The organism is Enterobacter sp. Li2LvB3 (assembly GCF_056156645.1).
Map to the genome: position 1 here is coordinate 1 of NZ_JBSICG010000015.1, position 114,809 is coordinate 114,809.

The window sequence follows — 114,809 nt, forward strand, 5'->3', positions numbered from 1 at the left end:
CTCCCCACAGGGGAGAGGGGGAAGGAATTACTCGTCTTCCAGGTAAGTGTACCCGTACAGACCCGCTTCAAACTCTTCCAGGAACTGCTGCTGCAAGGCATCGTCCAGACCGGTGTTTTTCACCTGATCGCGGAACTGGATAAGCAGTTTTTTCGGATCCAACTGAACGTATTCCAGCATGTCCGCCACGGTGTCACCCTCATCGGACAGCTCAACTTCCACGCTGCCGTCAGGGAAGACAAACACGTCCACCGCTTCGGTATCGCCGAACAGGTTGTGCATGTTACCGAGGATCTCCTGGTACGCCCCGACCATAAAGAAGCCCAGCATTGGTGGGTTCTCCGGGTCGTATTCCGGCATTGGCATCGTGGTCGCGATACCGTCACCATCCACATAGTGATCGATGGCACCGTCTGAGTCACAGGTGATATCCAGCAGCACCGCACGGCGTTCCGGGGCGTGGTTCAGCCCTTCCAGCGGCAGTACCGGGAACAGCTGATCAATACCCCATGCATCCGGCATCGACTGGAACAGCGAGAAGTTGACGTAAATCTTATCCGCCATACGTTCCTGCAACTCATCGATAATCGGACGGTGCGCGCGGTTGCTCGGGTCGAGCTGTTTCTGCACTTCATGGCACATGTTCAGATAGAGCTGCTCTGCCCACGCGCGCTCCTGCAAGCTAAAGGTGCCTGAAGAATAGCCGACGTGAATGTCGTGCAGATCCATCTGGCTGTCATGCAGCCATTCGCGCAGTGAACGGCGCGTGCCCGGCTCGTGCATCTCCTGCCAGGTTTCCCACATGCTTTGCAGGGAACGTGGGGCATCGTCTGCCGGAGGCGTCGCTTCGGTGATTTCGCTGCGTTCAACACCGATAATGTTGGACACCAGCACCGTATGGTGCGCGGTGACTGCACGGCCAGACTCGGTGATCACCGTTGGGTGCGGCAGGCCGTTCTCTTCACAGGCATCGCCAATCGCCCAGATGATGTTGTTAGCGTATTCGTTCAGACCGTAGTTTACGGAACAGTCAGACTGCGAACGCGTACCTTCATAGTCCACACCCAGGCCGCCGCCCACGTCGAAGCACTGAATATTCACGCCAAGCTTATGCAGCTCAACGTAAAAACGCGCCGACTCACGTACACCTGTTGCGATATCGCGAATGTTGGCCATCTGCGAACCGAGGTGGAAGTGCAGCAACTGAATGCTGTCCAGACGACCGCGCTCACGCAGGATCTCCACCAGTTGCAGCACCTGGTTTGCCGCCAGGCCGAATTTGGATTTTTCGCCACCGGAAGACTGCCATTTACCGGACCCCTGGGAGGCCAGACGTGCACGCACGCCAAGGCGTGGGATCACGTTCAGACGCTCGGCTTCTTCCAGCACGATAGCGATTTCGGACATCTTTTCGATAACCAGATAGACCTTGTGGCCCATCTTCTCGCCAATCAGCGCCAGACGAATGTATTCACGGTCTTTATAGCCATTACAGACGATCACTGAGCGGGTCATCCCCGCGTGCGCCAGTACAGCCATCAGCTCCGCTTTTGAACCGGCTTCCAGCCCCAGCGGTTCGCCAGAGTGGATCAAGGATTCAATGACGCGGCGATGCTGGTTCACCTTGATCGGGTAAACCAGGAAATAGTCGCCTTTGTAGCCGTAGGATTCACGCGCGCGCTTGAACGCGGCGTTAATAGAACGCAGACGATGTTGCAGGATCTGCGGGAAGCAGAACAGTGCAGGCAAACGCTGGCCCTGTGCTTCGCGGGCTTTGACCAGCTTGGCGAGATCCACGCGCGCTTCAGGGACGTCGGGATCCGGGCAAACGCTGATGTGGCCCAGTTCGTTGACATCGTAGTAGTTATTGCCCCACCAGGCAATATTGTAAGTGCGCAGCATCTTGCTGGCTTCCTCGGAGCTCATCGCAACCTCCTGCATAGAACGTAGTACACCCTGTTCGCCCGCTGACGAAGGCGAAAAAGAAGACATGTCGTCAGACATAGCGAACCTCAACTCTTTGTAATAAGTGTAAAACAGTTGACTACTATCGCAGCGTTATACGGCGATAACAACCCATAAACGGCTCCGTTTTCCAGCATAGTATGCTGAAATCCTGACCGTGCGACCGGTTTCTTATTCATATCATTGTAAAACACGTATCCGAACTCTGTATGACAAGGTTCGGCGAAACCACGAGAAAACTCTTGTATTAACAAGAGCGCCCTTGTTCAGTTTTCACAAAGCGTGACCGGCCCTGGAATCCTGAGAAGCGCCGAGATGGGTATAACATCGGCAGGTTTGCAGACTAGAAATGCGGGTTGCGGGAATCAAATGCGCGCCAGAACGGCTGCGCTGAATTAGCGGAAAACGATGGTTCATTATCTCGTATCACCTCCACGGCCGCTCCTGTTGAAACGGACCACAAGCCAAAGCTAAAAGTTCACTGCTTAACCCGGCTGGAAGTGGCGACACGATGAGTTCATCGAGCGCTTTTTTTGCATGAGCCGCGCGCCGCGTTTTATACCGAGAAGGTGGCTAAAAAGCAAAACAAAAATATGCGTGTTGCCATCGCCGTCAGGAAATATTTCCAGCTTCGATTTCAACGCAGTGAGAGCTTAGTCAAAAAAAACTGGAAATCGGGTGAAGAAGTGACCTAAAATAGACGTCCAGATGTTAATCCATCCATACTGATTAACACTCAGACTGCCAGTGTCAAAATCCTGCAGGCCTTGGTAGAATTATCTCCTTTGGCTATTCCACACAGCAGCTTGAGCTAACCAAATTCCTCTTAGGTGAAATAAAACATGGCAAAACACCTGTTTACGTCCGAGTCCGTATCAGAAGGACATCCTGATAAAATTGCTGACCAAATCTCCGATGCGGTGCTGGATGCGATCCTGGAGCAGGATCCTAAAGCGCGCGTAGCGTGTGAAACCTATGTCAAAACCGGCATGGTTCTGGTTGGCGGTGAGATCACCACCAGCGCATGGGTTGATATCGAAGAGATCACCCGTAACACGGTGCGTGAAATCGGTTATGTACATTCTGATATGGGCTTTGATGCCAATTCTTGTGCAGTACTGAGCGCAATCGGCAAACAGTCTCCGGACATCAACCAGGGTGTTGACCGTGCCGATCCGCTGGAACAGGGCGCGGGCGACCAGGGTCTGATGTTCGGTTATGCAACCAACGAAACTGACGTGCTGATGCCAGCACCTGTGACCTACGCACACCGTCTGGTGCAGCGTCAGGCTGAAGTGCGTAAAAACGGTACCCTGCCGTGGCTGCGCCCGGATGCGAAAAGCCAGGTAACCTTCCAGTATGACGACGGCAAAATCGTCGGTATCGATGCCGTAGTTCTGTCCACTCAGCACGCCGAAGATATTGATCAGAAATCTCTGCAAGAAGCAGTGATGGAAGAGATCATCAAGCCGGTACTGCCTTCCGAGTGGCTGAGCGCGTCGACCAAATTCTTCATCAACCCAACCGGACGATTTGTTATCGGTGGCCCAATGGGTGACTGCGGTCTGACCGGTCGTAAAATCATCGTTGATACCTACGGCGGCATGGCGCGTCACGGCGGCGGTGCATTCTCTGGTAAAGATCCGTCTAAAGTTGACCGTTCTGCTGCGTACGCTGCACGTTATGTTGCGAAAAACATCGTTGCTGCGGGCCTGGCTGACCGTTGTGAGATTCAGGTTTCCTACGCTATCGGCGTGGCTGAACCAACCTCCATCATGGTTGAAACCTTCGGTACTGAGAAAGTGCCTTCTGAACAGCTAACCCTGCTGGTGCGCGAGTTCTTCGACCTGCGTCCATACGGCCTGATTCAGATGCTGGATCTGCTGCACCCAATCTACAAAGAAACCGCTGCGTACGGTCACTTTGGTCGTGAACATTTCCCATGGGAAAAAACCGACAAAGCCGCTCAGCTGCGTGAAGCTGCCGGCCTGAAATAACCGACTGACCGTTGCTTTGAAAGGCCAGCCTCCGGGCTGGCCTTTTTACATTTTAAAGTCGGGTGGCTGCAGCAAAGCACATCATATGAAACCGCTTACACAACCCACGTATTGCTTTTCTTTCAGAATAATCTCTTTGCATGATCGCCTTTCTTCTGGCGTTACATTTCATTTCAGTTAAGTCTGAAATTCAAACAAACCCGATGCGTATCACTTAATTTATATCTCTATTTTCAATAAGTTAATGGAATTTACGATCACACATCAGTGTAACCGATTACACCAATGTGATTTGCATCACATATTTTTACCCCTTACTAACCTACCCTTTACATCGATAAAACTGATAACCCAACTGGAGGGCATAATGCCTGACAATAAAAAACAGGGGCGTACGTCCAACAAGGCGATGACTTTCTTCGTCTGCTTCCTCGCCGCCCTGGCAGGATTACTCTTTGGCCTGGATATCGGCGTGATTGCCGGTGCGCTACCCTTCATCACCGATGAGTTCCAGATAACCGCCCACACTCAGGAATGGGTAGTGAGCTCCATGATGTTCGGTGCAGCGGTGGGTGCAGTCGGCAGCGGCTGGCTCTCCTTCAAACTGGGCCGTAAAAAAAGCCTGATGATCGGCGCTATTCTGTTCGTAGCCGGTTCACTGTTCTCTGCGGCGGCACCAAACGTAGAAGTGCTGCTACTATCCCGTGTACTGCTCGGTCTGGCGGTTGGTGTGGCCTCTTATACCGCCCCGCTTTACCTGTCAGAAATCGCACCAGAGAAAATCCGTGGCAGCATGATTTCGATGTATCAGCTGATGATCACCATCGGTATTCTGGGAGCCTATCTTTCCGATACCGCGTTCAGCTACAGCGGCGCCTGGCGCTGGATGCTCGGCGTCATTATTATCCCTGCGATCCTGCTGCTGATTGGTGTGTTCTTCCTGCCGGACAGCCCGCGCTGGTTTGCCGCAAAACGCCGCTTCGTGGATGCTGAGCGCGTGTTATTGCGCCTGCGCGATACCAGCGCAGAAGCGAAAAAAGAGCTGGAAGAGATCCGCGAAAGCCTGAAGGTGAAACAGTCCGGCTGGGCACTGTTCAAAGAAAACAGCAACTTCCGCCGCGCCGTATTCCTGGGCGTACTCCTCCAGGTGATGCAGCAGTTCACCGGGATGAACGTCATCATGTACTACGCGCCAAAAATTTTTGAGCTGGCGGGTTACACCAATACCACCGAACAGATGTGGGGCACCGTGATCGTGGGCCTGACCAACGTGCTGGCCACCTTTATCGCCATTGGTCTGGTTGACCGTTGGGGACGCAAACCAACGTTGACGCTGGGCTTCCTGGTGATGGCGGTGGGGATGGGCGTCCTCGGTACCATGATGCATGTGGGCATTCACTCACCTTCTGCACAGTACTTTGCCGTGGCCATGCTGCTGATGTTCATTGTAGGTTTTGCGATGAGCGCCGGCCCGCTGATTTGGGTCCTGTGCTCTGAGATCCAGCCGCTGAAAGGGCGTGATTTTGGTATCACCTGCTCTACCGCAACCAACTGGATCGCCAACATGATTGTCGGCGCAACCTTCCTGACCATGCTTAATAGCCTGGGTAATGCCAACACCTTCTGGGTTTACTCTGCTCTGAACCTGTTCTTTATTGTGCTGACCGTGTGGCTGGTTCCAGAAACCAAACACGTGTCGCTGGAACATATTGAACGTAATCTGATGAAAGGCCGTCCTCTGCGCGAGATTGGCGCGCACGACTAACCTGCCTGCGGGAGGTGCCTCTTGCACCTCCCTTTCGCAAGCTCTATGCTCTGCCCCTATGAAAACGCCCCGTCTTCCCATCGCTATTCAGCAGGCCGTAATGCGCAGCCTGCGGGAAAAACTCGCCCAGGCAAACCAGAAGCTCGATCGCAATTACCCAGAACCTAAACTCGTCTATCAGCAGCGTGGAACCTCTGCCGGCACGGCCTGGCTGGAGTCGTACGAAATCCGTCTTAACCCGGTGCTGATGATGGAAAACCAGCAGGCGTTTATCGATGAAGTGGTTCCGCACGAGCTGGCCCATCTGCTGGTATGGAAACACTTTGGGCGCGTTGCGCCGCACGGTAAAGAGTGGAAATGGATGATGGAAGCGGTGCTTGGCATTCCGGCACGCAGAACTCATCAGTTCGAGCTGGAGTCGGTTCGCCGCAATACCTTCCCCTACCGCTGCCAGTGCCAGCAGCATCAACTGACCGTGCGCCGTCATAATCGTGTGGTACGCGGTGAAGCCACCTATCGCTGCGTCAAATGCGGCGAGCCGCTGGTTGCAGAATAATCAATTGAACAATCAGGAACTTTCCTGATCTGACTGATTGCATACAGGAACAACATTCGTTACGTTGCGGGCTCGTTTTGACACGGAGTTAACGATGTCCCGTAATATTTCTCTCGCGGTCGCTTTTCTGGCGACGGCATTCTCAGGCTATACGCTGGCCGACGGTATTAACAGTTTCTCTCAGGCTAAAAACGCAGGTGTAAAAGTTAACGCCGACGTTCCAGGTGATTTCTACTGTGGCTGTAAGATTAACTGGCAGGGCAAAAAAGGGATCGTTGATCTCGAATCCTGCGGCTATAAAGTGCGTAAAAATGAAAACCGCGCCAACCGAATCGAATGGGAACACGTTGTTCCGGCATGGCAGTTTGGCCACCAGCGCCAGTGCTGGCAGGACGGCGGGCGAAAAAACTGCGCCAAAGACCCGGTCTACCGCCAGATGGAAAGCGATATGCATAACCTGCAACCGGCGGTGGGCGAAGTGAACGGCGATCGCGGCAACTTTATGTACGGCCAGTGGAATGGCGGCGAAGGTCAGTACGGGCAGTGCGCCATGAAGGTAGATTTTAAAGAGAAAGTGGCTGAGCCGCCGGCTCGAGCGCGCGGCAGTATCGCCCGCACCTACTTCTATATGCGTGACCGTTACGACCTCACCCTCTCCCGCCAGCAGACACAGCTGTTTAATGCCTGGGATAAGCAATATCCGGTCACCGACTGGGAGTGCCAGCGCGACGAACGCATCGCCAAAGCGCAGGGGAATCATAACCCTTATGTCCAGCGAGCTTGCCAGGCGCAAAAGAGCTAACCTACACTAGCGGCAATTCGCTTACATTGCATGACACACGGAATTTCTGACTATGCGCATCCCTCGCATTTACCACCCTGAACTGATTACCGCAGGCCGCGAAATCGCCCTGTCCGACGAAGCCGCCAACCATGTTGGCCGCGTGCTGCGCATGGGCGCAGGCCAGGCTGTCCAGCTTTTCGACGGCTCAAATCAGGTTTTCGACGCTGAAATCACCCGTGCTGATAAGAAAAGCGTGTATGTAAATGTGCTGCGTGGCGAAGTGGATGACCGTGAATCGCCGCTGCATATTCATTTAGGCCAGGTGATGTCGCGCGGCGAAAAGATGGAATTCACCATCCAGAAATCGATCGAACTGGGTGTAAGCCTCATTACGCCACTTTTTTCTGAGCGCTGTGGCGTTAAACTGGATGCGGAACGTCTGAACAAAAAGATCCAGCAGTGGCAGAAAATCGCCATTGCTGCCTGTGAACAGAGTGGCCGCAACCGCATCCCGGAGATCCGCCCGGCGATGGATCTGGAAAACTGGTGTGCCGAACAGGACAGCGGGCTTAAGCTCAACCTCCACCCGCGCGCCAGCGCCAGTATTAATACGTTGCCGCTGCCCGTTGAACGTGTTCGCCTGTTGATTGGCCCGGAAGGCGGCCTGTCTGCTGACGAAATTGCTATGACGGCGCGTTACGAGTTTACTGATATTCTGTTGGGACCTCGCGTTCTGCGCACTGAGACAACGGCACTCACTGCCATTACCGCGCTGCAAGTGCGGTTTGGCGATCTGGGTTGAAGCATTATTGGAGAGGAACATGATCAAGCTCGGCATCGTGATGGATCCCATCGCAAACATTAACATCAAGAAAGATTCCAGCTTCGCTATGCTGCTGGAAGCGCAGCGTCGCGGCTATGAACTCCACTACATGGAGATGAACGATCTCTACCTGATCAACGGTGAAGCCCGCGCACGCACCCGTATTGTTAACGTCGAGCAGAACTACGATAAATGGTACGAATTCGGCACCGAGCAGGATATCCAGCTTGCCGATCTCGATGTGATCCTGATGCGTAAAGATCCGCCGTTCGACACCGAATTTATCTACTGCACCTATATCCTTGAGCGCGCAGAAGAAAAAGGCACGCTGATCGTGAATAAACCGCAGAGCCTGCGCGACTGTAACGAGAAGCTCTACACCGCCTGGTTCTCAGATCTGACGCCGGAAACGCTGGTAACCCGCAATAAAGCACAGCTGAAAGCCTTCTGGCAGAAGCACGGCGATATCATCATGAAACCGCTGGACGGTATGGGCGGCGCATCGATTTTCCGCGTGAAAGAGAGCGACCCGAACATTGGCGTGATTGCCGAAACGCTGACCGAACTGGGTACCCGTTACTGCATGGCGCAAAACTATCTGCCTGCCATCGTCGATGGCGACAAGCGCGTTCTGGTGGTGGATGGCGAACCGGTTCCTTACTGCCTGGCGCGTATCCCGCAGGGCGGCGAAACCCGTGGTAACCTGGCGGCAGGTGGCCGTGGCGAACCGCGTCCGTTGACCGAAAGCGACTGGGAAATTGCCCGCCGCGTTGGCCCAACGCTTAAAGCCAAAGGCCTGATCTTCGTTGGCCTGGATATCATCGGCGACCGCCTGACCGAAGTGAACGTCACCAGCCCAACCTGCATTCGTGAAATCGAGGCCGAATTCCCAATCTCGATCACCGGAATGCTGATGGACGCTATTGAAAAACGTTTACAGAAATAACCTGTGACAGCGCCTGAGTTTGTCCCCATACTGGGCGCTGTCGCTTTTTAAACCAGGAAACAGAACCTCTGACAATGAATTTACAGCATCACTTTCTTATTGCCATGCCTGCTCTCCAGGATCCCATTTTCCGCCGTTCCGTCGTTTATATCTGTGAATACAATGAAGACGGTGCGATGGGTATCATCATTAATAAGCCTCTGGAAAACCTGCAAATTGAAGGCATTCTGGAAAAGCTAAAAATCACCACTGAAGAACGTCTGCCTGAAATTCGTCTTGATAAACCGGTGATGTTAGGTGGGCCGCTTGCTGAAGATCGCGGTTTTATCCTGCATACGCCGCCGGGTTTCTCTTCCAGCATTCGTATCTCGGATAACACCGTGATCACGACTTCGCGCGACGTGCTTGAAACGCTGGGCACCGCCGAACAGCCTTCAGAAGTGCTGGTTGCGCTGGGCTATGCGTCCTGGGAAAAAGGCCAGCTTGAGCAGGAGATCCTGGATAACGCATGGCTGACTGCGCCTGCGGATCTGAACATCCTGTTTAAGACCCCTATTGCCGATCGCTGGCGCGATGCAGCTAAACTCATTGGCATTGATATTCTGACCATGCCGGGCGTAGCGGGGCACGCATAATGAGCGGGACGCTTTTAGCTTTTGATTTTGGCACCCGAAGTATTGGCGTTGCCGTCGGCCAGCGTATTACCGGCACGGCGCGCCCACTGACGGCGTTAAAAGCGAACGATGGCACGCCAGACTGGACGCTTATCGAACGCCTGCTAAAAGAGTGGCAACCGGATGACGTTATCGTTGGGCTACCGCTGAATATGGATGGCACCGAACAACCGCTCACCGCGCGTGCGCGTAAGTTCGCCAACAAAATCCATGGCCGCTTTGGTGTCTCAGTGAAGCTGCACGACGAGCGCCTTAGCACTGTCGAAGCCCGTGCTGGCCTGTTCGAGCATGGCGGTTTCAGGGCGCTCAACAAGGGTAGCGTGGACTCTGCTTCTGCTGTGGTGATCCTCGAAAGCTATTTCGAGCAGGGTTACTGAGCCTCTTCTGAATTGCCCGTAAAATCGGGCATTTCCAGCAGTTTAGCGTTGAGTTCCTGTAGCGCCTGAAGGCGCGCTTCCACCACATCATTCCCGACATTCCACATTCCGGCAAATGCCAGCGCAGCATGATGAACACCAACCGGAATAGCCATCGATACTTCCCCATCATCGTGATGCCAGATAACGTGTCCGGTTTTACGCTGCAGCTCAACGTGGGGCGCCAGGTTGCGCCACTGCTCGTCGGTGAAGCGTAATTTCAGCTGTTCGTCGCTCTCTTCTGCCAGTAATGCCATGCCAATGACGGACTGCCAGGCCGGGAGCATCCGATAACCGGCCAGCGCCTGTGTCGTTTGGCTGCCTGGCACCGAGTGCCAGATGTAGATAATCTGATCCTCCCACAGCACCCCGAGCGCGACGACAATATCGCGCGGAGCGTAACGCTCCAGTATTGGCAACGCGCGGGAAAAAAGCGCTGAACCACGAATGGACTGCGCCGCAAGGGCATGGATACCTGGCCCCGGCAGATAGCGGCGGTGTTCGTCCTGCATCGTCAGGCCAATCGAGGCCATTGTCATCAGCAGGCGGTTAGCGCGAGTGGTGTTAATTCCCATCAGACGCGCCAGCTCGCGACACCCAATCGCACGATCGCTGGACACCAGGTATTGCAGACAGCGTATACCGTCAATCAGGCTTTGATTTGGTTGTGATGACATGGTTTCGTTTGCTCAAAAGATAGAGACTCGATTCTACCGCTCGCACGCAAGGATACAAGGTCAACCCGGCGCAACCGCCGACCTTTCGTGAAGCCGCCCTTGCGCTCTGCGTTCGGCAAAGCTTTGGTCAAAATTCTGCATCCCCGCCTGTTGCCCGGTCTGGATAATACCAGGCAATTGCCAGGTTTTGCCCTCACGGATAAGGTTTGCCGACGCTGAAGTATTCACCAGCAGTTCGTACAGTGCCACGCGCCCTCCCTGAACATCCCGAAAGAGCTTTTGCGCCAGTACCGCGCGAAGACTACCCGCCAGTTGATTGCGCACCGGATCTTTTTCCTGTGCCGGAAAGGTATCGACCAGGCGCTCTATTGCCTGCGCAGCACCACGCGTATGCAGTGTTGCCAGCACCAGATGGCCGGTTTCCGCTGCCGTAAGGGCCAGCCTGATCGTTTCGCTGTCGCGAAGCTCCCCCAACAAAATCACATCAGGATCTTCACGTAATGCGGCGCGAAGCGCCTCTGCAAATGAAGGACAGTGTTGGCCTATTTCCCGTTGATGGATAAGACAGCGATCGCTTTGATAAATAAACTCAACCGGGTCTTCCAGCGTCAGAATGTGTTTATCGCAGTGGCGATTAAGATGATCCACCATTGCCGCAAGCGTGGTGGATTTGCCACTTCCGGTTGCCCCTGTCACCAGAATCAAACCACTGTCGTTGTCCAGCAGTACCGGGAGCACACGCGGCGCACCCAGCGCCGAAAGCTGTGGGCAGCTCGCCGGCAAGAGTCTGAGCGTGAGTGAGGCCCCGTTAATGTGGCGGAATGCACTGCCGCGTAAACGCTGCTGGCTGGTGAGCGTCACCGCAAAATCCACCTGCCCATTTGCCCACCAGGTTCCCTGCTGTTCGTCGTTAAGCCACGTTTTTAATAGCTGCGTAATATCGGGCGGCGGGAATGGCGCAGGTTCAAGCGTACCTGCCCTGCGCCAGCGTGGCGGTGAATCACTACACAGGTGTAGATCCGACACATTATGCTTTACACTAAGGGCCACAATTTCTTCCATTACCACACGACTCTCCTCGGAAAATGAACGACATTGCGCATAACCTGGCACAGGTCCGGGACAAAATCTCAGCCGCAGCAACGCGTTGCGGCCGTGCTCCAGAAGAAGTTACGTTACTTGCAGTGAGCAAAACTAAGCCTGCGAGCGCCATCGCAGAAGCGATTGCCGCTGGCCATCGTGCGTTTGGTGAAAACTACGTGCAGGAGGGCGTGGACAAAATTCGTTATTTCCAGGAACGGGGAAATAGCGACCTGCAATGGCACTTTATTGGCCCGTTGCAGTCGAACAAAAGCCGTCTGGTCGCAGAGCACTTTGACTGGTGTCATACCCTTGACCGTCTGCGTATTGCGACCCGTCTCAGCGAGCAACGTCCGGCCGGACTCGCACCACTTAACGTGCTGATTCAAATCAATATCAGTGACGAAAACAGCAAATCGGGCATCGCGCTAAACGAGCTGGATACGCTGGCGGCAGAGGTGGCCGCGCTTCCGGGGTTAACCCTGCGCGGATTGATGGCCATCCCGGCGCCTGAGTCAAGTTACGAAAGGCAGTTTGCCGTGGCACAGCAAATGGCTGTAGCATTTGAGGCGCTTAAAGCGCGCTACTCTACGGTCGACACGCTTTCTCTGGGCATGTCGGACGATATGGAAGCCGCAATTGCGGCAGGCAGCACTATGGTGCGCATTGGCACAGCTATTTTCGGTGCGCGCGATTACCCCCAAAAATAAGGAAACCTGAGGAACGCCATGAAGACGTTGACTTTCCTGCTCTCAACGGTGATTGAACTGTATACGATGGCGCTATTACTGCGCGTCTGGATGCAGTGGGCGCGTTGTGATTTTTACAATCCCTTCTCGCAGTTTGTTGTGAAAATCACGCAACCTGTGGTGGGGCCACTGCGCCGTGTGATCCCGGCCATGGGGCCAATTGACAGCGCCTCTTTACTGGTCGCTTTTGTACTCAGCGTCATTAAGGCCATCGTGCTGTTTATGGTGGTGACGTTCCAGCCAATTATCTGGATCGCCGCCGTTCTGATTCTGGTCAAAACCATCGGGTTGTTGATTTTCTGGGTGCTCTTGGTGATGGCAATCATGAGCTGGGTAAGCCAGGGCCGTAGTCCGGTGGAATATGCCCTGATTCAGCTTGCCGAGCCGCTGCTGCGCCCAATCCGCAGTCTGTTGCCTTCGATGGGCGGCATCGACTTTTCACCGATGATTCTGGTGTTGTTGTTGTACGTCATCAACATGGGCATCACCGAGCTGCTACAGGCTACGGGCAACATGCTGCTGCCGGGGCTGTGGATGGCGTTATGAGTGCAGTAAGCACCTGCGCCGATGGGCTGGTTTTACGGTTGTATATTCAACCTAAAGCCAGCCGCGATAGTATTGTTGGACTGCATGGCGACGAATTAAAAGTCGCCATCACCGCCCCACCCGTTGATGGCCAGGCGAATGCGCATCTGACCAAATATCTGGCTAAACAGTTTCGCGTCGCCAAAAGTCAGGTCATCATTGAAAAGGGTGAACTTGGGCGTCATAAACAGGTAAAAATCCTCGACCCGAAATCCATCCCGACGGAAGTCGCGGCTCTGAAAGAACAGGAATAAACGATGCAGAAAGTTGTTCTCGCTACCGGTAACGCCGGTAAGGTGCGCGAGCTGGCCTCGCTGTTGAATGATTTTGGTCTGGATGTCGTCGCACAGACTGAACTGGGCGTAGAGTCCGCCGAAGAGACGGGCCTGACGTTTATTGAAAACGCGATCCTGAAGGCGCGCCACGCGGCACAGGTTACTGGCCTGCCCGCGATTGCCGATGACTCTGGTCTGGCTGTTGATTATCTGGGTGGTGCGCCAGGCATCTATTCCGCGCGTTATTCAGGCGTTGATGCTACTGACCAGCAGAATCTGGAAAAACTGCTTGTTGCGCTGCAAGATGTTCCTGACGAAAAGCGTCAGGCGCAGTTCCACTGCGTGCTGGTCTATCTGCGTCATGCAGAAGACCCAACACCCGTTGTCTGCCACGGCAGTTGGCCGGGCGTGATTACCCGTGAAGCGGCAGGCAACGGCGGTTTTGGCTATGATCCGATTTTCTTTGTCCCGACTGAGGGCAAAACCGCTGCGGAACTGACCCGCGAAGAGAAAAGCGCGATTTCCCACCGTGGACGCGCACTGAAACTGTTACTGGAAGCATTACGTAATGGCTAATTTGCCACCTCTGAGTCTTTATATTCATATCCCGTGGTGCGTACAGAAATGCCCGTACTGCGATTTCAACTCGCACGCGCTGAAAGGCGAAGTGCCGCACGATGACTACGTTGCGCATCTGCTGGCTGACCTGGATGCCGATGTACCTTACGCACAGGGACGTGAAGTTAAGACCATTTTTATTGGTGGCGGTACGCCGAGCCTGCTGTCAGGCCCGGCAATGCAAACGCTGCTGGATGGCGTGAGAGCGCGCCTCAATCTGGCGGCGGATGCTGAAATTACGATGGAAGCCAACCCCGGAACCGTTGAAGCTGACCGTTTTATCGAGTATCAGCGCGCGGGGGTGAACCGTATTTCCATCGGCGTGCAGAGTTTTAGCGAGCCAAAATTAAAACGTCTGGGACGTATTCACGGCCCGGAAGAGGCAAAACGTGCGGCAAACCTGGCGACGGGTCTTGGCCTGCGCAGTTTTAACCTCGATTTGATGCACGGCCTGCCGGATCAGTCCCTGGAAGAGGCGCTGGACGACTTGCGCCAGGCAATTGCGCTGAACCCTCCGCATCTCTCCTGGTATCAGTTGACCATTGAACCGAACACGCTGTTTGGCTCCCGCCCACCGGTACTGCCGGATGATGACGCGCTGTGGGACATCTTTGAGCAGGGGCATCAGTTGCTGACCGCCGCAGGCTATCAGCAGTACGAAACCTCCGCGTATGCGAAGCCAGGCTACCAGTGTCAGCACAACCTGAACTACTGGCGCTTTGGTGATTATCTGGGTATTGGCTGCGGCGCACACGGTAAAGTGACCTTCCCGGACGGACGCATTCTGCGTACCGCCAAGACGCGTCATCCGCGCGGGTTTATGGAAGGGCGTTACCTGGAGCGCAGTCATGATGTTGAGGTTGCTGATAAACCGTTCGAGTTCTTTATGAACCGCTTCCGCCTGCTGGAAGCCGCCCCACGTGCGGAGTTTACGCTGTACACCGGCTTGCCGGAGTCGGTGATACGCCCACAGATTGACGAAGCGCTGGCGCAGAAGTATCTCACCGAGTGCGATGATTTCTGGCAGATTACCGAACACGGAAAACTGTTCTTAAATTCCCTTCTGGAGCTGTTCCTCGCCGAAGAATCTGAAAGCTGATTCAGGATTTTGCATCCCGTTCTGCCAGCTAAGAGAAAGGCTGGCAGAGTGTGGGGATGGACAAATCAAAACAACTCCGCAAACAAATGACGCCCGAAGAATTACGCCTCTGGTATTTGCTCAGAGGACGGCGATTCTTTGGGTATAAGTTTCGCCGCCAGATGCCGGTTGGTACGTATATCGTCGATTTTGCTTGTTTTAAGGCGAAACTGATCGTTGAGCTGGATGGAGGGCAACATCAGGATGAAGCGGCGTATGACTTACGAAGAACTGCGTTCTTAAACGCAAACGGCTGGGAAGTTTTGCGGTTCTGGAATAATGAATTTATGGTGAACGAAGAAGAAGTCTTGATGGTTATTTTGCAAAAATTGCAGAGCCTGATGCCCTCACCCTAACCCTCTCCCACAGGGAGAGGGAACGCTTACCCCCTCTCCCTGTGGGAGAGGGCCGGGGTGAGGGGCACAGCGCGCAGAAATCTTACTTCAGCGTCCCCACCAGCGCCTTACGGCTGTCTTCCAGCGATACCACGCGCTTACACACGTCTTTACCGAACTGCTGGAAATCATCTTCCTGATTCTTCCATTCGTTCTGAATCGAGGTCTGTAGGCCGCCCAGACTACCTAAAACGCCCTGCAATGGGTTTCCGCCGCCTTTTAGCACAGCTTTGGCACCCATTTCGTTGATGCTGTCCTGCAAGATACCGCCCATCGCCTGATTCACCAGTTGCTGCCCATCGGCACGGACCTGGTCAATCGCTTTATAGTGGAACGTCAGGCCATCGGTACGATGCTCAATAATGCGGTTCATCTGCTCTTTTAGCTGTTTGTCCAGCTTGGTCAGGCGAGTACGCATATTGCTGCTCTCACCCACCTCTTTGGTGATGATTTTATCCAGTGCGACACGGCTCTTTTCAACGCGTGTCAGCGCACCTTCATCAATCCACGGCAGTGCGGTACGCAATTCTGCCTGATAATCTTTTGCCTGCTCGCGCTGCGCGGCGCTCAGATTGTACTGTTTGCCGTTAAACGTTACGTTGCCATCCGGCGTAATCACCAGATTGCCGTTTTCGCCTTTAACCTGCACGGTTTGCGGGCTTAATACCACATCGTCGCGCGGCGTCACGCCACATTTATACTCCGCATGGGCGGTGAATCCGGTTGCCATTAATGCAACAGCCAGCAACGTTTTGCGCATCATAAAAACTCCCTCAGACAAAATGGGCCAGCTAATGCTGGCCCCTTGATGCTTACTTAGTCCCACCAAATATCGAAAAGTTCGCTGATACGCACGTCTTCAAATTTGCGGTCTTCAAGCCATTTACGTACTGCTGCCTGATGTTCTTCAGTGCATTTACCCACTTCTTGCAGGCAAATCAGGCCTTCCCATGACAGGTAACCACTGCCGTCAAACGCCAGCTTGTTGGGTTCAATCACGTCGCTAATGAAGGCATCAACGTCCTGATCAATTTGCTCTACGCTTGTACCTTCCGGGAAACGCCATGCGATAGAGAAACCCACTTCCTGGAATTCCTCGATGTGCATTTTTTTACGCAGACGACGGCTACGGTTCTTTGCCATTATTTTACCCTCTCGAACATTAAGTCCCATACACCGTGACCAAGACGATGGCCACGCTGTTCAAATTTCGTCACCGGACGTGAATCCGGGCGCGGTACATAGTCGTTGCTCTCAGACTGGTTTTTATACCCGTCCAGAGACGACATCACTTCCAGCATATGTTCCGCATAAGGTTCCCAGTCGGTCGCCATGTGGAAGACGCCGCCCAGTTTAAGTTTGCTTTTTACAAGCTCAGCAAACTGCGCCTGAACGATACGGCGTTTATTATGACGTGCTTTGTGCCACGGGTCAGGGAAAAAGAGCTGAACCATGTTCAAAGAATTGTCAGGAATCATTTTGTGCAGCACTTCTACCGCGTCGTGACACATCACGCGCAGGTTTTCTACGCCCTCTTCATGGGCGGTGGCCAGACATGCACCCACACCCGGCGAGTGAACTTCAATACCGAGGAAATTCTGCTCCGGGCGCGCTTTGGCCATGGTCACAAGCGACGTACCCATGCCAAAACCAATCTCAAGCGTAACCGGTGTTTCACGGCCAAACAGTTCGGCGAAATCAACAGGCTGTTCACTGAACTCAACGCCCATCACCGGCCAGTAGTTATCCAGCGCATGTTGCTGCCCTTTGGTCAGGCGGCCCTGACGGCGGACAAAGCTGCGAATACGGCGCAGTGGGCGGCCGTTTTCATCAAATTCCGGTGAAATGACGTCGTTTTTCATAAAAGAGTTGTCTGCTTGTGAGAATGTTCGTGAAACGGGCATTATCCAAAGTTAAGGCTTCTATGCAAGCATGGGAAAGATCCGGTTTACAGCAGATTGACGCTGTGCTGCAATCTGCGTCCCTGATTATGTGAATCGATAACCATGCAAGCCTCTCAATTTTCAGCCCAGGTGCTGGACTGGTACGACAAATACGGGCGTAAAACCCTGCCCTGGCAAATTGAAAAAACGCCTTACAAAGTATGGCTCTCCGAAGTGATGTTGCAACAAACGCAGGTCGCCACGGTTATTCCTTATTTTGAGCGTTTTATGGCACGCTTCCCTACGGTGACCGACCTGGCGAATGCCCCGCTGGACGAGGTACTGCACCTGTGGACGGGGCTTGGCTATTACGCCCGTGCGCGTAATCTGCACAAAGCAGCACAGCAGGTTGCCACTCGCCATCATGGCAAATTCCCTGAAACCTTTGAAGAGGTTGCTGATTTACCTGGCGTTGGGCGCTCAACCGCAGGCGCGATCCTCTCTTTGTCATTAGGTAAACATTTCCCAATCCTCGACGGCAACGTCAAACGCGTGCTCGCACGTTCTTACGCGGTGGGCGGCTGGCCTGGCAAGAAAGACGTTGAGAAACGTCTGTGGGAAATCAGTGAAGTGGTCACGCCCGCTAAAGGTGTGGAACGTTTTAATCAGGCGATGATGGATCTGGGTGCGATGGTATGTACCCGTTCCCGACCTAAGTGCGAACTCTGTCCGGTGAATAATATTTGCGTGGCCTATGCCAACAAAAGCTGGGCGCAGTACCCGGGCAAAAAACCGAAACAGACGCTTCCAGAGCGCACTGGCTACATGTTGCTGATGCAGCAGGGCGATGATGTATTTCTCGCCCAGCGCCCGCCAAGCGGCCTGTGGGGTGGTCTATACTGCTTCCCACAATTTGAAGATGAAGCATCGCTGCGGGAATGGCTTAAGCAGCGCGGGATTGCTGCCGATAACCTCATGCAACAGACCGCGTTTCGCCACACCTTCAGCCATTTCCATCTGGATATTGTGCCAATGTGGCTTCCCGTGTCCTCATTTGCCTCGTGCATGGATGAAGGTCCGGCTCTCTGGTATAACTTAGCGCAACCGCCATCAGTCGGGCTCGCGGCTCCCGTAGAGCGTCTGTTACAGCAATTACGTGCCGGTGCAATGGTTTAGCATCGGCTAGATAAAGAGGAATGAGTATGGCCAGAACCATTTTTTGCACTTTTTTACAGCGCGACGCTGAAGGACAAGACTTTCAGCTCTATCCAGGTGAATTAGGAAAGCGCATCTATAACGAAATCTCCAAAGAAGCCTGGGGACAGTGGCAGAAAAAGCAAACCATGCTGATTAACGAGAAAAAACTCAGCATGATGAACCCGGAACACCGCAAGCTGCTGGAACAAGAAATGGTGAACTTCCTGTTCGAAGGTAAAGACGTGCACATCGAAGGCTATACGCCACCGGAAAAATAATATTCTGCGGGCTGGTACCCGGCGGCGCTTCGCTTACCCGGGCCTACGGTTTCGTAGGCCGGGTAAGCGCAGCGCCAACCGGCGAAAGCAACGACTAAGCAAACACAACACGCACTCCCGGAATGATGAAAAAAATTTTAGCGCTAGCTCTTATTGCGCCGTTGCTTGTGTCTTGTTCGTCTAAAAAAGGCGATGATTACAACGAAGCCTGGGTAAAGGACACCAACGGTTTTGACATTTTGATGGGGCAATTTGCCCATAACATCGAAAACATTTGGGGATTTAACGAAGTTCTTATCGCTGGCCCTAAGGACTACGTTAAGTACACCGACGCTTATCAGACCCGTAGCCACATCAATTTTGATGACGGTACGATCACGGTCGAGACTATCGCAGGCACCGAACCTGCCGCGCACCTGCGCCAGGCCATCATCAAAACTCTGCTGATGGGCGACGATCCGGGCTCTATTGACCTCTACTCCGATGCTGACGACATTACTATCTCCAAAGAACCGTTCCTGTACGGTCAGGTTGTCGATCAGACCGGTCAGGCGATTCGCTGGGAAGGCCGCGCCACGAAATTCGCCGACTACCTGTTGCAAACGCGTCTGAAGAGCCGGACTAACGGGCTGCGTATTATTTACAGCGTGACCATCAATCTGGTGCCAAACCACCTTGATAAACGTGCACATAAATACGTGGGCATGGTGCGTCAGGCGTCGCGGAAATACGGTGTGGATGAGTCATTGATTCTCGCGATTATGCAGACCGAGTCTTCCTTTAACCCTTACGCCGTAAGCCGTTCTGATGCGTTGGGCCTGATGCAGGTTGTCCAGCACAGCGCCGGGAAAGACGTTTTCCGCTCGCAGGGGAAATCGGGGACGCCAAGTCGTAACTACCTGTTCGATCCGCAAAGCAACATTGATACCGGCACGGCTTATCTGGCGATGCTGAGCAATGTCTATCTTGGCGGAATTGATAACCCAACCTCACGTCGCTATGCGGTCATCACCGCGTATAACGGAGGTGCAGGCAGCGTACTGCGGGTCTTCTCAAATGACAAAGTGCAGGCCGCGAACATCATCAACAGCATGGCGCCGGGAGATGTCTATTCGACGCTGACCTCCCGCCACCCGTCTGCGGAATCCCGTCGTTATCTGTATAAGGTCAATACGGCGCAGAAGAACTACCGTCGCCGTTAGTCCCCTCACCCTGCCCTCTCCCCAAAGGGGAGAGGGTAAAAAGATCCAACCCATACGAAAATGTTATTTGCATCACAATCCAAACTGCAAATTAATGTGGATTGCATTTTTTTGCGGGAGGTAACAAAACAAATTGTTGCCTGCTGATAGAATTGCATCAAATACCAACCCTGAATGTTTCTATAACAACATATCTCCCGCTCACTTGTGAGGAAAGTAACATGAACCTTAAGCTGCAGCTTAAAATCTTGTCGTTTCTGCAGTTCTGCCTGTGGGGTAGCTGGCTGACTACACTCGGCTCCTATATGTTTGTGACGCTCAAGTTCGATGGTGCGTCTATCGGTGCCGTATACAGCTCGCTCGGTATTGCGGCTGTCTTCATGCCAACGCTGCTGGGTATCGTGGCGGATAAATGGTTAAGCGCAAAATGGTTATACATGCTGTGTCATCTGGTGGGTGCGGGGACGCTGTTTATGGCAGCCGAAGTCACCACGCCTGGCGCGATGTTCATGATTATCCTGCTTAACTCGCTGGCCTATATGCCAACGCTTGGCCTTATCAACACCATCTCCTACTACCGCCTGAAATCAAACGGTATGGATATTGTGACTGACTTCCCGCCAATCCGTATCTGGGGCACTATCGGCTTTATCATGGCGATGTGGGGCGTGAGCTTCGCGGGCTTCGAACTGAGCCATATGCAGCTCTATATCGGTGCTGCGCTGTCTGTTGTGCTGGCGATCTTCACCCTGACGCTGCCGCACATTCCGGTATCTAACCAGCAGAAAAACCAGAGCTGGAGCACCATGCTGGGCCTGGATGCATTTGCGCTGTTCAAAAACAAACGCATGGCGATTTTCTTTATCTTCTCCATGCTGCTGGGTGCGGAACTGCAAATCACCAACATGTTCGGCAACACCTTCCTGCACAGCTTCGATAACAACCCGCTGTTCTCCGGTAGCTTTATCGTTGAACACGCGTCCGTCATGATGTCTATCTCTCAGATCTCTGAGACGCTGTTCATCCTGACCATCCCGTTCTTCCTGAGCCGCTACGGCATCAAGAACGTGATGCTTATCAGTATCGCTGCCTGGATGTTGCGCTTCGGCCTGTTCGCTTACGGCGACCCAAGCCCGTTCGGCACCGTGCTGCTGGTTCTGTCGATGATTGTTTACGGCTGCGCCTTCGACTTCTTCAACATTTCGGGTTCCGTATTTGTGGAAAAAGAAGTGAAGCCTGAAATCCGCGCCAGTGCTCAGGGTATGTTCCTGATGATGACCAACGGCTTCGGCTGTATTCTGGGCGGTGTGGTGAGCGGTAAAGTGGTTGAGATGTACACCACCAACGGCATCACTAACTGGCAGCCAGTGTGGCTCATCTTCGCCGCGTACTCGCTGGTACTGTTCTTCGCGTTTATCGCGCTGTTCAAGTACAAACACGTTCGCGTTCCGAACGGTGCGCAGCCAATCGCGCATTGATCTTTGGTGTGTTGTGCCCGGTGGCGGCTACGCCTTACCGGGCCTACAAAAGCACAGAAAGATGGCCGGGTAAGCGTTAGCGCCACCCGGCTATTTTATTTCAGAAAGCACCCATCCCACCGACAGCAAATCCGCACTGCCTCCCGGGCTCAGGTTCCGTTCAATCAATGCGTTATCCATCTTAAGCAGCGCATCATGATCCCAGCCATTCGCCAGCAGTTCACGCGCATAGCCCTGCACGTAGCGCAGCCCATCGATACCGCCGCGCGACACCAGGTTACTGTCCTGATTAACCGCCATCAGGCATAACAGTAATTCATGAAGCGAACGCCCGCTCCACTTCGCCAGCGCGTTGCGTACCGTCGAAAAACCGCTTTCCGCCTCACCGCGTGCGCCGGTTAGACCATACTGCTGAAACTGCCGCTCGCCCGCCGTTGCCTGCCCGCTGCGCCCTGCCAGCTCACGCGTCACCAGCCCACGGCAGATGTTACTCACCTCACAGCACAGGCTCTCTGCGCTCACTTTTTGCACCCTCCCGGAGGCAAAACAGAGCAAGCCGAGGGCAAAAATCCCACCTTTGTGAGTGTTCACTCCGTCCGTTGCCATATACATAGCCTGTTCACAGGCTATGCCCATCGGGCGGATAAGGCGCAACTGTTCTGTCACAGGCTTATCTGCATGGGCATCGCCCAGCGCGGCAAAGCGCGTAAACCACGGCGAAATTGCCGCAATGCTGCGGGCAAACAGGGCATGGTCCATATCGCGGTGGGAACCATTATTAAGCTTATCCACTAGACCCGGTTTTGGCGTCAGCTCCAGCTCCTGCCAGAGCGCCTCTTCCGCAAGCCCGGGCACATCCCACTGGCGCGGTTTAGTCGCGAGCAAACCAGTCATCAATCATCTTCTCCACGCGAGCCGTCACCTGTTCAACAGGATGATTTCGCGAACGGGAACAGGCGTGGGCGGGTTCGTCACAAATCAGGCAACGACGCAGATTCGCGCCTAATGATACCCGGCCAACATGGCCGTTATGGGGGCAAATCACATCCAGATCCCAGAGCCTGCCGAGTGGATGCGTCTGTTCCAGCTCTGCGCAGTGGGCTTTCATTTCCGCCGCCTGATGGGCCACGCACCATAGCGCCTCTGGCCCTGTCGGCAGCCATAAAACCTGGCGGTCAAGCACCTGCCAACGGTTCTCCCACAGCAGCTGATCGCACATCTGTAGTGCCACACCCATCGTATTGCGATAACGCAGGCTGTCTTTGATTTCACCCGGCGTGACCAGGGTGAGAGAAATCACCGGTTGTTGATAGTGCGCAAGCCAGTCAGCCTGGCGTGCTGCGCGGCGCTCTTTCGCCGCCAGCAACGCTTCCAGGCTGACACCCGCCTGCACGGGTGTCGCTGTCGTCATGATTACTCCTTCACCTGTCTTACGGTGTCGATCACACTGCCGTCGCGGTAGCGGATCACGCCCACAATTTTATCGGTAAATTCAATCGCTTTTGGCACGCCCGTTAGCGAGATAGCCCGCTCGTATAACGTATCGATATCGACGATTTTCAGCCCGGCCTCAAGCAGACGATCGCGGATCTCCGGGCGCGCCGGGTTGACCGCAATGCCGTGGTCAGTGACTAACACATCGATGCTCTCTCCCGGCGTCAGACGAGTGGTAACACGCTTCACCACCGTCGGAATACGGCTACGCAACAGCGGCGCTACCACAATCGTCAGGTTCGCTGCCGCGGCAACATCGCAGTGCCCGCCAGATGCCCCGCGCATTACCCCGTCGGAGCCGGTGATCACGTTAACGTTAAAATCGACGTCAATTTCCAGGGCGCTAAGGATAACGACGTCGAGCTGGTCGCAACATGCGGCTTTGCTGCCCGGGTTGGCGTAGACGTTGGTGGAGATCTCCACGTGATTCGGGTTGCGCGCCAGCGATGCCGCCGCCTGCCCGTCAAAGCACTGGGTATCAAGCAGCTTTTCAATCAGCCCTTTTTCGTGCAGATCAACCAGGCTGCCGGTTATGCCGCCGAGCGCAAAGCGTGCTTTCACCCCGCTGCGCTCCATCTTTTCTTCCATAAAGCGCGTGCACGCGGTGGCTGCCGCGCCAGAGCCGGTCTGCATGGAGAAGCCCGGTTTGAAATAGCCGGAGTGTTCAATCACATCTGCCGCGTAGCGGGCAATCATCAACTCGCGCGGGTTGCTGGTTACACGCGCGGCACCAACGCTGATTTTGGCCGGATCACCCACACTCTCGACCTGCACGATGTAGTCCACCTGATCCTGCACCAGGCTGGCGGGCATATTAGGGAATGGCACCAGCTCTTCGGTCAGCAGCACCACCTTGCGGGCAAAGTGGGCGTCTACCATGGCATATCCCAGCGAGCCGCAGCTCGATTTCCCGTGCGTGCCGTTGGCGTTACCAAATTCATCGCTGCACGGCGCGCCGAGGAACGCAACGTCGATATTCAGCTCCCCGTCCTGCAATAATTTGACGCGCCCGCCGTGGGAGTGGATCTGCACCGGCTCATCCATCAGCCCGTGAGAGATGGCATCTGCCAGCTTGCCGCGCATCCCGGAGGTGTAAATACGGCTGATCACGCCGCTTTGGATATGTTCAATCAGCGCATCGTTGCAGGTCATCAGCGAGCTGGAGGCCAGGGTCAGGTTTTTGAAGCCCATCTTCGCCAGCAGCGCCACCACGGAGTTGATTACCCGGTCGCCTTCACGAAACGCATGGTGAAACGAAATGGTCATGCCGTCCTGCAGGCCGCTGCGTAACACCGCCTCTTCAACAGATGCGCACAGCTTACGATTATGCTTCTCTTCCGGGCTGTTCAGCCACGGCGTCGCGCTGTGGGCCGTATCGAAAGGTGTTAACGCCCGCAGATGGGGAAAATTCACATGGAGAAGTTCTGTCTGATTCATTTTGAAATCCTTAACGACGCACGCCGGAGGCCGCCGCGCGTTCCAGCACCATCTGCGCGTGGTTGATAATCGGGGCATCGACCATTTTGCCGTTGAGCGATACCACGCCCAGGCCGTTACGCTCGCCCTCTTCTGCTGCTTCAATCACCCGTCTGGCGTGATCCACTTCCTGCTGAGTTGGCGCATAGGCGTTGTGTAGCAGGTCGATCTGGCGCGGGTTAATCAGCGATTTGCCGTTGAAGCCCATCTTGCGGATCAGTTCCACTTCACGCAGGAACCCGGCTTCGTCGTTTACGTCTGACCACACCACATCAAAGGCGTCGATGCCTGCGGCGCGCGCCGCGTGCAGCACGGCACAACGGGCGTAGAACAGCTCGGTGCCGTCACCGCGCTCGGTTTGCATGTCCATCACGTAGTCAAAGGCCGCCAGCGCGATACCGATTAAACGCGGGGAGCTGCGGGCAATCGCCACGGCATTAATGACGCCAATAGCCGATTCAATGGCCGCCATCACACGGGTAGAACCCACTTCACGCCCGCATTCGCGCTCGATGCGCTCCAGGTGGCCTTCCAGTTCAGCAATATCGTCAGGCGTATCGGTTTTCGGCAGACGGATCACGTCCACACCGGCACGCACGGCGGCTTCCAGATCCAGCAAGCCAAACGGCGTGCTCAGTGGGTTAATACGCACCACGGTTTCGATATCCTGATACATCGGGTGCTGTAACGCGTGGAAGACCAGCAGGCGCGCGGTGTCTTTCTCGCGCAGCGCCACCGCGTCTTCAAGGTCGAACATGATGGAGTCGGGACGGTAGATAAACGCCGTTGAGAGCATGGCGGCGTTCGCCCCCGGCAGGAACAGCATACTGCGGCGGAGTTTGCTCATTTCAGCGCCCCCCAGTTGATGGTCTGTTCTTCTGCGGCGCGCAGAATCGCGCTTTGCAGACGGGCGCGGATCACACAGTCCAGCGCCCCTTTATCTTCAACGATGATCAATCCCTGCTGCACGTTCATCGCGCGTAATGTCTCATCGACGACCTGGCGGATCTGCTCGCCAAACTGCTTGATCACTTCACTGTGGATGACAATCTCCAGCTCACCGTGAGCGGGAGCGATTTTCACCATCAGGTCGCTGGACTCCTGCGTTCCGGCCAGCGCCTCCCTTACAATTTTCATGATAAATTCCTGATAGTTATGCGACTTCCGCGCGCGCACTGTAGTGCGCTTCGAGATGCGCGAAAGTGGATTCCGGGACAATCTCCCGGATCCGGGTAAACTGCTGTGTCTTGAGTAAACGGCGAACTTCCGAGGCTGAAATGGCGTTGCCGGTGGCCTTTATGCGCGGCATTTCCACTACGTCGATGCGGGAGGAAAGCAGCGCGTGCAGCGTCTGGTTGTACTGACGGGTGATATCGCAAAATGGCTCTGAGCCGATAAAACGGTGGGTGATCCCCAGGACCGGCGCAATGTGATCCCGGAAGATCAACACATCGATTTCACTCCATGCCTGCTGCACTTTGCCGGTATCTTTCAGGAAATAGGCCGGGAAGGTCGCGCGGGAAATGATGTACTGCGAGCCTTCATGCACAACCACGTTTGGCAGATGTGCCACACCTGCGCTCACCATCTCCAGGCGTGCGCTGAACGGGAAGAACGATGCGTCTTCACGCACAACAAACAGATGCAGCACATCGCACTGCTGCGCGGCCTGCTCCACCAGATGACGGTGCCCAAGGGTGAACGGATTGGCGTTCATCACAATCGCCCCCACTTTCTCGCCACACTTGCGCTTAGCGCTAAGCGTACGGCAGTAACGCTCAATGCCCTGCGGCGTGTTCTCCATCAACACGGCGTTGTTACCGCTCTGGGCAATGGGCCAGAAGCCGCTGCGGGAAAAGCGCTCTTTATTGCACGGACGCGTGCACAGAAAGAGATGAAAGTGCCCACGCGCCAGCGCAGCGTTCTCCACTTCTGCCAGTAACCGCGCGCTCAAGTTCTCGCCACGAAGCTGCTCGTTTACCGCCACGCATTTGATGACGTTACCGGCAAGGCCTGCGCAACCCACCAGCTGCATTCCGACCCAGGCCTCAACGAACAGCGTAATGTCGTTGTCCAGGCCAAGACCGCTGTCTGCCAGTAAATAACGGATCTGGCTTAAGCGTTCCGGGTGTTTCGCCACGTCTGTCAGACGAAAATCGATAGTGGGTTGCGATTGCATACTGCCGCCTTACTTAATGTGCTGCCGCAAGCGTGGTTGCCGGCGCTTCCATGATCACGTTACTCAGATGGCCGATATGTTCGATCTCCACCTCAATGCGATCCCCCTCTTTCATAAACAGCGGTGGGTTACGCTTTTTACCTACGCCACCCGGGGAGCCGGTGATGATCACATCGCCAGGGCTTAAGCGGGTGAAGGTGGTGATGTACTCGATCAGTTCCGCCACCTTGTGGATCATGCTGCTGGTGTTGTCTTCCTGCACCATGCGGCCATTCAGCCAGGTGCGGATCGCTAACTGGTGCGGGTCCGGGATTTCATCTGCGGTAGCCATCCACGGACCGAACGCCCCGGTCTGACGCCAGTTCTTCCCGGCGGTAAACCAGGTGTGCTGCCAGTCGCGGGCTGAACCGTCCATGTAGCAGCTGTAACCGGCCACGTGGCGCAGAGCGTCGTCGCGGCTGATGTTCTCCCCGCCTTTACCGATAATCACCGCCAGCTCGCCTTCATAATCGAACTCGCTGGAGTGGCGCGGTTTCAGCACCGGCTCGTTGTGGCCAGTCTGGGAATCCGGGAAGCGGACAAACAGCGTGGGTGCCGGGTTGTGCTGGTCAAACTCCTTGCGCTTGTCGGCATAGTTCATGCCCACGCAGAGGATTTTTTCCGGCTGCTCAATCACCGGTAAAAAGGTGATGGCGCTCATCGGCACATCCACGGCATCGTTGAGATAACGGGTGGCCTGTGCCAGCCCGTTCCCTTGCAACAGCGCTTTAAGGTCGCTGTAGCGGTCGCCCAGACGGCGACCTAAATCAATCACACCTTCGGCCTGCACGATGCCGTAGCTGCGTTTACCCTGGTATAAAAAGCTTGCGAGTTTCATTGTTCTTTCCTGAAAACTTAAACGAGGAAGTTGCCCAGAATCAGCAGTGAGACGGAGACGTTAATCGCGCCGCCAATACGGGTGGCAATCTGGGCGAATGGCATCAGGCTCATGCGGTTGCCTGCGGTCAGGATCGCCACGTCACCGGTACCGCCCTGGCCGCTCTGGCAGCAGGAGACGATGGCGACATCAATTGGGTGCATCCCAATCTTTTTACCGACGAAGAACCCGGTCGCGACCAGCGCAGAGACGGTGCTCACAATCACCAGCAGGTTGCTGATGGTGAACGCAGCCACCAGTTCGTGCCACGGGGTGATAGCCACACCGACGGCGAAGAGGATTGGATAGGTCACAGAGGTCTGGAAGAATTTGTACACCACCTGCGAGCCCTCAAGCAGACGCGGGGATGCGCCGTTGCAGAGCTTCACCAGCACCGCCATAAACAACATGCCAACCGGTGCAGGCAGGCCAATCAGCTTGTGGCCAAGCATCCCGAGCATATAGAGCAGTACCGCCAGCAGTGCGCCAGAGGCAATCGTGGTGACATCGGCTTTGCCAGAGAACGCAGGCTGAGTGGCAGTTGCATCGGCATTGGCGCGGTTTGGCATCAGCTGGCCTTCACCGGTCAGATGCGGGTAGCGTTTACCGAGCTGGTTCAGGCAGCCAGAAATAATGATTGCCGTCAGACCGCCAAGCATCACCATCGGCAGCACGCGGCCGAGCGCAACGCCCTGGTCCATATGCAGCAAGGTGGCATAACCAATTGAGAGTGGAATGGCCCCTTCGCCTACACCGCCCGCCATGATCGGCAGAATAATGAAGAAGAAGATCTGGAAGGGCTCAAGACCCAGCGCCAGGCCAACGCCCATCCCGACAATCATGCCGACGATTTCACCGCACAGCATCGGGAAGAAGATGCGCAGGAAGCCCTGAATCAGCACCGTACGGTTCATGCTCATGATGCTGCCGACGATAATGCAGCAGATGTAGAGATAGAGAATATTGGTGGATTTGTAGAACTTGGTTGTGGATTCGACCACCACGTCCGGCAGCAGACCATAATAGACCAGCGCAGACGGGATAAAGGTGGCGCAAATCGCCGCCGCGCCCAGCTTGCCGATAATCGGCAGGCGTTTGCCAAACTCACCGCAGGCAAAGCCGAAGAACGCCAGCGTCGCCACCATCACCACGATGTCGCTTGGCAGTTTGCCGCCCAGACAGTCAATGGCAATCAGCGCGCCCGCCAGGATAAACAGTGGCAGAGGAATAATCCCGACTTTCCAGGTATCCATAATATGCCACCAGCGCTCCTTGAGCGATGGCCGCTGAATATCAATCGGGTCGTGGGTAACAGAGAAAGAGTCGTCAGTTGTGCTCATAATAAGCCCCTTGGTTATTTTGTGCGTTCAGCTTAAAGTCACAAAGGCTTACTTTATGTGAGGAATGGCATATTAAAACCGAAGTTTTAATGGCAGCTATGGTTTTAATGGTTTCTTTTATTTAGTGTGATTTATGCCTTATTAATGGCCGTGGTTTTTATGGTTTCTTTTCTAAATTGAACAAACAAATAACATTTCTGAATTTCGTTTCAGGGCGATAAACCTTTCAGATAAATCTTTTACAGGCCGTGCTGTGCAAGGGATCACAAGTTTTCGGCAAACCGGGGGCTGGCGCGAGAAAAGATGATATATTGGCGCCTCTCATTGATACCCTGCGTGATAGTTATGAAAGTATCGTTTCAGATCAAGCTGTTTATTTCGCTGGTAGCCTTTTTCTCAGTGCTGTTTACGTTACTGGGTGGATATTATTATGTCGATGTTGGCAGGCAGCTTTATCAGGAAATGAGTGCACGCGCTAAAATACAAGCTGAAGAAATTGCGCTTATTCCCACTTTACGTAATGAAGTCGAACAAAAAGATATCAAGTCAATCCATGACTTTATGCAAAAAATAGCCACCCACAGTGATGCCAGTTTTATTGTGATTGGCGATAACAAAGGGCAGCATCTGTTCCATTCCGTGTTTGCTGACCGGGTCGGTACAACGCTTGTCGGCGGCGATAACGAAGAAGTGCTGCTGGGGAAAAGCACCACTACCATTCGCAAGGGTGGGCTGGGCATTTCTCTGCGCAGCAAAGCGCCCATTTTTAACGATGCCGGGCAGGTGGTGGGGATTGTTTCGGTGGGGTATCTCACCAGCTATCTCGACACCATTACCGTGAATAAGGTCGTCAATATTTTAATTGCAGCGGTGCTGCTGCTCATCGCCCTGTTTATCTTCTCGTGGTTTTTCACCCGCAGTATAAAGAAGCAGATCTTCTCCCTGGAGCCACGTGAAATCGGTCTGCTGGTGCGCCAGCAAAAAGCGATGATGGAGTCCATTTATGAAGGGGTGATCGCCATCGATGATGACCTGCGCATTGAAGTGATCAACCAGGCGGCCAGAAAGCTGCTGGGGTTAAGCCAGCCCGCCCGGGAGTTGCGCGGCCAGCTGATTAGCCAGGTTATCGAACCTGTCCCTTTCTTTGCCCCACAAACCATGCTGGCGAAAGACACCCACGATGAGATCTGCCGCTTTAACGATCTCACGGTGATCGCCAGCCGGGTCCGCATCATGCTGGAAAATTCGCTTCAGGGATGGGTTATCACCTTCCGCGATCGCAATGAGATAGATACCCTGAGCGCCCAGCTCAGCCAGGTAAAACGCTATGTCGATAACCTGCGCATTATGCGCCATGAGCAACTTAACCGCATGACCACGCTCTCTGGCCTGCTGCATATGGGCCGTTATGAAGAAGCCATTGGCTATATTCAGGCACAATCGGAGCACGCTCAGGAGCTACTGGACTTTATTTCGTCCCGCTTTAGCTCGCCCACGCTGTGCGGCCTGCTGCTGGGTAAAACAGCCCGCGCACGTGAAAAAGGGGTCGAGCTGAATTTCGACCCGGCCTGTCGGATGGACACCGTGTTCCAGCCCCTGCACGAAGCCGAGCTGATCTCAATCATTGGTAATTTGCTGGATAACGCCATCGAAGCGACGCAACGCTCTGAACTGCCGCACGCACCGGTGGAGGTGTTGATCAAACTGAACGAACAGGAACTGATCGTTGAAGTTGCCGATCAGGGCGTGGGCATCAAACCGGAGATCCGCGACAGGATTTTTGAGCGCGGCATCACCACCAAAACACGCGGCGATCATGGTATTGGCCTGTACCTGATTGAAAGCTATGTCACGCAGGCTGGCGGCTCGATAGAAGTTGCCGATAACATGCCGCGTGGCGCAATTTTCTCACTGTTTATTCCCGCCACGGGAGCCGCCCGGCGTTCCGTTCAGGAACTGGAAGATACCGATTATGCAACATGAACTTATCGACGTACTGATTGTTGAAGACGAGCGCGCGCTGGCACAGCTCCACGCCGAGCTTATCAGCAAACACCCGCGACTGCGCCTGGTGGGTATTGCATCGTCCCTGGCTGACGCGCAGGTGCAGCTCGAAAGCAAACAGCCGCAACTGATGCTGCTGGACAACTACCTTCCCGATGGCAAAGGGATCACGCTTATCAGCAACCCGATGCTGACCCGCGCTAACTGCTCGGTGATTTTCATCACGGCCGCAAGCGACATGGACACGTGCAGCCAGGCCATTCGCAACGGCGCGTTTGATTACATTCTGAAACCCGTGTCCTGGAAAAGGCTCAGCCAGTCGCTTGAACGCTTTGTGCAGTTCGCCGAACAACAGCGGGTCTGGAAGATTGTCGATCAGCAGAACGTTGATTCGCTGTACCAGCTCCAGGCCAAAAACTATCGCCAGGATAATGGCAGTAAAGGCATTGAAGAGAATACGCTGGCGCTGGTGCAAACCCTGTTTAACCAGAAATCAGCCCACTATTTTTCCGTTGACGAGGTAGTGACCGAAACGGGGTTGAGTAAAACGACAACCCGGCGCTATCTGGAGCACTGCGTGGAGGCAGGTTTTTTGAGTGTGGAAATGCTGTACGGGAAGATTGGGCATCCGCGCAGAATGTACAGGCGGGCAGAGGTCTGAATGTTTTTGTTGGCCGGGTAAGCGTTAGCGCCACCCGGCGTTCGTTCGGGCAGGGGTTTACTTCAATACATACCCATAAAGCCGCTGGATCCCGTCGGCGTCTTTTTCGCTGTAAACGCCCTGCAACTCCGGCGAGAAGCCCGGTAACAGGTTAACGCCCTCTTCCAGCGCCAGGAAGTAACGCTGCACCGCCCCACCCCAGATTTCGCCAGGCACCACGCACAGCACACCCGGCGGGTACGGCAGCGCCCCTTCAGCAGCAATGCGCCCTTCGGCATCACGAATACGCACCAGTTCGACGTTACCGCGAATGTACTCCTGGTTAGCATCCTGTGGGTTCATCACCACCGCAGGCAGGCTCTCTTTGCGGAACATCGCCTTTTGCAGATCTTTCACGTTAAAACTGACGTACAGATCGTGCATCTCCTGGCACAACTGACGCAGGGTGTAGTCCCGATAGCGCACCGGGTATTTCTGATAAATGGTCGGCAGCACGTCGGCAAGCGGGGTGTCATCTTCAATATGCTGCTCAAACTGCCCCAGCATCGCCACCAGCTGCGCCATCTTCTCGCTGCTTTCAGCAGGGGTTAGCAGGAACAGGATCGAGTTCAGATCGCATTTCTCCGGTACGATGCCATTTTCACGCAGGTAGTGCGCGAGGATGGTCGCCGGGATGCCAAACTCAGTGTAGTGACCGGTTTCCGCATCAATACCTGGGGTGGTCAGCAGCAGCTTGCAGGGATCGACAAAATATTGCTCGCGGGCATAGCCTTCAAACCCATGCCATTTCGCGCCTGGCTCAAAGCTGAAGAAACGACGCTCGCTGGCGATGGTCGATGTCGGGTGATCCTGCCACGGACGCCCTGCCACCACGGGTGGAATAAAGGGTTTGATCATATGGCAGTTCGCAATGATCGCCTTACGCGCCTCAATGCCCAGCTCCACGCACTCCGCCCAGAGCCTGCGGCCACTTTCGCCTTCATGAATTTTTGCATTCACATCAAGCGCCGCGAACAGCGGATAAAACGGGCTGGTCGAGGCGTGCAGCATAAACGCGTTGTTAAGCCGCTTGTGCGGGCAGAAACGCGCCTGGCCACGAATATGGTTGTCTTTTTTATGGATCTGCGAGGTTTGCGAGAACCCGGCCTGCTGCTTGTGCACAGACTGGGTCACGAAAATACCCGGATCGTTCTCGTTGAGTTCCAGCAACAGCGGAGATGTTTCCGCCATCATCGGGATAAATTGCTCATAACCTACCCAGGCGGAATCAAACAGGATGTAGTCGCACAGATGTCCTATCTTGTCGATTACCTGACGGGCGTTATAGATAGTGCCGTCGTAGGTGCCAAGCTGAATGATTGCCAGGCGGAACGGCCGTGCCTCGTCGGCCTTTTCCGGCGCCGCCTCACGGATTAGCTCCCGCAGATATCCATCATCAAAGCAGTGCTCATCAATACCGCCAATAAAGCCGAACGGGTTACGCGCTGCTTCGAGATACACCGGCGTAGCGCCGGCCTGGATCAGCGCACCGTGGTGGTTGGACTTATGGTTATTGCGATCGAACAGCACCAGGTCGCCACGGGTCAGCAGCGCGTTGGTGACCACCTTGTTGGCGGCAGATGTTCCGTTGAGCACGAAGTAGGTTTTATCCGCATTAAAGACTTTTGCCGCGAACTTTTGCGCGTGCTTGGCAGAACCTTCGTGAATTAACAGATCGCCGAGTTTCACATCGGCATTGCACATATCGGCGCGAAACACATTCTCACCGAAGAAATCATAGAACTGCCGTCCCGCAGGGTGTTTTTTGAAAAACGCACCATGCTGATGCCCAGGGCAGGCAAACGTGCTGTTCCCCATCGCCACATACTGACTCAGGGTGTCAAAAAACGGCGGCAGCAGATCCTCTTCATAACGGCAGGAAGCCGTTTCCAGTTCCAGAAACTCCTGCGCTTTACCGGCGATAACTGCCGTCACGCCCTCAGGAACATCCGTTGGCTCTTGTGAGAACATAAACACCGGTAAGTGGAAGCCGGTACGCTTCAGTAACGCAAGGATGCCGCTGCAACTCTCAGCGACCGTAATGACGACTGCCGCCACGTCGGTAAAATCGGTATTGTCCAGCGTCACCTTTTCGCGGTGAGTAGACACGGTGGACACCAGCTCGCGGCTGACGGCAATTTTCATTGATTTCATAAGCACAAATACCCGTTTCAGGGGAGAAAAGGCCCCGGACAGGGTAAATACCCTGCCCAACGAATGTGTCTGATCGGAATCAGCTCCGACCGCCAGACATCAGTAAAATCAGAACGCGTCTGGTTTTACTGTTGTCCTGCAGTGAGCCAGCGTTACCCTCACCGCACGGTGAGACAAGAGTAGAATAGCGTGATACGGACAGGCATTCGCGCAGCGGTAAGCAGTGTCAACATTGGCGGCTCCGTATCAGAAGAGGAGAAAATTCGCGCAATCATGTCACCTTTTATTTTAGGGTGCAAGAAGGAATCATTATGCACTTAATCATCCAAAGCTAAGCCTTTAACACCGAGTCCGTGCAATAATAATGCAATATCAATGATTAAATAACAGGAGCTTACTGTGGTTATCGGTCCTTTTATTAATGCAGGTGCCGTCTTACTGGGCGGTGTACTTGGCGCCGTATTAAGCCAGCGGTTACCGGAGCGTATTCGCTCCTCCATGCCTTCTATTTTCGGCCTTGCATCGTTAGGTATCGGTATCCTGCTGGTCATTAAATGTGCCAACCTGCCGGTGATGGTGCTCGCGACCCTGCTCGGCGCGCTAATAGGCGAGTTTTGCTATCTGGAAAAAGGGATCAACAACGCGGTAAGTAAAGCGAAGAACCTGATTACGCGCCCGGGCAAAGCGAAGCACGGCAATCACGAGTCGTTTATTCAAAACTATGTCGCCATCATTATTCTGTTTTGCGCCAGCGGCACGGGGATATTCGGCTCGATGCAGGAAGGGATGACAGGTGACCCCAGTATATTGATTGCTAAAGCCTTTCTGGATTTCTTTACCGCCACTATTTTTGCCACCACGCTTGGCATAGCGGTAGCCGCGATTTGCGTGCCGATGCTGCTTATCCAGCTGGCGCTGGCAACCTGCGCGACGCTTATTCTGCCGCTGACCACTCCGGCAATGATGGCAGATTTTACCGCCGTGGGCGGTTTGCTGCTGCTGGCAACCGGGTTGCGCATCTGCGGGATTAAGATGTTCGCAGTAGTAAATATGCTGCCTGCCCTGCTGATAGCAATGCCGCTTTCTGCGCTCTGGACACACTTTTTCGCCTGAGATGGCCACAAACTGGCGAGAGAGTGTGCAGTCTGTAACGAAAACAACAAATTTCGTTGACGCCAGAATGTGGATCGGGTTTAATGCGCCCCGTTGCCCGGATAGCTCAGTCGGTAGAGCAGGGGATTGAAAATCCCCGTGTCCTTGGTTCGATTCCGAGTCCGGGCACCACTATTCAGAAAAACCAGCCTTAGGGCTGGTTTTTTGCTTTCTGGGAAAATGGCCCATCCAGCAAAGGGACTCTCCCTTCAAACAATCTCCTGCGCTTATACTTTTACTTCAGCCCAATTTCACTCAGGAAAATTTTGGCTAGTTATTTACTACCCGCCCCCTGAAGAAATACCGTTATTACATCTGTTCAACGCACTACCCCAAGTGAATATTCCACATTAATAACACAATCAGATAATTGTATTTTTCGTCTTTTCAATTAGCACCCAGGCAATGGATTCTTCAGTAATTGCGGCCAAATTGCCGCCCAGTCGGCACTGTGTGTCATTCCACTGACAACCTCCACACGAATGCAATTTCCCCCGACTACCTGCTGGAAACGCCTTGCAACATCAACAGGAACCGTTTTATCCGCATCCCCGCTGTAATGGATTTGCGGCAATGTACGCAGTTCGGCAGCACGATCAATTGCACTGATGGCATTCGGCATTGGGGTAACATTATGCAAGGTATTCACCCATGCAACGTCGAGGTTCCCTGCAACAGTACGTAATGACCGAACATCTTTACGACGAGCAGCGAGTAGCGCCGCGATGTTCCCGCCACCGGAATACCCCACCATATCGAGTTTCACCCCAGGATAGCGGCTGGCAAATACTTCCAGCGCCTCATTCATGGTATCAATCACAACCGCCGAAAAACGATCGTTGGTCCACCAGTTCACCTGACAAGTTGCTGGCAACGGGGGCCCGATAAACTGGCAAGGTCTGGCGAGATACAGCACATTCTGCCCCGGATCGGCGGCAGCCAGCTTCAGCCCTGTTGGCTGATGAGGTGTAGGATCATCAGAGGGTTGAGTACGGCTTTTCCAGGCAAATCCATCACCTTCGATGTAAACACGTATTGAGTTCACAGGCGGAGTGAATCGGCCCCATGTCGCTATCACGAAAGAACGTGTCGGTATGTTTTCACTGTTCAGACCAGCGGTACTGGCGATCCGGGTTGCTTCGGTTCGGGAATCTACCGAAACACAGCCTGCAATTAAAAAAGATAAGCTAATCAGTATGCCAGCTAATAATGCCTTGCTTTTTATTTGCATACCACTCCGTCACCTTAAGTTAAATTAATATCAACACTAAAAATATGGTCTTATTTCAATATGAAATAATTAAACAAACCTTATTGTTTTCTGCAACAAATTGTATATTCTTCGCCGCAACAATATCGGATTAATCCGAATAACATTGCACCTGCAACTACACATATCGCAACTTTGTGGCGGCTCATCATGGAAAAAAAACAACTCAGCCAGCTGATTTCTCTGCTGGTTGCCTCTACGGCAGCACAAGGGTTATTAGTTAATCCTGTTTTTGCGCTTCCAGGTATTATTACTATCGACTCAGCACAAAGTAGCTTGCAGGTTGCAGGCACTATTCCTGAGGTACATATCACCAACACCGGTTCGCTGACAGGTAGCCCTACAACAGCATTTACCTTAAGTCAGGGTGGGACACTCACCTCACTGACCAATGACGGCACCATTAGTGATTTTAACGATAATATCCCGGATTCCGTCTACAGTAGCATCGTTCAGATTGATGGTACAATTGACACATTAACCAATAACGGTTTTATTACCAGTACCGATCCCTTTAATTATGGCGATATCGTTACAATCGGTACTTCGGGTTCAGTTGATACTTTTATCAACAATGGAACCATCCAGAACAATCCAAATAGTTATAATTTCGGCATGATGAATGCTGGCACTATCGACAACATGGGTTATGTTCATCAACTGACTAATACCACTAATGCCGTCATTAGTGGTTATATTGGCATTTATAACCAGGGCACTATCGATAATATCACCAACAACGGTCTTATTATCTCAAACAACTCCAGCTTTATGCCTATGCCCGGCCAGAATGGCGCAATTAATAATTATGGCACCATCGGTACACTGTATAATTCCGGGACCCTCAGCAATGGTAACCTGGGTTTCTTAGATTCTGGTGCCGTCATTAACTGGGGTACCATCCATAATATCATTAACGACAATGTCATTAGTGGTAATACTTTTGGTATTTCCAACTATGGTTCTATTGACACCATTGAAAACAATGGACAGATCAGTTCCAGCAGTTCCGGGATTTATGCCAACACGTCCAGCACCGAAGTCGTCAGTAGCATTATTAACAATGGTACTATCTCCGGGAGTTACTCAGGTATTTACCTCTCAAGCTACAGTAGCCTGAACCCTGAAACGAGCATTGTTAACAACGGTACGTTAACCGGCTCGGGTTATGCGCTTAATATCTATAACGATACTAACGCGAGCTCCAGCGTCACCCTGACCAACAGCGGGTTAGTTTCCGGTGACATTTACTCCAACGGCTCGATGCCATTAGTCATCAATGGCGGGACGGGAACAACAGGCACATTAACCGGGCTGACGGGCATCGGTAATATCAGTGCTACCCGTTCCGACGTAGTCTTTGGCACAGGTTCACTGCTGCTGAATGATAATGTTAACGTTTCAACCAGCAGAGTGCTCAACGATGCAGCCTCGTTGCAGGTTAACAATAACATCAGCATTACAGGCGACTATCACCAGAATGCAGCTGCAACGCTGATCTCCGGGATTTCCGACCTGGTCGCCGCAGATGGCAATAGCCAGAGCGATTTCGGCTATGGACGTTTGAACGTGAGCGGGAACGCCACGATCGATGCGGGCTCCAGCGTGAACCTGCTGCGCACCGGCAACACATACAACTTCGCCGAAGGGCAACGCTACGTGGTGGTTTCTGCTGCCGGTGCAAGCACTAATTTCAACGCAGATCAGCTGAACTACAAAGCTGTAGGTTACGCCGGGGCAGTGACAGGAACAGTGGTTGATGACGGTTCAAATAAAGCACTGGTCTTAACCGTAGGTGCTGAACCAGTGGTTACGCCTCCGCCGGTGATTACACCTCCGGTTGTGACACCACCTGTTATCACGCCTCCACCTGTAGTGACACCTCCGGTTGTGACCCCGCCAGTGGTCACCCCGCCAGTGGTGACACCTCCGGTTGTGACCCCGCCTGTGGTCACCCCGCCAGTGGTCACGCCGCCGGTTGTGACGCCACCTGTGGTCACCCCGCCAGTGGTCACGCCTCCGGTTATCACGCCTCCAGTGGTCACGCCTCCGGTCGTTACCCCGGAACCAACCCGACCTGGACTTGCGACCATGCCTGGCGCGAAAGCCGCACTGGGTGGCCTGGCGAATTACACCGGTATTGCCTCCCCGCAGCTACTTGACCTCTACAACGCTTCACTGGCGATCGAAGGCAAGCGGGAAGCTAACCGTGTTGGTGAGAGCCTGTCATCTGCACAAAACCTCAACACCAGCTCCGCGGCAACGGTTGCTACGTCAACGGCGCAGGCTGTGGTCGGGGCGCATATTGATGCTGTGCGTAACCCGAGCAGCGCCGGAACCAGCGGTGTTGCAACCGGTGACGACTACGAAAGTAACTGGATTGTCTGGGGGCAGCCGTTTGGTGGGTACGCTCGCCAGGACAGCACCGCAGATGTGAGTGGCTACACGGCGAAATTTGGCGGCTTGATCCTCGGTGCGGATCGTTCGCTGGGTGACGACTGGCGTCTGGGCGCAGCACTGAACTACAGCAACACCTCTGTTCGCGGTAAAGATAACCTGAGCGGCAACACCTCTACCGCCGACAACTACGGGATCATTGGCTATGCAGGATATACGGGTCAGCCGTGGTATCTGAACCTGTCTGCGGGTCTGAACCGTCAGAATTACAGTTCCGTTCGTCGTGCTGAATTTACCGGCTTCTCCGGCTCTGCCGACGGTAAATTTAACGGTCAGTCCATTACCCTACAGACCGAGTTAGGCTATCCGTTCACGCTACCAACAAATGTGGTACTGACACCACTTGCCAGCCTGACTTACGGCTACCAGCACGTTGATGGCTACAAAGAAACGGGCGGCAATGGTATGGCGCTGGACGTAAGCAGCAGCCACACGCAGTCTGTCGTCAGCGAAATCGGCACTCGTGTTGAGAAAACCTTCGCCACCAGCGTGGGTAACCTCACACCGTTCGCTCAGGTTACCTGGCTGCACCAGTACGATACAAGTCAGGCCAGCAGTCATGCATCGTATGCCGCAGATACCGTGGGTGAAACGGGCTTTATGTCTAAAGGTACTGCCCCGGTGGAAGATATGGCTGGCGTGGCCATCGGCAGCACGCTGTATAGCGAAGATAACCTGAACCTGGATGCTCGCTACGATCTGCAAGCGGGTGACCGTTACCAGGCGCACACCTTCAGCCTGCGTGTACGCAAGATGTTCTAATCGTGACTGTAAAACGGGGCCACTAATGGCCCCGTTTTTTTATCCTCAACGTAGCACAACCCACTTCCACCCCACGCCCATCGTCACCAGTACAATCGTCACCACCGCCGCCACATGCAGCAAAAAATCCACCGGATGCACCTCTACGGGATGACAAAACGAAAGCAACGTTAACGCCATACAGGCAACGCCCGCTCCCGCCACTGCAAGCGTTCGCAGCGGATACAGCGCCCGGGTTCGGCGCAAATAACCGATTACCAGCACCATCATCGGCGCGCTCACCGCCATCATAAAGACATAACAGTTCACCTCATCAGGATGATGGGCCTGCGTATTCGTCTGGCCGAGACTTAACCCCACGCTGCCCAGCCAGAGCACCCCCAGCGGCACAAACCATCGCCAGCTCAAGGGTTTTCGCCCGGCGATGCTGAGCAAAAACGCGTTACGAATAGCCAGCGTGCCGGTAATAAACACCAGGATTAACTGAAGCACAGCTAACGCCGCGCCGGGCTGTGTCCAGTCGGTGGCGATACGCTGAAACATCAGGCTACTCAAGGCACCGCAGGGCAGCGCCATCATCAGCCAGGCAATGACTCTCCTGCTGTTTGTCCAGGGACGATAGACAGGCTTCGCGTCCCGGCTCAACTGTTCAATTAACACCTCATGACTGCCCATGATTCGCTCCCATACGGCGAAGATTGGTTAATGCCCTGTGAAGTAATGATTTCACGGCTGCAATGCTCAGATTATGGCGCGCAGCGGCCTCCGCAAGGCTCATCTCCTGCAAATGGATATGTTCAACAATTTGCCGCTGTCGCGACGGAAGCTGGTCTAATATCCGCGCCAGCTGTTCTTCATTTTCCCGATGTTCCGGATTTTCTACCGTGGCACCGTCATACGCCCTTTCGTCATCCGTTTCTCGTTGCTGATAACGCCCACGGCGGCGCAACGCGTCAACAGCACGCGCCTGCACGATGGCCATCAGCCAGGGTAGAAACGCAAACGCCGGGTCGTAGGTGTGGCGAACCCGATGCACCGTCAGCAGGACATCCTGGATGACATCGTCAACCAGTGCGCTATCGGCAACCTGCTTACGAACCAGCACCCGGATGGCCGGGACGATGGCCCGCAGCAGTTGCGTATAGGCTTCGCGATCCCCCGCCTGGGCGGAGGCCATTAGCGCGGGCCAGCGCTCACGCGGGGCGAGATCGTTATCCATAGTCCGCCACGATATTGTTACCTCATGCTTTTTTACCGGATGCCTGATTCAGGGCATTCACCACAATCGACGGCGTAAGCACCTGCGGCAGCACTTTCGGTGCGCTGCCATCCGCCGGGTAGACCACATACAACGGCAGCCCGCCCTGCCCAAACGCATTCATAGCATCGTCGATATCAGCATTAAATTTAGTTGAATCGGCGACCATATAGACAGTTCCGGTGCGGGAAATCGCCTGTTTCACCGCCTGGGTGGATAACGATGTGCGATCGTTTACCTGGCAGGTAATACACCAGGATGCGGTGAAGTTGACGAAAATGGCTTTGCCGTGACCGCGCATTTCCGCCACAGTATGTGGCGACCATTTCACCTCGGTAATGTTATCCGCAAGCGGGCTTTCCGGCTGGGCAGTTTGCGTGTGCATAACGCCCGGCAACGGCGTTATCGCCGCCAGAAACAACACCACCGTCACCGCCAGTAGCACTTTATAGCTGTGTCCGGTAAAGCGCCTGCGCTGGGCAATACCGTACAGCCACGCGGTAAAACTCACCACCACGGCACAGGCCAGCATCGCCGCCAGCGCGGTGGTTCCCGCCTGCTGCGCCAGCACCCAGACGAGCCAGGCAAAAGCGCCAAACATGGGAAAAGCGAGGCCGCGCTTGAGGATATCCATCCAGGCTCCCGGGCGCGGTAAGCGTTTTGCCATCCCCGGAAAGAGCGAAATCGCGGTAAATGGCGCAGCAAACCCAAGCGCCAGCGCCAGAAAAATGGCCAGCGCCACGACAGGCGGCTGAACCAGCGCGTAACCCACGGCCCCCGCCATAAACGGTGCCGAGCAGGGGGTAGCCACCACAATACCCAGTGCGCCAGTTAAGGCTGAACGCACAAACGCACCGCGCCCTTCGGCGTTGATTTCCCCTGCCCGCTGAAGCGACAACCCGACTTCAAACACCCCCAGCAGGTTCAGCGCCGCCCCCAGAATGATCAACGCCAGCGCAGCAATCACCAGCGGTGACTGGAGCTGGAATCCCCAGCCCACCGCCGTTCCTCCGGCGCGCAGTGCCAGCAGCACGGCCGCCAGCGCCATCATGGTAAATATAACGCCAAGCAAAAAGCCCAGTCCTTCCGTACGGGCGCTCGCGCTGTTGCCCTGATGACGTAAAAGCCCCAGCGCCTTCAGCGAAATCACCGGAAAGACGCACGGCATAAAGTTGAGAATAATGCCGCCCGCGAAGGCGGCCAGAATAGCCGTTAGCATAGAAAACCCCGGAGGCTAAGTTACGAGTGCGATTGCGCGTATTTTTTCACGGCATCCATCGTTTTCTGGATATGTTCATCAGGGTTACGGTCGGTGTAACTCAGCAGGATCTTGCCGTCCGGGGCGATAACGTACGAGGTACGGTCAGACAGAGTTTTGCCATTCATCTGCATCAGCGTTTTATACTCTGCCGCCACTTTTGCCCCTGGGTCGGCCGCCACCGCAAATTTGTCGCGACACTCCAGTTTCGAGAACTCATCCACCTGGTCGACATTTCCGGCGGTCACTCCCACCACGGTTGCCCCGAGTTTTTTAAAGTCATCCGTTGCTTCGGCAAAGGCGTGGGCTTCCAGCGTACAGCCCTTTGTAAATGCCGCCGGGAAGAAATAGAGCACCACCGGCCCTTTCTGTAGCGCCTGCTGCAACGAGAAGGTCAGCGGTTTACCGCCCAGCGCCCCTTGCAGGCTAAAGTCCGGGGCTTTATCCCCCACTTCCAGCGCAGCATGTGCGCTCATGGCAAAAAGAGAAAAGCTCAGTACAGCGGCGGCAGACAACGTTTTCAACGGTTTCATGGTCAGCTCCATCAGGAAAAATGTATTACCTGAAGAGTAGTTCGCTAATGATGTCGAAAAGGTTTCGCTGGCCACGAAAATTTATTCATTTAGTGGGGATGGCGCGCAAGAAGGGAGACATACCGCTCCGGGGAAACAATCCCGCGGAGCGGTTAGCATTACTTATTCTTCTCGACAATTAACGGCTCAATGTCGCTCTCTTTTTTCACCACCAGCGTATCGTCCCCGCGCAAACAGGTGCCGCCATAGTTCCCGCCCACGGTAAAGGTACACACCTGAATATACTTGCCATCGACTTTTGGCAGGCACCACAGCTGCTGGTAGATATTTTTACGGTCAGCAAACTTGCCGCTGGATTTGTCCAGCAGTTCATCCTGCGGGCTTATCAGGTCGATGTTGCTGCCGCAGCGCCCGGCAATCGGTTTAGCGGCATAGCCAGTCTGTTTCAGCAGGGCGTTCACCTCAAAATCGGTATCCAGCAGGTAACGGTGGTTCGGGAAGAGCTGCCACAGCACCGGCAGGATCGCCTTGTTGCCAGGAATAACCGTCCACAGCGGTTCAAACACCAGCACTTCCGGGCGCAGCAGCACATCGATCAGGCGCACTTCACCTTCAGGATGCCCGGTGCGGATCGGCACCGCAGCGTATTCAGTTTCGCTCACTTCACGGATTTGCTCAATCGCCGTTTCCCAGGCCCAGGTTTTCCACACGCAGTTCACGTGGCGACCTTCATTGTCGACCAGTTGCCCGGCGCTGTCCCAGCTTAGCGCACCAAGTCCGTGCAGGATCCGGGTTTCAAACCCGGCCTGAATGAGCGAGCGCTGGATAAACAGGGCGTGATAATCCTCTTCGATATCGTTGTCCTGCATGATGTGAACAAACGGTCGGGCGTGGCTGTGTTTCCACGCGCCAGTAAGTTCTTCCAGTAGCCCTTCAGCCGGGTTGTGGCCATTCCCGCGATAGCCATTTTTCACCCACTCTTCAAGGATCAACCCGCCCTCGGTGTGGCAGGAAGCGGAATCGGCGTTGTACTCGTACACCTTCAGCCCACGCTCATCCATACAGAAATCCATACGACCGGTGATCATATGGTGACGACGCCATTGCCAGGAAAGACGCAGACGCGGCCAGAGGATTTTCGGGATGTCGAAAAGCGCCAGTAAGTTATCGTCTTTCAGCACCTTGTCGGTGGCGTGCAGGTACATCAGATGCAGTTCGTTGGTGGCTTTGATAAGTTCCTGCTCGGCGCTTTCAGTAATGGTGAAATACTGGCAGGGATCTTTATTGATAAAGTGACCGTTCGCCTGCACGTAGGCCTTCTGAAGGGCATCGTCTTCGTTGAGCCATTTCCCGTCGAACTGACGTTTGTTTTTCAGCCGCGCACCGCTGATTTTAAGCAACTCGCCGTCGATTTCCGGCTGCGGCAGGCTGTGTTCGGTGTCATCGGTCTGGATCATCCAGCCGAGGATCTCGGTGTCGTTGAAGGTGTCATGAAGGGTGTAACACCCGTTCTCAACGCTCAGACGCAGTTCACGCGTCCACTGCTGCCCTAACGGGAGCGGGGAGTGAATAACGTTCTGCTCCGCAATGCGGATCTTATCATCCAGCAGCTGGGTAATAACGGCAACGTGCCCGGTTTCATGGAACTCGCCGCCCTTTTGCCAGATAAGCAACGCCCCGGCCTGCGGCGCGCGTTTTGAGCCATTGGCAAAAGCCTGCAAGGGCAAGATGTTATCGTTCACCACTTCGCGCAAAAAGCGCAGAGAGAAAATCTCCCACGCCATGCCGACATCGGTAAAAATCACACCGTAGTTGAGGAACAGGAAACGGCGGGCGAACTCAACACACTGCCACTTGTGGCCCATGTATTCGTTGCTGATATAGCTTCTGAAATCCGCGTCTTCAGGGTAGTTACGTGGATCGAGGCTGCCGTAATTTGAAGAGTAAATCGCCACGCCACCCGGCGCATAACCTAACAACGTCCCGAACGGAGCGTCACTGCTTAACTTTCCTTTACGCATGTATCCAACCTAAAACAGGCAGGCGGCAATTTTTTGAAGGGTTGTCGTCGTCTGCACGTTGTAATTAACCTGACAGAGGTGGATTTATCATACACCTGCGTGGCAAATTATTCGTCGCGACAATAACTAAAAAATTCACAACATCAGGAGTCAACATGAGCTTACAAGCGCAACCGCTTGAATGGGGTCACGGCCCACACACTTTCGAAGTGTTCCTGGAACCAACCTGCCCTTTCTCGGTTAAAACATTCAACAAGTTAAACGCGTTCCTGGAACAGGCGGGTGCAGATAAGGTGACGGTCAAAATCCGTTTACAGTCTCAGCCGTGGCATCTGTTTTCCGGCGTGATTGTGCGCTGCATTCTGGCGGCGTCCACATTGCCGGATGGCAAAGCCGCAGCGCACAAGGTGATGCAGGCCGTGGCCGATCATCGCGAAGAGTTTGAGTTTACCGACCACTGTAGCGGCCCGAATATGCAGGCGACGCCAGAAGAGATCGTCGCGCGCATTGAACGTTACAGCGGGGTACAGGTTGCAGAGGCGTTTGCCCGCCCGGAATTGCAAACCGAGATTAAGTGGCACTGTAAATATGCGCGCCAGAACGGTATTCACGTCTCCCCGACGTTTATGGTCAATGGCCTGGTGCAGGCGGATTTGGGCAGTGGCGATGACGTAGAAGTGTGGGCGAAACGGGTTCTGGGATAGCGTTGTGCAGCCTGTCATGTCGGGTGGCGGCTGCGCCTTACCCGACCTACAAAACACGAAACCCTTTAGGTCGGGTAAGCGAAGCGCCACCCGACACGTTTAAGGCTCAAATCTTAAACAACCAGCACGCCGTAAAATGCCCTGGCGCTATCTCCTGCATCGCGGGCTCCTGCGCCTGACAAACCGGCATGGCATGTGGGCAACGGCTGCAAAACTTACAGCCCGGCAGCGTTGAGGTTGGCCCGGGAATTTCACCGCGCAAAGTCGCTTCTTCGAGGTTACGAATACGCGGGTCCGGCTGCGGCACCGCCGCCAGCAGTGCACGCGTGTAAGGATGCGCCGGATGCTGATACAGCTCGTTTGCGGGCGCAACCTCCACTAGCTTACCGAGATACATCACCCCGATACGGCTGGAAATATGGCGCACCATCGACAGGTCATGAGCGATAAACAGATAGGTCAGATCCAGCTCCTGCTGGAGATCCTGCAATATATTTACCACCTGCGCCTGCACTGATACATCCAGCGCCGACAGCGGCTCATCACACAGCACGAATTCCGGGCGCACGGACAACGCCCGTGCGATGCTGATACGCTGACGCTGCCCGCCACTGAACTCATGCGGGAACCGCTCAAGATGTTCCTTTTTAAGCCCGACCTTATACAGTAGTGTTTCAGTCCGCTCCCGCTGCTCTTCCCGGCTGTAGCCGTGGATCTGCATTGGCTCAGCCACCAGATGTTGCACCGTCATACCGGGGTTAAGCGACGAATACGGGTCCTGAAAAATCGCCTGCATTCTTTTACGCAGCGGCTTCAGCTCTTTTTCGCGGGCGTGGGCGATCTCTTGCCCGGCAAAATGGATCTCGCCCGATGTGATATCGAACAGGCGCAGGATGGCACGCCCGAGGGTCGATTTCCCGCAACCGGATTCCCCGACCAGGCCAAAGGTTTCACCACGCTGAATATCAAAGCTCACCCCGTCAACCGCTTTCACCGCCACGCCTTTGCGCAGCAGGCCGCCGTTAAGCTGATAATGTTTGCGCAGTTCCCGTACGCTCACTAAAGGCGAATGTTGCTCGCTCATGCCTGAACCTCCTTATTTGCCCATAACCAGCACGCGGCGCGATGGCCTTCTCCTGTGGTGTAAAACGCTGGCTGCCTTTCGCACTGGGGCATCCGTTTCGGACAACGTTCGGCAAACGGGCAGCCCGGGGGTGGGTTGAGCAAGCCTGGCGGCGAGCCTTCGATAGGCGAAAGGCGATGATTCACCTCGTCTGGGCGCGGCAGCGAGGCCAACAGCCCCTGGGTGTAAGGGTGCGCCGGACGATAGAAAATGTCCTCCACGCTCCCTTCTTCCATCACCAGCCCGCCGTACATCACCACCACGCGGCTACACACCTGCGCCACCACGCCGAGATCGTGAGTGACCAACAAAATGGCGGTCTGCGTTTTCTGTTGCAGGCTTTTCAGCAGACGCAGGATCTGCGCCTGAATGGTCACGTCCAGCGCGGTGGTGGGCTCGTCGGCAATCAGCAGTTTTGGGTTACAGGAGAGCGCTATCGCTATCATCACGCGCTGGCGCATCCCGCCGCTGAACTCGTGCGGATACTGGCTATAGCGGCGTTCAGCCTCGGCAATGCCGACCTGCTCCAGCATGTCAATCGCCGCAGCTTTTGCCGCTTTTTTTGACAAACCTTTGTTACGCACCAGGATCTCTGACATCTGTTTGCCGATGGTCAGCACCGGGTTCAGGGCCGTCATCGGATCCTGGAAAATCATCGCAATGTCGTTGCCACGAATGGCGCGCAGCTGCTCGGGGGTTTTCTGTGCCAGATCGTCGTTCTGAAAACGGATACTGCCACCGGTTATCCGCCCGTTGCTACCCAGAAGCTGAATGATCGACTTACAGGTGACGCTTTTGCCGCAGCCGGATTCACCGACGATGCCGACAAGTTCTCCAGGCTGAACCTGAAAGCTCACGCCGCGCACGGCATGAACATCGCCATCGCGCGTGTGAAAGGTGGTTTGCAGGTTATCGAGTTCTAATAAGTTACTCATCGCGGTTCGCTCCCGGCTCGAAGGCGGTACGGAACACATCGCCCAGCACGTTAAAACTGAACACCGTCAGCAGGATCAAAATGCCGGGGAACATCGCAAGCCATGAGGCTTCACCAATGTACGACTGCGCATTGTTAAGCATACTGCCCCAGGACGCTGCAGGTGCCTGGACGCCAAGCCCAAGGAAGCTGAGCGTCGATTCCATCAAAATGGCCGACGCGATGTTGAGCGTAGCCGCCACAATAATGGTCGGCAGTACGCCAGGAATAATATGGCGCACAATAATACGCAGCGGGTGTTCCCCGGATGCGCGAGCATAGAGCACATACTCGCGCTCTTTCACCGACAGGGTTTCCGCACGCACCAGCCGCGACATGCTCATCCACGTCAGCAGGCTGATGATAAGGATAATGTTATCCACTCCGGGCTTGAGGTAGGCGTTCACCACCAGCAGCAGGAAGAAGGCCGGAATAGCCATCAGGATATCGACGGCGCGCATCATCAGGTTATCGAGCCAGCCGCCAAAATAACCACTTACCGTGCCGACGACCGTGCCAATCAGCGTGGAAAAAACCATCGCCAGAAAACCGACCATCAGTGATATCTGCCCGCCATACAGCGCGCGGGTGAAGTAGTCACGCCCGTATTCGTCGGTGCCAAACCAGTGCGAGGCATCCGGGGGTAAGGTGCGGGCACCCAGCGCCATCTGGTCGGGATCGTAAGGACTCAGCCCTGCGCACAGGGCCGCGATGACGAAAATAAACAGAACAAATAATGAAAACTGCGCCGGACGATTGCGGCGCAACTGGTGACGAACCTGTTGCCAGCGTCTGCTCATCCGGGTTACCTCAGTGTACGAATGCGGGGATCGGCGAAGCGATAAAGCAGATCCGCTACCAGGTTGCCGAGGATCAGCATCATCGAAGAGAGCATGATGATTGCCATGATCAGCGGGTAATCCAGCGAGGTGATCGACTGGATCCCAAGCAGGCCCATTCCCGGCCAGGAGAAGACACTTTCTGTCACATACGCGCCTACCACCAGTTCACCAAACGACAGGCCAAACAGGGTTATCACCGGCAGCAGCACGTTTTTCAGCACATGGTGGAACAGAATACCGGAACGTGTCGCGCCGTAGGCGAGCTGGGTTTGCACGTAGTCGGCAGAAAGCTGTGAAATGGTATTCGAACGGATGTAACGCACGTAGCTGGAGAGGTTATAAAAGGTGAGCGCGATACACGGCAGCACGCCGTGGCGCAGGACATCCAGCCAGTTGTCGTCCATGCCGATGGTGCGCATTCCCATGCTGGGGAACCAGTTCAGCTGCACGGCAAAAACGGTAATGAGAAGAATACCAAACCAGAAAATCGGCACCGAAATACCGATATAGGCGAATAAGTTCAGCACGTGATCCAGCCAACGGTGCTTAAATGCCCCAGCCAGCAGTCCCAGCGGGATGGCCAGCACAATCGCCATCAGCAGCGAGGCGCCCATCAGCCCTAACGTTGCCGGAATGCGCTCGCCGATCATCTCCAGCACCGGGCGGTGGTAAATCAGCGAATAGCCCAGATCGCCCTGTAAAACGTTCTTCAGCCACAGCACATACTGCGTCACCAGAGGTTTATCCAGCCCCATACTCTGGCGAATACGCTCAATATCTTCCGGGGCCATACGTGGCGTAATGTACGCAGCAACCGGATCGCCGGGCGCGAGTTTGACCAGCAAAAAAGCCACCAGCGAAATAAAGAAAAGCATCGGCAGCAGTTGCAGCAGCCGACGCGTGAGTAATGTGTTCACGACATGCCCTTACACGACTTACCATACGAAAAACCCCGGCCAGGTGACCGGGGTAACTGCTTATTTTTGGTAGATTTTTGACAGATCCTGGAACAGATAAACCGGCTTCGGTTCCGCTTCCTGCGTGCCGCCAAAGCGTTTATCCACGGCAACGGTCGCGTTGGTGTAGGCAATCGGGTAGTAGGTCATGTCGTTTGCCACGGTCTGCTGAATTTGCTTGTAGATATCAGCACGTTTCGCGGCGTCGGTTTCCACTGCGCCTTTGTCCCACAGGGCATCAAACTGCGGATTTTTATAGTGGGCATAGTTGTAGGCTTCGTTGCTCATAAACAGCGATTTGTAGCCGTCCGGCTCTGAACCCATGATGTAACCACCCAGGTTCAGCTCCCACGCGGTGTTGTTCATATCCAGGCTGCGCTGGGACATGGCGTTGGAGTCCAGCGGCATCAGTTCGACGTTCACCCCAATGCCCTTCAGCGCCTGCTGAATGTACAGCGCCATGCTCTCCTGGGTTTTATTGGTGTTCACATACGCCAGATGCAGCTTCAGGTTTTCCGGCGCACCGGAGGCTTTCAGCAGATCTTTGGCTTTTTGCTGATCGAACTTGTACTGCTCTACGTCGTCAGTCTGATACAGCGTATCCGGCGTCAGGAACGAAGTTGCCGGTTTGGCGTAGTCCAGCGAGGTAAACGCGGTCTGGGTCAGCTCGTCTTTGTTGATGGCATAGGCAATGGCCTGACGCAGCTCTTTGCTTTTCATGACCGGCACGTTCTGGTTAAAGGTCATGTAAGCCAGACGCCCTTCCGGGTACACCACAAAATCAAATTTACCGGTGTTTTTCAGGCGGTTCACGTCCTGCGGGTCAACCATCTTGAGGTTGATTTCGCCGTTTTGCAGCGCCAGGTTGGCGGAGTTGCTGTCTTTGGCAAAACGGTAGGTCACGGAATCGAGCTTCGCTTTACCGTTCCAGTAATCGTCAAAACGGGTCAGGGCGAAATACTGCCCGGCGCGGTACTCTTTAAACTTGAACGGCCCGGAACCCACCGGCGCATCGTTTTTGGTGCTTTTTTCCAGATCGCCTTCATTCGCGAACACGTGCTGTGGGATTGGGTAGATCTGCACCAGGGTTCCGGTAAAGGCTGCGCTCACCTGCGGTAAGGTGAACTTCACGGTGCGATCGTCAACCTTGCTCACTTCTACGGGTTTGTCGCCGTAAGTGAACATGCTGCGGAAGAAGCTGTGCTGTTTGGCATCCAGCAGTTTATTGAAGGTGAATACCACGTCGTCCGCCGTCAGCGGCTGGCCGTCCTGCCATTTCAGATTGGGTTTTAAGGTCAGGGTGTAGCTCAGGTTATCGGCGGATGGCGTCAGGCTTTCTGCCAGTCCCCATTCAATTTTGCCGTTGTTGAAGCTATACAGCGGGGCATAAAGCGCCTGCATGATGGTTAAGGTGGTACGGTCGCTGGCATAGAGTGGGTTAACGGCTAACGGGTCACCGGAGGTAATACCGATAATCAGCGAGCCCCCCTCTTTTGGTGCGTCGCTTTTCGCTGCTGGCGCATTACTCGTCTCTTTATTTTTCGCATCATCACAGCCTGCCAGACCTAACGCGAGCGATACTACAACTGCGGATAACAGAAGCTTACGCATCTCACTAACTCCTTGCCTGATAAAGTATTTACTACTGATAATTTTCTTTATATGACAGCATCATATTCAGCTTTGCGGTAATACGCATTAACAATGAAAATGCGATTTTCGATTAAGCTTATAACGGTTTTGATATATATAAGCGCCAGAAGGAATAGCCGCGACTCTAATGCGCTCAGTTCGTTAAACCATTCACAAATCTCCTGCTACACTGCCTCAACACATCACTCAAAAGGCAGGCCAACATGTCAGACAACACTTATCAGCCACCGAAAGTGTGGGAATGGAAACAGAACAACGGCGGTGCGTTCGCCAACATCAACCGTCCGGTATCCGGTGCAACCCATGAAAAAACGCTGCCGGTAGGATCGCACCCGCTGCAGCTCTATTCCCTGGGGACACCGAACGGCCAGAAAGTCACTATCATGCTCGAAGAGCTGCTGGCGCTGGGCGTGACGGGTGCAGAGTATGATGCGTGGCTTATCCGCATCGGTGAGGGCGATCAGTTCTCCAGCGGCTTTGTGGACGTGAACCCGAACTCGAAAATACCGGCACTGCGTGACCACTCAACCACCCCGCCAACGCGCGTATTTGAATCCGGTAATATCTTGCTGTATCTCGCAGAGAAATTTGGTCACTTCCTGCCAAAAGATCCGGCGGGCCGGGTAGAAACCCTGAACTGGCTGTTCTGGTTACAAGGCTCTGCGCCGTTCCTCGGCGGTGGTTTTGGCCACTTCTACAACTATGCGCCTGTAAAGATTGAGTACGCGATTGACCGCTTCACCATGGAGTCAAAACGTCTGCTCGACGTGCTGGACAAACAGCTGGCGCGTAGCCGCTATGTGGCGGGAGAAGAGTACACCATTGCCGATATGGCTATCTGGCCGTGGTTCGGCAACGTGGTGCTCGGGAACGTGTATAACGCCGCAGAGTTCCTGGATGCGCAGCAGTACACCAACGTGCAACGTTGGGCAAAAGATGTGGCACACCGTCCGGCAGTGAAGCGCGGCCGCATGGTTAACCGCACCTTTGGCGAGCCGAGCGAACAGCTGCATGAACGCCATGCGGCAAGCGATTTTGATACGAATACCGAGGATAAGCGTCAGGGCTGATGCCCTCACCCTAACCCTCTCCCACGGGGAGAGGGAATAAAAAAGTAGGCCGGGTAAGCGCAGCGCCACCCGGCTGAATTACGCGCCGAACCCTGCCTGTTGCAGGATCATCTTCGCCTCTGCTGACACCAGATATTCCGCGAGCGCTCTGCCCTTCGGCGTCACCACCGCACACGCATACTCCGCGCGCGGGTTATACGCTGCGGGGATGTCGATAACCGTCAGCCCGTCGACTTCCCGCAATGTTGCGGCATAGCTGGCATAACCGATAAACACCTCCGCCTGGCCGCCATGAATAATCCACTCAGCCGCCAGTTTGCCCGTCGGAATCGGCGCGGAATTTCGCCCGCCCACCAGCGCTTTCGCCCGCATTCTTACCCCCTCACCTGCTTCGCCCATGCGGGTAAACAGCGCCTGGGTGTAATCCCCGGACGGATCGGTTCCCGCCGTAGAGGTCGCGATACGCACATCATCACGGGTAAGCAAAGTGAACCAGTCATCCCCCGCGCGCAGCACATCGCTGCGCACCGTCAGGCAAAGTTGATTGCTGGCAAAAGGCACCACCGATAACGCCTGCCCGGACGCGAATAACGCCTGCGGATGGGCAAGATTTGCCGAAGCAAACAGGTCGCACGACTCACCGGTTTCAATACGTTCCCGTAACAGCCCGGCCGGGCCGAACTGGGTTTCGACCGGTTCAGGAAAGTGCGCCATTAAATTCTGCCACACCACCCGCAGGCTGCCCGCTGCCAGCACGCGCATCAATCAATGCCCTGATACGTGGTGCGATAAAAACGCTGATACCAGTCGTTCGCGACCTTGCGCATATCCACGTCTTTAAACTTCTCCGGGTAGAGCTTTTTCGCCATCCACAGCTCGCCAATGCCCATTGCTTCCGGCATTGGGTAGCCCCAGGCTTTGGCGTAATCCGGCATCAGGTAAACGCGCTGATTTTTCACCGCGTCGATGGTCTGCCACTGCGCACCGGTTTTGATCTCGTTAACCACAGACGGGTAACGGTCCTGCACGAAGATCACCTGCGGGTTCCAGGCAATCACCTGCTCCATCGCCACGGTTTTAAAACCCTGAATGGTGGCCGCTGCCACGTTAACCGTGCCCGCGTGCGCCATCATCAGGCCGGTGTATTTCCCGGAGCCGTAGGTGGTGAGTTCCGGGTTAGCCATGTAAGCGCGAACACGTTTTTCCGCCGGGATATCTTTCAGGTGGTCGCTGACCATTTTGCGGCCATTGTCGGTCGCTGCAATCAGGGCTTTCGCTTCTGGCTGTTTATTAACTATTTCGCCAATCAGGGTGATCCCTTCTCGCAAACCCAGATCGTAAGCCTGTTCTTCATCTGCCATCGTTGGGTTCAGTTTGGCTTTTTCACCGGCAGCATCGTGGCGCAGGGAAATGGCGACCACCGGAATACCCAGGCTGCTGATCTTGTCGATCATCTCCTGCGGCGCGTAGTTAGTGACGAACACCACCTGCGGCTTCAGCGCCACCAGTTTTTCCGGGTCGACGTGGGTGAGGTCGCCAAGCGCGGCTTTCTGGTTCAGTTCTGGTGCCAGGCGCGCGTAGCCGTCGCCCAGTTGCTGTTTCCAGTTCGCCATCACACCGACGATTTTGTCCGTGGCGTTCATCTGCACCAGCAGGTTCAGGGTCTGGTGCTGGAGCACAACCACACGGTCAACTTCATCAGGAAGAGTGACGGTACGACCAATCTGGTCAGTTATCTGGCGGGATGCCTGGGATGATAACGGGAGTAAAATCAGTACGCTAAACGCGACTGCCTGCCAAAAGCGTTGTTTCATATAATCCTCACATTTTCGTTATGCAAAAGATTATACAGCGATAGTACATCAGAGTCGTGGTGTGCTTTGGGGGTAAGTAAACAAGCATTATTGGCCTACCAGGTATTCGGGCCGACTGACAGACTTCACGCCGATGTTTGATTTACGACTACAAGGAACCGTCATGAAATACCTGAAAACCACGCTTCTTCTCAGCACCCTTATCGTTTCTGCATCCACCATGGCGATGGATAAAACCGCCGCTGGTGCGGTAGCAGGCGCTGCTATTGGCGCCGTTGCAGGCAAAGATGTGAAGTCTACTGTGGGTGGCGCAGTCGTCGGTGCGGGTACAGGGGCGATGTTCAAAAACGGAGACAAAGGTAAAGCCGCGCGCAAGGGTGGTGCGGTAGGAGCTGCCGTGGGCGCGGGCGCTGCGGCCGTAACCGGTAAGAGTGTACTGAAAGGGGCAGCCGTGGGTGCTGGCTCTGGCGCGCTGATTGGTGAAGCCACGCACTAAAAACCTCGCCGGGCGGCACTACGTTTGCCCGGCCTACGAAGACATTCCCTTCAAATAAGATTAATGGTGATCATCATACTGATGTTCAATCACCATCCCTTCCGCCACGCTCGCCACATGGCGTGCACGCGGGTGATAAACCGGCGCAGGTGCGGCATAGGTGGTAGGTGCGGGCGCTGGCGCAACGACCACTGCCTGGGGGACCGTGGTCGATGACGGGACAATCACCACTTTATAGCCGCTCGGCACATCCACGGTGACGCTTTGCGCCATTGCCGAATTGGCCATGGCTAACCCGGCCAGGGCGGCCAGTAAAATAAAGAGATTTTTCATAGTAAATTATATTCCAGGTACAATTCAGAAATATAATTATGGCGAACCTTTCTTAAGACAATATTAATTTTCGTTCTTTGCAATGTGCAGAAAATGCCAAATTTATTGTTACATTAATAAATAGAAAAAATAGCACAGGCCGGGTAAGGCGCAGCCGCCACCCGGCAACTTACGGCGTTTTAATTAATCGCGATATTCCCTTCCAGCGTATTTATCCAGCGTGGTGCTTTCAGCGTATCGGCGAAATAACCCACCAGCTCGCAGAGCAAACTTTCCATAACCGCTGCCATCTCTGGTGGCAATGCCCGGCTTATCAACAACTGCGTTAATACCTGGCAATACTGCGCCAGCTGGTCACTTTCAGGCTCAAAAGCAGGCAGGCGCGACGGCAAATCGTCCACGATGAAATGCGGGATTAAGTGCGCCGGAACAGGCTCGTGCAGCGTGGGTTGCAACAGTGCGAGGCAGGCGGAGAGACGCCCGCAAAGCGCCAGTTTTTCGGTGATGTCGTCGCATTCCACCAGAGAATAAGCGTACTGCTCGCAGTTGTCCGCCAGCTCGGTGAAATCGGTGGTGTTGGCAAAGGGCGTGGTAAATAACGTGTGTGTCTGGGTTGGGATCGTAGCCATGATGGCAGCCTCCTGTAACGGTGTAAACATCTGCCATCGGAGAGGTCAATCTCACGGGTGGCAGAACCAGACGAGGTTGACCTTACCGGCGTTACAGGAAACCGGCGCGTCTTGCGACGCCCCCGCCCGGCCCGCCATTGAGGTGAAACCGTGCGCGCGACATAGTAATCCATGTCGCCTGTAACTTGTACCAGGAGGTCAATCCCGACGCCTGATTTTGCAGGCGCGGCAAAAAGATACTGCGATTAACACGAGGCGACAAGGGGCATTCCCGGAAGCCGCCTCGCAAAACAGATCAATACTTTATGTCCCGTGCTTTTTGTCGTCCGGCCTGTTTCATTTGCCGCTTGTCCTGACGGCAGTCGTGATTACTTTGGTTGTTGTTAACCACGCAGGTTTGCTTCATATGACGTGAGGCTTCGCGGGTATCCTGTCGGGTATCGCGCGCTTCACGTCGTTGTTGTCCCTGCTCGGTTGCGTTAACGGTAAAAGAGCACAGCATAATTAAGAGGAATGTAATGGCAGACACGGATCTGTTCATAGCAACACCTTTTAAAAGATGGGCAGAAAAAACATCGGAGATTGCCCAAGAATAGCACCTGCGGAGATAGCAAAAGGGCGAGTGAATCACCTTGCGCACCCTTAACGCAAATCAGCCTCTTTTTTCAACATCATATTTACAAGCACGTCTAAACTGGCAAAAATCATTCTTATTTCCCTAAGAATCGTCGCATGTCAGAACAGGCGCTAAAACAGCAGATCCAGAATCTGAAAAAGCATAACGCCAGGCTTGCAAGGCTGGCGCGTGACGCCCGCAGCAAACTCAGCGCCGCTCTCGACGGCACGGGTCTGTGTCTGTGGCAGCTCGACGTGCCTACGGGAAAACTGATTATTTATAATCGCCGCTGGGGTTCTATGCTCGGCTACCAGCCAAAAGAGCTGAGCGCACAGTTTGATGTCTGGCGCGAACATCTTCACCCTGAAGATAAACAGCAGGTACTGGACGCATTCTACGACCACCTGAACGGCAAAACGCCCTTCTACGAAGCGCTACACCGGATGCAACATAAAAACGGCACCATTACCTGGGTGCTGGACCGGGGTCGCGTCAGCGAATGGGACGACGAGGGTAATCCCATCAAGGTTACCGGCACCCACATCGACATGACCAAAGAAAAGCAGTACGAAGAACAGCTCGCACTACTTGCCAACCACGACCCGCTCACCGGGCTTGCCAACCGCCATGCGTTGATTCAGCATTTTGCCGAGCTAAAAGCCGCCGGTCCGCTGTGCGTGGCGTTTATCGATCTTGATGACTTTAAGACCGTGAACGACACCTTCGGCCACCGCAGCGGCGATGAACTCTTAATTCAACTCAGCCAGCGCCTGCGCGGAAGCTGCCCGGAAGGCACGATCGTCGGCCGACTGGGTGGGGATGAATTTGTGTTGCTGCTGCCCTTCCCGCTCTCCAGCTTGCTGGTCAACAGTGCGGCGCACACTTGCCTGCGGGCGGCGCTGATGCCGTTTGAACTCGATAACGGCGAAGCGCGGGTCGGCGCATCAATCGGGATTGATGAAGTACACGCGCAGGATGATTTTGTGAATGCGCTCAGACGCGCGGATCAGTCGATGTACCAGATTAAACACACCGGGAAAAATGGCGTGGCGATTGGCACAACGCTTATCTCTATCTCACGCACCGGAACCGACGCATGAAGGAAAGCAGACAGCAGAGCATCGTTAAGTTGCTGAGCAACAGCGACTGGCTCACCACTGACGCGCTTGCCGGTTATCTCGGCGTCAGTAAAGAGACGATCCGCCGCGATCTGAGTGGCCTGCAACAGCAGGGTAAGATCCTGCGCCACCACGGACGGGCGCGGCTGATCCACCCCGACAGTCGTGATAGCGGCGAGCCTTTTGGTGCGCGGCTCAAAAGCCATTACGCCGATAAAGCCGATATTGCCCGGCACGCGCTGGAATACATCAGTGAAGGAATGACGATTGCGCTGGATGCCAGCTCAACCTGTTTTCATCTGGCACGACAGCTGCCAGACCTGGAGCTGACTGTTTTTACCAACAGCCTGCCCATCTGCCATGAAATGGCCAGGCGCGAGAAAATCACGCTGGTCTGTTCGGGCGGAACACTGGAGCGCAAGTACCGTTGTTATGTCAACCCGGCGCTGGTTACCCAGCTCAAAGCGCTGGAGATAGACCTGTTTATCTTTTCCTGCGAAGGTGTGGATGAGCAGGGCATCATGTGGGACCCGGTTGCACACAACGCCGCGTTTAAAGCACAACTGTTAAGCCGCGCCAGCCAGTCTTTGCTACTGATAGACAAAAGTAAATTTCAGCGTTCGAGCGAAGTGAAAATCGGCCAGCTTTCACAGGTGACGCATGTCATCCAGGGCTGTCAGCCTACCAGACGATAGTCAGAGATAATTAAAGCCGCACAAGGCGGCCTTCGTGATGGGAATTTAGAACGAAACCCAGTCGTCCGGCGTCGCCGCAGGTTTAGCTCGTGCGGGAGTTTTGAGCGGGGCGGCAGCAGTCTGAGCTTGTGGCTCCTGGGCTGATAAGCGGAATTTCTGCACCGAACGTTGTAGATCTTCAGTCTGGCGCTCCAGCGCGGATGCCGCAGCGGAAACTTGTTCCACCAGCGAGGCGTTCTGCTGCGTCACGCCATCCATCTGGCTGATGGCCACGCCGACCTGCGAAATGCCTTTGCTCTGCTCTTCCGATGCAGACGCAATCTGCTTCATGATGGTGGTCACTTCGGTCACCGCACGCAGAATGGCTTCCATGGTTGTGCCGGTGTCATTAACCAGCTGCGCGCCCTGCTCCACGCGGTTGACGGAATCAGCGATCAGCCCTTCGATCTCTTTTGCTGCATTGGCACTGCGGCTTGCGAGGTTACGGACTTCTCCGGCAACAACTGCAAAACCACGCCCTTGCTCACCCGCACGCGCGGCTTCTACCGCGGCATTAAGCGCCAGGATGTTAGTCTGGAAAGCAATGCTGTTGATCACGTTGGTGATTTCCGCGATTTTCTTCGAGCTGTCAGAAATACCGCTCATGGTGGTGACAACATCGTCCACCAGCGAGCCACCACGGCTGGCCGTGGTTGAAGCCACATCCGCCAGCTGGCTGGCCTGACGTGCGCTTTCGGCATTCAGCTTCACCGTTGCGGTCAGCTGTTCCATGCTGGCTGCCGTCTCTTCCAGCGCGGCGGCCTGCTCTTCAGTACGTGACGAGAGATCGTTGTTCCCGCTGGAGATTTCCGTCGCGCCGCGCCAGATATTTTCACTGCCCGAGCGGATAGTGCTGACCGCTTCACGCAGGCTGTCCTGCATGGCGCTCAGCAGCGGAACCAGTTGCCCCACGCAGTTGCGGCCAAAAGGTTCAATCGGTTGGCTGAGGTCACCCTGCGCAATCTGGCGGAACTGCTGACGGATACGATCCAGCGGTTTGACCAGCATCGCCACCAGGTAGCGGTCGGTGAAGAGCAGGATCAGCAGGCCAATAATGGTAGCAGCGATAATCACGGTGCGGGTCATGGCTGTCAGGCCGTCGACCACCACACGGGTGGAGTCCAGACGGTCGCCCGCAGCTTTGTTAAAGCTCTCTGCGGCAGCACCAAACGCGCGGCTCAGCGGCGGAGTGATGTTGTTCGCCTGCTGGCGATAGCCGTCCAGTTGCCCCTGCTGCGCCTGCTGCATCTGCGGTGCAACACCCTGGTCGAGCAGCGCCTGCCAGGTGCTGATCACCTGAGAGGAAACCTGCTCATCCATTGGGCCTGGAGAGATAGCCTTCATCTGCTCCAGCTTTTTGCCCATGTTGTCCAGCGCCTGCTGTGCAGAGGCCAGGTCAGGGTTACCCCCGCTGGCTTTGACTTCCATCGCGCGGCTCAGGCGCGTAACAAAGCGGAAATACTGATCGTTGCCCTGGCTGAGCACCGTCATCTGTTGTACCAGCTGTCTGTCGACCTCGTTGCCATCCGACACCCGGGAGAGCGACCAGGTGCTGTAGAGGCCAACACCCGCCCACATTAAACAAAAGATCCCAAGTATCGTCAGCATGACGAAGCGGATCGTGAAATTACGAAGCATCTGCATAGAGTGTTCCTTGCCGTGAGGGTGAATTCGCCCAGAGGCGAGACTTACCCTCGTTATCGGCAGATGCTGCGGAAAATCTAACCTTTTATGATGATTTTGGGTGACGTTTTATTAATCAATTCAGGTACTTTTCAAACCAGCTTAACGTTCGCTTCCAGGCAAGCTCTGCTGCGGGTTCATCGTATCTTGGGGTGGAATCGTTGTGAAATCCGTGGTTTACGCCCGGATAGATGTACGCCTCGTAAACCTTATTATTCAATTTAAGCGCTGCTTCATAGGTAGGCCAGCCCTCATTAATATTTTTATCCAGCCCGGCATAATGCAGCAGCAGTGGCGCTTTTATTTTCGGAACATCTGCCGCTGCGGGCTGGCGTCCGTAAAACGGCACGGCGCAATCCAGCTCCGGGTAAGCCACCGCGGCGGCATTCGCCACACCTCCACCGTAGCAAAATCCGGTGATCCCCACTTTGCCGCTGGCATCCGGGTGCTTTCTCATAAATTCAACGGCGGCAAAGAAGTCGTTCATCAGCTTTGTCGGGTCAACCTTCTGCTGTAAAACCTTCCCTTCTTCGTCATTGCCCGGATAACCGCCCACCGAGCTTAAACCGTCTGGCGCAAGCGCAATGTACCCGGCTTTTGCAACCCGTCTTGCCACATCTTCGATATACGGATTAAGACCCCGGTTTTCGTGGACCACTACTACGGCAGGCACTTTTCCGTGGGCTTTAGCAGGCTTTACCAGATAGCCGCGCACTTCGCCGTGGCCGTTTGGCGAGGGGTAATGAATATATTCAGGCAGGATATCGGGATCGGTGAATTTGACCTGCTCTGCCAGCGCATAGTTGGGCTTGAGCATATTGAACAGGGCCAGCGCCGTCACGCCCCCCACGGCGTAGCGTGCCGCGAGATTCAGGAACTCGCGCTTGTTGATTTTACCGTGGGCGTAGTAGTCGTAATAGTCGAGCAATTCTTGTGGAAAATCTTTGGCGGTCAGGCGCGTCATCGCTTATCTCCATGAATTGTGATTTGATAAGCATAGAATGAAAACGTTGTTTCGAAAATTCATCGACAAGAAAGGAGACATCATGTCCTGGCACCCTTACTCCGGCCGCTATGAAAATATGCAGTACCGCTACTGCGGAAAAAGTGGCCTGCGCCTGCCTGCGCTGTCACTTGGTCTGTGGCACAGCTTTGGCCACGTTCAGGCACTCGATTCCCAGCGCGCGCTGTTGCGTAAAGCCTTCGACCTTGGCATTACCCATTTCGACCTTGCCAATAACTACGGCCCGCCTGCGGGCAGCGCCGAAGAGAATTTTGGTCGCCTGCTGCGCGACGATTTTGCCGCGTACCGCGACGAGCTGATTATCTCGACCAAAGCGGGCTACGACATGTGGCCCGGGCCATACGGTTCGGGTGGGTCGCGTAAGTATCTGCTGGCCAGCCTCGACCAGAGCCTGAAACGCATGGGCGTGGAGTATGTTGATATTTTCTATTCCCACCGCGTAGACGAAAACACGCCGATGGAAGAGACCGCCTCCGCGCTGGCGCAGGCGGTTCAGAGCGGTAAGGCGCTGTATGTGGGGATTTCGTCCTACTCAACAGAGCGCACGCAGAAAATGGCTGCGCTACTGCGCGAGTGGAAAATCCCGTTGCTTATCCACCAGCCGTCCTACAACCTGCTCAACCGTTGGGTGGATAAAACCGGGCTGCTGGATACCCTTGCGGAAAACGGCACCGGTTGTATCGCCTTTACGCCGCTGGCGCAGGGGTTGCTGACAGGGAAATACCTGAATGGCATTCCTGATGGCTCGCGGATGCAGCGTGAAGGTAAGAAAGTACGCGGCCTGACGGAGAAAATGCTGACGGAAGCCAACCTGAACAGCCTGCGTTTGCTGAACGAAATGGCCCATGCTCGCGGGCAATCAATGGCGCAAATGGCCCTGAGCTGGCTGCTGAAAGATGAGCGCGTAACGTCGGTGCTGATTGGCGCAAGCCGCCCGGAGCAGCTGGAAGAGAACGTCCAGGCGCTGAATAACCTGCACTTTACGGACGATGAGCTGAAGCGGATTGACCAGCATGTTGCGGATGGAGAGCTGAATCTGTGGCAGGCGTCGTCGGATAAGTAGAGTGGTCTGTTGCCCTCACCCTAACCCTCTCCCGGTGGGCTGAGGGTTCCCCAGTAATTTTTGTCTTTAATTCAGCGATGATATTACGCCATTGAATTAAGGGACTTACAGCGGTGTCATGGTCCGGCTGAAAATCGCCGAAGCGTTTACGGAAGGCCGGGGCGACGCGCATGGATGCGCGGCGAGGGCGGCTTTACAGGGACGTTTCATCCGCCCGTCCCCGATTAGCCTGGAGCAAACGCTGAGGACAAAATTGCCGGGAGCAATTTTGGACAGCGCTCGCGCTGGCCCCGAAGGGGTGAGCCCCATGGATGGGGCGAACAATTCGCGAAGCGACGATTTTCTTGCCGGGAGCCCGGGTCGCCAGGGTAGCGGCGGTGAGCTACCCTGGCACGTTCACCGGTATTGTCGTGACAGAGTAGCAAGGAACGTAAAGTGAACGGAATGACCACCTGAGCCGTATGTTCCCCCTCACCCCAGCCCTCTCCCCAAAAAGGAGAGGGAGCCGAACGTGCCCGGTTTTTTGTGGGGCTCCCTATTCTGATTTACTTCTTACTCAACTTATCCAGATACCCCATCACAAACGCTGACAGCACAAATGTCAGGTGGATAATCACATACCACATCAGCTTGTTATCCGGGATATTCTTCGCGTCCATAAACACGCGCAGCAGATGGATGGAAGAGATAGCCACAATCGAGGCGGCGACTTTGTTCTTCAGCGACGAGGCATCCATTTTGCCAAGCCAGCTCAGTTTTTCTTTATGCTCATCGATATCCAGCTGAGACACAAAGTTCTCATAGCCAGAGAACATCACCATTACCAGCAAGCCACCCACCAGCGTCATATCCACCAGTGACAGCAGCACCAGAATCAGATCGGACTCAGCAACGGAAAAAATGTTGGGTAAGACGTGAAAAATTTCCTGAAAAAACTTAATGCTCAGTGCGACCAGTGCCAGAGAAAGGCCGAAATAGACCGGTGCCAGTAACCAACGGGAGGCATACATTGCATTTTCAAAAAAGCGTTCCATAGAGTCCTTTGTGCAAAAAAATAAGCGCAGTATATCTTAACGGCGCTTACTCTTTGCAACAACTAACCAACAAAACACCTACACTTCATCCGGGTTTACTTCAGGGCGTGCATACTCAGGCCATACCAAAACAACCAGTTCCGGGTAGGCTTCCAGGCTGAACTCGCGAAAGCACTGCCGCAAATTTAAAACATCCAGATCGGAATACGACACCTTCTCGCCATTAAGACAACGCTTCTTGATATTGTCGTAATATTTATACACAGCGGAATTCAGGTCGCTGCAACGGCGCTGGGCTTCAAACAGCCCTGGCGTGTCATTAATTTGCGACATCTTCATGCGCTTTATTGTGGCATGAAGAAAATCGATATATTCGTGGTTAACTCGCCAGTACCAAACCGGAGTCACAGAGTTCATCAAAACGGAAAAATGATCCTCTCCTTCCTCTTTAGTCATCAGTTCAGGTTCAGGCGGTTCACTGGCGTCTTTCGACACTTTCGTTTTATTGAACTCTTGCATCAATAAAAGAACGCCAGCGGTCAGTAATAGTAATGTTATGACCGTAAAGAAAATACTGTTCATGGGTAGGCTCCATTTTTTTTGATTTTAAAATTGCCTCATGTTATTGTCAACGAATCTCACGCCTTTACCAACCCCACCCTGTTGAAATTAAAGGAAATTAAAAATGCTGCCCGACAATCTCGTCCCGGCTAAGTACCACATTGCGCCTGTGGAACAGCAACCGGTGGAAGCAGAAAAAGAGGCTAATTTCACTCAGGGAAAAAGAAAGCTCTCCGATTTTGAAGCAGACGTATTAATTGGTGTTTCCCGAACCGGGAAGTCTCGTAATATGTTGCTGGAAGAGCACGATCGTCATATAAAAGACCGGCTATTTCGCGTTGTTAAAATCGAAGCCTTTGTTCACCTTCTGGATGACTTGCAGGCCGAAGGTGAAATAGATGCCCAGACACTAAGTCAAATAATGGTCGAAAAAACAAAAGAAATAAATGAAGCCGGTAATAAAATTTGGCTTAATTTAATTACCCGCGAAAAAAACAACCCTATTTTTTATAACCTCGGGGATGATTAACGTGAAAGGTATTGAAGATAATAATGTTTATTTGACTTTAGATGACAAAAAAAGTGATGAGTTTATCTTAGAGCAAAATCTCGAGGCGTTGAGAAACACAAAAAATGTGGAAATGACGCGTATTACGCAAGATCTGGTTTCAATACCCGCCACGCTGGTGCGCCTGAAATGGCAAAACCGCCGCGAGATTTATGCGCTCCAGGTTAAAGAAGAAATTTACGGCGCAGTGATGAATGCGCTGATTGAGCAACGACCAGAGCTTAAAGAGAAGATCCTCGGGCGTCTGGAAGCCAACTACCAGTACCTGCTGGCCAGAGAAACGGCCACCCTACGTTTGACCCGCAAGCTCTCCGACGGCGAATACCGCACGTCGAATGTCACTTATGTCGCGCTGAATGAAGACGCGCTGGCATCCAAAACCAACGCGCCCGCTGACCCGCAAAGCTAATCAAATCTAAATACCGCTATCGCCTCTTTTAGCTGTCCGGTCTGCTGCTGCTGTTGCTCGGCAACCTGTATCGTCTGCGCGACATGCCGTACATTCTCCTGCACGCTGGCATCAATACTGGCAATACTGCCGTTCATCTGCGCGATGCTGGACCGTTGATCCTCACTCATCTGCGAAAGCTCCTCCAGCAGCGAGCGCAATCCGTCGATACTCTCGATAATCGATTTCATCGTCTGTCCGGCGTGCTCTACGTGCTCGACACCCTGCTGCGTGGTCGTCTGAGAGGTGGTCAGCAGCTGACGGATCTCTTTTGCCGCCCCTTCACTGCGCTGGGCTAACATACGAACCTCGGAGGCTACCACGGCGAACCCTTTCCCGTGTTCCCCTGCTCTTGCCGCCTCGACAGAAGCATTCAGCGACAGAATATTCGTCTGGAATGCGATTCCGTCAATCAGCTCAAGAATGGTGTAAATACGTTGGGACTCTTCGCGGATCTGATCCATGGCCGCGATGGCCCGGCGAACGTTCTCGCCACCCTGTTCTGCCACCTCACTGGCGCTAAGCGCCATCTCCCGCACCTGAATGGCCTTGTGGCTGGTCTGGGTCGCCACGTTACTGAGATGCTCCATTGCGCTGGCTGCCGTCGCAAGCGATGACGCCTGATGATCGGTTCGCTCTGAGAGCGCGCTGTTACGTTGTCGCAGCGCCCGGGAGGCCTCCAGCAGTTGCCCGATATTGGCGCTCACCTGCTCAAGCGTGGAACGCATTGTGCCGAGCGTCAGGCTAAAGGTGCGGGCGAAAGAGGAGTCAGCAGGTTCGCTATCAACGGCCAGCGTCAGATAGCCTGGCTCGCGGTTAATCACCCCCGCGAGCCTCGCTACCTCGCTGGCCGAGCGGGCATCCTGCTCCATACGTACCGCCAGCAGGAGAAGAATGGCCGTCTGTACCACTACAAACAGGCCGTGGAAGACCACCATATGAAAACCGGTGTGCATAAAGACCACCACGCCGTACAACCCATTTTCCTGGAGATAATTAAACACCAGATGGTGCAGCGCGATGACCGTAGCGCCCATCACCAGCGGACGCCAGTCACGCCAGGCCAGCAGTGCCGAAAGCAGGACAAAAACAGAGAAGTGGTACTCCGTCTCCCCTTCGCCAAGATGGATAAGCAGCGCGGAAAACGCCATCAGTACGAAAGCAAAGCTCAGGCGCAACAGCAGCGAGCCGGGGCAAAGCATCGCCAGCAGAGTTGAGAAACAGCTCAGCAGGGTACTGATAATCGCCCCCTGCGCCATATTGTCGTTCATATATCCCACGCACAGCGAAACGCCCCACATGGCCCAGATAAGCACCAGCATTAAGCGGTCAGCACGTTGTCGTATTGCAGATAAAGAGATGAGGTCGCGTTGAGGTGCGTGCGGGTGCAGCCATGTCGTCATCGCCATAGGGAGTCTCTTGCTGTGCAGGTGAAATAAGCCCTTCAAAAGAAGGTATTTTTTATTATCTGTTTTAAGCGTAGTGGGTATATCCCACGCTGCCATTTCAGCAAAAAGATATATTTTAATAACGCAGCCGAATACTGATATTTTCTTAACTATCAACAGATTATTAACTATGGCTTTATTGATAAATAAATGTGAAGAGTGGGGATATACAGCAGAAAAAAAGCTGGCTTTCGCCAGCTCTCTTTTATTTAACGGCGGCTTTTTCTTCGCCAACCAGGCCAATCTTCAGGTAACCCGCCTGATGCAGCGCGTCCATTACCTTCATCATGGTTTCGTAATCAACCGTTTTATCCGCACGGAAGAAGACGGTAGTGTCCTTCTTCCCGCCTGTAAGCTGCTCCAGTGCCGGGATAACTGATTCATCCGTCACCGGATCATTGCCCAGGAACATGGATTTATCGGCCTTCACCGACAGATAGATAGGCTTTTCCGGGCGCGGCTGCGGCTGGCTGGAAGAGGCCGGCAGATTCACCTTCACGTCAACCGTCGCCAGAGGCGCCGCCACCATGAAGATAATCAACAGAACCAGCATGACGTCGATAAACGGCGTCACGTTGATTTCGTGCATTTCGCCGTTATCGTCCAGATTTTCATTAAGACGCATTGCCATAGCTAATCAACCTGCACGCAGTTTCGACGCCGCGTGTACCGGTTTAACGGAGCTGGCGTTAAGGTCAAGGTCACGGCTTTGCAGCAGCAGAACCTGCGCTGCCACGTCGCCCAGAGTGGCTTTGTAGCTGCCAATCATACGCGCGAAGACGTTATAGATAACCACCGCAGGAATTGCCGCAACCAGACCGATTGCCGTTGCCAGCAGGGCTTCTGCGATACCAGGCGCCACAACCGCCAGGTTAGTGGTTTGCGTCTGGGCAATACCAATGAAGCTGTTCATGATGCCCCACACCGTACCGAACAGACCCACGAACGGGGAAATCGCACCGATAGTCGCCAGATAACCATTACCGCGGCCCATATGACGGCCAACAGCGGCAACACGACGCTCCAGGCGGAAGCCGGTACGTTCTTTAATGCCTTCGTTATCTTCACTGCCTGCGGAGAGTTCCAGCTCGTTCTGAGCTTCGTTCACTAACAGAGTGCTCAGGCTTTTGGCGTGGAAGGAAGAGGTCATATCAGAAGCCTGATCCAGAGAGCGGGCCTCTGCCAGCTGCTGCTGTTCGCGCTTGAGGCGACGCTTCTGCGAAATGAGCTCAACGCTCTTACTGAAGAAAATAGCCCAGGTGACAACGGACGCCAGAATCAGGCCGATCATCACAATCTTAACCACGATGTCAGCATGATGATACATGCCCCAGACGGAAAGATCCGTCTGCATCAAATTATTACCCACTCTGTATCTCCAGGACGCAAATCACAAAATCTGAGCGTAATAATATCAAAACGTCGTCGAATTGATAGTAGTTCTCATTACTATTTACATATTGCCGTAATTTTCGCTCACTTTCCTTGCGCTTACGCAGTAAAAATTTCTTATGCGTATTTTTCATAAAATTTTCTGCTTATTCGATAAGCATCCGGGTGCACATTTTTTCAATCGTGGTAGTCTGGACGTCCAGACGTATAAAAACAGGGTTGGCGAACATGACTAAGAAGCAGCTTGATACCACGCTTGTGCAGGCAGGACGCAGCAAGAAATACACACTGGGATCGGTGAACAGCGTGATTCAGCGGGCCTCCTCACTGGTATTTGATACCGTTGAGGACAAAAAAATCGCAACGCGTAACCGTGCCAAAGGCGGGCTGTTTTACGGTCGTCGCGGGACGCTGACCCATTTTTCACTCCAGGAAGCCATGTGCGAACTGGAAGGCGGCGCGGGCTGCGCACTGTTCCCGTGCGGGGCTGCGGCGGTTGCCAATACCATTCTGGCGTTTGTGGAACAGGGTGACCATATCCTGATGACTAACACCGCCTATGAACCAAGCCAGGATTTCTGCACCAAAATTCTCAGCAAGCTCGGCGTCACCACCGGCTGGTTTGATCCGCTGATTGGTGAAGGTATCGCCGAGCTTATTCAGCCAAACACGCGCATCGTGTTTCTGGAATCCCCGGGCTCTATCACCATGGAAGTGCATGACGTGCCCGCCATTGTGAAAGCCGTGCGCAGCAAAGCGCCGGAAGCCATCATCATGATCGACAACACCTGGGCGGCGGGCGTGCTGTTTAAGGCGCTGGATTTCGACATTGATATCTCTATTCAGGCAGCAACCAAATACCTGATTGGCCACTCCGATGGCATGATTGGCACCGCCGTGTCCAATGCCCGCTGCTGGGATCAACTGCGCGAAAATGCCTACCTGATGGGACAAATGGTTGATGCCGATACGGCCTACATGACCAGCCGCGGGATCCGTACGCTGGGCGTGCGCCTGCGTCAGCATCACGAGAGCAGCCTGAAAATCGCTGAATGGCTGGCGCAGCACCCGCAGGTTGAACGCGTGAACCATCCTGCCCTGCCGGGCAGCAAAGGTCATGAGTTCTGGCAACGTGACTTTACAGGCAGCAGCGGTTTGTTCTCATTCGTTCTTAAAAAACGGCTGAATAACGATGAGCTGGCGAGCTACCTGGATAATTTTACCCTCTTCAGCATGGCCTACTCCTGGGGCGGTTTTGAATCCCTGATCCTGCCAAACCAGCCAGAGCAGATAGCAGACCTGCGTCCGGGCGGCGAGGTGGACTTCAGCGGAACCCTGATCCGCCTGCATATCGGTTTAGAAAATGTGGACGATTTAATTGCGGATTTAGCGGCAGGGTTTGAGCGTATCGTGTAGAGTGCTGGCTGAAAATGTACCCCTGGACTCTTTTGTGAACACCGCCACCAGAAAAGTCTGCATTAGTTGCGCCCGCGATCAAACCCTGCGGGCGAATCAGGGTGTACAATAGCGCTATATCTGCTGTTCCACAGGAAAGTCCATGGCTGTTATTCAAGATATTATCGCGGCACTCTGGCAACACGATTTTGCCGCACTGGCGGACCCACATGTCGTGGGTGTTGTCTATTTCGTGATGTTCGCGACCCTGTTTCTGGAAAATGGATTACTGCCAGCCTCGTTTTTGCCCGGTGACAGCCTGCTTCTGCTGGCCGGCGCATTAATCGGAAAGGGTGTGATGGACTTTACCCCGACGATGGTCATTCTCACCTCTGCCGCCAGCCTGGGCTGCTGGTTAAGCTATTTACAGGGCCGCTGGCTCGGGAATACGCGCATGGTGAAGAGCTGGCTTTCGCAGTTACCCCATAAATATCATCAACGTGCGACCTGCATGTTTGACCGGCACGGCCTGCTCGCGCTGCTCGCCGGGCGCTTCCTGGCGTTTGTCCGCACGCTGCTGCCGACGATGGCCGGTATCTCTGGCCTCTCGAATCGCCGCTTCCAGTTCTTCAACTGGCTGAGTGGGCTGCTGTGGGTCGGCGTGGTGACCTCACTCGGCTATGCGCTGAACATGATCCCGTTTGTGAAACACCATGAAGATCAGGTGATGACCTTCCTGATGATCCTGCCGATGTTCCTGCTGGTAGCAGGCCTGGTGGGAACTATTGCGGTAGTGATTAAGAAGAAGTATTGCAGCGCGTGATAAAAAATTGCCGGGTGGCGGCTACGCCTTACCCGGCTTACATTTCCTGTCAGGCTCCCTGCATCATTCTGATGCGTGAAGCATCTTCCCCCGGCGTCACGCCGAAGTAGCGCTTAAACTCCCGACTGAACTGCGACGCACTTTCATAGCCTACCCGCATTGCCGCCGCGCTGGCCTTCATGCCGTCGTGGATCATCATCATGCGCGCTTTATGCAGCCGGTATGTTTTCAGGTATTGCAGCGGCGAGGTGCTGGTCACTGATTTAAAATTATGGTGAAACGCCGAGACACTCATGTTCGCTTCCGCCGCCAGCTGGTCAACGCTGAGGTTTTCCGTGTACTGGCTTTCTATGCGCTTGAGCACGCGGCTTATCAGGCTAAAGTGCGTCTGGCGGCTCACCAGCGCCAGCAGCGCCCCGCCACCCGGCCCCAGCAGCACGTGGTAGAGAATTTCACGGATAATCTGTTTGCCCAGAATGCGGGCATCGAGCGGCCTCGCCATCACATCCAGCAAGCGTTCAATGGCACAGAGGATCTCTTCCGATAACGTGGCCGAGTTAATCGCGCTTGCTGCCATCGATGGCTGGAACAGCTCGTCCTCGCCGATCTCCATCAGCAGCTCCTGCAACTGAAGGATATCGACATTTAAACGAATACCGGCCAGCGGAACGGCTTCTGTCGCAAAGGTTTCACATTCAAAGGGTAAAGGTACTGTCAGGAGCAGATATTCATTGGTGTCATAACGGAACACGCGCTCATTGATATAGCCAATTTTATGGCCAGAGAAGAGAAAAACGATGCCCGGCTGGTACATCACCGGCGTACGCGTACCCGGCTGGGCCCCGTAGAGCAGGCGAATATCCGGCAGCAGCTCACCACTATTATTATCTTTATCTATCAGATGTTTAATCTGAGAGGTTAACTGAAGGCAAATCTCTTCGCGGTTCATTCTTAGTTACTCCGGGTACGGTTTCCGACCTTAACAGTGTGCGCAGTTTTTTGCTGTTTCTCCAGCGCTCTGTAGAAATGGGCAAGACATCGGCAGGAATGTGCATTGAGAGGATGGCGCGAGCCCGCCACAATGTGCAGCATCAGGTAGCCATCGCGCCACCACGATTTTTCACCCACGATAGGGAACGAGCAATGAACAATTTTAATCTCCACACCCCAACCCGCATTCTGTTTGGTAAAGGCGCTATCGCCGACCTGCGTGCACAAATCCCGGCTGACGCCCGCGTACTCATTACCTACGGCGGCGGTAGCGTGAAAAAAACCGGCGTGCTGGATCAGGTGTACAGCGCCCTGGAAGGTCTGGACGTGCGTGAGTTTGGCGGTATTGAGCCAAACCCATCTTATGAAACTCTGATGAACGCGGTCAAAATTGCCCGCGAAGAGAACATCACCTTCCTGCTGGCTGTTGGCGGCGGCTCCGTACTGGACGGTACTAAGTTCATCGCTGCTGCGGCGCATTACGCAGACGGCGTTGATCCGTGGCATATCCTGGAAACCCGTGGCAGCGACGTGAAAAGCGCGATCCCAATGGGCTCGGTCCTGACCCTGCCTGCTACCGGCTCTGAATCCAACAAAGGTGCCGTTATCTCCCGTAAAACCACGGGCGACAAACAGGCCTTTATGAACGATCACGTACAGCCTGTGTTCGCAATCCTTGACCCGGTTTACACCTACACCCTGCCTGCTCGCCAGGTGGCTAACGGTGTCGTGGATGCATTCGTTCACACCGTTGAACAGTATGTGACTTACCCGGTTGACGGCAAAATTCAGGATCGCTTCGCGGAAGGTATTCTGCTGACGCTGGTAGAAGATGGCCCGAAAGCGCTGAAAGAACCTGAAAACTACAACGTGCGTGCCAACGTAATGTGGGCCGCGACTCAGGCGCTGAACGGCCTGATCGGTGCGGGTGTTCCGCAGGACTGGGCAACCCACATGCTGGGCCACGAACTGACGGCAATGCATGGTCTGGATCACGCTCAGACGCTGGCGGTTGTGCTGCCTGCACTGTGGAACGAAAAACGTGATACCAAGCGCGCCAAACTGCTGCAATACGCTGAGCGCGTGTGGAATATCACCGAAGGCTCAGAAGATGCACGTATCGATGCCGCAATCGAAGCAACCCGCAACTTCTTTGAAGGACTGGGTGTTCCGACACGTCTTTCTGGTTACGGCCTGGATGGTAGCTCCATCCCTGCCCTGCTGGCAAAACTGGAAGAACACGGCATGACACAACTGGGCGAACATGGCGACATCACGCTGGACGTGAGCCGTCGTATCTACGAAGCGGCGCGCTAAGCGTTTTTAACATCCCGCCTTTCGTTTTTTGACATTTCGTCCAGACTTAATGCACACACGCCATCGGGGGTTCGCCCCCGATGGATGAGCAAATGAAGGAGGAAAAATGGCAAACCAAACCGTAATCAAGCTTCAGGACGGCAACGTGATGCCCCAGCTGGGGCTCGGTGTATGGAAAGCCGGTAACGACGAGGTCGTATCCGCCATTCATAAAGCACTGGAAGTCGGCTATCGTTCTATCGATACCGCCGCCGCGTACAAGAATGAAGACGGCGTGGGTAAAGCGCTTGCCACTGCAGGCGTCTCACGCGACGACCTTTTCATCACCACCAAACTGTGGAACGACGATCAAAAGCGCCCGCATGAAGCGTTACAGGAAAGCCTGGATAAACTACGGCTTGATTTCGTCGATCTGTACTTGATGCACTGGCCCGTTCCGGCTATTGACCACTATGTTGAAGCCTGGGAAGGGATGATTGAGCTGCAAAAAATTGGGCTGGTGAAAAGTATCGGGGTCTGTAATTTCCAGGTTCACCATCTGCAACGTCTTATTGACGAAACGGGAGTGGTTCCGGTCATTAATCAGATTGAGTTGCACCCGCTGATGCAGCAGCGTCAGCTCCATTCCTGGAATGCCACGCACAAAATCCAGACCGAGTCCTGGAGCCCGTTGGCTCAGGGTGGTGAAGGCGTTTTCGATCAGAAAATTATCCGTGAACTGGCGGATAAATATGGCAAGAGCCCTGCGCAAATTGTCATCCGCTGGCATCTGGACAGTGGTCTGGTGGTTATCCCGAAATCGGTCACGCCAGCGCGCATCGCCGAAAACTTCGACGTCTGGGATTTCCGTCTGGACAAAGATGAATTGGGTGAAATTGCGAAGCTGGATCAGGGCAAGCGGCTTGGGCCGGACCCGGATCAGTTTGGCGGCTAATCTCTTCTCAACCCCGGCATCGCCCGGGGTTCTTTTTAACCTACCCGTCTTACTCCGCCGCAATTATTACAACTTTTTGCCTGGGGCGTAACCCAACCAGCGCTGTGTATAGTCTGTCAACATGATCACTTCGGAGATCGGGCTATGAGCAACATGCGGGTAGGTACGAGCGGTAAACTTTTGTTCAAAGAGTGGGAAGGACTTATTCCCTATGAATATCTGGATTCGGGAGGGGCGCCAACGATTGGTATCGGCCATCTGCTGACCCCTTCAGAACGGCGCTCGGGAAAGCTAACTATCGCTGGCGTTACAGTGAGGTACAAGGACGAGCTCACAGAGAACCAGTGCTGGGCGTTACTGGATCAAGATCTTGATCCCGTTGAAGCCCTGATTAACAACAGCGTCCAGCAGATTCTGTCACAAAACCAATTCGACGCGCTGGTGTCATTTGCCTTTAACGTGGGTAACGGTGCTTTCCTGGACAGTACCTTGCTGAAGGTACTTAACAACGGAAACTTTGCTGGCGTTCCCGATCAGATGCGGCGCTGGGTTTACGACAATGGCAAAAAAGTACCGGGGCTGGTCAACCGCCGGGAAAAAGAGGTAGCGCTGTGGAATACCCCTTAGGGTATTCCACCGTCATTTTGCACTAAGCTTTACGCTTCACTGGCTTCTTCGCACTGGAATTGCCGTTCGAACGCTGATGCACAATCGGCGTGTGCTTGGTCAACGCCGGGCGCGTATTGCGGTTCTGACGACGTGCTTCGCGCATTTCATCAAGCGTCGGCGCGGGTACCAGACAGTCGCGACGCGAGCCGATCAGGTGTTTTTTACCCATATCTTCCAGCGCCTGACGGATCAGCGGCCAGTTAGCCGGATCGTGGTAACGCAGCAGCGCTTTATGCAGGCGACGCTGTTTATCCCCTTTCGGCACCACCACATCTTCACTCTTATAGCCAATCTTACTCAGCGGGTTCTTACCGGTGTAATACATGGTCGTTGAGTTTGCGAGCGGTGACGGATAGAAGTTCTGCACCTGATCCAGACGGAAGCGGCGTTGTTTTAGCCACAGCGCGAGGTTCACCATGTCTTCATCACGCGTACCAGGGTGCGCGGAGATAAAGTACGGGATCAGATACTGCTCTTTACCGGCCTGTTTCGAGTAAGTGTCGAACAGCTCTTTAAAGCGGTCATAGCTGCCCATGCCCGGCTTCATCATCTTGGACAGTGGGCCTTCTTCGGTGTGCTCCGGGGCAATCTTCAGGTAACCGCCAACGTGGTGCGTTGCCAGCTCTTTGATATAACGCGGATCTTCAACCGCGATGTCGTAACGCACACCGGAGGCGATCAGGATCTTCTTGATGCCTTTCAGGTCACGGGCGCGGCGATAGAGATTGATCGTCGGCTCGTGGTTGGTGTCCATATGCTCGCAAATGCTTGGGTAGACGCACGACAGACGGCGGCAGGTTTGCTCCGCACGCGGGGACTTACAGCGCAGCATATACATGTTGGCCGTTGGGCCGCCCAGATCGGAGATAACCCCGGTAAAGCCGGGTACGGTATCACGAATGGCTTCGATCTCGTTGACGATCGACTCTTCAGAGCGGCTCTGAATAATGCGGCCTTCGTGCTCGGTAATGGAGCAGAAGGAACAGCCACCGAAGCAGCCACGCATGATGTTGATCGAGAAGCGGATCATCTCATACGCCGGGATACGGCTGTTGCCATATGCCGGATGCGGAACACGCTTGTACGGCAGCGCAAAGACGCTGTCCATCTCTTCGGTCGACAGCGGGATGGCTGGCGGGTTAACCCAGATGTAACGCTCGCCGTGCTTTTGCATCAGCGCGCGGGCACAGCCCGGGTTGGTTTCATGGTGCAGAATACGCGAGGCGTGCGCATAGAGCACTTTGTCGCTTTTGACCTTCTCAAAGGACGGCAGCAGCACATAGGTCTTTTCCCACGGCTTTGGACGCGGCGGCTGCACGACAACGGCTTTAGCTTCGGCTTTTTTCGGCTCGACCGGTTTGTTATCCGCGCACGGCAAATCTTCACCGTACGGATGCGGGATAGGGTCTATTTTGCCCGGCATATCGATGATACGGGAATCCACACCGCTCCAGCCTGGCAGTGCTTCTTTCACCATGATCGCAGTGTTACGCACGTCGCGGATCTCGCTGACTGGCTCACCCTGCGCCAGACGGTGCGCCACTTCTACCAGCGGACGTTCACCGTTACCGAAGATAAGCATGTCAGCTTTGGAATCCACCAGCACTGAACGACGCACGGTATCAGACCAGTAGTCATAGTGCGCGGTACGGCGCAGGCTTGCTTCGATGCCACCCAGGATGACCGGCACGTCTTTCCATGCTTCTTTGCATCGTTGGGTGTACACCAGCGTCGCGCGATCCGGGCGTTTGCCCGCCACGTTATCGGCGGTATAGGCATCGTCATGGCGCAGCTTACGGTCGGCAGTATAGCGGTTGATCATCGAGTCCATGTTGCCGGCGGTGACGCCGAAAAACAGGTTCGGTTTACCGAGCGCCATAAACGCGTCTTTGCTGTTCCAGTCAGGCTGGGAGATGATCCCTACACGGAAGCCCTGTGCTTCGAGCATTCGGCCACAGATGGCCATCCCAAAGCTCGGGTGGTCAACATAGGCATCGCCCGTGACCAGAATGATGTCGCAGCTGTCCCAGCCCAGTTGGTCCATCTCTTCACGGGACATCGGCAGAAACGGCGCCGGCCCAAAACAGGCTGCCCAGTACTGGGGCCAGGAGAAGAGGTCACGATCCGGCTGGATCAGGGAAATTGCGCTCATAATGCTTCCGAAGAAAAAATAAACAAAAGGGCGGGGATTATACGCTGTTAATCTGCCAGAAATGAAGAAAAGGATGCAGGATCAAAACAGAAAATCATGGAAGATGTTAAATCCCAGCATATCCGTAGTTTTAGATCATAATATCCACTATATTTCTCCGGCATTGAACCTCAGAAACCCGTTACCTGGCTGGGAGTTGCCCGTGACGTCCAACGCTTCGTTAAACATATCCCAGTTGCGGGTTGTGCTTCACCTGTGCGGTTTTTTAGTTTGTCTTTACAGCCTCTCTATGCTGCCGCCGATGGTTATAGCCCTGCTGAATAAAGAGCGTAGCTATTTTACGTTTTTAATCACCTTTTTAGCTTTTTTCACTCTCGGTGGGCTCACCTGGCGTTCGACAAAACACGCCGGTATACAGCTCCGCACCCGCGATGGTTTTGTGATTATTGTGCTGTTCTGGCTGCTGTTTTCATTGATTAGCGCCATGCCAATGTGGATGGATGACGGGTTACAGCTCTCCTTTGCCGATGCGCTTTTTGAAGGGGTTTCAGGGATCACCACAACCGGTGCAACCGTTGTTGGTGATGTCAGCGCCCTGCCCAAATCCTATCTTTATTATCGTGCCCAGCTTAATTTTATTGGTGGGTTAGGTGTTATCGTGCTGGCCGTTGCCGTCCTGCCTTTACTGGGGATCGGCGGCATGAAACTTTATCAGTCCGAGATGCCTGGTCCGTTTAAGGAGGAGCGTCTCACCCCGAGACTGGCAGATACCGCCCGCACCCTGTGGCTGACCTATTTAATTCTCGGTTTAACCTGCACCTTCGCCTACTGGCTGGCGGGGATGTCTTTTTTTGACGCGCTCTGCCACGGGCTTTCGACCGTGTCACTGGGTGGGTTCTCTACCCGCAGCGAGAGTATTGGCTTCTTCGACAGCCACGCGGTAGAGCTGGTTGCGGGCCTCTTTTCGCTGCTGTCAGCGTTTAACTTCACCCTCTGGTATGTCGTCATCACCAGACGAACGTTAAAGCCCATCCGCCACAGTCCGGAAGTGAAGTTTTTTCTGGTGGCTGCCACTATAGTGATAGCCATTACAGCCTGGCAGGTGTGGTTTGCGGGGATGTATAACCCCACCGACAGCCTTGTTCATGCTTTTTTCTTAGCCAGCTCGATGATGACAGATAATGGCCTTTCGACAGCGGATTACGCCAAATGGCCCCCTTATACTATCTTCCTGTTACTCAGCGCCAGCTTTTTTGGCGGCTGTGTAGGCTCTACCTGCGGCGGCATCAAGGCGCTGCGCTTTCTCATCATGTTCAAACAGTGTGCTCAGGAGCTGAAGCAGTTAGCCCACCCAAGAGCACTGCTCAGTATTAAAGTCGGTAAAAGCGTGGTCAATGAACGCGTCCTGCGCTCGGTATGGAGCTTCTTTTTCCTCTACGTGATGATTACCGGCTTATTCGTCTGGATGCTGAACCTGATGGGCTACGACCTGTTCACCTCATTTGCCACGGTGGCTGCCTGCATCAACAATATGGGGCTGGGATTTGGTGAGACGGCGTCGACATTTGGTACGCTGAAAGAAGGGGCGAAGCTGTTGATGTGCGCGGCGATGATATTAGGGCGTCTTGAAATTTACCCGGTACTGATCCTGTTTACGCGCTTTTTCTGGCGCACCTAGACTATTCCCGGCGAACCGGGAATAGTGGTTGCGGTTACGGTGCCGGGTTTACCAGCATCTGCCCCACGGAACCCCTGTCCATCATCTCCAGCGTCTGGCTGTGGAACAGGAACGGGAAGTGTGGCCATGAAGGCTGGCCGTAATAGACCAGCAGTTCAACCTGGCCATCCACCCAGACGGTATCCTTCCAGCCCCTGTCTTCCGGGAACGGCATCGCGCCATTCACGTTACGGATCAGGAAGTTCACCCCTTCAATATGGAACGATTGCGGCATGTCTGAACGCACGGTCCAGCGTTCCCATGTCCCCTGCTGAGCAGTGATATCAATGCGGTTAACATCCCACAGCGCATCGTTGATGCCCGGATCGCTACCCAGACTGATATCACGGCTACGCACGGGCGAACCACTCATGATCTCCTGCGGAAGCAAACGCATCGGCAGGGTATCAGTCACCAGCGGCAGCAGGCCGGTAGGACGCAGGGTCAACACCAGGGTCGACACCAGAATGCTTGAGGGTTCAAAGAACCCACGGATGCGATCCACAATGCTCGCCGCTTCACCGCAGGTGACCGACACTTCATCCCCGTTGGTCATATCAATGAGGATTTCACGACGTTCACCCGGCGACAGCGCCAGCTGTTTGACCGCAACCGGTGCAGGTAAAAAGCCCTGATCGCCCGAAATCACATGTAACGCGCGGCCATCGCTCATTTGCAGCTGATAGCGGCGTGAGTTGGAGGCATTCAGCAAACGCAGCCGCACCCAACCGCGAGACACTTCGACATACGGACTTTGCGCGCCATTAACCAGCAAGGTATCGCCGACAAAGCCCCCGCTACCCGGCTCGCTGTACTCAGGCGTGCCGAAATTATCCAGGCGTTTATCCTGGATAATGACCGGGAAATCATCCACACCGTAATGGTTCGGGATCGGCAGCGATTTGCTGATGTCATCTTCCACCAGCCACATCCCGGCCAGGCCGTTGTAAACCTGCTGCCCGGTGCGGTTAGGGGTATTGGCGTGATACCACAGCGTTGCGGCATTTTGACGAATCGGCAGCACCGGCGCCCAGTCAGCGTTAGGTGACATCATGCGTGCCGCGCCGCCAATCAGCGGCCCTGGCACCTGCAATCCGCTGATGGTCATGGCCACCTTTTCAGACGTGCGGTTGCTGTAGATCAGCTTAACGTCATCACCATTCCACACGCGAATGGTTGGCCCAAGATAGCGCCCGTTGATCCCCCAGACCGGCGCGCGCGTGCCCTGGGTAAAAGACCAGTGGCTACGCTGTAGCGTCAGGAATAGCGGTTGCCCGCGACGGGATTCCAGCAACGGCGGAATGGGCAGCGGCGGTTGCTGCCCGGCGGCGTTGGCTGTCGACGGAATCGCACCCGCACAAAGGGCAATCCCCGAAGCCTGAATAAACTGACGCCGACTGAGTGACATATAAGCTCCATCTGAAACGACTAACAACGCGGGAATTCGTTTTCCCTTTCACGCCGGATTAAATTTTACCGGCGGCTTCTCTCTCTGCGACTTCTTTGTCGAGCAGTGCAATATGCTGAGCCATCAGTTCACGGCAGTGTGCCGCCAGCTCACGTACCTGATCTTTGCCGTATTTGCTGGTGTCTACCGGCGGCAGCATTTCGACAATCACCAGCCCATTATTCAGGCGATTAAGATTAATCTTATTAGATGTATTGGAAACACACACAGGAATAATTGGAACGCCTGCCGCAATTGCAGCATGAAACGCACCGGTTTTAAACGGCAGCAGGCCGCGACCACGGCTGCGCGTCCCTTCCGGGAACATCCAGATGGAGATTTTGCGTTTTTTAAAGTGATTCACCATTTCCCCAATGGTGCTGTGCGCTTTCGCACGGTTGTTACGATCGATGAGCAGGTTACCGGTCAGCCAGTACAGCTGGCCGAAAAACGGGATCCACAGCAGGCTCTTTTTACCCACCGTCACCGTCGGTGGCAGGACGATGTTAGCAGCCGTCACCATATCGTAGTTGTTCTGATGGTTAGCGATATAAATGGCGTTACCGAAGTTTTCTGCGCCTTCCGGCAGGCGTTTTTCCACTTTCAGGCCAAACAGCGGCGCAAGGCGACCGAACATGTGACCGAAGGTCGAGACATGCTTCGGGTTACGCGGGCTGAACAGGCAGTAAATAGAGCCGAAAATACAGACCAGAATGCAGTAGATAACGGTAAGAATTAAACGAACAATGAATAGCATAGCGACCTCTGAAGCCCCAACAGCTGACAATTATACTTCACCTGTGGCCAGGTAAGGACTTTATTACGAGCGCGTATTGTTAATCGCAACGCACGAATTAACAACGTTTTTACGGGAAATTTTAATGAAATACCCCCTCCGGAACGGAGGGGGATGGGTACGGGATTACTCTTCGCTGTCGCCCGCGTGGCTTCGCGCCGGAGAGTCAATCTCTACGCGATCGATACGCTGTAGCCCGCGCATCAGTGAGCCGCGGCGACCGCGCTCACCCACCACTTTCTGCAACTCTTCCGGGCGGAGCTTAATTTTACGTTTACCCACGTGGATGGTAAGCGTGCTCTGCGGCGGCAGAATGAACAGGTGCGCCAGGCCATCTTCACCTTTTGCCGCTTCCGCCGACGGGATGTTAATGATCTTATTGCCCTTCCCTTTCGACAACTCCGGCAGGTCGCTAACCGGGAACATCAGCATTCGGCCCGCGGTGGTGATCGCCAGCAGCATGTCGCTTTCGTTTTCAATCACCAGCGGCGGCATAACGTGGGCGTTATCCGGCAGGGTGATGAGCGCTTTACCGGCACGGTTGCGCGCTACGAGGTCGTTAAAGGTACAGATAAAACCGTAACCCGCGTCAGAGGCCATCAGCAATTTCTGCTCGTCGGCTTCCATCAGCATATGGTCAACGGTGGCACCCGGCGGCAGCGTCAGCTTGCCGGTTAACGGCTCGCCCTGCCCGCGCGCAGACGGCAGCGTGATCGGGTCGATAGCGTAGCTGCGACCAGTGGAGTCAATAAAGGCGACCGGCTGGTTGCTCTTGCCTTTCACCGCTGCTTTAAAGCTGTCGCCCGCTTTGTAGCTCAGACCTGGCGCATCGATATCGTGACCTTTAGCGCTACGCACCCAGCCGCTCTGAGAGAGAACGATAGTGACAGGCTCAGACGGCTGCATGTCGTGCTCGTTCATGGCCTTCGCTTCTTCACGCTCGTGCAGCGGAGAACGACGGTCATCGCCAAAGGCCTCGGCATCGGCCTGAAGCTCTTTCTTCAGCAGGTTGTTCATCTTGCGTTCGGACGCCAGAATCGCCTGCAACTGATCGCGCTCTTTTTCCAGCTCGTTCTGCTCACCGCGAATTTTCATCTCTTCCAGTTTGGCGAGATGGCGCAGTTTCAGTTCGAGGATGGCTTCGGCCTGGGTTTCGCTGATCCCAAAGCGCGACATCAGCGCGGGTTTCGGTTCGTCCTCAGTACGAATGATCTCAATCACTTCGTCGATGTTGAGGAACGCCACCAGCAAACCTTCGAGGATATGCAGGCGCTTGAGCACTTTCTCCAGACGATGATTCAGACGACGGCGTACCGTATCGCGGCGGAACGTCAGCCACTCGGTCAGGATCTCCAGCAGGTTTTTCACCGCCGGACGCCCGTCCAGGCCAATCATGTTCAGGTTGATACGGTAGCTTTTTTCCAGATCGGTGGTGGCGAACAGGTGGTGCATGACCTGCTCCATGTCCACGCGGTTAGAACGCGGTACGATAACCAGACGGGTCGGGTTTTCGTGGTCGGATTCATCGCGCAGGTCGTCCACCATCGGCAGCTTTTTATTGCGCATCTGAGCCGCAATCTGCTCCAGCACTTTCGCCCCGGACACCTGGTGTGGCAGCGCGGTAATCACCACCGCGCCATCTTCTTTCGTCCACACCGCACGCATACGCACGGAGCCGCGACCGTTCTGATAGATTTTGCGGATTTCCGCACGTGAGGTGATGATTTCAGCTTCGGTCGGGTAGTCCGGCCCCTGCACGATATCCAGCACGTCATCCAGCGTGGTTTTCGGCTGTTCAATCAGAGTGATGGCGGCTTTTGCCACTTCGCGCAGGTTATGCGGCGGGATGTCCGTCGCCATACCCACGGCAATACCGGTGGTGCCGTTCAGCAGGATGTTCGGCAGGCGCGCAGGCAGCATTTTCGGCTCCTGCATCGTGCCGTCAAAGTTTGGTACCCAGTCAACGGTTCCCTGACCCAGCTCGCCCAGCAGCACTTCGGCGTATTTAGACAGGCGGGATTCGGTATAACGCATCGCTGCGAATGACTTAGGATCGTCCGGCGCACCCCAGTTCCCCTGCCCGTCTACCAGCGGGTAGCGGTAAGAGAACGGCTGCGCCATCAGCACCATCGCTTCGTAACAGGCGCTGTCGCCGTGCGGATGGTATTTACCGAGTACGTCACCCACGGTACGGGCGGATTTTTTGAACTTAGCGCTGGCACTCAGGCCCAGTTCAGACATTGCATAGACGATGCGTCGTTGAACGGGTTTCAGGCCATCACCGATAAACGGCAACGCCCTGTCCATGATGACGTACATGGAGTAGTTCAGGTAGGCGTTTTCCGTGAATTCATGTAGCGCGAGGCGCTCTGCCATATCGCTCATTAAATGTGATTCCTCAACTCAGAAACCTGCCGGTTTCAGGCAATATTGCCGCAGATACTACCCTATCTGGCGTGTTGAGTCACAAAGAAAAAGGGCCAGGTATGTGGCCCTTTTGGGGTTATTTATTCAGCCTGGTAACCTGCTTCACGTCGATTTCGAAATCGTTCCACTCTTTATCGACCTTACCCTGGATCTCCACTTTATCCTGCGGGCTGACCGTCACGCCGTTCCAGCGTTTGTGGTCGATTTCCACATTGACGGTGCCGGTTTCATCGCGGAAGGTATAGCGGTCATCAGACAGGCGCTGCGTGATGTTCCCGCGCAGTTTCACCCAGCTATCGTCTTTCATCTCTTTGACTTTCAGCGCGGTGGTGAGGTTGGCGTCGTTATCAATAAAACCGCCCTGCTGAGTTTGCGTCTTCGCGGTGGTGGCTGTTGGGCCAGTAAAGCCCCCTTCTGCCGCAAAGAGCGGAGCCGTGGTCATCATCATGATGGCACCAATAGCAGCTAATTTTTTCATTTTATCTCTCCCTTTAATGTCGGTTCGCAGTCCATTAAACAGGGTAATCCTTAACAACTTCTTAAGGGGAAAATTTATTTATTATTGCTGTACAGCAGGCTTGCCCAGAGGGTTTACTGGCGTTATCAAGGAGGGAATATGCGCATCTTACTGGTAGAAGACGACAGGCTGATTGGCGATGGCCTTAAAGCCGGGCTGACGAAAATGGGCTTTAGTGTGGACTGGTTTACCGAGGGTAAAACGGGCAAAGCCGCGTTGTACGCAGCCCCCTACGATGCCGTGGTACTCGACCTGACGCTGCCGGAAATCGACGGTCTTGATATCCTGCGTGCATGGCGTGAAAACGGCCGCAGCGAGCCGGTGCTGATTTTAACGGCACGGGATGCGCTCAACCAGCGGGTTGAAGGCCTGCGTCTTGGCGCAGATGACTATCTCTGCAAGCCCTTCGCCCTGATAGAAGTGGCTGCACGCCTGGAAGCGCTGGTACGCCGCAGCCACGGCCAGGCGCGCAGTGAACTGCGCCACGGTAGCGTGGTACTTGACCCCACAAGCCTGATTGCCACACGCAATGGCGAAACTCTGGCGCTCAAACCCAAAGAGTTCGCGCTGCTGGAACTGCTGATGCGCAACGCCGGGCGCGTGCTGCCGCGCAAACTCATCGAAGAGAAGCTCTACAACTGGGACGATGATGTCTCCAGCAATACCGTGGAAGTTCACGTCCATCATCTGCGCCGCAAGCTCGGCACTGATTTTATCCGCACGGTGCACGGCATCGGCTACACCCTGGGTGACGCATGAAACTGACTCAACGCCTGAGCCTGAAACTGCGCCTGACGCTCCTCTTTTTATTGCTGTCACTGACGGCGTGGTTTGCCGCCAGCGTGGTGGCCTGGCAGCAGACCTCGCACAAGCTCGATAAGCTGTTCGATACGCAACAAATGCTGTTTGCCAAACGGCTGTTGACCATGAATTTGGACGAGATCCATGCACCAGAACGGATGCGTGAGCTCCCGAAAAAGGCCAAACATGGCCGCCTGGACGATGACGCGCTGGCTTTCGCTATCTACTCCCCCGACGGAAAAATGCTGCTGAATGACGGTGAAAATGGCCGTGATATTCCGTATCACTATCGCCGCGAGGGGTTCGACAACGGGCTATTGAAAGACGATAACGACGCGTGGCGTTTTTTATGGCTCACCGCGCCAGACGGCAAATACCGGGTGGTGGTCGGCCAGGAGCGGGAATACCGTCAGGAAATGGCGCTGGATATTGTCAGTTCGCAGCTTATGCCGTGGATGGTGGCACTACCCGTCATGCTGCTGTTGCTTATCGTGCTGCTGAGTCGGGAACTGAAGCCGCTGAAAAATCTGGCGCAAACCCTACGCTCACGCTCGCCGGATGCCACCGACAAGCTGCCGACTGGCGGCGTGCCGACCGAAGTTCGCCCGCTGCTTGATGCGCTCAATCATCTGTTCATGCGCACCCAGGAGATGATGAGCCGTGAACGCCGTTTTACGTCTGATGCCGCTCACGAACTGCGTAGCCCGCTCACTGCGCTGAAAGTACACACCGATGTGGCGCAGCTTTCCCTGGATGACCCGCAGTTGCAGGCTAACGCCCTGGCGCAGCTGCACGCTGGGATTGACCGGGCATCGCGCCTGGTGGATCAGCTTCTGACGCTATCGCGCCTGGATTCTCTGGAAAACCTGGATGACGTTGAAACCCTGCCGATGGCCGATGTGCTGCAATCCGCCGTGATGGATTGTTATCATCCCGCGCAGCAGGCAGGCATCGACGTGCGGCTTCAGGTCAATGCCCCGCAGACCACGCATACCGGGCAGCAGCTTTTGCTCAGCCTGCTGGTGCGTAATCTGCTGGACAACGCCGTGCGTTACAGTCCGCGCGGCAGCGTGGTGAACGTTACGCTCGACGCCCGCAGTTTTACCGTGCGTGATAACGGGCCGGGGATTGCACCCGAGGCGCTGGCGCGGATCGGTGAGCGCTTTTACCGCCCGCCGGGGCAGACTGAAACGGGTAGCGGCCTGGGGTTATCTATCGTGAAGCGCATTGCTGCGCTGCACGGGATGCAGGTTTCTCTGGGTAATGCGCCGGAAGGCGGATGTGAGGTAAAAGTCAGTTGGTAACCTCATTATTGCTTCTCAGGCAAAAGACTTTGCACATTTTGCTCATTTTATCGTTTCGCCCTCGCGCGTAGAATTGTTGCCAAAATCGCATTAACGAGGACAAATAATGAGCAACATCCTGATTATCAACGGCGCGAAAGAGTTCGCGCACTCTAAAGGCCAGCTGAATGACACCCTGACCGAGGTCGCGGACGGTTTCCTGCGCGACGCCGGGCATGATGTTAAAGTTGTACGCGCAGACAGCGACTACGACATCAAAGCAGAAGTGCAGAATTTCCTGTGGGCGGATGTGATTGTCTGGCAGATGCCAGGCTGGTGGATGGGCGCGCCGTGGACGGTGAAAAAGTATATGGACGATGTGTTCACCGAAGGGCACGGTTCACTGTACGCCAGCGATGGTCGTACCCGTTCAGATGGGTCTAAAAAATACGGTTCTGGCGGCCTGATTCAGGGTAAAAAATACATGCTGTCGCTGACCTGGAATGCGCCAATGGAAGCCTTTACCGAAAAAGACCAGTTCTTTGAAGGCGTGGGTGTAGACGGTGCATATCTGCCATTCCACAAAGCCAACCAGTTCCTGGGGATGGAGCCACTGCCGACCTTTATCGTCAATGACGTGATTAAAATGCCGGACGTCCCGCGCTATATCGCAGAATATCGCAAGCATCTCGGCGAGATTTTTGCTTAACTGGTAGCCTGGAATTAGAAGGAGTTAACCATGCTTACCGTTATTGCTGAAATCCGTACTCGTCCAGGTCAACATCACCGCCAGGCGGTGCTGGATCAGTTCGCGAAGATTATCCCGACCGTACTGAAAGAAGAAGGCTGCCACGGCTACGCGCCGATGGTTGATGCCACGACAAACGCCAGCTTCCAGGCAACTGCGCCCGATTCAATCATTATGGTTGAACTGTGGGAAACCGTGGCGCACCTTGAAGCACACCTGCAAACCGCGCACATGAAAGCGTGGAGCGATGCGGTGAAAGGTGACGTACTGGAAACCCATATCCGTATTCTGGAGCAAGGGGTTTAAGTTCGGTTGACCCTGAACCGTAGGCCCGGTAAGCGCTAGCGCCACCGGGCTTTGTTTTATCCACTACCAGTACAACTTCCAGCTCTGGGTAAACCGCACCAGCGCCTCAACGTAGAAGTAATCCCCCCAGCTTGCGCACTCATCCACCCCTTTGTTGCTCGCCAGATGATAGACCGAGTGCTTCAGCAGCCCGTTGCCCTTCTCGTCTTTGCCCATCAGGTAGTGCTTTGTGAGCGATGACATGATCCCTTTTGCCCACTCAAGATAATGTTCTCTGTCGGGATCGGTTACCGGCAGATGCTTCACCAGCTCCAGCAATCCGCACACCGCAATGGCCGCCGATGACGAATCGCGCAGCGCATCGGTTCCCACCAGCGCCAGATCCCAGTGGCAGACGTAATCTTCCGGCAGGCGGTTAAGGAAGTAGTTCGCCAGCCGTTTGGACAGAGCGATCATCGTCTCATCGCCGGTATAGATGTAGCTCAGCAGAAAACCGTAAATTCCCCACGCCTGCCCGCGCGACCAGCAGGAGTCATCGGCATAGCCCTGCTGAGTGTTGCCATAACGCGGCGCGCCGGTGACCACATCCATATAGTAAGTGTGGAACGTCGAGGCATCTTCGCGGATAAGATAGGTTGCCGCCTGCATCACGTGGGCTTTCGCCGCATCGGCAAAACGGGGATCGCCCGTCTGTTCGGTTGCCCAGTAGAGCAGCGGCAGGTTCATGTTGCAGTCGATTATCATCCGCCCGGCCTGTTCCGGATCGGCCAGATCGCCCCACGCCTGAATGATTTTCGCTTTCTCGTGGAAGCGCTCCAGCAGCGCTTCTGCCGCCAGCAGAGAGAAACCGCGCGCTTCACGGTTGCCGGTCAGTCGCCAGGCCGACACGCAGGAAAGCGTATACAAAAAGCCTAAATCGTGGGTGTTGGTGTCGTGACGCCCGGCGATACGCAGGCCAAATGAGCGCACATGCTTTTCCGCCATCGCGCGGAATTTCTCCTCCCCGCTCATCTCCCACGCCAGCCAAAGCTGCCCAGTCCAGAAGCTGGTTGTCCACTCCACGTTGTCCGTCAGCGGATAAACCCCCTCCTGGCAGGTTTCCGCAGGGAAGCGCTCGCCGAACGCCGTTAAGTGACGGCCAATCAGGTCGAGGATATGGCTGCGTGCCGAACTCAGTTCATCACCAAACGCACGCGGATCAACGGGTGCAGGAATAGCGGGCAGGCGCTCTTCAGTGATACGACTTAACATATTTCGGTTCCTTCTTTGACGGCTTCATTAGCGAGTGGAATGTTGTTCTGCAACCTTCAGCGCCTGTGCGCTGCGCCATTTGCACTGGCAGGCAGATAACGTAAAAGCAGAAATAAGGGTAAAGGTCAGCGCCGTGGCGCCCATGATGATGTAGGTCTGTTCAAAACCGATGCGGTCATACAGTAAACCCGCCGGTGAAGAGACCACCACATTGCCGACATACAGCATCGCCTGATACCCCAGTAAATACATGGTGGCATTAACGCGTTTATCGAAATGTTCGGCGATATATTTAAATACTGAAACCAGCAACAGACAGATTTCCAGACCGTAGAGCGGCTTCAGGACGGAAATTAATAAATGGGAATCGCACAGACCGGAAATAATCAGCCGCGCGCCAACAATCAGCCCGACAATTAATAACCCGCGCTTGGCACCGATGAAATTCACAAACAGTGGGATCACCATATACATGATGAACTCCATCCCCGACTGCACCGTGCCCAGATAGCCAAACACCGCGTTACCCTGATGAACATCATCGAAGAAGGTGACGAAATAGCGCGAGAACTGCTGCTCGGCGATAAACATCATCCACGCCACGCCTGCCACATACAGGCAGAAGGCCCAGAATTTACGGTTACGCAGCAAAGCGTAGACATCCGCCGGGGCGATTTTCTCTTTGGTTAACACCTCGCTTGCATGAGCGGAGTTAGTGTTCACTTTCAGGCTAATCAACACCACCAGCATAATGACCGAGGCTACGCTGCCCATGATAAAGTTATAGGCCGGAGAGAGGTTAAACAGCAGGCCAGAGAAAGAGGACGCCACCGCCCAGCCAAGCGAACCCCACATACGAATTTGGCCAAATTCCATACCGTTTAAGCGGCTGAAACGGTCAGAATAGGATTCGCACGCCGCCACCCCCGCATACCAGGCAAAGCTTAAATAGAGCGCACCGAGGATAATCCCCAGCAGGGTGTTGGACATTAACAGCGGCTGGTAAACATAAATAAAGAACGGAGCCATCAGGGCCGACATCGCCACCACAAAATAGAGCAGGTATTTGCTCATGCCGATCTTATCGAGAATATAGCCATAGATGGGTTTCAGAATAACGGAGAACACACCGTTAACCGCAAATACCGTCCCGATAACCGTACCGCTGAGATTGGCTTTTTGTCCGAGCCAGATTGCCAGCAGGCCAATACTGGCCGACCAGGTAAAAAAGTAGAGAAAAATAAAACTGCTTATTTTGTAATATTCGGTTCTGTTATTCGTAGATGTATTTTTCATATCATCCTCGCCGACGTGTAGGGCCAGAGTTTTTATAATGTGAACGACAGCTGACGTTCGCCTCCAGGTTCGCGGATCACGACCTGGTGATGAGTAATATTCAGTTGCGGCACTGCCGCGTAGTGTTGTTGTTTTTCACTGGCGATGACGGCACAACACAGCCAGCTCTCCCCTTGCGGGATATCGGTTTTCAGCAGCGGAACAGAGGCGCACTCCGGGAACATAATGCTGCTGTTCGGCGGCGTCACGATGCTGTCTGGCTGGCGCAACAGTTCTGGCGACAGGCACACAATGGCGCTGCTGCCGTTTTGCGCGTCCAGGTAACAGCCGTGCTCGCGAAGTTGATGTTCAGCTTTCATCACGGCAAAGCCCCCCTCCACCGTTTGCAGAACGCGGGCGCTGTTGATACGGTGCAGGCGCAAATGCCATTCCCCGAACGGGACTTGCCAGGTTTCGATATGGACGTCGTGCCACGGTGACCAGCGTGAATAGAGGTAATTTTCATCCACCCGTACCGCGTCGCACCCGCGGCGACCGCGGAAGTAGTTATCCCCGTCAGCCAGCAGCAGCATGGAGTCACAGGCGGCGTGCTTCAGGCCATAACGCCCGCGTTCAATGGTGAAACCAAAATGGCTGGAGTAGGCAAATTTGGTGTATTTGGCTTCGGTATTGACGTAGTTATTCAGTTCAAGCTGCCCGGCGGTGAGCAACGTGACATGCTGCGATGCGTCCGCGTGTATCAGGATCTGTTGGGCATGGGGGATCACCTGTTTTTCAGCAAGCGCGGGCAACGGCTGCTCTTCGGCCTGCCAGAACGGGTGAGTCTCTGGTAGAGCCAGGATCAGGTATGTTTTCAGCGCCCAGTACGGTGAGCCAGGGGAGTTGTAGTCTTCACACATCGCCAGGTTGGGATAGGCAAAGCCGAGCGTCAGAATACCGTCACGATCGGTAATGGGCTGCTGTTGCCACCAGCGCAGATGGCGCAGAACAATCCCTTTCACGATACCCGGCGTGAACACCTCCAGCCCGGAAAAGGCCACCGCACTCCAGAAGGCAACCATCGCAAAGCGGTAGGTCAGGCTGCGGCCAAACGGCACCGACGCGCCATCAGCGGCAGACATATAAATAAAGTCCGTGGCAAACAGACGCGAGCGTTCACGCAGAATGGTCGCCCTCGGTTCATCACCACTCAGGGTCGCGTAAATCAGACCGTAGAAGTGGAACGCCATCGAGATGTAATAATCTTTCGGTCGCCCTGGGCCGTCGGAATACCAGCCATCACCCAGATAGTAGGCGTCCATCATCGCAAAACGCTCATCGATGGCCCGTTGGCTGAACGGCAGCCCGGCGCGTTTAAACCCAAGCTGAACCATAATGGCAAAGTAGTTCCAGTTGCTGTCCGGCATCTGGGCATCTGTTATCTGGTTCAGCCAGGTGTGCAGATTCATCAACTCGCGCTCCGTGAACTGCGACGTCAGTGTGTCCTGCAACAGTGACAGCCCCAGCCCGTACGACGCCATCTCTACCAGACGCTGATCGTAAGGCGCGGTTTCCCCCCAATAGCCCTCGCTGTGCGGATCGGTACCAGACCGGATAGCCGCAATGTACTTGTTGCTAAACGCGGTGGTTTCACCGGATGCCATCAGCGGGAATAGCCCCCACAATGCTCGAGAAAGCCCCTCCATCTGCGCGATATCCGTAGCGTAATGCGCACAGGTATCCCCCAGCGAAAAGCGCGAATGACCTGCCGGAAACTGCGTATCCAGCGCACTCAGCAGGGTATTTAACGCCGCCACTACATCCTGGCGGGAAGACAATGGATTTGATTTTTCTTTATTTACCGCCGACATAGGCTTGTCCTCGTCATCAACTGCGGCAAAGCATAGTGAATCCTCGGGGGGCAGAAATGTTAGCCATGTCACAGGAGAGAGTGATGAATAAACTCGCAGTTGAGAAAATTTAAAAAGGTGGTTTATAAAGATAGTCAGACGGGGAAAAGTTGAGTTTTATTGCACTATGCGCGACACGCTAAAATCCGATCATCTTGAGCTGATCACCTTAAACGATGCCATTGCGTCGTTTAGCCGACTCTTTGCCAATACCGTGCGTTATCACCACTGGCATCAGTGTCTGGAAATTCTGTATGTGGAGGAAGGATTTGGCGTGGCGATTGTTGATAACCGCCACTACACCATGCGCCCCGGGCGACTGTTTTTCTTCCCACCCTTTACCCTTCACAAAGTGATGGTGGATGAGCAGGCAGAGGCGATTTATCGACGCACCATTATTCACCTCGATCCCCATGCGGTGCTGAAGGTACTGCGTGATTTCCCGCAGACCCTGCAACGATTACAAAAGCTCTCACGCCGTGGCGGGGAGGCCTGGGTCGCGGATGTGTTTGCCAGCCACGCGCACATTGATCACCTGCTGGAGTGCTATGCAAAGCGCGCCAGCGTTCAGCCCCTTAACAGTGAAAATATTGCCAGCCTGCTGATTAGCCTGTTTGCCATGTTACCCGGTGATAATGACGGAGCACCCGGCAGCAGCCACGGGATCGCAAGCCAGGTGATGTTCTGGCTCGATGAACACTATCGGGAAAAATTCAGGCTGGATGCGCTGGCCGAAGAGCTGGGGAAGTCACGAAGCTACGTGTCGCGAAAATTCCATGCTGAAACGGGCGAGAAGATCCACGACTATCTGAACACTATCAGGCTGCGGAAGGCGTGCGAATGCCTGCTGCACACGGATGCCAGCGTACGTGAAATAGCCGAACAGGTGGGTTTTTCCGACGTGACCTGGTTTATCAGTGCATTCAGGAAGGGGATTGGCGAAACGCCGTTGCAGTACCGGAAGAACCATGCTGACCGCTGAGCGGGGTTATTGCCGGGTGGCGGCTACGCCTTACCCGGCCTACAAAACGACAAAACCGTAGGCCCGCGCAAGCGCAGCGCCGCCGGGTATTTTATCAACCGCTCTTCTTCCCCGGCTTTAACCCGCGATGAAACTCGTTGATGCGCTTCATCGACTTAATGGTGCGCTGCGGCTCGGTTGAGGCCACGGACAAAATAATCATCTCCAGACACAGCAGCACGGTGCCATGCAGCGGGATTTTGCCTTTCTCGCCGCCGCGCGGCACGTGGATGACCACGCTTGCCTCTTTACTGAAGCGCGACTCCAGCGCGTTAGTCAACAGGATGGTCGGAATGCCCAGACGCCTGGCTTCACGCAGGGTGGTTTGCCCTTCCCGATGAGCAGATTTCTGTGCCATCATCACCAGCACGTCACCCCGCTGAAGCGCAATCAGCTGCTCGGCCAGGCCAATGCCAGTACGGTTAAGGGGTGTGGCGGGCAGACCAATACGGCTGAACAGTCGGGCGGTGTATTCGGCCAGAATACCGGATGCGCCAATGCCAAAAATAGCGACCTGCCGTGCCTGCGCCAGCAGCGACACCGCCTGCGCCATCGCGTAACGGTTACCCGGCTCAGACAACACATCGCAGGTGTGTTGATGCCCTTCGAGCACAAAATCGATGCTCGCGTTCACGTCGCTGGTGAGGGTATTCACCGTGGTGGACATCTTTTCGCTGGAGCTCACCACCGGGCCAAACCACTGCTCCAGCGTTTGCTTCAGGTCGCGCAGCCCGGCAAAGCCCAGCGCCTGAATGGCACGGACCACGGTCGCATCGGAGGTTTTCAGCAGCGTGGCGATTTCCATTGCCGTCTGCTCCATTACTGCCTCACGGTTCTCATTGATATACCGCGCCACCAGCAGCAAGCGCGGTGTCAGCTGATGCCCGCGGGATCGGAAGCGTTCGCCATATACGTCTACCCGCGCTTTGTCTTTTCTGATCACCTGGAGGCCTCCGGCAGCGGACGCCCCGCTATCTGAGACTGCACCTGAGCGGCCATCAGCCCCAGTGAAGCGAATGAGTTTGAAATCGCCTCTTCACGGGAAATCAGGATGTAACGCCCGGTACGACAGGCATTCAGAAACTGACACCAGCCAGGCATCACCGCATCCATCGCCGCCAGCTCATCCTGCGGTTTTCCGCCCGTATCGCCACGCCAGGTAGCAAAGACAAAATCGGCGTCCAGCTCTGGCAGGCGCTCGGCGCTGACGTCAATACGCCCGCCATCCGGGATACTCTCGATAAGCGGCGGGAAGGTGAACCCGGCATCACGCAGCACGCGTCCCAGGGAGTGATAGCTGTGCATGGCGGTGATTTTGCCCTGATTAGCCTGAATCACCGACACCGTGATTTTGCGGGTATCAATGGTCGCTTTCAGCGCATTGATTTGCTCCTGATAGCGACGCTCAAGGATCTTCAGCCGCGCCTGCGTTCCCGTCAGTTGCGCCAGCTTGCGGTAAATTTCCGGCGCACCGCCATCGAGGTGATCGATACTCACCGTGGGGGCGATTTTTTCCAGTTGCTCAACCGGCGTGTTGCGGGTCGGCTCGGTGATGATCAGATCCGGTTTTGCGGCAGCAATGGCTTCGATATCGATATCCGCGGTGCCGATAAACCTGATGGAGGAGTTATCAAAATCAACGCCCGTTAACATCCCACTGGAGCGTATAAAATGGCTGCCGTCCGGTCGCGTGCGACCGTGGCTGGCAACCGGAGGCGCGCCAAGCTCGATTAAGGGGATAGTGATATCCAGATCGTGCAGCGAAACAATCCGTTGCGGATGAACGGGCACGGTAACCTTGCGCCCCAGATCGTCCGTGAACACCTGAGTCGGCTCTGCCGCACTCACCGAAAACCCGACCAGCAACAGCAATGAAAAAAGTACGCGCATCTTTATCCCCTAAAATCTGTCCCGACGCTGCCAGAGCAGCAGCAGGAAAAACGGCCCGCCAATTAAAGAAATCACAATGCCTGCGGGGAGTTGCAGCGGTAAAAACGCCAGACGACCGACGTTATCTGCCATCAGCACCAGCAGTGCGCCCAGCACGGCACTCCCCAACAACAATGCGGTTTGCCCGCCACGTAACAAGGCGCGCGCCATATGCGGGGCAATTAATCCGACAAACCCGATACTGCCCACGCAGGAGACACAGGCAGCAGTCAGCACTACAGGGGCGAGAAGGCGCAGCAGCGCCAGCCGTGGCGTACGAACGCCCAGCCCGGTGGCAGCCTGATTGCCGAGCAGGGCCACGTCGGCCGCACGGGCGGTAAAGAGCAGTAAGGCACATGCAGGCACAGCCCACCCTGCCGCCACGCTCACTAACGCCCAGTTTGCCGTATGCAGACTCCCCGCCAGCCACAGCATCGCGGTCTGGACATCACGCACGTCAGCCGTGGTCATAAAGACGCCCATTGCCGCCGCAAAAGCCCAGGAGACGCCAATACCGGTCAGAATAAAACGTGGCCGCGAAATATCACGCGCCAGAGCCACCACCAGTAATGCCGTCAGCAGCCCGCCGACCATACCCACTGCCGGACGCCAGAACAGGCTCAGCGCCGGGAACTGAAAAATCAGCAGCAACACCGTCGCGCTACAGCCCTCTTTCACGCCGATAAGCCCCGGGTCGGCCAGGCCATTACGGGTGATAGACTGCATTGCCGCCCCTGCCATCCCCAGCATGGCGCCACACAGTACGGCCATCAGCAGGCGTGGCAGACGAATATCCATCACGATGTAACGCGCATCCGCAGGCAGGCTTTCAGGGTAAAACAGCGCACGTCCGATAGCGGAAGTGGGAATAGGCAGTGAGCCGCGCGTCAGGCCAAAACTGAGCAGCAGCACCGTCATCAGCAGGAACAGCGTCAGGCACGCCAGCACGCGCGGGCGCACGAGCGCCGAAAAGGCGCCGATGCGTAACGGCCGCAGACCGGCTCGCAAAACCGCCCGCTTCATTTGAACATCCTCGATGCCATAACGATAAAGACCGGTGCGCCAACCAGCGCCGTCATAACGCCGGTGGCCAGCTCATAAGGGGTGAATAGCGTGCGGGCGGCCAGATCGGCAATCAGTAACACCAGCGCACCGCACACGGCAGAAAGCGGCACCATCACGCGAATATCTACTGACACCAGACGGCGGATCAACTGCGGTACCACCAGGCCAATAAACCCGATGGGCCCGGCAATGGAAACGGCAGCACCACACAGCAGCGCAATCGCCAGCAGTGCAAACAGGCGGGTTTTCAGCAGCGAAACGCCTAATCCCTGTGCCATACGGTCGCCCAGCGCCAGCATATTCAGCGATGGCGACAGCCACAGCGCCAGCGCGAAACCTGCACCAGCTACCCAGGATGCCGTGCGAACTATCTCGCCGTTTAATCCAGCCAAATCTCCCGCCAGCCAGGTACGCATGGCGAGCAGCGTCTGTTCATCCAGGATCAGCACGGCGGCGGTAATAGACGATGCGAATGCCGACAACGCCACGCCGCACAGAGTCACCTTCATCGGGGTTAACCCGGTGCGCCCGGCGGATGAGAACATCAGCACCAGCAGAAACAGCGCCCCGGCACCGGTCGCAGCAATCAGCGGGCGACCAAACGGCAGGCTAAGCCCCAGAGCACTGGTTAACACCACCGCCAGTGCTGCCCCGGCATTTAGCCCCAGAATATGCGGTTCCCCCAGCGGGTTGCGGATAACGGATTGCAGCAACACACCCGCCACGCCAAGCGCCGCGCCGGTGGTCAGCGCGGCGAACAAGCGCAGCAACCGCAGCTTAACGATGACGTTATGGTCGAAATTGCGCGGATCGAAATGAAGGAGCGCCTGCACCACCGTTTGCGGGGCAATAAAACGCGCGCCGACCCCCAGATGGGCAATGCCACCCGCCACCAGCAGCAGCGCAAAAAGGATGAAAGCCAGAGATGTGCGCATCATGGTTTTGCGGTTCCCTGACGAAAAGGCATAAAGAACGGCTTTCCGGTCAATGGGTTCACCGACATATGCACGTCGACATCAAAAACCGCTTTGATCAGTTCAGGCGTACAGGTATCGCCTTCATGAAGCACGCCCTGCACTTTTCCCTGCCGCAGAAAGACCAGCGAATCGCCATAGTTAACGGCAAAATTGAGATCATGGAGCACCACCACAACGGTACGTCCGTGATGGCGGGTCAGCGTGTGAAGTAGTTCCAGGATCTCGACCTGATAGCGAAGGTCGAGATACGTCGTCGGCTCATCCAGCAGGATATATGGCGTTTGCTGCGCCAGCGCCATGGCTATCCAGCAGCGCTGACGCTGGCCACCGGAAAGGCTTTCTACTGGCAGGTGAGCAAATTCCGTGGTGCCGGTCAGACGCAGGGCTTCTTCAACGGCGTGCTCGTCTTCGTCGCTCCACTGGCGCATAAAGTTTTGCCAGGGAAAGCGCCCGCGTGAAACCAGCTCAAACACGGTTAACCCTTCCGGCAGTATTGGCGATTGCGGAAGAATGCCCAGGCTGCGGGCAACCGCTTTGGTGGGTTGTTCATGAATTGCCTTCCCGTCCAGAAATGCGCTACCGCCAAGCGGCAGAAGCAGGCGCGCAATGGTACTGAGCAGGGTGGATTTTCCGCAGCCGTTCGCCCCAATCAGGACAGTCATTTTCTGCTGAGGGATCGCCAGGGAAATATCATCAACGATGATTTTTTTCTGATAGCCAGCAGAGAGGTTTTCAAGCACCAACCCCTGCTTTTTCGTGTTATGAGCCACGTGAACGCCAACTTAATAAAATGACAAACAAATAAAAATAAAACTCATTCTCTTTTGGGAGTTTGCCGCTGCGCCATGTAGTAGTCAAGCGAATAAATACCCTGAAAAACCCAGGGATAATGACGGACTACTACGCTAACAACATCTTTGTTAATCCTTTTATTTTCAGATTGTTAAAAAAGGAATGACCGGTCATGTACGGGTGTTTTTCTTTTGTAGTCGATTTTTTCTGTTTTCCATTTACTACTACATTCCAGCGTGATTGAATGATTCTCAATTACATGTTCGATGCCTGACATGGCGAACGGACAGAGCGTTAAGGGCAATGAATCACACATTCTTCCGCGAACATTCATGCGCGGGATATTTCGGGAAAACAGATGTAATGGCTAAGTTCACACCTTCTCTCTCTGGGGTAAAAGGGCGCGCGCTCTTTTCACTGTTATTCATCACACCGCTGGTACAGGCCGCAGATACCACAACGGCTAAAGATGGCGAAACGCTGACTGTTACCGCCGATCCAAATGCAACCACCGATGCCACAAACGGCTATCAGCCGCTGAACACCTCCACCGCTACACTGACCAACATGCCAATGCTGGACATCCCGCAGGTGGTGAATACCGTCAGCGATAAGGTGCTTGAAGATCAGCACGCTACCACGCTCGACGAAGCGCTGTATAACGTCAGCAACGTTGTGCAGACCAACACCCTGGGCGGCACCCAGGATGCGTTTGTACGCCGGGGCTTTGGCGCTAATCGCGATGGCTCAATCATGACTAACGGCCTGCGCACCGTACTGCCGCGCAGCTTTAACGCGTCAACCGAGCGTGTGGAAGTGCTGAAAGGCCCGGCGTCGACCCTGTACGGCATTCTCGATCCTGGCGGCTTGATTAACGTGGTCACCAAACGCCCGGAAACGACGTTTGGCGGTTCAATTTCAGCCACCTCTTCCAGCTTTGGCGGCGGGACCGGGCAATTCGATGTTACTGGCCCGATTGAAGGGACGCGCCTTGCCTGGCGCCTGACGGGTGAATATCAGGACGAAGATTACTGGCGTAACTTCGGCACAGAACGCAGCACCTTTATCGCCCCATCGCTGACCTGGTTTGGCGATGATGCCACCGTCACGGTGCTCTACTCCCATCGCGACTATAAGACACCGTTCGATCGTGGAACGATCTTCGATCTCAATACCAAACAGGCGGTAAAGGTTGACCGAAAAACCCGCTTTGATGAGCCGTTTAACATCACCGACGGGCAATCCGACCTGGCGCAGCTCAACGCGGAATACCGCCTGAACAGCCAGTGGACCGCGAAGTTCGACTATAGCTACAGCCAGGATAAATACAGCGACAACCAGGCGCGCGTGATGGCCTATGACTCTGCCACCGGCAACCTGACCCGCCGTGTGGATGCAACGCAAGGCTCGACGCAGCGAATGCACACCACCCGTGCCGATTTGCAGGGAAATGTAGATATCGCCGGCTTCTACAACGAGATCCTGACCGGCATCTCCTATGAGAATTACGATCTGCTGCGCACGGATATGATCCGCTGTAAGAACGTGAAAGATTTCAACATCTATAACCCGACCTACGGCAATACCGGTAAATGTACAACCGTTTCTGCGTCCGATAGTGACCAGACGATCAAGCAGGAGAGCTACTCCGCCTATGCGCAGGACGCGTTGTATCTGACCGATAAATGGATCGCCGTCGCCGGGATGCGTTACCAGTACTACACCCAGTATGCGGGTAAAGGCCGTCCGTTTAACGTTAACACCGACAGCCGTGACGATCAGTGGACGCCGAAGCTGGGCCTGGTCTACAAGCTGACGCCAAACGTGTCGCTGTTTGCTAACTATTCGCAGACGTTTATGCCGCAATCCTCTATTGCGAGCTATATCGGCGACCTGCCACCAGAGACGTCAAATGCTTACGAAGTGGGTGCAAAGTTTGACCTGTTCAACGGCATTACCGCCAATATCGCGCTGTTTGATATTCATAAGCGCAATGTGCTGTATACCGAAAGCGTGGGGGATGAAACCATCGCCAAAACCGCAGGCCGCGTGCGCTCGCAGGGCGTGGAAGTGGATCTCGCCGGATCGCTCACCGAGAACACCAACATCATCGCCAGCTACGGTTATACCGATGCCAAAGTGCTGGAAGATCCTGATTACGCGGGTAAACCGCTGCCAAACGTGCCACGTCACACTGGCTCCCTGTTCCTGACCTACGACATTCATAACGTGATCGGCGGGAATACCCTGACGCTTGGCGGCGGCGGGCACGGCGTGAGCCGTCGTTCAGCTACCAACGGTGCGGATTACTATCTGCCAGGTTACGTCGTTGCGGATGCGTTTGCGGCGTATAAGATGAAGCTGCAATACCCGGTGACGTTGCAGGTGAACGTGAAGAACCTGTTTGATAAAACCTACTACACCTCTTCAATCGCCACCAATAACCTGGGCAACCAGATTGGCGATCCACGCGAAGTGCAGTTTACGGTGAAGATGGAGTTTTGATGTAAAAAGGCCCGGGGCGCTATCGCTTACCGGGCCTACGATCCAATACCCTCTCCCACCGGGAGAGGGTCAGGATGAGGAGCATCACCCCTCAATATCTGCCAGATCGCCTTTTTCCTGCAACCAGTTGCGTCGGTCTTCCGAACGTTTCTTGGCCAGCAGCATATCCATCATGGCGTTGGTTTGCTGTTCGTCTTCATCGCTGATCGTCAATTGCACCAGGCGGCGCGTGTTCGGATCCAGCGTGGTTTCACGCAGCTGCATCGGGTTCATTTCGCCCAGCCCTTTAAAGCGCTGAACGTTTGGTTTGCCCTTCTTGCGCTTAAGCTGTTCAAGCACGCCCGCTTTCTCTTCTTCCGTCAGCGCGTAATACACCTCTTTGCCGAGGTCGATACGGTACAGCGGCGGCAGCGCCACGTGGACGTGACCGTTTTTCACCAGCGTTCTGAAATGCTTCACAAACAGCGCACAGAGCAGCGTGGCAATGTGCAGACCATCGGAGTCCGCATCCGCGAGGATACACACTTTACCGTAGCGCAGCTGGCTCAGATCGTCGCTGTCAGGATCGATGCCAATCGCCACAGAGATATCGTGAACTTCCTGGGACGCCAGCACTTCATCAGAAGAGACTTCCCAGGTATTCAGGATCTTACCCTTGAGCGGCATGATCGCCTGATATTCACGATCGCGCGCCTGTTTGGCGGATCCACCTGCCGAGTCTCCTTCAACAAGGAACAGTTCGGTACGGTTGAGATCCTGTGCGGTGCAGTCTGCCAGTTTGCCCGGCAGCGCAGGGCCGCTGGTCAGCTTTTTACGCACCACTTTCTTCGCCGCACGCAGACGACGCTGCGCGCTGGAAATCGCCATTTCAGCCAGCATTTCTGCCGCCTGAACGTTCTGGTTCAGCCACAGAGTAAAGGCATCTTTGACCACGCCAGAAACGAAGGCCGCGCACTGGCGCGATGACAGACGCTCTTTGGTCTGACCGGCAAACTGCGGGTCTTGCATCTTCACGGACAGAACGTACGCGCAGCGATCCCAGATATCTTCCGCCGACAGCTTCACGCCGCGCGGCAGAATATTGCGGTATTCGCAGAACTCGCGCATCGCGTCCAGTAAGCCCTGGCGCAGGCCGTTTACGTGCGTACCGCCAAGCATGGTTGGGATCAGGTTGACGTAGCTTTCCGTCAGCAGCTCGCCGCCTTCTGGCAGCCACAGCAGCGCCCAATCCACTGCTTCGGTGTCACCGTTAAAATTACCGACAAACGGTTTTTCCGGCAGCGTCGGCAGGCCGTTTACTGCTTCGCACAGATAGTCGTTCAGACCATCGGCGTAGCACCAGGTTTGTTCGGTGTTGTTAACGTGATCTTTAAAGGTGATTTCCACGCCCGGGCAGAGCACTGCTTTGGCTTTCAGCAGGTGCGTCAGGCGAGAAACGGAAAAACGTGGGCTGTCGAAGAAGCTTTCGTCTGGCCAGAAATGAACACTGGTGCCGGTCGTGCGTTTACCGCATGTCCCTACAACCTGGAGCTCTTGCACTTTTTCGCCGTTTTCAAACGCGATGTTATACACCTGGCCATCGCGCTTCACATTGACTTCTACGCGTCGGGACAGGGCGTTAACCACGGAGATCCCCACGCCGTGCAGGCCGCCCGAGAACTGGTAGTTCTTGTTAGAGAACTTACCGCCCGCGTGCAGACGACAGAGGATCAGCTCAACAGCAGGTACACCCTCTTCCGGGTGAATATCGACCGGCATCCCACGACCATCATCAATCACTTCCAGCGACTGATCGGCGTGCAGGATCACGTCTACGCGTTTGGCATGACCTGCCAGCGCTTCGTCCACACTGTTATCAATAACTTCCTGGCCCAGGTGGTTTGGGCGCGTCGTATCGGTGTACATCCCCGGGCGGCGGCGAACCGGCTCAAGCCCGGTGAGTACCTCAATGGCATCAGCGTTATAGGTTTGCGTCATGATTTAAACTAGCAATTCGCATTGATTGTCAGAGGCTGTGCAGTCCAAGAAAATCGACAATCTGGGTGAAATGATTCTCAAAGTCCGTGAAAGCATGGTTTCCGCCCTCTTCTATAGTCTGGCGGCAGGATGCGTAATACGCCACTGCCTGGCGGTAATCCAGCACTTCATCCCCCGTTTGTTGCAGCAACCAGATAAGATCGGGCGCATCAAGCGGGTCTACCTGCATAACTTTGAGATCGTAAATATGGCGAGACTCTAGCACATATTGCTGTCCGGTGTAGGGGTTCTCGTTTTGACCAAGAAAGTCCCGTAACAGCTCATATGGCCGCACCGCCGGGTTGACCACTACCGCTGGCAGCATGAAGCATTGCGATAGCCAGGTGGCGTAATAACCGCCCAGCGAGGAGCCGACGACTCCCAGGGATTCCCCGCCGTGCTCCAGCACGATAGATTCCAGCATTTCTGCGGCGTCAGCCGGGTATGGTGGCAGCTGCGGGATAATCATCTCAACATACGGATGATGTTCGCTCAGCCACGCGCGGAATTGTGTCGCTTTCGCGGATCGCGGCGAACTGTTAAACCCATGCAGGTAAAGGAGGGTAGACATCAATAGCCTTCTGAAGCGGTATCTGGACGGAATTTTAACCCTGACAAACGGCACACTTCAGTGGTCAGCACACCATCAGCGTGGAGTTCCAGCCAGCGCCAGCCTGGGGCAATGGTATCCAGGGTAAAGTTGGCACAATGCGGTTTAAACTGCACGCAGGTAGACGGCGTTGCCAGCATCCGGCGGCCGTTCCAGTCGAGATCCTGTTCCTGATGAATGTGTCCGCAAAGCAGATTTTTCACCCGTGGGAATTTGACCAGAACACGGTCCAGCGCCGCAGAGTTGCGTAAGCTGTGCTGATCAAGCCAGCTACAGCCAGCCGGTAACGGATGATGATGGAGCAACAACAGCGTATGGCGTTCCGGCTCGGCGGCGAGTTTTGTCTCCAGCCAGTCAAGCTGAAACTCGCTCAGCTCACCGTGCGGCACGCCAAATACCTGGCTGTCGAGCAGCAGGATTTGCCACTGGTCGCCCACGATGACGGTCTTGGCCGGAGAGATGCCTGCCTCCTGAAGCGCGCTGTACATGGCGGGCTGGAAGTCATGGTTGCCCGGCAACCAGACGCAAGGCACGTTAAAGCTCGCGATACCCTCAGCAAAATGCTGATAGGCCGCGGAGGATTGATCCTGCGCGAGATCGCCCGTCGCGACGATTAAATCGCAAGGACGGTTTTCAGCGTGAATCGCGCCAAGTACTGCCTGATAACTCTCCCAGGTGTTCACTCCCAGCAGAGTCTCATGCTTTTCGGCAAACAGGTGAGTATCGGTGATTTGTAATATCCTGACTGGCGCCCCACCAGCAACAGTCAGGTTCAACAGGCTTTCCAAATGGTGTCCTTAGGTAGGTTTATGACGCTAACAAACCGGAATCGCCATTGCTCCATGTGCTAAACAATATCTTAGCCAGTCAGCTAAAAACTGGTTAATTTGATGCTTTTCGTCGCGTTGATGCAACTTTTTATTCGGATAATCATACCGTGCCTTGAAGCGAAAGATCTGCTGGCTTGAACACACTTCAGCGACCATCGCGTCGTGATACAGGCGTACTGTCATTGACGGCAAGCTCCAGTAGCTAATACTGGGTGCCGTTTGCTCGATTTCCACAAGCGTAGTGTAGCGCGTTGATTCTGTGATCGTTAACCGATACTGCGCGTTGCTCACCTGATAGCTCACCGTTTCGCCGGGTGCGTCGTTTCGCGGCAACAGGCGGCGCAATTGTGCAAAATTGGTTTCGCACAAGCGCATCATTTCTGGGAAGTCAGGTGTATAACGCTTCATTTTTTCCACTCGTTTCGTAATGTCTGATAATGCAGTTGCAGCCATTGCAGGGCGATGACAGACGCTGCGTTGTCGATTTTCCCCTCTTCAACCCACTGGTAAGCCTGCTCCCGACTCACCACATGAACCCGAATATCTTCGTTTTCATCTGCCAGACCGTGGATCCCTTCCGCCGTCGTGGCGTCCACTTCGCCCACCATAATGGATAAGCGTTCACTTGTGCCGCCAGGGCTTGCCAGATAGCTGAGCACCGGTTTGGTGCGGCCAACCACCAGACCTGCTTCTTCCTGCGCTTCGCGGCGGGCGACATCTTCGACCGTCTCGCCCTCTTCTATCATCCCGGCGACCATCTCCAGCAACCATGGACTTGGGCTAACGTCATACGCCGCGATTCGGATCTGCTCAATCAGTACCACTTCGTCACGCACTGGGTCAAAGGGTAGCAAGACTGCCGCATGACCGCGCTCAAAAATTTCACGTCTGATCTCGCCGCTCATCTGCCCGTTAAACAGGCGATGCCGGAAACGGTAAAGATCCATCGAAAAAAAACCGCTATATAGCGTTTCTCGTGCAATAATTTCTACATCGTTTTTGGCGAATGTCACTGGCAACTTATCTGGTTTTTGCATGAGTCATACCTTTGTAGCAATAGTGTTGAAATCATTAATTTCAAGGCTGTATATAAGGCTATATGATAGATTGGTGCAAATTACAGCCGGATGGCACGTAACGCCAACCTTTTGGTGTGGAAGATTCTGTTAGAATCGGCAATTATTTTTAATTAGATCAGCGCTAATACTGCTTCACAACAAGGAATGCAAATGAAGAAATTGCTCCCCATCCTTATCGGCCTGAGCCTGACGGGCTTCAGTGCAATGAGTCAGGCGGAAAACCTGTTACAGGTCTACCAGCAGGCACGTCTGGGCAACCCTGATTTACGTAAATCAGCCGCCGATCGTGATGCTGCGTTTGAAAAAATTAACGAAGCACGTAGTCCGCTGCTGCCGCAGTTGGGCTTAGGTGCAGATTATACCTATAGCAACGGTTTTCGCGATGCTAACGGCGTTAACTCTAACGCCACCAGCGCATCGCTGCAGCTGACCCAGACGCTGTTTGATATGTCCAAATGGCGCGCCCTGACGCTGCAAGAGAAGAGCGCCGGTATCCAGGATGTGACCTATCAGACCGATCAGCAGACGCTGATCCTGAATACCGCCACCGCTTACTTCAACGTGCTGAGCGCCATCGACTCGCTCTCCTACACTGAAGCGCAGAAACAGGCGATTTATCGTCAGTTGGACCAAACCACCCAGCGTTTCAACGTGGGTCTGGTTGCAATTACCGACGTGCAGAACGCCCGTTCACAATACGACAGCGTACTGGCAAACGAAGTGACCGCGCGTAACAACCTCGATAATGCGCTTGAATCACTGCGTCAAGTCACCGGTAACTACTACCCTGAACTGGCCTCGCTAAACGTGGACCATTTCAAAACGGACAAACCACAGACGGTAAATGCGCTGCTGAAAGAAGCAGAAAACCGTAACCTGGCCTTGCTGCAGGCACGTCTGAGCCAGGATCTGGCGCGTGAACAGATTCGTCAGGCACAGGATGGTCATCTGCCAACCCTGAGCTTAAGCGCTTCTACTGGCGTGTCTGATACCACCTACAGCGGCTCTAAAACCAACTCTGCCCAGTATGACGACAGCAATCAGGGTCAAAACAAAGTGGGGCTGAGCTTCTCCCTGCCGCTGTATCAGGGCGGAATGGTGAACTCCCAGGTGAAACAGGCGCAGTACAACTTTGTGGGTGCGAGCGAGCAACTGGAAAGTGCACACCGCAACGTGGTGCAAACCGTGCGTTCTTCCTTCAACAACGTGAACGCCTCCATCAGCAGCATCAACGCCTATAAACAGGCCGTTATTTCTGCCCAGAGCTCACTGGATGCAATGGAAGCAGGCTATTCCGTTGGTACGCGCACCATCGTTGACGTGTTAGACGCAACGACCACGCTGTATAACGCAAAACAACAGCTCTCCAGCGCACGTTACACTTACCTGATTAACCAGCTGAACATCAAATCAGCACTGGGTACGTTGAATGAGCAGGATCTGCAAGCGCTGAACGCAGCACTCGGCAAGCCGGTTTCTACATCGCCAGATAGCGTTGCGCCTGAAAATCCGCAGCAGGTTGCCGCCGTTGATAATTTCAACGCCGACAGCAATACCCCTGCAGCACAACCTGCGGCTACGCGTTCAACCACGCCTGCCAGCAAGAGCACCAATCCGTTCCGTAATTAAGTATTAGTATTGCCCGCTGTCACTTCGCTTATTGAACCTGCTTCACCGCGGGCCGGGTAAGCGAAGTGACACCCGGCGCAAAATCACATCCAAACGTAAGTCAACGTAAAGATCTCCCTGTTTCCACCCCCCTTAGCTTCATTTTCAACCACTCATCCTCTATCCTGAGCCTTATTTACTTCGTTCTACCACTGGGTCCTGGAAGACAAAAATGAAACGGACAAAATCGATTAATCACGCATCGTTCCGCAAAAGCTGGAACGCGCGCCATCTCACTCCTGTCGCGCTGGCGATCACTGCCGTCTTTATGCTGGCGGGCTGTGAGAAAACCGACGAAACGGTATCGCTGTATCAGAACGCGGATGACTGTTCAGCCGCCACCGGCAAAGCCGCAGAATGTACTACTGCGTACAACACGGCGCTGAAAGAAGCAGAGCGTACCGCACCGAAATATGCCTCTCGTGCTGACTGCGTTGCTGAATTTGGCGAAGGCCAGTGCCAGCAAGCTCCAGCTCAGGCGGGCACGGCACCTGAAAACCAGGCGCAGGCACAATCCAGCGGCAGTTTCTGGATGCCACTGATGGCCGGTTACATGATGGGTCGTCTGATGGGCGGCGGTGCAGGCTACCAGCAGCAGCCGCTGTTTAGCTCAAAAAACCCGGCAAGCCCGGCGTACGGTCAGTACACCGATGCCAGCGGTAAAGGTTACGGTGCAGCGCAACCCGGCCGCACAATGGCCGTGCCGAAAACCGCGATGGCGCCAAAACCAGCGACCACCAGTACCATTACCCGTGGCGGCTTTGGTGAGTCTGTTGCAAAACAAACTTCCATGCAGCGTAGCGCAACGGGTTCTTCTACCCGCTCAATGGGCGGCTGATCATGGAACGTGTCAGTATTACCGAGCGCCCTGACTGGCGCGAAAAAGCGACTGAATACGGCTTTAATTTCCACACCATGTACGGCGAGCCGTACTGGTGTGAAGACGCTTATTACAAGCTCACCCTCGCCCAGGTAGAGAAACTGGAAGATGTGACCGCTGAGCTGCACCAGATGTGCCTGAAAGTGGTTGATAAAGTCATCGATAGCGACGAACTGATGGCTAAATTCCGCATTCCAAAACACACCTGGAGCTTCGTTCGCCAGTCATGGAAAACCAGCCAGCCATCGCTCTACTCGCGCCTCGACCTGGCATGGGACGGCGTGGGTGAACCTAAGCTGTTAGAAAACAACGCCGACACGCCAACTTCTCTGTATGAAGCTGCATTCTTCCAGTGGATTTGGCTTGAAGACCAGGTGAATGCCGGAAACCTGCCGGAAGGCAGCGACCAGTTCAACAGCCTTCAGGAAAAGCTGATTGAGCGCTTTGGCGAATTGCGTGAACAGCATGGCTTCAACCTGCTGCACCTCGCCTGCTGTCGCGATACAGAAGAAGATCGTGGCACAGTGCAGTATTTACAGGACTGTGCGGCCGAAGCCGAAGTCGCTACCGAATTCCTTTATATTGAAGACATCGGCCTGGGTGAAAAGGGTCAGTTCACGGATATGCAGGATCAGGTAATCAGTAACCTGTTCAAGCTCTATCCCTGGGAATATATGCTGCGCGAGATGTTCTCGACCAAGCTGGAAGATGCTGGCGTACGCTGGCTGGAGCCTGCCTGGAAGAGCATTATTTCTAACAAGGCGCTGCTGCCAATGCTGTGGGAGATGTTCCCGAATCACCCTAATCTGCTGCCCGCTTACTTTGCTGAAGATGATTTCCCGCCGATGGATAAATACGTCGTGAAGCCCATATTCTCTCGTGAAGGGGCGAACGTATCCATCATCGAAAACGGCAAAACGCTGGAAGCGGTTGAAGGGCCTTACGGCGAAGAAGGGATGATCGTCCAGGAATTTTATCAACTGCCGAAGTTTGGCGACAGCTATACGCTGATTGGTAGCTGGCTCATTAACGATCAGCCAGCCGGGATCGGCATCCGCGAAGATCGCGCGCTGATCACTCAGGATCTGTCACGGTTCTATCCGCACATCTTCGTCGAATAAAGCTTGCCCGGTGGCGCTACGCTTACCGGGTCTACGCGCGACATGTAGGCCGGGTAAGGCGAAGCCGCCACCCGGCATGTTTTTTACCCAATCTGCACCGACAACATACTCAAACTCCCCATCTCAATCCCATCAACCGGGATCGTAATCGGCTCCTGGCCATCCCACGCACCTAATACATACAGCAGCGGCAGGAAGTGATCCGCCGTTGGGTTAGAGAGTGAACCACCCTCGTGTTCCAGATAGTTCACCAGAGGGTGCTGTTCAACCGGGCCTTGCCACGTCAGGTTAGCTTTTACAAAATCGTTGAATGAGGTTGCCCACGGGTACGGCGTATTCTCTCCGTGCCAGCGTGCCGTGCGCAGGTTATGCACCACGTTGCCGCTCGCCACCAGCATAATGCCTTCATCACGCAGTGAGGCCAGCTTACGGCCAATTTCCAGATGCCAGGCCGCAGGTTTGGTACTGTCGATACTCAGTTGCACCATAGGGATATCCGCATCAGGATACATTTTGATGAGCACACCCCAGGAGCCGTGGTCAAAGCCCCAGGCTTCTTTATCCAGTGCAACCGGGACGGGTGCCAGCAGCTCCACCAGCTGTTGTGCCAGCGCAGGCGAGCCAGGTGCCGGATAATGCGTGTCATAGAGCGCCTGCGGGAATCCACCAAAATCATGGATGGTTTTTGGCGCTTCCATCGCCGTTACGCCTGTACCGCGGGTAAACCAGTGCGCGGAAACCACCACAATTGCTTTCGGGCGTGGCAACGTCTCTCCCAGATGACGCCAGGCGCGGGTATAGACGTTATCTTCCAGAACGTTCATTGGGCTGCCGTGGCCTAAAAACAGTGCTGGCATACGAGAAGAAGTCATGGTGATATCCTTACAGAAGGTGTCAATTTGATGGTTCTACATTACGCGTAATCTGGCAAAGATGAACGCAGATAAGCGTGAAGATCATCATCAGGAAATTTGAATGTAAGGAATGTGTAAAGCAGAGTCTCCGCTCTCGCTTTGCCATCAATGAATCATTAATATTAATGATAATCATTATCATAAGGAGCAGTACATGTCAGTCCCTTTGATCCTGACAATACTTGCAGGTGCCGCGACCTTTATCGGTGCGATTTTAGGCGTGCTTGGTCAGAAACCGTCTAACCGCGTGCTGGCGTTCTCACTGGGTTTTGCCGCCGGGATCATGCTGCTTATCTCTCTGATGGAGATGCTCCCTGCTGCGCTTGGCACAGAAGGCATGTCTCCGGTCCTGGGCTATGGCATGTTTGTGTTTGGTCTGCTGGGTTACTTTGCGCTCGACCGCATGTTGCCTCACGCGCATCCGCAGGATCTCATGCAAAAAAACGTGGCAACGTTGCCGCACAATATTAAGCGCACCGCAGTTTTGCTGACACTGGGTATCAGTCTGCATAACTTCCCGGAGGGTGTCGCCACCTACGTGACCGCCAGTAATAACCTGGAGATGGGTTTTGGCATCGCCCTTGCCGTGGCGTTGCACAATATTCCTGAAGGACTGGCCGTTGCCGGTCCGGTTTATGCTGCTACGGGTTCAAAACGTACCGCTGTCTTCTGGGCGGGCATTTCCGGGATGGCTGAAATCCTGGGCGGTGTGCTTGCATGGTTGATTCTTGGCAGCCTGGTTTCACCCGTTGTGATGGCAGCCATTATGGCAGCGGTCGCGGGAATAATGGTTGCTCTTTCTGTGGATGAGCTGATGCCACTGGCGAAAGAGATCGATCCTGACAACAACCCCAGCTACGGTGTGCTGTGCGGTATGTCTGTAATGGGGCTTAGCCTGGTATTGTTACAAACGGCAGGTATTGGCTGAAAGGTTGCGCTCCCTTTATTGAGGGAGCGCAATTTTATGAAGTGTAAGTGAATACCAACTATCAGTATTAATAATATAAAGTCCGACGTCATACTTTTTGACCGCCATAGAAATCAATTAAGAAATATTATTTATAACTATTCCCTGTAAAATAAATACCGCTTCGCGTATTAAATAAACGTCAAAAGATAGATGTTAATCACTGTTTAACTAAGCATCTCAGCTTTTGATATACAGCATCCATCCCACTCATAACCTCAAGCAATCTATTAATAAATCCTAAATCCCTCATTAAGAAATACTCACGAGAACACCTATATTGTGGCTGATATATTTCACCCGTTTTAATGCAATAAAAGTGTTGCAATATTAATTCATTAAATTTATTGCGATGTCCAATCTTAGATAAAGGATTATATCTTCATGCTTAACAAGACTATCCTGGCAGTTGCGACAACTGCACTGCTTTCTGGCCTGTCCTTTACTGCTGTGGCAGCAGATAACCAGGGCTCAGGGAAGATCACTTTCACCGGTGAAGTCATCAGTGCACCTTGCTCTATCACCCCTGGTGATGAAAACCAGACCATTGAATTAGGCGAAGTCGCGGATAGCGTGCTGAACAGCGGTAAAAACTCGCTGCCGGTTGACGTAAATATCCACCTGCAAGACTGTATTCTTTCCGACAACAGCGGGCAAACGCCAACCACTATCGATAAAGTGAAGGTGACATTTACCTCTGCCAGCACCGATAGCACTGACACCAGCCTGATGAAAAACACCCTGGATGGCAACATCGGCGGTGCGACCGGCGTAGGTATTCGTCTGCTGGATAGCGGCAGTAATAAAGTGACGCTGGGTACTGCGATTCCAGTGTCATTCCCATCTGTTAACTCTTATCAGGAACTGAACTTTAAAGCCCGCATGGAGCCTGTAACAGGCAAAACGGCTACCCCAGGTAACGTTCAGGCCCAGGCGAACTACGTTCTCGACTATAAGTAATTCAGTTTAACGCCTGAATTACTAGCCGATGATGGACTCATCGGCTTTTTAATTATCTCTTTAATCAGCGAAACGGATTTATGCTAAAACACTCAGCGCCTCAACTATCTCGCCTCTCTGCTTTTATAAAGCATTCGCTGAGTGCAACACTTTACTCAGCATTATTCGTCTTGCCAGTATCTGCGGTTGAATTCAACACGGATATGATTGATGTTGAAGACCGAAGTAATATTGATATTTCCCAGTTTGAGAAAAAAGGCCATATCACACCGGGTAGCTATCTCGTCCGTATTCAGGTCAATAAAAACACGTTACCTCAATCCACAACAATGGAATGGATCGCAACGGAAAACGAAAGCGGTTCACAAATTTGTGTTAATGCTGGGCAATTATCTGCTTTCGGACTGAGCACAGATTTCATTTCGCGACTCCATTATCCACAGAACGGACGTTGCCTTGACCTTTCGGCTGTTCCGGAACTGGGCTTTTCCCTTAATAAAGCGACGATGGTACTTTCCGTGACCGTTCCCCAGGCGTGGATGAAATATCAGGCGCAAAACTGGACGCCGCCAGAATTCTGGGACGAGGGTATTGCGGGTGTTTTACTCGATTATAATCTCTATGCCAGCCAGTACGACCCGCACGGGGGCGACGACAGCCAGAATATCAGCACCTACGGCACGCTCGGGTTTAACCTCGGCGCCTGGCGTCTACGTTCAGATTATCAATATAACCAAAACTTTCGTAACGGTGAGTCTACGGGCAGCGACAGCAGTCTGGCGCGAACCTATCTCTACCGACCAATCCCTTCGCTTTCATCAAAAATGACGCTGGGACAATATGATTTAAGCTCAGATATTTTTGATACCTTCCACTTTACCGGTGCTTCACTGGAAAGTGACGAAAGTATGCTGCCGCCTGATTTACAAGGCTATGCACCGCAAATTACCGGCATCGCGCAGACCAATGCCAAAGTGACTGTCTCTCAGTCTGGCCGCGTTCTTTATCAAACGACTGTCGCGCCGGGTCCTTTCACAATTTCTGACCTGGGTGAAACTTACCAGGGACAACTGGATGTGGCAGTCGAAGAGGAAGATGGGCGTAAAACCACCTTCCAGGTCGGCTCATCCTCAATCCCTTTCCTGACCCGAAAAGGCCAGGTGCGTTATAAAACTTCCATCGGTAAACCCACAGCCACGGGCCATAACGACATTAATAATCCCCTTTTCTGGACAGGTGAACTCTCCTGGGGCTGGTCGAGCAATGTCTCACTGTATGGCGGCACCATGCTGACGGCGGATGATTATCAGGCTATGACCACCGGTATCGGTTTTAACCTTGATTCACTCGGCGCGATCTCTTTTGATGTGACAGGTGCCCAGGCCACACTGCATCAGGAAAAAAATGAAAAGCAGCGTGGATACAGCTATCGCGCAAACTATGCTAAACGCTTCGAGGCAACCGGCAGCCAGATTACCTTTGCGGGTTATCGATTCTCGGATAAAGAGTATGTCTCAATGAGCGAATATCTCGCGTCTCGGGACGGTGATACCTCAACGACAAACGAAAAAGAGAGCTATGTTATCTCCTTCAACCAGTACCTTGATTCTCTGGCATTAAATACGTATCTCAACGTCACCCGTAACACCTACTGGGACAACAGCAGCAACACGAACTACTCCTTTTCGATCAGCCGCAATTTCGATATCGGCAATTTTAGAGGTCTATCCGCATCGCTGGCGTTAAGCCGCGTACGCTGGGATGACAGTGACGAAAATCAGGTCTATTTCTCATTTACACTCCCGCTGGAACAGAGTCGTAGCATTATGTACAGCTACCAGCGCTCAGGCGGCGACAGCGCGTCTCATATGGCTTCTTACTATGACTCCTCCGATCGCAATAATACGTGGAACCTATCCGCCTCTACGACCGAAGACGATTTACGCGAAGGTGAACCGTCATTGCGCGGTGGATACCAGCACTATTCCCCTTACGGACGCCTCAACCTGTCAGGAAGCGTTCAGCCTAATCAATATCGTTCAATAAGCGCTGGCTGGAATGGCTCACTTACCGCCACACGGCATGGCGTTGCCCTGCATGATTACAGCCCGGCCGATAACGCCCGCATGATGATCGATGCCGATGGCGTTGCAGGGATTGAGGTCAACAGTTCGCGTACGCGGACTAACGCATTTGGTATTGCCGTTGTCCCTTCACTCACCAACTACACCACCTCAACGGTGCGCGTAAACAGCAACACGTTACCTGATGGCGTAGACATTGAAACCTCCATCATTCGAACCACGCTGACAGAAGGTGCCATTGGTTACAGCAAACTTAATGCCACCACGGGCTACCAGATTGTCGGCATTATTCGACAGGAAAATGGTCAGTTCCCGCCTCTGGGCGTCAGTATCGTCGACAGCATTTCGGGTAAAGAGGTCGGGCTGGTCGCAGAAGAAGGGTTCGCTTATCTCAGCGGAATTAAGGAAAACAGTGCGTTACGTCTCACCTGGTCTGGCAAAGTGTGCGAAATCACGCCACCGAACCAAAGTAACCTTAGCGGTGACGCTATATTTTTACCTTGTAAAACAGTGCATTAATTCAGGATGAATAAAATGAACATCTCGATTTTCTCAAAGGGAATGATCTGTTTCCTCGGCATGTGCAACTTTGCACATGCCACCGTATCGCCCGACAGAACGCGCATCATTTTCAACGCTTCAGCAAAAAGCGTGTCGGTCAGACTGACAAACCAGAGTAAAACCGATCCTTATCTGGCTCAGTCGTGGATAGAGGATAAAGAGGGCAAAAAAACACGCGAGTTTATCTCCCCTATTCCGCCATTGTTGCGTATTGAGCCAGACGAACAAGCGCAGGTTCGCCTGATGGCCCAGAAAAAACTCAGCCAGCTTCCTGCCGATCGAGAGTCCCTGTTTTATTACAACATGCGGGAAATACCACCGAAATCAGGGCAGCAGAACGTGATGCAAATTGCGATGCAAAGCCGCCTGAAGCTGTTCTGGCGACCAAAAGCCATTGAGCTAAAAGAGGGGCAATTTGTACCACTGGATAAAGTGGTCATATCCCGTTCCACTGATGGACTGCAATTCAATAATACCAGCCCCTACCATATCACCGTGGGATATATCGGGTTGAATGGAAAAACACTCTTGCCGGGTGCAGAGAGTGTGATGGTTGAACCTTTCGGCCAGGCCAGTCAGACGCTGTCGAATTTACCTGCGGAATTTCAAATAGGCTATGTCGGCGATTACGGCGGACTGGAAATGTTTAAAGTGAGCTGTAATGCGGTGCAGACCAGTTGCCAGAGCAAGCCGGTGAAAAAGGGATAATGATGAAAAGAATCTGCTTCGCTGCAATCGCATTATTTTGTCTGTTCTCATCATCCGCATGGGCGCTGGAATGCTACAAAAGTTCAAAAGGGGGGGCAAGCCTGGTGACAACGACGTTACCGGCTTTCACTGTGCCCGCAAACGCCCCTGTCGGGCAAAAAATATGGGAAAGCGGCGATTTGCTGGTAACGGTGTATTGCGATAGTGCTACGCGCGATCACGCTAAGCCGGTCGACCAGGATCCCTGGAGTGAAAACATTTATGCCTATATCCTGGACAGTTTTCATAACACCGATAGTCTGATGACTAACAATCCTTATCTGGCGTTTGGCGTGACCTACAACGGTGTTGACTATGACATCCCTGATATCAAAATTGATACCGGTGCCTGTCTTGATAAAAAAGATGACTTTTTTGGAGAGTATAAGGTTGCAGCATGTAACGGTACCACAATACAAAAAAACGTCACTTTCACCGTACGGTTTCGCCTCTATGTGAAATTAAAATCGGTACCACAAGCACAGTTTGACTTCACTTTTCCTTCGGTCACAGTACTTACCTTTGATGGTGCTGGCGGAATAAATGTCATGCCTGGTGCAAAAAATCTGCATTACGACATTGCCGGGCTTTCAAACATTCATTTTCTGGATTGCGGCGTGGATATCCGAATCTACCCGGAGAATCAGATTGTGGACTTTGGACAGTTTACGGAGAGCGCCGTAAACGCCAAAGCGCTCACGTCACCGTTTAGCATCTCGACAATTAAAGATGCCACTGCGGGCTGTTCAGAACAATTTGACGTAACGACCAGTTTTTACACCACCGATACACTCTATGATGAAACGCACCTGGACATGGGAAATGGTTTACTCATGCGTCTCATTGATAAAACAAACGGCGACGTGACGTACAATCAGTATCTTCCTTTTGCAACCTATCGCCCTGACGATACGGTGACCACGCTGACTCATGATTATACCGCTGAGCTCACCCGCAAACCGGGTGAAGCCATTGCTCTCGGGCCATTCAGTAAAGACATTATTGTCAAAATTAACTATCAGTAGCCACACCAGCCAGAAACAAAAAAGCCGGGTTTCCCCGGCTTTTTCACATCAGCCATTTCAGCTGGCTTTGCGCTCGTGCGCCTGGCGATACTCCACCAGATCTTCAATCGTCACCACCGGCATATTGTGCAAACGCGCAAAAGTGATGCACTCCGGCGCGCGCGCCATGGTGCCATCATCGTTGGTCAGCTCACACAGCACACCCGCAGGTTTGAAACCGGCCAGGGTCACCAGGTCGATAGTCGCTTCGGTATGACCGCCACGGGTCAGCACGCCACCGGCCTGAGCACGCAGCGGGAAGACGTGTCCCGGACGATGCAGGTCGGATGGTTTCGCACCATCGGCAATCGCTGCGCGAACGGTGGTCAGGCGGTCGGCCGCAGACACACCAGTGGTCACGCCATGCGCCGCTTCGATGGTCACGGTAAAACCGGTACCAAAAGCGCTGGTGTTGTTTTCGACCATCATCGGCAGCTCGAGCTGCTTACGACGGTCTTCGGTAATACACAGGCAAACGATGCCGCTACCGTGACGGATGGTCAGCGCCATCTGTTCAACGGACATGTTTTCGGCGGCGAAAATCATGTCGCCTTCGTTTTCACGGTTTTCATCGTCAAGCACCATCACACCGCGGCCTTCGCGCAGTGCATCCAGTGCATGTTCAACACGTTGAGTTGAAGTGCCAAAAGAGGAAAGTAGCGTCTGATTCATGGTAAAAAAACCTCATTAAAATTATGGTTACCAGAATCAGGGCAGTCTTAGGAGCGCCGCATAAGCGGCAAAAAAATAACGTGAGCGGGCCCATGCCCGACTTGATCGTTACTCTCTCCCATCCGGACTCTAACCGTCGGCCCCGGAATTACACCGGATCTGCTGACCTTTGAGTTTTCACCCAAAGCGCTCGCGGGCTTTCAGCGTCACGCTGATTTACCGCCGGTGGGGAATTTCGCCCCGCCCTGAGAATAAGCGAATTAACTATAACGCTATTGATTAACCTGGGCAATGCATAAGCTTCAAACAATATTGGTTTAACCTGGTGCATGACGCGCTACAATGGTCATCAACACCGTTTCATCAAGGGAAGCCACAATGATTGACCCGAAAAAAATTGAGCAAATTGCGCGCCAGGTCCATGAGTCCATGCCAAAAGGCATTCGTGAATTTGGTGATGACGTTGAGAAGAAAATCCGCCAGACGTTGCAGGCGCAACTGGTTCGCCTTGATTTGGTCAGCCGTGAAGAGTTTGACGTGCAGACACAGGTACTGTTGCGCACCCGCGAAAAACTGGCATTGCTGGAACAGCGTTTAACCGAGCTGGAAAACCGCAATGCACAGGAAGAGGTGAAACCGGCACCAGCCATTCCGCCGGTGGACGACCAGGCATAAGTGCGGCCTGATGCCCTCTCCCACAGGGAGAGGGAGAAAAACGAACGGGCCAACTGGCCCGTTTTTTTACTGACTGTCTTTCTGGATCTTCTTAATGATGTTGGTGGTTGAACACCCGTCCTCAAAGTTGAGCACCATCACTTCACCGCCGTTGGCCCAAACCTCTTCGCTACCCGC

General features: G+C 54.3%; 113 protein-coding genes, 1 tRNA gene and 1 riboswitch (1 of these 115 running past the window's edge). Of the genes, 52 read left to right on the forward strand and 62 right to left on the reverse strand.

Annotated features, from left to right (window positions below; genetic code table 11):
* Positions 1–27: 27 nt before the first annotated feature.
* From speA to ACS603_RS13565, 3 genes are all read right to left on the reverse strand, one after another.
* The gene (speA, locus tag ACS603_RS13555) at positions 28–2,004 is read right to left on the reverse strand and encodes a biosynthetic arginine decarboxylase (RefSeq protein ID WP_182062363.1); all 1,977 of its coding nucleotides are present in this window, start codon (positions 2,002–2,004) and stop codon (positions 28–30) included.
* 8 nt (positions 2,005–2,012) lie between these two features.
* A complete protein-coding gene (gene yqgB / locus ACS603_RS13560; protein ID WP_182062364.1) occupies positions 2,013–2,144 on the reverse strand; it encodes an acid stress response protein YqgB in 132 nt (43 codons plus the stop codon).
* A gap of 94 nt (positions 2,145–2,238) precedes the next feature.
* Positions 2,239–2,382 carry a hypothetical protein gene (locus tag ACS603_RS13565; RefSeq protein WP_418250466.1) on the reverse strand — a complete coding sequence of 48 codons (144 nt, stop codon included), beginning with the start codon at positions 2,380–2,382 and terminating at the stop codon, positions 2,239–2,241.
* Positions 2,383–2,807: 425 nt separating this feature from the next.
* Here ACS603_RS13565 and metK point away from each other — a divergent pair, with 425 nt between their 5' ends.
* From metK to ruvX, 8 genes are all read left to right on the forward strand, one after another.
* Complete coding sequence (metK, locus tag ACS603_RS13570; protein WP_182062365.1) at positions 2,808–3,962, forward strand: methionine adenosyltransferase; 1,155 nt, start codon at positions 2,808–2,810, stop codon at positions 3,960–3,962.
* A gap of 367 nt (positions 3,963–4,329) precedes the next feature.
* Entirely contained in the window at positions 4,330–5,727 is a 1,398-nt protein-coding gene (galP, locus tag ACS603_RS13575; protein ID WP_182062366.1) for a galactose/proton symporter, read from the forward strand.
* A gap of 58 nt (positions 5,728–5,785) precedes the next feature.
* On the forward strand, positions 5,786–6,283 hold the full coding sequence (locus tag ACS603_RS13580) for a SprT family zinc-dependent metalloprotease (RefSeq protein ID WP_182062367.1): 498 nt from the start codon (positions 5,786–5,788) through the stop codon (positions 6,281–6,283).
* A 94-nt stretch (positions 6,284–6,377) separates the two neighbouring features.
* Complete coding sequence (gene endA / locus ACS603_RS13585; RefSeq protein ID WP_474944418.1) at positions 6,378–7,085, forward strand: deoxyribonuclease I; 708 nt, start codon at positions 6,378–6,380, stop codon at positions 7,083–7,085.
* A gap of 52 nt (positions 7,086–7,137) precedes the next feature.
* The gene (gene rsmE, locus ACS603_RS13590) at positions 7,138–7,869 is read left to right on the forward strand and encodes a 16S rRNA (uracil(1498)-N(3))-methyltransferase (protein ID WP_474944419.1); all 732 of its coding nucleotides are present in this window, start codon (positions 7,138–7,140) and stop codon (positions 7,867–7,869) included.
* Positions 7,870–7,888: 19 nt separating this feature from the next.
* Positions 7,889–8,836 (forward strand): glutathione synthase, encoded by a 948-nt coding sequence (gene gshB / locus ACS603_RS13595; protein ID WP_182062370.1) that lies wholly within the window; start codon positions 7,889–7,891, stop codon positions 8,834–8,836.
* 74 nt (positions 8,837–8,910) lie between these two features.
* Positions 8,911–9,471 (forward strand): YqgE/AlgH family protein, encoded by a 561-nt coding sequence (locus tag ACS603_RS13600; RefSeq protein ID WP_182062371.1) that lies wholly within the window; start codon positions 8,911–8,913, stop codon positions 9,469–9,471.
* Positions 9,471–9,887, forward strand: a complete 417-nt coding sequence (gene ruvX, locus ACS603_RS13605) for a Holliday junction resolvase RuvX (RefSeq protein ID WP_014071696.1) — start codon at positions 9,471–9,473, stop codon at positions 9,885–9,887. Before ACS603_RS13600 ends, ruvX begins: the two co-directional genes overlap by 1 nt.
* On the opposite strand, the gene ACS603_RS13610 is transcribed toward ruvX, so the two are convergent.
* Complete coding sequence (locus ACS603_RS13610) at positions 9,881–10,603, reverse strand: IclR family transcriptional regulator (RefSeq protein ID WP_182062372.1); 723 nt, start codon at positions 10,601–10,603, stop codon at positions 9,881–9,883. The genes ruvX and ACS603_RS13610 overlap by 7 nt on opposite strands.
* Before the next feature lie 60 nt (positions 10,604–10,663).
* Positions 10,664–11,671, reverse strand: a complete 1,008-nt coding sequence (locus ACS603_RS13615) for a type IV pilus twitching motility protein PilT (protein ID WP_315686743.1) — start codon at positions 11,669–11,671, stop codon at positions 10,664–10,666.
* 17 nt (positions 11,672–11,688) lie between these two features.
* On the opposite strand from ACS603_RS13615, the gene ACS603_RS13620 reads away from it, so the two are divergent.
* The 6 genes from ACS603_RS13620 to ACS603_RS13645 are packed head-to-tail and all read left to right on the forward strand — an operon-like array spanning position 11,689 to position 15,404.
* Positions 11,689–12,393 (forward strand): YggS family pyridoxal phosphate-dependent enzyme, encoded by a 705-nt coding sequence (locus ACS603_RS13620; RefSeq protein WP_182062374.1) that lies wholly within the window; start codon positions 11,689–11,691, stop codon positions 12,391–12,393.
* 18 nt (positions 12,394–12,411) lie between these two features.
* A complete protein-coding gene (locus ACS603_RS13625; RefSeq protein ID WP_182062375.1) occupies positions 12,412–12,978 on the forward strand; it encodes a YggT family protein in 567 nt (188 codons plus the stop codon).
* Positions 12,975–13,271, forward strand: a complete 297-nt coding sequence (yggU, locus tag ACS603_RS13630; protein WP_182062376.1) for a DUF167 family protein YggU — start codon at positions 12,975–12,977, stop codon at positions 13,269–13,271. Before ACS603_RS13625 ends, yggU begins: the two co-directional genes overlap by 4 nt.
* Before the next feature lie 3 nt (positions 13,272–13,274).
* Positions 13,275–13,868 carry an XTP/dITP diphosphatase gene (locus ACS603_RS13635; RefSeq protein ID WP_182062377.1) on the forward strand — a complete coding sequence of 198 codons (594 nt, stop codon included), beginning with the start codon at positions 13,275–13,277 and terminating at the stop codon, positions 13,866–13,868.
* Positions 13,861–15,009, forward strand: coding sequence for a radical SAM family heme chaperone HemW (gene hemW / locus ACS603_RS13640; protein ID WP_182062378.1), 1,149 nt, complete (start codon positions 13,861–13,863; stop codon positions 15,007–15,009). Before ACS603_RS13635 ends, hemW begins: the two co-directional genes overlap by 8 nt.
* Positions 15,010–15,065: 56 nt before the next feature.
* Positions 15,066–15,404 (forward strand): endonuclease domain-containing protein, encoded by a 339-nt coding sequence (locus tag ACS603_RS13645; protein ID WP_182062379.1) that lies wholly within the window; start codon positions 15,066–15,068, stop codon positions 15,402–15,404.
* An 82-nt stretch (positions 15,405–15,486) separates the two neighbouring features.
* Here the strand turns inward: ACS603_RS13645 and ACS603_RS13650 are convergent, their stop codons facing one another.
* From ACS603_RS13650 to trmB, 3 genes are read right to left on the reverse strand one after another with little or no spacing between them, the layout of a single operon-like run.
* On the reverse strand, positions 15,487–16,206 hold the full coding sequence (locus ACS603_RS13650) for a YggN family protein (RefSeq protein WP_315686749.1): 720 nt from the start codon (positions 16,204–16,206) through the stop codon (positions 15,487–15,489).
* Between the two features lie 53 nt (positions 16,207–16,259).
* Positions 16,260–16,586, reverse strand: coding sequence for a YggL family protein (locus ACS603_RS13655; protein WP_182062380.1), 327 nt, complete (start codon positions 16,584–16,586; stop codon positions 16,260–16,262).
* Positions 16,586–17,305 (reverse strand): tRNA (guanosine(46)-N7)-methyltransferase TrmB, encoded by a 720-nt coding sequence (gene trmB, locus ACS603_RS13660; RefSeq protein ID WP_014071707.1) that lies wholly within the window; start codon positions 17,303–17,305, stop codon positions 16,586–16,588. Before trmB ends, ACS603_RS13655 begins: the two co-directional genes overlap by 1 nt.
* A gap of 144 nt (positions 17,306–17,449) precedes the next feature.
* Here trmB and mutY point away from each other — a divergent pair, with 144 nt between their 5' ends.
* From mutY to ACS603_RS13680, 4 genes are all read left to right on the forward strand, one after another.
* Positions 17,450–18,502, forward strand: coding sequence for an A/G-specific adenine glycosylase (mutY, locus tag ACS603_RS13665; RefSeq protein ID WP_474944420.1), 1,053 nt, complete (start codon positions 17,450–17,452; stop codon positions 18,500–18,502).
* A 26-nt stretch (positions 18,503–18,528) separates the two neighbouring features.
* Positions 18,529–18,801 (forward strand): oxidative damage protection protein, encoded by a 273-nt coding sequence (locus ACS603_RS13670; RefSeq protein WP_013098674.1) that lies wholly within the window; start codon positions 18,529–18,531, stop codon positions 18,799–18,801.
* Positions 18,802–18,926: 125 nt separating this feature from the next.
* Positions 18,927–20,003 carry a membrane-bound lytic murein transglycosylase MltC gene (gene mltC / locus ACS603_RS13675; RefSeq protein ID WP_182063463.1) on the forward strand — a complete coding sequence of 359 codons (1,077 nt, stop codon included), beginning with the start codon at positions 18,927–18,929 and terminating at the stop codon, positions 20,001–20,003.
* A 221-nt stretch (positions 20,004–20,224) separates the two neighbouring features.
* A complete protein-coding gene (locus ACS603_RS13680; RefSeq protein ID WP_182062384.1) occupies positions 20,225–21,481 on the forward strand; it encodes a nucleoside permease in 1,257 nt (418 codons plus the stop codon).
* A 90-nt stretch (positions 21,482–21,571) separates the two neighbouring features.
* On the opposite strand, the gene citG is transcribed toward ACS603_RS13680, so the two are convergent.
* From citG to ACS603_RS13720, 8 genes are read right to left on the reverse strand one after another with little or no spacing between them, the layout of a single operon-like run.
* Positions 21,572–22,375, reverse strand: coding sequence for a triphosphoribosyl-dephospho-CoA synthase CitG (gene citG / locus ACS603_RS13685; protein ID WP_182062385.1), 804 nt, complete (start codon positions 22,373–22,375; stop codon positions 21,572–21,574).
* Positions 22,353–22,892: a citrate lyase holo-[acyl-carrier protein] synthase gene (gene citX, locus ACS603_RS13690; RefSeq protein WP_182062386.1), complete on the reverse strand. Its 540-nt coding sequence runs from the start codon at positions 22,890–22,892 to the stop codon at positions 22,353–22,355. Before citX ends, citG begins: the two co-directional genes overlap by 23 nt.
* 2 nt (positions 22,893–22,894) lie before the next feature.
* Positions 22,895–24,412: a citrate lyase subunit alpha gene (gene citF, locus ACS603_RS13695; protein ID WP_474944421.1), complete on the reverse strand. Its 1,518-nt coding sequence runs from the start codon at positions 24,410–24,412 to the stop codon at positions 22,895–22,897.
* A gap of 10 nt (positions 24,413–24,422) precedes the next feature.
* Entirely contained in the window at positions 24,423–25,298 is an 876-nt protein-coding gene (gene citE / locus ACS603_RS13700) for a citrate (pro-3S)-lyase subunit beta (protein ID WP_182062388.1), read from the reverse strand.
* On the reverse strand, positions 25,295–25,588 hold the full coding sequence (citD, locus tag ACS603_RS13705; protein WP_182062389.1) for a citrate lyase acyl carrier protein: 294 nt from the start codon (positions 25,586–25,588) through the stop codon (positions 25,295–25,297). The genes citE and citD overlap by 4 nt, the downstream gene beginning before the upstream one ends.
* Before the next feature lie 16 nt (positions 25,589–25,604).
* Positions 25,605–26,630 (reverse strand): [citrate (pro-3S)-lyase] ligase, encoded by a 1,026-nt coding sequence (citC, locus tag ACS603_RS13710; protein WP_474944422.1) that lies wholly within the window; start codon positions 26,628–26,630, stop codon positions 25,605–25,607.
* A 13-nt stretch (positions 26,631–26,643) separates the two neighbouring features.
* Positions 26,644–27,507 (reverse strand): fumarylacetoacetate hydrolase family protein, encoded by an 864-nt coding sequence (locus ACS603_RS13715; RefSeq protein WP_182062391.1) that lies wholly within the window; start codon positions 27,505–27,507, stop codon positions 26,644–26,646.
* A 17-nt stretch (positions 27,508–27,524) separates the two neighbouring features.
* The gene (locus ACS603_RS13720) at positions 27,525–28,886 is read right to left on the reverse strand and encodes a 2-hydroxycarboxylate transporter family protein (protein WP_182062392.1); all 1,362 of its coding nucleotides are present in this window, start codon (positions 28,884–28,886) and stop codon (positions 27,525–27,527) included.
* Between the two features lie 345 nt (positions 28,887–29,231).
* Between ACS603_RS13720 and ACS603_RS13725 the strand changes: the two genes are divergently transcribed.
* Together ACS603_RS13725 and ACS603_RS13730 are read left to right on the forward strand one after the other, a co-directional pair.
* Complete coding sequence (locus ACS603_RS13725; RefSeq protein ID WP_474944423.1) at positions 29,232–30,869, forward strand: ATP-binding protein; 1,638 nt, start codon at positions 29,232–29,234, stop codon at positions 30,867–30,869.
* Positions 30,859–31,551: a response regulator gene (locus ACS603_RS13730; protein ID WP_315686766.1), complete on the forward strand. Its 693-nt coding sequence runs from the start codon at positions 30,859–30,861 to the stop codon at positions 31,549–31,551. The genes ACS603_RS13725 and ACS603_RS13730 overlap by 11 nt, the downstream gene beginning before the upstream one ends.
* A 57-nt stretch (positions 31,552–31,608) precedes the next feature.
* On the opposite strand, the gene ACS603_RS13735 is transcribed toward ACS603_RS13730, so the two are convergent.
* The gene (locus ACS603_RS13735; RefSeq protein ID WP_474944424.1) at positions 31,609–33,744 is read right to left on the reverse strand and encodes an ornithine decarboxylase; all 2,136 of its coding nucleotides are present in this window, start codon (positions 33,742–33,744) and stop codon (positions 31,609–31,611) included.
* Between the two features lie 399 nt (positions 33,745–34,143).
* On the opposite strand from ACS603_RS13735, the gene ACS603_RS13740 reads away from it, so the two are divergent.
* Positions 34,144–34,857: a DUF554 domain-containing protein gene (locus tag ACS603_RS13740; RefSeq protein WP_474944425.1), complete on the forward strand. Its 714-nt coding sequence runs from the start codon at positions 34,144–34,146 to the stop codon at positions 34,855–34,857.
* 95 nt (positions 34,858–34,952) lie between these two features.
* Positions 34,953–35,028 (forward strand) — tRNA-Phe (locus ACS603_RS13745).
* A gap of 259 nt (positions 35,029–35,287) precedes the next feature.
* On the opposite strand, the gene ACS603_RS13750 is transcribed toward ACS603_RS13745, so the two are convergent.
* Positions 35,288–36,127, reverse strand: a complete 840-nt coding sequence (locus ACS603_RS13750) for an alpha/beta fold hydrolase (protein ID WP_474944426.1) — start codon at positions 36,125–36,127, stop codon at positions 35,288–35,290.
* 189 nt (positions 36,128–36,316) lie between these two features.
* Between ACS603_RS13750 and ACS603_RS13755 the strand changes: the two genes are divergently transcribed.
* Positions 36,317–39,385, forward strand: coding sequence for an autotransporter family protein (locus tag ACS603_RS13755; RefSeq protein WP_474944427.1), 3,069 nt, complete (start codon positions 36,317–36,319; stop codon positions 39,383–39,385).
* Positions 39,386–39,430: 45 nt separating this feature from the next.
* Here the strand turns inward: ACS603_RS13755 and ACS603_RS13760 are convergent, their stop codons facing one another.
* From ACS603_RS13760 to gss, 5 genes are all read right to left on the reverse strand, one after another.
* Positions 39,431–40,060 carry a DUF1109 domain-containing protein gene (locus tag ACS603_RS13760; RefSeq protein ID WP_474944428.1) on the reverse strand — a complete coding sequence of 210 codons (630 nt, stop codon included), beginning with the start codon at positions 40,058–40,060 and terminating at the stop codon, positions 39,431–39,433.
* Positions 40,047–40,604 (reverse strand): RNA polymerase sigma factor, encoded by a 558-nt coding sequence (locus tag ACS603_RS13765; protein ID WP_474944429.1) that lies wholly within the window; start codon positions 40,602–40,604, stop codon positions 40,047–40,049. Before ACS603_RS13765 ends, ACS603_RS13760 begins: the two co-directional genes overlap by 14 nt.
* Positions 40,605–40,626: 22 nt before the next feature.
* Positions 40,627–41,862 (reverse strand): protein-disulfide reductase DsbD family protein, encoded by a 1,236-nt coding sequence (locus ACS603_RS13770; protein ID WP_474944430.1) that lies wholly within the window; start codon positions 41,860–41,862, stop codon positions 40,627–40,629.
* 20 nt (positions 41,863–41,882) lie between these two features.
* Complete coding sequence (locus tag ACS603_RS13775) at positions 41,883–42,434, reverse strand: peroxiredoxin (RefSeq protein ID WP_182062428.1); 552 nt, start codon at positions 42,432–42,434, stop codon at positions 41,883–41,885.
* Positions 42,435–42,592: 158 nt separating this feature from the next.
* Positions 42,593–44,455 (reverse strand): bifunctional glutathionylspermidine amidase/synthase, encoded by a 1,863-nt coding sequence (gene gss / locus ACS603_RS13780; RefSeq protein ID WP_182062429.1) that lies wholly within the window; start codon positions 44,453–44,455, stop codon positions 42,593–42,595.
* A gap of 155 nt (positions 44,456–44,610) precedes the next feature.
* On the opposite strand from gss, the gene ACS603_RS13785 reads away from it, so the two are divergent.
* Complete coding sequence (locus tag ACS603_RS13785; RefSeq protein WP_474944431.1) at positions 44,611–45,159, forward strand: DsbA family protein; 549 nt, start codon at positions 44,611–44,613, stop codon at positions 45,157–45,159.
* Positions 45,160–45,265: 106 nt separating this feature from the next.
* Here the strand turns inward: ACS603_RS13785 and ACS603_RS13790 are convergent, their stop codons facing one another.
* The 5 genes from ACS603_RS13790 to ACS603_RS13810 are packed head-to-tail and all read right to left on the reverse strand — an operon-like array spanning position 45,266 to position 50,664.
* A complete protein-coding gene (locus ACS603_RS13790) occupies positions 45,266–46,243 on the reverse strand; it encodes an ABC transporter ATP-binding protein (RefSeq protein WP_474944432.1) in 978 nt (325 codons plus the stop codon).
* Entirely contained in the window at positions 46,240–47,217 is a 978-nt protein-coding gene (locus ACS603_RS13795; protein ID WP_474944433.1) for an ABC transporter ATP-binding protein, read from the reverse strand. The genes ACS603_RS13790 and ACS603_RS13795 overlap by 4 nt, the downstream gene beginning before the upstream one ends.
* Positions 47,210–48,055: an ABC transporter permease gene (locus tag ACS603_RS13800; protein ID WP_446491471.1), complete on the reverse strand. Its 846-nt coding sequence runs from the start codon at positions 48,053–48,055 to the stop codon at positions 47,210–47,212. Before ACS603_RS13800 ends, ACS603_RS13795 begins: the two co-directional genes overlap by 8 nt.
* Positions 48,056–48,060: 5 nt before the next feature.
* Positions 48,061–49,014 (reverse strand): ABC transporter permease, encoded by a 954-nt coding sequence (locus tag ACS603_RS13805; protein ID WP_315686822.1) that lies wholly within the window; start codon positions 49,012–49,014, stop codon positions 48,061–48,063.
* Positions 49,015–49,074: 60 nt separating this feature from the next.
* Positions 49,075–50,664, reverse strand: a complete 1,590-nt coding sequence (locus ACS603_RS13810; RefSeq protein ID WP_474944434.1) for an ABC transporter substrate-binding protein — start codon at positions 50,662–50,664, stop codon at positions 49,075–49,077.
* 245 nt (positions 50,665–50,909) lie between these two features.
* Between ACS603_RS13810 and yghU the strand changes: the two genes are divergently transcribed.
* A complete protein-coding gene (yghU, locus tag ACS603_RS13815) occupies positions 50,910–51,776 on the forward strand; it encodes a glutathione-dependent disulfide-bond oxidoreductase (RefSeq protein ID WP_014071737.1) in 867 nt (288 codons plus the stop codon).
* Positions 51,777–51,854: 78 nt separating this feature from the next.
* On the opposite strand, the gene ACS603_RS13820 is transcribed toward yghU, so the two are convergent.
* Together ACS603_RS13820 and ACS603_RS13825 are read right to left on the reverse strand one after the other, a co-directional pair.
* Positions 51,855–52,538 carry a molybdate ABC transporter substrate-binding protein gene (locus tag ACS603_RS13820; RefSeq protein ID WP_474944435.1) on the reverse strand — a complete coding sequence of 228 codons (684 nt, stop codon included), beginning with the start codon at positions 52,536–52,538 and terminating at the stop codon, positions 51,855–51,857.
* Positions 52,538–53,590, reverse strand: coding sequence for an ABC transporter substrate-binding protein (locus ACS603_RS13825; protein WP_474944436.1), 1,053 nt, complete (start codon positions 53,588–53,590; stop codon positions 52,538–52,540). Before ACS603_RS13825 ends, ACS603_RS13820 begins: the two co-directional genes overlap by 1 nt.
* 163 nt (positions 53,591–53,753) lie before the next feature.
* On the opposite strand from ACS603_RS13825, the gene ACS603_RS13830 reads away from it, so the two are divergent.
* On the forward strand, positions 53,754–54,086 hold the full coding sequence (locus ACS603_RS13830; RefSeq protein ID WP_315686831.1) for a glycine zipper family protein: 333 nt from the start codon (positions 53,754–53,756) through the stop codon (positions 54,084–54,086).
* A gap of 60 nt (positions 54,087–54,146) precedes the next feature.
* On the opposite strand, the gene ACS603_RS13835 is transcribed toward ACS603_RS13830, so the two are convergent.
* The 3 genes from ACS603_RS13835 to ACS603_RS13845 all read right to left on the reverse strand — a co-directional run bounded on the left by ACS603_RS13835 (position 54,147) and on the right by ACS603_RS13845 (position 55,589).
* Complete coding sequence (locus tag ACS603_RS13835; RefSeq protein WP_182062439.1) at positions 54,147–54,419, reverse strand: hypothetical protein; 273 nt, start codon at positions 54,417–54,419, stop codon at positions 54,147–54,149.
* A gap of 179 nt (positions 54,420–54,598) precedes the next feature.
* On the reverse strand, positions 54,599–55,048 hold the full coding sequence (locus tag ACS603_RS13840; RefSeq protein ID WP_474944437.1) for a hypothetical protein: 450 nt from the start codon (positions 55,046–55,048) through the stop codon (positions 54,599–54,601).
* 295 nt (positions 55,049–55,343) lie between these two features.
* Positions 55,344–55,589 (reverse strand): hypothetical protein, encoded by a 246-nt coding sequence (locus ACS603_RS13845; protein WP_182062441.1) that lies wholly within the window; start codon positions 55,587–55,589, stop codon positions 55,344–55,346.
* Positions 55,590–55,780: 191 nt separating this feature from the next.
* On the opposite strand from ACS603_RS13845, the gene ACS603_RS13850 reads away from it, so the two are divergent.
* Positions 55,781–56,764 carry a sensor domain-containing diguanylate cyclase gene (locus tag ACS603_RS13850; RefSeq protein WP_182062442.1) on the forward strand — a complete coding sequence of 328 codons (984 nt, stop codon included), beginning with the start codon at positions 55,781–55,783 and terminating at the stop codon, positions 56,762–56,764.
* Positions 56,761–57,477 (forward strand): L-fucose operon activator, encoded by a 717-nt coding sequence (fucR, locus tag ACS603_RS13855; RefSeq protein ID WP_182062443.1) that lies wholly within the window; start codon positions 56,761–56,763, stop codon positions 57,475–57,477. Before ACS603_RS13850 ends, fucR begins: the two co-directional genes overlap by 4 nt.
* 45 nt (positions 57,478–57,522) lie before the next feature.
* Here the strand turns inward: fucR and ACS603_RS13860 are convergent, their stop codons facing one another.
* Positions 57,523–59,160 (reverse strand): methyl-accepting chemotaxis protein, encoded by a 1,638-nt coding sequence (locus ACS603_RS13860; RefSeq protein WP_315686833.1) that lies wholly within the window; start codon positions 59,158–59,160, stop codon positions 57,523–57,525.
* 115 nt (positions 59,161–59,275) lie between these two features.
* Complete coding sequence (yghX, locus tag ACS603_RS13865) at positions 59,276–60,163, reverse strand: YghX family hydrolase (protein ID WP_182062445.1); 888 nt, start codon at positions 60,161–60,163, stop codon at positions 59,276–59,278.
* A gap of 82 nt (positions 60,164–60,245) precedes the next feature.
* Between yghX and ACS603_RS13870 the strand changes: the two genes are divergently transcribed.
* Complete coding sequence (locus tag ACS603_RS13870; RefSeq protein ID WP_315686838.1) at positions 60,246–61,286, forward strand: aldo/keto reductase; 1,041 nt, start codon at positions 60,246–60,248, stop codon at positions 61,284–61,286.
* A gap of 545 nt (positions 61,287–61,831) precedes the next feature.
* On the opposite strand, the gene ACS603_RS13875 is transcribed toward ACS603_RS13870, so the two are convergent.
* Both ACS603_RS13875 and ACS603_RS13880 read right to left on the reverse strand, forming a co-directional pair.
* Positions 61,832–62,320, reverse strand: coding sequence for a TIGR00645 family protein (locus ACS603_RS13875; RefSeq protein ID WP_446491482.1), 489 nt, complete (start codon positions 62,318–62,320; stop codon positions 61,832–61,834).
* A 78-nt stretch (positions 62,321–62,398) separates the two neighbouring features.
* Positions 62,399–62,902, reverse strand: a complete 504-nt coding sequence (locus tag ACS603_RS13880) for an ESA_00282 family adhesion-associated protein (protein WP_182062448.1) — start codon at positions 62,900–62,902, stop codon at positions 62,399–62,401.
* A gap of 103 nt (positions 62,903–63,005) precedes the next feature.
* On the opposite strand from ACS603_RS13880, the gene ACS603_RS13885 reads away from it, so the two are divergent.
* Positions 63,006–63,410 carry a hypothetical protein gene (locus ACS603_RS13885; RefSeq protein WP_182062449.1) on the forward strand — a complete coding sequence of 135 codons (405 nt, stop codon included), beginning with the start codon at positions 63,006–63,008 and terminating at the stop codon, positions 63,408–63,410.
* Positions 63,403–63,858 carry a cytoplasmic protein gene (locus ACS603_RS13890; RefSeq protein WP_182062450.1) on the forward strand — a complete coding sequence of 152 codons (456 nt, stop codon included), beginning with the start codon at positions 63,403–63,405 and terminating at the stop codon, positions 63,856–63,858. The genes ACS603_RS13885 and ACS603_RS13890 overlap by 8 nt, the downstream gene beginning before the upstream one ends.
* Here ACS603_RS13890 and ACS603_RS13895 read toward each other — a convergent pair.
* The 3 genes from ACS603_RS13895 to exbB form a co-directional block, all read right to left on the reverse strand.
* Positions 63,855–65,306: a methyl-accepting chemotaxis protein gene (locus tag ACS603_RS13895; protein WP_182062451.1), complete on the reverse strand. Its 1,452-nt coding sequence runs from the start codon at positions 65,304–65,306 to the stop codon at positions 63,855–63,857. The genes ACS603_RS13890 and ACS603_RS13895 overlap by 4 nt on opposite strands.
* Before the next feature lie 244 nt (positions 65,307–65,550).
* Positions 65,551–65,976, reverse strand: a complete 426-nt coding sequence (gene exbD, locus ACS603_RS13900) for a TonB system transport protein ExbD (protein ID WP_315686842.1) — start codon at positions 65,974–65,976, stop codon at positions 65,551–65,553.
* Between the two features lie 6 nt (positions 65,977–65,982).
* Positions 65,983–66,714, reverse strand: a complete 732-nt coding sequence (gene exbB / locus ACS603_RS13905) for a tol-pal system-associated acyl-CoA thioesterase (protein WP_182062453.1) — start codon at positions 66,712–66,714, stop codon at positions 65,983–65,985.
* A 251-nt stretch (positions 66,715–66,965) separates the two neighbouring features.
* Here exbB and metC point away from each other — a divergent pair, with 251 nt between their 5' ends.
* On the forward strand, positions 66,966–68,153 hold the full coding sequence (gene metC / locus ACS603_RS13910; protein WP_436355164.1) for a cystathionine beta-lyase: 1,188 nt from the start codon (positions 66,966–66,968) through the stop codon (positions 68,151–68,153).
* 142 nt (positions 68,154–68,295) lie between these two features.
* Positions 68,296–68,955: a DedA family general envelope maintenance protein YghB gene (gene yghB / locus ACS603_RS13915; protein WP_182062455.1), complete on the forward strand. Its 660-nt coding sequence runs from the start codon at positions 68,296–68,298 to the stop codon at positions 68,953–68,955.
* 49 nt (positions 68,956–69,004) lie between these two features.
* Here the strand turns inward: yghB and ACS603_RS13920 are convergent, their stop codons facing one another.
* The gene (locus ACS603_RS13920; protein WP_474944438.1) at positions 69,005–69,904 is read right to left on the reverse strand and encodes an AraC family transcriptional regulator; all 900 of its coding nucleotides are present in this window, start codon (positions 69,902–69,904) and stop codon (positions 69,005–69,007) included.
* Between the two features lie 194 nt (positions 69,905–70,098).
* On the opposite strand from ACS603_RS13920, the gene yqhD reads away from it, so the two are divergent.
* The 3 genes from yqhD to ACS603_RS13935 all read left to right on the forward strand — a co-directional run bounded on the left by yqhD (position 70,099) and on the right by ACS603_RS13935 (position 72,823).
* Positions 70,099–71,262: an alcohol dehydrogenase gene (gene yqhD / locus ACS603_RS13925; protein WP_217186953.1), complete on the forward strand. Its 1,164-nt coding sequence runs from the start codon at positions 70,099–70,101 to the stop codon at positions 71,260–71,262.
* A gap of 106 nt (positions 71,263–71,368) precedes the next feature.
* Positions 71,369–72,196 carry a 2,5-didehydrogluconate reductase DkgA gene (dkgA, locus tag ACS603_RS13930; protein WP_474944439.1) on the forward strand — a complete coding sequence of 276 codons (828 nt, stop codon included), beginning with the start codon at positions 71,369–71,371 and terminating at the stop codon, positions 72,194–72,196.
* Positions 72,197–72,340: 144 nt separating this feature from the next.
* Positions 72,341–72,823 (forward strand): lysozyme, encoded by a 483-nt coding sequence (locus ACS603_RS13935; RefSeq protein WP_220458426.1) that lies wholly within the window; start codon positions 72,341–72,343, stop codon positions 72,821–72,823.
* A 22-nt stretch (positions 72,824–72,845) separates the two neighbouring features.
* Here ACS603_RS13935 and ACS603_RS13940 read toward each other — a convergent pair whose 3' ends face one another.
* Positions 72,846–75,017, reverse strand: a complete 2,172-nt coding sequence (locus ACS603_RS13940) for a YgiQ family radical SAM protein (protein ID WP_259349683.1) — start codon at positions 75,015–75,017, stop codon at positions 72,846–72,848.
* A gap of 202 nt (positions 75,018–75,219) precedes the next feature.
* On the opposite strand from ACS603_RS13940, the gene ACS603_RS13945 reads away from it, so the two are divergent.
* On the forward strand, positions 75,220–76,695 hold the full coding sequence (locus ACS603_RS13945) for a TrkH family potassium uptake protein (RefSeq protein WP_474944440.1): 1,476 nt from the start codon (positions 75,220–75,222) through the stop codon (positions 76,693–76,695).
* A gap of 34 nt (positions 76,696–76,729) precedes the next feature.
* On the opposite strand, the gene ftsP is transcribed toward ACS603_RS13945, so the two are convergent.
* From ftsP to ACS603_RS13965, 4 genes are all read right to left on the reverse strand, one after another.
* Positions 76,730–78,142 carry a cell division protein FtsP gene (ftsP, locus tag ACS603_RS13950; protein WP_474944441.1) on the reverse strand — a complete coding sequence of 471 codons (1,413 nt, stop codon included), beginning with the start codon at positions 78,140–78,142 and terminating at the stop codon, positions 76,730–76,732.
* A gap of 58 nt (positions 78,143–78,200) precedes the next feature.
* Complete coding sequence (gene plsC / locus ACS603_RS13955; protein WP_182062461.1) at positions 78,201–78,938, reverse strand: 1-acylglycerol-3-phosphate O-acyltransferase; 738 nt, start codon at positions 78,936–78,938, stop codon at positions 78,201–78,203.
* A gap of 165 nt (positions 78,939–79,103) precedes the next feature.
* Complete coding sequence (gene parC / locus ACS603_RS13960) at positions 79,104–81,362, reverse strand: DNA topoisomerase IV subunit A (protein WP_182062462.1); 2,259 nt, start codon at positions 81,360–81,362, stop codon at positions 79,104–79,106.
* Between the two features lie 118 nt (positions 81,363–81,480).
* Entirely contained in the window at positions 81,481–81,882 is a 402-nt protein-coding gene (locus ACS603_RS13965; RefSeq protein ID WP_474944442.1) for a YgiW/YdeI family stress tolerance OB fold protein, read from the reverse strand.
* Positions 81,883–82,020: 138 nt separating this feature from the next.
* Between ACS603_RS13965 and qseB the strand changes: the two genes are divergently transcribed.
* The 4 genes from qseB to ACS603_RS13985 all read left to right on the forward strand — a co-directional run bounded on the left by qseB (position 82,021) and on the right by ACS603_RS13985 (position 85,059).
* Positions 82,021–82,680 (forward strand): quorum sensing response regulator transcription factor QseB, encoded by a 660-nt coding sequence (gene qseB / locus ACS603_RS13970; protein WP_182062466.1) that lies wholly within the window; start codon positions 82,021–82,023, stop codon positions 82,678–82,680.
* The gene (gene qseC / locus ACS603_RS13975; RefSeq protein ID WP_474944443.1) at positions 82,677–84,026 is read left to right on the forward strand and encodes a quorum sensing histidine kinase QseC; all 1,350 of its coding nucleotides are present in this window, start codon (positions 82,677–82,679) and stop codon (positions 84,024–84,026) included. Before qseB ends, qseC begins: the two co-directional genes overlap by 4 nt.
* 106 nt (positions 84,027–84,132) lie before the next feature.
* Positions 84,133–84,714, forward strand: coding sequence for an NAD(P)H-dependent oxidoreductase (locus ACS603_RS13980; protein WP_474944444.1), 582 nt, complete (start codon positions 84,133–84,135; stop codon positions 84,712–84,714).
* A 30-nt stretch (positions 84,715–84,744) separates the two neighbouring features.
* A complete protein-coding gene (locus ACS603_RS13985; protein WP_315686856.1) occupies positions 84,745–85,059 on the forward strand; it encodes a putative quinol monooxygenase in 315 nt (104 codons plus the stop codon).
* 63 nt (positions 85,060–85,122) lie between these two features.
* Here ACS603_RS13985 and ACS603_RS13990 read toward each other — a convergent pair whose 3' ends face one another.
* Genes ACS603_RS13990 through ACS603_RS14000 form a run of 3 tightly spaced genes read right to left on the reverse strand, consistent with a single transcriptional unit; the run spans position 85,123 to position 89,456 of the window.
* Positions 85,123–86,310 (reverse strand): glycoside hydrolase family 88 protein, encoded by a 1,188-nt coding sequence (locus ACS603_RS13990; RefSeq protein ID WP_446491492.1) that lies wholly within the window; start codon positions 86,308–86,310, stop codon positions 85,123–85,125.
* 27 nt (positions 86,311–86,337) lie between these two features.
* Complete coding sequence (locus tag ACS603_RS13995) at positions 86,338–87,606, reverse strand: oligosaccharide MFS transporter (protein WP_446491493.1); 1,269 nt, start codon at positions 87,604–87,606, stop codon at positions 86,338–86,340.
* Between the two features lie 32 nt (positions 87,607–87,638).
* Positions 87,639–89,456: a DUF2264 domain-containing protein gene (locus ACS603_RS14000; protein WP_474944445.1), complete on the reverse strand. Its 1,818-nt coding sequence runs from the start codon at positions 89,454–89,456 to the stop codon at positions 87,639–87,641.
* A gap of 166 nt (positions 89,457–89,622) precedes the next feature.
* Between ACS603_RS14000 and ACS603_RS14005 the strand changes: the two genes are divergently transcribed.
* Positions 89,623–90,477 carry a helix-turn-helix transcriptional regulator gene (locus ACS603_RS14005; protein ID WP_182062473.1) on the forward strand — a complete coding sequence of 285 codons (855 nt, stop codon included), beginning with the start codon at positions 89,623–89,625 and terminating at the stop codon, positions 90,475–90,477.
* Between the two features lie 94 nt (positions 90,478–90,571).
* On the opposite strand, the gene ACS603_RS14010 is transcribed toward ACS603_RS14005, so the two are convergent.
* From ACS603_RS14010 to ACS603_RS14030, 5 genes are read right to left on the reverse strand one after another with little or no spacing between them, the layout of a single operon-like run.
* Positions 90,572–91,459 carry a MurR/RpiR family transcriptional regulator gene (locus ACS603_RS14010; RefSeq protein WP_474944446.1) on the reverse strand — a complete coding sequence of 296 codons (888 nt, stop codon included), beginning with the start codon at positions 91,457–91,459 and terminating at the stop codon, positions 90,572–90,574.
* Complete coding sequence (locus tag ACS603_RS14015; protein WP_182062475.1) at positions 91,456–92,406, reverse strand: iron-siderophore ABC transporter substrate-binding protein; 951 nt, start codon at positions 92,404–92,406, stop codon at positions 91,456–91,458. Before ACS603_RS14015 ends, ACS603_RS14010 begins: the two co-directional genes overlap by 4 nt.
* Before the next feature lie 9 nt (positions 92,407–92,415).
* On the reverse strand, positions 92,416–93,468 hold the full coding sequence (locus ACS603_RS14020; RefSeq protein WP_474944447.1) for a FecCD family ABC transporter permease: 1,053 nt from the start codon (positions 93,466–93,468) through the stop codon (positions 92,416–92,418).
* A complete protein-coding gene (locus ACS603_RS14025) occupies positions 93,465–94,448 on the reverse strand; it encodes a FecCD family ABC transporter permease (protein WP_474944448.1) in 984 nt (327 codons plus the stop codon). Before ACS603_RS14025 ends, ACS603_RS14020 begins: the two co-directional genes overlap by 4 nt.
* On the reverse strand, positions 94,445–95,257 hold the full coding sequence (locus ACS603_RS14030) for an ABC transporter ATP-binding protein (protein ID WP_474944449.1): 813 nt from the start codon (positions 95,255–95,257) through the stop codon (positions 94,445–94,447). The genes ACS603_RS14025 and ACS603_RS14030 overlap by 4 nt, the downstream gene beginning before the upstream one ends.
* Positions 95,258–95,642: 385 nt before the next feature.
* On the opposite strand from ACS603_RS14030, the gene ACS603_RS14035 reads away from it, so the two are divergent.
* A complete protein-coding gene (locus tag ACS603_RS14035) occupies positions 95,643–97,784 on the forward strand; it encodes a TonB-dependent siderophore receptor (protein ID WP_182062479.1) in 2,142 nt (713 codons plus the stop codon).
* A gap of 84 nt (positions 97,785–97,868) precedes the next feature.
* On the opposite strand, the gene parE is transcribed toward ACS603_RS14035, so the two are convergent.
* From parE to nudF, 5 genes are read right to left on the reverse strand one after another with little or no spacing between them, the layout of a single operon-like run.
* Complete coding sequence (parE, locus tag ACS603_RS14040; RefSeq protein WP_182062480.1) at positions 97,869–99,761, reverse strand: DNA topoisomerase IV subunit B; 1,893 nt, start codon at positions 99,759–99,761, stop codon at positions 97,869–97,871.
* A gap of 28 nt (positions 99,762–99,789) precedes the next feature.
* Positions 99,790–100,371 (reverse strand): esterase YqiA, encoded by a 582-nt coding sequence (yqiA, locus tag ACS603_RS14045; protein ID WP_182062481.1) that lies wholly within the window; start codon positions 100,369–100,371, stop codon positions 99,790–99,792.
* A complete protein-coding gene (gene cpdA, locus ACS603_RS14050) occupies positions 100,371–101,198 on the reverse strand; it encodes a 3',5'-cyclic-AMP phosphodiesterase (RefSeq protein ID WP_182062482.1) in 828 nt (275 codons plus the stop codon). The genes yqiA and cpdA overlap by 1 nt, the downstream gene beginning before the upstream one ends.
* Positions 101,199–101,225: 27 nt before the next feature.
* Positions 101,226–101,648, reverse strand: a complete 423-nt coding sequence (locus ACS603_RS14055) for a DUF1249 family protein (protein WP_003862516.1) — start codon at positions 101,646–101,648, stop codon at positions 101,226–101,228.
* Positions 101,645–102,277, reverse strand: a complete 633-nt coding sequence (gene nudF, locus ACS603_RS14060; RefSeq protein ID WP_014071785.1) for an ADP-ribose diphosphatase — start codon at positions 102,275–102,277, stop codon at positions 101,645–101,647. Before nudF ends, ACS603_RS14055 begins: the two co-directional genes overlap by 4 nt.
* 192 nt (positions 102,278–102,469) lie before the next feature.
* On the opposite strand from nudF, the gene tolC reads away from it, so the two are divergent.
* The 3 genes from tolC (at position 102,470) to ACS603_RS14075 (ending at position 105,988) form a co-directional block, all read left to right on the forward strand.
* Entirely contained in the window at positions 102,470–103,948 is a 1,479-nt protein-coding gene (gene tolC, locus ACS603_RS14065) for an outer membrane channel protein TolC (RefSeq protein WP_182062483.1), read from the forward strand.
* 211 nt (positions 103,949–104,159) lie between these two features.
* A complete protein-coding gene (locus ACS603_RS14070; protein WP_474944450.1) occupies positions 104,160–104,825 on the forward strand; it encodes a DUF1190 family protein in 666 nt (221 codons plus the stop codon).
* A 2-nt stretch (positions 104,826–104,827) separates the two neighbouring features.
* The gene (locus ACS603_RS14075; RefSeq protein ID WP_182062485.1) at positions 104,828–105,988 is read left to right on the forward strand and encodes a glutathionylspermidine synthase family protein; all 1,161 of its coding nucleotides are present in this window, start codon (positions 104,828–104,830) and stop codon (positions 105,986–105,988) included.
* Between the two features lie 83 nt (positions 105,989–106,071).
* Here ACS603_RS14075 and ygiD read toward each other — a convergent pair whose 3' ends face one another.
* Positions 106,072–106,860, reverse strand: coding sequence for a 4,5-DOPA-extradiol-dioxygenase (gene ygiD / locus ACS603_RS14080; protein ID WP_182062486.1), 789 nt, complete (start codon positions 106,858–106,860; stop codon positions 106,072–106,074).
* A gap of 196 nt (positions 106,861–107,056) precedes the next feature.
* Between ygiD and zupT the strand changes: the two genes are divergently transcribed.
* The 5 genes from zupT (at position 107,057) to ACS603_RS14105 (ending at position 113,246) form a co-directional block, all read left to right on the forward strand.
* On the forward strand, positions 107,057–107,830 hold the full coding sequence (gene zupT, locus ACS603_RS14085; RefSeq protein WP_182062487.1) for a zinc transporter ZupT: 774 nt from the start codon (positions 107,057–107,059) through the stop codon (positions 107,828–107,830).
* Positions 107,831–108,253: 423 nt separating this feature from the next.
* On the forward strand, positions 108,254–108,829 hold the full coding sequence (locus tag ACS603_RS14090; protein ID WP_182062488.1) for a fimbrial-like protein: 576 nt from the start codon (positions 108,254–108,256) through the stop codon (positions 108,827–108,829).
* A gap of 80 nt (positions 108,830–108,909) precedes the next feature.
* A complete protein-coding gene (locus tag ACS603_RS14095; RefSeq protein ID WP_315686867.1) occupies positions 108,910–111,432 on the forward strand; it encodes a fimbria/pilus outer membrane usher protein in 2,523 nt (840 codons plus the stop codon).
* Positions 111,433–111,447: 15 nt separating this feature from the next.
* Complete coding sequence (locus tag ACS603_RS14100; RefSeq protein ID WP_315686868.1) at positions 111,448–112,182, forward strand: fimbrial biogenesis chaperone; 735 nt, start codon at positions 111,448–111,450, stop codon at positions 112,180–112,182.
* Between the two features lie 2 nt (positions 112,183–112,184).
* Complete coding sequence (locus ACS603_RS14105; protein WP_182063467.1) at positions 112,185–113,246, forward strand: fimbrial protein; 1,062 nt, start codon at positions 112,185–112,187, stop codon at positions 113,244–113,246.
* A gap of 57 nt (positions 113,247–113,303) precedes the next feature.
* Here the strand turns inward: ACS603_RS14105 and ribB are convergent, their stop codons facing one another.
* Complete coding sequence (gene ribB / locus ACS603_RS14110; RefSeq protein WP_182062491.1) at positions 113,304–113,957, reverse strand: 3,4-dihydroxy-2-butanone-4-phosphate synthase; 654 nt, start codon at positions 113,955–113,957, stop codon at positions 113,304–113,306.
* Positions 113,958–114,063: 106 nt separating this feature from the next.
* A riboswitch (FMN riboswitch) is annotated at positions 114,064–114,214 on the reverse strand.
* Between the two features lie 121 nt (positions 114,215–114,335).
* On the opposite strand from ribB, the gene ubiK reads away from it, so the two are divergent.
* Entirely contained in the window at positions 114,336–114,632 is a 297-nt protein-coding gene (gene ubiK, locus ACS603_RS14115) for a ubiquinone biosynthesis accessory factor UbiK (protein WP_474944451.1), read from the forward strand.
* Between the two features lie 66 nt (positions 114,633–114,698).
* On the opposite strand, the gene hldE is transcribed toward ubiK, so the two are convergent.
* Positions 114,699–114,809 carry the end of a bifunctional D-glycero-beta-D-manno-heptose-7-phosphate kinase/D-glycero-beta-D-manno-heptose 1-phosphate adenylyltransferase HldE gene (gene hldE / locus ACS603_RS14120; RefSeq protein ID WP_182062492.1) on the reverse strand. It continues 1,320 nt past the right edge of the window, so the window shows 111 of its 1,431 coding nt (coding positions 1,321–1,431); its start codon lies beyond the right edge, outside the window — the gene reads right to left on this strand; the stop codon is at positions 114,699–114,701.

Coding starts and splice junctions, on each gene's coding strand:
- speA (WP_182062363.1), bottom strand. CDS start 2,004: ATGTCTGACGACATGTCTTCTTTTTCGCCTTCGTCAGCGGGCGAACAG.
- yqgB (WP_182062364.1), bottom strand. CDS start 2,144: ATGAATAAGAAACCGGTCGCACGGTCAGGATTTCAGCATACTATGCTG.
- ACS603_RS13565 (WP_418250466.1), bottom strand. CDS start 2,382: ATGAACCATCGTTTTCCGCTAATTCAGCGCAGCCGTTCTGGCGCGCAT.
- metK (WP_182062365.1), top strand. CDS start 2,808: ATGGCAAAACACCTGTTTACGTCCGAGTCCGTATCAGAAGGACATCCT.
- galP (WP_182062366.1), top strand. CDS start 4,330: ATGCCTGACAATAAAAAACAGGGGCGTACGTCCAACAAGGCGATGACT.
- ACS603_RS13580 (WP_182062367.1), top strand. CDS start 5,786: ATGAAAACGCCCCGTCTTCCCATCGCTATTCAGCAGGCCGTAATGCGC.
- endA (WP_474944418.1), top strand. CDS start 6,378: ATGTCCCGTAATATTTCTCTCGCGGTCGCTTTTCTGGCGACGGCATTC.
- rsmE (WP_474944419.1), top strand. CDS start 7,138: ATGCGCATCCCTCGCATTTACCACCCTGAACTGATTACCGCAGGCCGC.
- gshB (WP_182062370.1), top strand. CDS start 7,889: ATGATCAAGCTCGGCATCGTGATGGATCCCATCGCAAACATTAACATC.
- ACS603_RS13600 (WP_182062371.1), top strand. CDS start 8,911: ATGAATTTACAGCATCACTTTCTTATTGCCATGCCTGCTCTCCAGGAT.
- ruvX (WP_014071696.1), top strand. CDS start 9,471: ATGAGCGGGACGCTTTTAGCTTTTGATTTTGGCACCCGAAGTATTGGC.
- ACS603_RS13610 (WP_182062372.1), bottom strand. CDS start 10,603: ATGTCATCACAACCAAATCAAAGCCTGATTGACGGTATACGCTGTCTG.
- ACS603_RS13620 (WP_182062374.1), top strand. CDS start 11,689: ATGAACGACATTGCGCATAACCTGGCACAGGTCCGGGACAAAATCTCA.
- ACS603_RS13625 (WP_182062375.1), top strand. CDS start 12,412: ATGAAGACGTTGACTTTCCTGCTCTCAACGGTGATTGAACTGTATACG.
- yggU (WP_182062376.1), top strand. CDS start 12,975: ATGAGTGCAGTAAGCACCTGCGCCGATGGGCTGGTTTTACGGTTGTAT.
- ACS603_RS13635 (WP_182062377.1), top strand. CDS start 13,275: ATGCAGAAAGTTGTTCTCGCTACCGGTAACGCCGGTAAGGTGCGCGAG.
- hemW (WP_182062378.1), top strand. CDS start 13,861: ATGGCTAATTTGCCACCTCTGAGTCTTTATATTCATATCCCGTGGTGC.
- ACS603_RS13645 (WP_182062379.1), top strand. CDS start 15,066: ATGGACAAATCAAAACAACTCCGCAAACAAATGACGCCCGAAGAATTA.
- ACS603_RS13650 (WP_315686749.1), bottom strand. CDS start 16,206: ATGATGCGCAAAACGTTGCTGGCTGTTGCATTAATGGCAACCGGATTC.
- ACS603_RS13655 (WP_182062380.1), bottom strand. CDS start 16,586: ATGGCAAAGAACCGTAGCCGTCGTCTGCGTAAAAAAATGCACATCGAG.
- trmB (WP_014071707.1), bottom strand. CDS start 17,305: ATGAAAAACGACGTCATTTCACCGGAATTTGATGAAAACGGCCGCCCA.
- mutY (WP_474944420.1), top strand. CDS start 17,450: ATGCAAGCCTCTCAATTTTCAGCCCAGGTGCTGGACTGGTACGACAAA.
- ACS603_RS13670 (WP_013098674.1), top strand. CDS start 18,529: ATGGCCAGAACCATTTTTTGCACTTTTTTACAGCGCGACGCTGAAGGA.
- mltC (WP_182063463.1), top strand. CDS start 18,927: ATGAAAAAAATTTTAGCGCTAGCTCTTATTGCGCCGTTGCTTGTGTCT.
- ACS603_RS13680 (WP_182062384.1), top strand. CDS start 20,225: ATGAACCTTAAGCTGCAGCTTAAAATCTTGTCGTTTCTGCAGTTCTGC.
- citG (WP_182062385.1), bottom strand. CDS start 22,375: ATGACTGGTTTGCTCGCGACTAAACCGCGCCAGTGGGATGTGCCCGGG.
- citX (WP_182062386.1), bottom strand. CDS start 22,892: ATGACGACAGCGACACCCGTGCAGGCGGGTGTCAGCCTGGAAGCGTTG.
- citF (WP_474944421.1), bottom strand. CDS start 24,412: ATGAATCAGACAGAACTTCTCCATGTGAATTTTCCCCATCTGCGGGCG.
- citE (WP_182062388.1), bottom strand. CDS start 25,298: ATGAGCAAACTCCGCCGCAGTATGCTGTTCCTGCCGGGGGCGAACGCC.
- citD (WP_182062389.1), bottom strand. CDS start 25,588: ATGAAAATTGTAAGGGAGGCGCTGGCCGGAACGCAGGAGTCCAGCGAC.
- citC (WP_474944422.1), bottom strand. CDS start 26,630: ATGCAATCGCAACCCACTATCGATTTTCGTCTGACAGACGTGGCGAAA.
- ACS603_RS13715 (WP_182062391.1), bottom strand. CDS start 27,507: ATGAAACTCGCAAGCTTTTTATACCAGGGTAAACGCAGCTACGGCATC.
- ACS603_RS13720 (WP_182062392.1), bottom strand. CDS start 28,886: ATGAGCACAACTGACGACTCTTTCTCTGTTACCCACGACCCGATTGAT.
- ACS603_RS13725 (WP_474944423.1), top strand. CDS start 29,232: ATGAAAGTATCGTTTCAGATCAAGCTGTTTATTTCGCTGGTAGCCTTT.
- ACS603_RS13730 (WP_315686766.1), top strand. CDS start 30,859: ATGCAACATGAACTTATCGACGTACTGATTGTTGAAGACGAGCGCGCG.
- ACS603_RS13735 (WP_474944424.1), bottom strand. CDS start 33,744: ATGAAATCAATGAAAATTGCCGTCAGCCGCGAGCTGGTGTCCACCGTG.
- ACS603_RS13750 (WP_474944426.1), bottom strand. CDS start 36,127: ATGCAAATAAAAAGCAAGGCATTATTAGCTGGCATACTGATTAGCTTA.
- ACS603_RS13755 (WP_474944427.1), top strand. CDS start 36,317: ATGGAAAAAAAACAACTCAGCCAGCTGATTTCTCTGCTGGTTGCCTCT.
- ACS603_RS13760 (WP_474944428.1), bottom strand. CDS start 40,060: ATGGGCAGTCATGAGGTGTTAATTGAACAGTTGAGCCGGGACGCGAAG.
- ACS603_RS13765 (WP_474944429.1), bottom strand. CDS start 40,604: ATGGATAACGATCTCGCCCCGCGTGAGCGCTGGCCCGCGCTAATGGCC.
- ACS603_RS13770 (WP_474944430.1), bottom strand. CDS start 41,862: ATGCTAACGGCTATTCTGGCCGCCTTCGCGGGCGGCATTATTCTCAAC.
- ACS603_RS13775 (WP_182062428.1), bottom strand. CDS start 42,434: ATGAAACCGTTGAAAACGTTGTCTGCCGCCGCTGTACTGAGCTTTTCT.
- gss (WP_182062429.1), bottom strand. CDS start 44,455: ATGCGTAAAGGAAAGTTAAGCAGTGACGCTCCGTTCGGGACGTTGTTA.
- ACS603_RS13785 (WP_474944431.1), top strand. CDS start 44,611: ATGAGCTTACAAGCGCAACCGCTTGAATGGGGTCACGGCCCACACACT.
- ACS603_RS13790 (WP_474944432.1), bottom strand. CDS start 46,243: ATGAGCGAGCAACATTCGCCTTTAGTGAGCGTACGGGAACTGCGCAAA.
- ACS603_RS13795 (WP_474944433.1), bottom strand. CDS start 47,217: ATGAGTAACTTATTAGAACTCGATAACCTGCAAACCACCTTTCACACG.
- ACS603_RS13800 (WP_446491471.1), bottom strand. CDS start 48,055: ATGAGCAGACGCTGGCAACAGGTTCGTCACCAGTTGCGCCGCAATCGT.
- ACS603_RS13810 (WP_474944434.1), bottom strand. CDS start 50,664: ATGCGTAAGCTTCTGTTATCCGCAGTTGTAGTATCGCTCGCGTTAGGT.
- yghU (WP_014071737.1), top strand. CDS start 50,910: ATGTCAGACAACACTTATCAGCCACCGAAAGTGTGGGAATGGAAACAG.
- ACS603_RS13820 (WP_474944435.1), bottom strand. CDS start 52,538: ATGCGCGTGCTGGCAGCGGGCAGCCTGCGGGTGGTGTGGCAGAATTTA.
- ACS603_RS13825 (WP_474944436.1), bottom strand. CDS start 53,590: ATGAAACAACGCTTTTGGCAGGCAGTCGCGTTTAGCGTACTGATTTTA.
- ACS603_RS13830 (WP_315686831.1), top strand. CDS start 53,754: ATGAAATACCTGAAAACCACGCTTCTTCTCAGCACCCTTATCGTTTCT.
- ACS603_RS13835 (WP_182062439.1), bottom strand. CDS start 54,419: ATGAAAAATCTCTTTATTTTACTGGCCGCCCTGGCCGGGTTAGCCATG.
- ACS603_RS13840 (WP_474944437.1), bottom strand. CDS start 55,048: ATGGCTACGATCCCAACCCAGACACACACGTTATTTACCACGCCCTTT.
- ACS603_RS13845 (WP_182062441.1), bottom strand. CDS start 55,589: ATGAACAGATCCGTGTCTGCCATTACATTCCTCTTAATTATGCTGTGC.
- ACS603_RS13850 (WP_182062442.1), top strand. CDS start 55,781: ATGTCAGAACAGGCGCTAAAACAGCAGATCCAGAATCTGAAAAAGCAT.
- fucR (WP_182062443.1), top strand. CDS start 56,761: ATGAAGGAAAGCAGACAGCAGAGCATCGTTAAGTTGCTGAGCAACAGC.
- ACS603_RS13860 (WP_315686833.1), bottom strand. CDS start 59,160: ATGCAGATGCTTCGTAATTTCACGATCCGCTTCGTCATGCTGACGATA.
- yghX (WP_182062445.1), bottom strand. CDS start 60,163: ATGACGCGCCTGACCGCCAAAGATTTTCCACAAGAATTGCTCGACTAT.
- ACS603_RS13870 (WP_315686838.1), top strand. CDS start 60,246: ATGTCCTGGCACCCTTACTCCGGCCGCTATGAAAATATGCAGTACCGC.
- ACS603_RS13875 (WP_446491482.1), bottom strand. CDS start 62,320: ATGGAACGCTTTTTTGAAAATGCAATGTATGCCTCCCGTTGGTTACTG.
- ACS603_RS13880 (WP_182062448.1), bottom strand. CDS start 62,902: ATGAACAGTATTTTCTTTACGGTCATAACATTACTATTACTGACCGCT.
- ACS603_RS13885 (WP_182062449.1), top strand. CDS start 63,006: ATGCTGCCCGACAATCTCGTCCCGGCTAAGTACCACATTGCGCCTGTG.
- ACS603_RS13890 (WP_182062450.1), top strand. CDS start 63,403: ATGATTAACGTGAAAGGTATTGAAGATAATAATGTTTATTTGACTTTA.
- ACS603_RS13895 (WP_182062451.1), bottom strand. CDS start 65,306: ATGGCGATGACGACATGGCTGCACCCGCACGCACCTCAACGCGACCTC.
- exbD (WP_315686842.1), bottom strand. CDS start 65,976: ATGGCAATGCGTCTTAATGAAAATCTGGACGATAACGGCGAAATGCAC.
- metC (WP_436355164.1), top strand. CDS start 66,966: ATGACTAAGAAGCAGCTTGATACCACGCTTGTGCAGGCAGGACGCAGC.
- yghB (WP_182062455.1), top strand. CDS start 68,296: ATGGCTGTTATTCAAGATATTATCGCGGCACTCTGGCAACACGATTTT.
- ACS603_RS13920 (WP_474944438.1), bottom strand. CDS start 69,904: ATGAACCGCGAAGAGATTTGCCTTCAGTTAACCTCTCAGATTAAACAT.
- yqhD (WP_217186953.1), top strand. CDS start 70,099: ATGAACAATTTTAATCTCCACACCCCAACCCGCATTCTGTTTGGTAAA.
- dkgA (WP_474944439.1), top strand. CDS start 71,369: ATGGCAAACCAAACCGTAATCAAGCTTCAGGACGGCAACGTGATGCCC.
- ACS603_RS13935 (WP_220458426.1), top strand. CDS start 72,341: ATGAGCAACATGCGGGTAGGTACGAGCGGTAAACTTTTGTTCAAAGAG.
- ACS603_RS13940 (WP_259349683.1), bottom strand. CDS start 75,017: ATGAGCGCAATTTCCCTGATCCAGCCGGATCGTGACCTCTTCTCCTGG.
- ftsP (WP_474944441.1), bottom strand. CDS start 78,142: ATGTCACTCAGTCGGCGTCAGTTTATTCAGGCTTCGGGGATTGCCCTT.
- plsC (WP_182062461.1), bottom strand. CDS start 78,938: ATGCTATTCATTGTTCGTTTAATTCTTACCGTTATCTACTGCATTCTG.
- parC (WP_182062462.1), bottom strand. CDS start 81,362: ATGAGCGATATGGCAGAGCGCCTCGCGCTACATGAATTCACGGAAAAC.
- ACS603_RS13965 (WP_474944442.1), bottom strand. CDS start 81,882: ATGAAAAAATTAGCTGCTATTGGTGCCATCATGATGATGACCACGGCT.
- qseB (WP_182062466.1), top strand. CDS start 82,021: ATGCGCATCTTACTGGTAGAAGACGACAGGCTGATTGGCGATGGCCTT.
- qseC (WP_474944443.1), top strand. CDS start 82,677: ATGAAACTGACTCAACGCCTGAGCCTGAAACTGCGCCTGACGCTCCTC.
- ACS603_RS13980 (WP_474944444.1), top strand. CDS start 84,133: ATGAGCAACATCCTGATTATCAACGGCGCGAAAGAGTTCGCGCACTCT.
- ACS603_RS13985 (WP_315686856.1), top strand. CDS start 84,745: ATGCTTACCGTTATTGCTGAAATCCGTACTCGTCCAGGTCAACATCAC.
- ACS603_RS13990 (WP_446491492.1), bottom strand. CDS start 86,310: ATGTTAAGTCGTATCACTGAAGAGCGCCTGCCCGCTATTCCTGCACCC.
- ACS603_RS13995 (WP_446491493.1), bottom strand. CDS start 87,606: ATGAAAAATACATCTACGAATAACAGAACCGAATATTACAAAATAAGC.
- ACS603_RS14000 (WP_474944445.1), bottom strand. CDS start 89,456: ATGTCGGCGGTAAATAAAGAAAAATCAAATCCATTGTCTTCCCGCCAG.
- ACS603_RS14005 (WP_182062473.1), top strand. CDS start 89,623: ATGCGCGACACGCTAAAATCCGATCATCTTGAGCTGATCACCTTAAAC.
- ACS603_RS14015 (WP_182062475.1), bottom strand. CDS start 92,406: ATGCGCGTACTTTTTTCATTGCTGTTGCTGGTCGGGTTTTCGGTGAGT.
- ACS603_RS14020 (WP_474944447.1), bottom strand. CDS start 93,468: ATGAAGCGGGCGGTTTTGCGAGCCGGTCTGCGGCCGTTACGCATCGGC.
- ACS603_RS14025 (WP_474944448.1), bottom strand. CDS start 94,448: ATGATGCGCACATCTCTGGCTTTCATCCTTTTTGCGCTGCTGCTGGTG.
- ACS603_RS14035 (WP_182062479.1), top strand. CDS start 95,643: ATGGCTAAGTTCACACCTTCTCTCTCTGGGGTAAAAGGGCGCGCGCTC.
- parE (WP_182062480.1), bottom strand. CDS start 99,761: ATGACGCAAACCTATAACGCTGATGCCATTGAGGTACTCACCGGGCTT.
- yqiA (WP_182062481.1), bottom strand. CDS start 100,371: ATGTCTACCCTCCTTTACCTGCATGGGTTTAACAGTTCGCCGCGATCC.
- ACS603_RS14055 (WP_003862516.1), bottom strand. CDS start 101,648: ATGAAGCGTTATACACCTGACTTCCCAGAAATGATGCGCTTGTGCGAA.
- nudF (WP_014071785.1), bottom strand. CDS start 102,277: ATGCAAAAACCAGATAAGTTGCCAGTGACATTCGCCAAAAACGATGTA.
- tolC (WP_182062483.1), top strand. CDS start 102,470: ATGAAGAAATTGCTCCCCATCCTTATCGGCCTGAGCCTGACGGGCTTC.
- ACS603_RS14070 (WP_474944450.1), top strand. CDS start 104,160: ATGAAACGGACAAAATCGATTAATCACGCATCGTTCCGCAAAAGCTGG.
- ACS603_RS14075 (WP_182062485.1), top strand. CDS start 104,828: ATGGAACGTGTCAGTATTACCGAGCGCCCTGACTGGCGCGAAAAAGCG.
- ygiD (WP_182062486.1), bottom strand. CDS start 106,860: ATGACTTCTTCTCGTATGCCAGCACTGTTTTTAGGCCACGGCAGCCCA.
- zupT (WP_182062487.1), top strand. CDS start 107,057: ATGTCAGTCCCTTTGATCCTGACAATACTTGCAGGTGCCGCGACCTTT.
- ACS603_RS14090 (WP_182062488.1), top strand. CDS start 108,254: ATGCTTAACAAGACTATCCTGGCAGTTGCGACAACTGCACTGCTTTCT.
- ACS603_RS14095 (WP_315686867.1), top strand. CDS start 108,910: ATGCTAAAACACTCAGCGCCTCAACTATCTCGCCTCTCTGCTTTTATA.
- ACS603_RS14100 (WP_315686868.1), top strand. CDS start 111,448: ATGAACATCTCGATTTTCTCAAAGGGAATGATCTGTTTCCTCGGCATG.
- ACS603_RS14105 (WP_182063467.1), top strand. CDS start 112,185: ATGAAAAGAATCTGCTTCGCTGCAATCGCATTATTTTGTCTGTTCTCA.
- ribB (WP_182062491.1), bottom strand. CDS start 113,957: ATGAATCAGACGCTACTTTCCTCTTTTGGCACTTCAACTCAACGTGTT.
- ubiK (WP_474944451.1), top strand. CDS start 114,336: ATGATTGACCCGAAAAAAATTGAGCAAATTGCGCGCCAGGTCCATGAG.